The organism is Planococcus kocurii (assembly GCF_001465835.2).
Classification (GTDB): Bacteria; Bacillota; Bacilli; order Bacillales_A; family Planococcaceae; genus Planococcus; species Planococcus kocurii.
Genome location: NZ_CP013661.2, coordinates 57,672 through 173,014, shown reverse-complemented (window position 1 = coordinate 173,014; position 115,343 = coordinate 57,672). Strand labels below are relative to the sequence as shown.

115 protein-coding genes, 2 pseudogenes and 2 other annotated features (2 of these 119 cut by a window edge) are annotated in these 115,343 nt (G+C 38.2%); of the genes and pseudogenes, 90 read left to right on the top strand and 27 right to left on the bottom strand.

The genetic code is table 11. The annotated features are described in order from the left end of the window. Positions 1-887, top strand: the 3' portion of a protein-coding gene (locus AUO94_RS00890) for an aromatic acid exporter family protein (RefSeq protein ID WP_058385482.1). Its footprint begins 106 nt before the window's first position; 887 of the gene's 993 nt are visible here — the last part of the coding sequence; its start codon lies beyond the left edge, outside the window; its stop codon occupies positions 885-887. Between the two features lie 75 nt (positions 888-962). Here AUO94_RS00890 and prli42 read toward each other — a convergent pair whose 3' ends face one another. Beyond that, positions 963-1,058, bottom strand: coding sequence for a stressosome-associated protein Prli42 (gene prli42 / locus AUO94_RS17185; RefSeq protein ID WP_149456201.1), 96 nt, complete (start codon positions 1,056-1,058; stop codon positions 963-965). A 166-nt stretch (positions 1,059-1,224) separates the two neighbouring features. On the opposite strand from prli42, the gene mce reads away from it, so the two are divergent. From mce to rnz, 5 genes are all read left to right on the top strand, one after another. After that, complete coding sequence (mce, locus tag AUO94_RS00885) at positions 1,225-1,623, top strand: methylmalonyl-CoA epimerase (RefSeq protein ID WP_058385481.1); 399 nt, start codon at positions 1,225-1,227, stop codon at positions 1,621-1,623. A 14-nt stretch (positions 1,624-1,637) separates the two neighbouring features. Beyond that, on the top strand, positions 1,638-3,179 hold the full coding sequence (locus tag AUO94_RS00880) for an acyl-CoA carboxylase subunit beta (protein ID WP_058385480.1): 1,542 nt from the start codon (positions 1,638-1,640) through the stop codon (positions 3,177-3,179). 21 nt (positions 3,180-3,200) lie between these two features. Beyond that, positions 3,201-4,319, top strand: a complete 1,119-nt coding sequence (locus AUO94_RS00875) for a M20/M25/M40 family metallo-hydrolase (RefSeq protein ID WP_058385479.1) — start codon at positions 3,201-3,203, stop codon at positions 4,317-4,319. Between the two features lie 91 nt (positions 4,320-4,410). Continuing rightward, positions 4,411-5,652, top strand: a complete 1,242-nt coding sequence (locus AUO94_RS00870) for a DNA polymerase IV (protein ID WP_058385478.1) — start codon at positions 4,411-4,413, stop codon at positions 5,650-5,652. A 7-nt stretch (positions 5,653-5,659) separates the two neighbouring features. Next, a complete protein-coding gene (gene rnz, locus AUO94_RS00865; RefSeq protein ID WP_058385477.1) occupies positions 5,660-6,619 on the top strand; it encodes a ribonuclease Z in 960 nt (319 codons plus the stop codon). A gap of 387 nt (positions 6,620-7,006) precedes the next feature. On the opposite strand, the gene namA is transcribed toward rnz, so the two are convergent. Both namA and proC read right to left on the bottom strand, forming a co-directional pair. Next, positions 7,007-8,023: an NADPH dehydrogenase NamA gene (namA, locus tag AUO94_RS00860; protein ID WP_058385476.1), complete on the bottom strand. Its 1,017-nt coding sequence runs from the start codon at positions 8,021-8,023 to the stop codon at positions 7,007-7,009. Positions 8,024-8,070: 47 nt separating this feature from the next. Further along, positions 8,071-8,874 carry a pyrroline-5-carboxylate reductase gene (gene proC / locus AUO94_RS00855; protein WP_082707482.1) on the bottom strand — a complete coding sequence of 268 codons (804 nt, stop codon included), beginning with the start codon at positions 8,872-8,874 and terminating at the stop codon, positions 8,071-8,073. 373 nt (positions 8,875-9,247) lie between these two features. On the opposite strand from proC, the gene AUO94_RS00850 reads away from it, so the two are divergent. From AUO94_RS00850 to AUO94_RS00820, 7 genes are all read left to right on the top strand, one after another. Then, positions 9,248-10,195 carry an MBL fold metallo-hydrolase gene (locus AUO94_RS00850; RefSeq protein WP_058385475.1) on the top strand — a complete coding sequence of 316 codons (948 nt, stop codon included), beginning with the start codon at positions 9,248-9,250 and terminating at the stop codon, positions 10,193-10,195. Positions 10,196-10,287: 92 nt separating this feature from the next. Continuing rightward, positions 10,288-10,848 carry a DUF3221 domain-containing protein gene (locus AUO94_RS00845; RefSeq protein ID WP_058386911.1) on the top strand — a complete coding sequence of 187 codons (561 nt, stop codon included), beginning with the start codon at positions 10,288-10,290 and terminating at the stop codon, positions 10,846-10,848. Between the two features lie 137 nt (positions 10,849-10,985). Further along, positions 10,986-12,218, top strand: coding sequence for an argininosuccinate synthase (locus AUO94_RS00840; RefSeq protein ID WP_058385474.1), 1,233 nt, complete (start codon positions 10,986-10,988; stop codon positions 12,216-12,218). Continuing rightward, the gene (argH, locus tag AUO94_RS00835; protein ID WP_058385473.1) at positions 12,215-13,588 is read left to right on the top strand and encodes an argininosuccinate lyase; all 1,374 of its coding nucleotides are present in this window, start codon (positions 12,215-12,217) and stop codon (positions 13,586-13,588) included. The genes AUO94_RS00840 and argH overlap by 4 nt, the downstream gene beginning before the upstream one ends. A 552-nt stretch (positions 13,589-14,140) precedes the next feature. Then, the gene (locus tag AUO94_RS00830; protein WP_058385472.1) at positions 14,141-14,851 is read left to right on the top strand and encodes a cytochrome c biogenesis CcdA family protein; all 711 of its coding nucleotides are present in this window, start codon (positions 14,141-14,143) and stop codon (positions 14,849-14,851) included. A 24-nt stretch (positions 14,852-14,875) separates the two neighbouring features. Then, on the top strand, positions 14,876-15,199 hold the full coding sequence (locus tag AUO94_RS00825) for a thioredoxin family protein (RefSeq protein ID WP_058385471.1): 324 nt from the start codon (positions 14,876-14,878) through the stop codon (positions 15,197-15,199). Further along, positions 15,192-15,692, top strand: a complete 501-nt coding sequence (locus tag AUO94_RS00820; protein WP_058385470.1) for a CcdC family protein — start codon at positions 15,192-15,194, stop codon at positions 15,690-15,692. Before AUO94_RS00825 ends, AUO94_RS00820 begins: the two co-directional genes overlap by 8 nt. A gap of 14 nt (positions 15,693-15,706) precedes the next feature. Here the strand turns inward: AUO94_RS00820 and AUO94_RS00815 are convergent, their stop codons facing one another. Beyond that, positions 15,707-16,141 carry a DUF2621 domain-containing protein gene (locus tag AUO94_RS00815; RefSeq protein ID WP_058385469.1) on the bottom strand — a complete coding sequence of 145 codons (435 nt, stop codon included), beginning with the start codon at positions 16,139-16,141 and terminating at the stop codon, positions 15,707-15,709. 119 nt (positions 16,142-16,260) lie between these two features. On the opposite strand from AUO94_RS00815, the gene AUO94_RS00810 reads away from it, so the two are divergent. The 4 genes from AUO94_RS00810 to AUO94_RS00800 all read left to right on the top strand — a co-directional run bounded on the left by AUO94_RS00810 (position 16,261) and on the right by AUO94_RS00800 (position 17,565). Then, the gene (locus AUO94_RS00810; RefSeq protein ID WP_058385468.1) at positions 16,261-16,479 is read left to right on the top strand and encodes a DUF1659 domain-containing protein; all 219 of its coding nucleotides are present in this window, start codon (positions 16,261-16,263) and stop codon (positions 16,477-16,479) included. Positions 16,480-16,500: 21 nt separating this feature from the next. After that, entirely contained in the window at positions 16,501-16,716 is a 216-nt protein-coding gene (locus AUO94_RS00805) for a DUF2922 domain-containing protein (protein WP_058385467.1), read from the top strand. A gap of 62 nt (positions 16,717-16,778) precedes the next feature. Beyond that, positions 16,779-16,907 (top strand): YvrJ family protein, encoded by a 129-nt coding sequence (locus AUO94_RS16955; protein WP_078080368.1) that lies wholly within the window; start codon positions 16,779-16,781, stop codon positions 16,905-16,907. A gap of 94 nt (positions 16,908-17,001) precedes the next feature. Then, positions 17,002-17,565, top strand: a complete 564-nt coding sequence (locus AUO94_RS00800) for an SCO family protein (RefSeq protein WP_058385466.1) — start codon at positions 17,002-17,004, stop codon at positions 17,563-17,565. A gap of 283 nt (positions 17,566-17,848) precedes the next feature. On the opposite strand, the gene mscL is transcribed toward AUO94_RS00800, so the two are convergent. Then, positions 17,849-18,238 carry a large conductance mechanosensitive channel protein MscL gene (gene mscL, locus AUO94_RS00795; RefSeq protein WP_058385465.1) on the bottom strand — a complete coding sequence of 130 codons (390 nt, stop codon included), beginning with the start codon at positions 18,236-18,238 and terminating at the stop codon, positions 17,849-17,851. A gap of 156 nt (positions 18,239-18,394) precedes the next feature. On the opposite strand from mscL, the gene AUO94_RS00790 reads away from it, so the two are divergent. After that, positions 18,395-19,033, top strand: a complete 639-nt coding sequence (locus AUO94_RS00790) for a lytic transglycosylase domain-containing protein (RefSeq protein WP_058385464.1) — start codon at positions 18,395-18,397, stop codon at positions 19,031-19,033. A 43-nt stretch (positions 19,034-19,076) separates the two neighbouring features. Here the strand turns inward: AUO94_RS00790 and AUO94_RS00785 are convergent, their stop codons facing one another. From AUO94_RS00785 to AUO94_RS00775, 3 genes are all read right to left on the bottom strand, one after another. Continuing rightward, positions 19,077-19,331 carry a GlsB/YeaQ/YmgE family stress response membrane protein gene (locus AUO94_RS00785; RefSeq protein WP_058385463.1) on the bottom strand — a complete coding sequence of 85 codons (255 nt, stop codon included), beginning with the start codon at positions 19,329-19,331 and terminating at the stop codon, positions 19,077-19,079. Positions 19,332-19,421: 90 nt separating this feature from the next. After that, positions 19,422-19,964, bottom strand: a complete 543-nt coding sequence (locus AUO94_RS00780; protein ID WP_058385462.1) for a cysteine hydrolase family protein — start codon at positions 19,962-19,964, stop codon at positions 19,422-19,424. A gap of 313 nt (positions 19,965-20,277) precedes the next feature. Continuing rightward, positions 20,278-21,147 carry a tyrosine-type recombinase/integrase gene (locus tag AUO94_RS00775; protein ID WP_058385461.1) on the bottom strand — a complete coding sequence of 290 codons (870 nt, stop codon included), beginning with the start codon at positions 21,145-21,147 and terminating at the stop codon, positions 20,278-20,280. A 222-nt stretch (positions 21,148-21,369) separates the two neighbouring features. Between AUO94_RS00775 and AUO94_RS00770 the strand changes: the two genes are divergently transcribed. The 4 genes from AUO94_RS00770 to AUO94_RS00755 all read left to right on the top strand — a co-directional run bounded on the left by AUO94_RS00770 (position 21,370) and on the right by AUO94_RS00755 (position 25,596). After that, complete coding sequence (locus AUO94_RS00770) at positions 21,370-21,873, top strand: DinB family protein (protein ID WP_058385460.1); 504 nt, start codon at positions 21,370-21,372, stop codon at positions 21,871-21,873. Positions 21,874-22,001: 128 nt separating this feature from the next. Further along, the gene (gene acnA, locus AUO94_RS00765) at positions 22,002-24,716 is read left to right on the top strand and encodes an aconitate hydratase AcnA (protein WP_058385459.1); all 2,715 of its coding nucleotides are present in this window, start codon (positions 22,002-22,004) and stop codon (positions 24,714-24,716) included. Between the two features lie 147 nt (positions 24,717-24,863). Beyond that, the gene (locus tag AUO94_RS00760) at positions 24,864-25,304 is read left to right on the top strand and encodes an acyl-CoA thioesterase (protein ID WP_058385458.1); all 441 of its coding nucleotides are present in this window, start codon (positions 24,864-24,866) and stop codon (positions 25,302-25,304) included. Next, positions 25,288-25,596: a hypothetical protein gene (locus AUO94_RS00755; protein WP_058385457.1), complete on the top strand. Its 309-nt coding sequence runs from the start codon at positions 25,288-25,290 to the stop codon at positions 25,594-25,596. The genes AUO94_RS00760 and AUO94_RS00755 overlap by 17 nt, the downstream gene beginning before the upstream one ends. A 15-nt stretch (positions 25,597-25,611) precedes the next feature. On the opposite strand, the gene AUO94_RS00750 is transcribed toward AUO94_RS00755, so the two are convergent. Continuing rightward, on the bottom strand, positions 25,612-25,902 hold the full coding sequence (locus tag AUO94_RS00750; RefSeq protein WP_058385456.1) for a HesB/YadR/YfhF family protein: 291 nt from the start codon (positions 25,900-25,902) through the stop codon (positions 25,612-25,614). 20 nt (positions 25,903-25,922) lie between these two features. Continuing rightward, positions 25,923-26,516: a glycerol-3-phosphate 1-O-acyltransferase PlsY gene (plsY, locus tag AUO94_RS00745; protein ID WP_058385455.1), complete on the bottom strand. Its 594-nt coding sequence runs from the start codon at positions 26,514-26,516 to the stop codon at positions 25,923-25,925. A gap of 130 nt (positions 26,517-26,646) precedes the next feature. Between plsY and AUO94_RS00740 the strand changes: the two genes are divergently transcribed. The 9 genes from AUO94_RS00740 to AUO94_RS00700 all read left to right on the top strand — a co-directional run bounded on the left by AUO94_RS00740 (position 26,647) and on the right by AUO94_RS00700 (position 40,027). Further along, positions 26,647-27,060 carry a CoA-binding protein gene (locus tag AUO94_RS00740; RefSeq protein WP_058385454.1) on the top strand — a complete coding sequence of 138 codons (414 nt, stop codon included), beginning with the start codon at positions 26,647-26,649 and terminating at the stop codon, positions 27,058-27,060. Positions 27,061-27,179: 119 nt separating this feature from the next. Further along, the gene (gene parE, locus AUO94_RS00735) at positions 27,180-29,150 is read left to right on the top strand and encodes a DNA topoisomerase IV subunit B (RefSeq protein ID WP_058385453.1); all 1,971 of its coding nucleotides are present in this window, start codon (positions 27,180-27,182) and stop codon (positions 29,148-29,150) included. Then, a complete protein-coding gene (gene parC, locus AUO94_RS00730) occupies positions 29,147-31,573 on the top strand; it encodes a DNA topoisomerase IV subunit A (protein ID WP_058385452.1) in 2,427 nt (808 codons plus the stop codon). The genes parE and parC overlap by 4 nt, the downstream gene beginning before the upstream one ends. A 617-nt stretch (positions 31,574-32,190) precedes the next feature. Continuing rightward, on the top strand, positions 32,191-33,480 hold the full coding sequence (gene ilvA, locus AUO94_RS00725; protein ID WP_058385451.1) for a threonine ammonia-lyase IlvA: 1,290 nt from the start codon (positions 32,191-32,193) through the stop codon (positions 33,478-33,480). Positions 33,481-33,610: 130 nt separating this feature from the next. Next, the gene (locus AUO94_RS00720) at positions 33,611-34,171 is read left to right on the top strand and encodes a DNA-3-methyladenine glycosylase I (protein ID WP_058385450.1); all 561 of its coding nucleotides are present in this window, start codon (positions 33,611-33,613) and stop codon (positions 34,169-34,171) included. Between the two features lie 492 nt (positions 34,172-34,663). Next, positions 34,664-36,595: a fructose-bisphosphatase class III gene (locus AUO94_RS00715; RefSeq protein WP_058386910.1), complete on the top strand. Its 1,932-nt coding sequence runs from the start codon at positions 34,664-34,666 to the stop codon at positions 36,593-36,595. A gap of 228 nt (positions 36,596-36,823) precedes the next feature. Beyond that, positions 36,824-38,872 (top strand): GAF domain-containing sensor histidine kinase, encoded by a 2,049-nt coding sequence (locus AUO94_RS00710; protein WP_058385449.1) that lies wholly within the window; start codon positions 36,824-36,826, stop codon positions 38,870-38,872. A 134-nt stretch (positions 38,873-39,006) separates the two neighbouring features. Next, positions 39,007-39,525 carry an NUDIX hydrolase gene (locus AUO94_RS00705; RefSeq protein ID WP_058385448.1) on the top strand — a complete coding sequence of 173 codons (519 nt, stop codon included), beginning with the start codon at positions 39,007-39,009 and terminating at the stop codon, positions 39,523-39,525. A 61-nt stretch (positions 39,526-39,586) separates the two neighbouring features. Then, on the top strand, positions 39,587-40,027 hold the full coding sequence (locus AUO94_RS00700; RefSeq protein ID WP_058385447.1) for an NUDIX hydrolase: 441 nt from the start codon (positions 39,587-39,589) through the stop codon (positions 40,025-40,027). A gap of 72 nt (positions 40,028-40,099) precedes the next feature. Here AUO94_RS00700 and AUO94_RS00695 read toward each other — a convergent pair whose 3' ends face one another. Further along, positions 40,100-40,552, bottom strand: coding sequence for a DUF305 domain-containing protein (locus AUO94_RS00695; protein WP_082707481.1), 453 nt, complete (start codon positions 40,550-40,552; stop codon positions 40,100-40,102). 221 nt (positions 40,553-40,773) lie between these two features. Here AUO94_RS00695 and AUO94_RS00690 point away from each other — a divergent pair, with 221 nt between their 5' ends. Further along, positions 40,774-41,625, top strand: a complete 852-nt coding sequence (locus tag AUO94_RS00690; protein WP_058385446.1) for a phosphotransferase — start codon at positions 40,774-40,776, stop codon at positions 41,623-41,625. Positions 41,626-41,700: 75 nt separating this feature from the next. After that, on the top strand, positions 41,701-42,591 hold the full coding sequence (locus AUO94_RS00685; protein WP_058385445.1) for a DMT family transporter: 891 nt from the start codon (positions 41,701-41,703) through the stop codon (positions 42,589-42,591). Between the two features lie 155 nt (positions 42,592-42,746). Here the strand turns inward: AUO94_RS00685 and AUO94_RS00680 are convergent, their stop codons facing one another. Together AUO94_RS00680 and AUO94_RS00675 are read right to left on the bottom strand one after the other, a co-directional pair. After that, positions 42,747-43,664 (bottom strand): S-layer homology domain-containing protein, encoded by a 918-nt coding sequence (locus AUO94_RS00680; RefSeq protein WP_058385444.1) that lies wholly within the window; start codon positions 43,662-43,664, stop codon positions 42,747-42,749. A 288-nt stretch (positions 43,665-43,952) separates the two neighbouring features. Further along, complete coding sequence (locus tag AUO94_RS00675; protein WP_058385443.1) at positions 43,953-44,987, bottom strand: YeiH family protein; 1,035 nt, start codon at positions 44,985-44,987, stop codon at positions 43,953-43,955. A gap of 105 nt (positions 44,988-45,092) precedes the next feature. Here AUO94_RS00675 and AUO94_RS00670 point away from each other — a divergent pair, with 105 nt between their 5' ends. Beyond that, the gene (locus AUO94_RS00670) at positions 45,093-45,998 is read left to right on the top strand and encodes a LysR family transcriptional regulator (RefSeq protein WP_058385442.1); all 906 of its coding nucleotides are present in this window, start codon (positions 45,093-45,095) and stop codon (positions 45,996-45,998) included. Between the two features lie 83 nt (positions 45,999-46,081). Here the strand turns inward: AUO94_RS00670 and bsh are convergent, their stop codons facing one another. Next, positions 46,082-47,056, bottom strand: coding sequence for a choloylglycine hydrolase (gene bsh, locus AUO94_RS00665; RefSeq protein WP_058385441.1), 975 nt, complete (start codon positions 47,054-47,056; stop codon positions 46,082-46,084). A 566-nt stretch (positions 47,057-47,622) separates the two neighbouring features. Between bsh and AUO94_RS00660 the strand changes: the two genes are divergently transcribed. The 7 genes from AUO94_RS00660 (at position 47,623) to AUO94_RS17315 (ending at position 50,898) form a co-directional block, all read left to right on the top strand. Then, positions 47,623-48,048: a hypothetical protein gene (locus AUO94_RS00660; RefSeq protein ID WP_237150159.1), complete on the top strand. Its 426-nt coding sequence runs from the start codon at positions 47,623-47,625 to the stop codon at positions 48,046-48,048. Between the two features lie 110 nt (positions 48,049-48,158). After that, complete coding sequence (locus AUO94_RS17180; RefSeq protein WP_156423921.1) at positions 48,159-48,311, top strand: hypothetical protein; 153 nt, start codon at positions 48,159-48,161, stop codon at positions 48,309-48,311. Between the two features lie 139 nt (positions 48,312-48,450). Next, entirely contained in the window at positions 48,451-48,615 is a 165-nt protein-coding gene (locus AUO94_RS17175) for a hypothetical protein (RefSeq protein ID WP_156423920.1), read from the top strand. Then, positions 48,608-48,949 (top strand): hypothetical protein, encoded by a 342-nt coding sequence (locus tag AUO94_RS00655; protein WP_058385440.1) that lies wholly within the window; start codon positions 48,608-48,610, stop codon positions 48,947-48,949. The genes AUO94_RS17175 and AUO94_RS00655 overlap by 8 nt, the downstream gene beginning before the upstream one ends. 101 nt (positions 48,950-49,050) lie before the next feature. Beyond that, on the top strand, positions 49,051-49,617 hold the full coding sequence (gene lepB / locus AUO94_RS00650) for a signal peptidase I (protein ID WP_058385439.1): 567 nt from the start codon (positions 49,051-49,053) through the stop codon (positions 49,615-49,617). Positions 49,618-49,902: 285 nt separating this feature from the next. Beyond that, entirely contained in the window at positions 49,903-50,424 is a 522-nt protein-coding gene (locus tag AUO94_RS00645) for a GrpB family protein (RefSeq protein WP_058385438.1), read from the top strand. Positions 50,425-50,745: 321 nt separating this feature from the next. Then, entirely contained in the window at positions 50,746-50,898 is a 153-nt protein-coding gene (locus tag AUO94_RS17315) for a hypothetical protein (RefSeq protein WP_169793151.1), read from the top strand. A 253-nt stretch (positions 50,899-51,151) separates the two neighbouring features. On the opposite strand, the gene AUO94_RS00640 is transcribed toward AUO94_RS17315, so the two are convergent. After that, the gene (locus AUO94_RS00640; RefSeq protein WP_058385437.1) at positions 51,152-51,997 is read right to left on the bottom strand and encodes an MBL fold metallo-hydrolase; all 846 of its coding nucleotides are present in this window, start codon (positions 51,995-51,997) and stop codon (positions 51,152-51,154) included. Positions 51,998-52,392: 395 nt separating this feature from the next. Between AUO94_RS00640 and AUO94_RS00635 the strand changes: the two genes are divergently transcribed. Further along, positions 52,393-52,947: a recombinase family protein gene (locus AUO94_RS00635; RefSeq protein ID WP_058385436.1), complete on the top strand. Its 555-nt coding sequence runs from the start codon at positions 52,393-52,395 to the stop codon at positions 52,945-52,947. A gap of 248 nt (positions 52,948-53,195) precedes the next feature. Here AUO94_RS00635 and AUO94_RS00630 read toward each other — a convergent pair whose 3' ends face one another. Continuing rightward, positions 53,196-53,594, bottom strand: coding sequence for a PBECR3 domain-containing polyvalent protein (locus AUO94_RS00630; protein ID WP_062429923.1), 399 nt, complete (start codon positions 53,592-53,594; stop codon positions 53,196-53,198). Between the two features lie 444 nt (positions 53,595-54,038). Here AUO94_RS00630 and AUO94_RS00625 point away from each other — a divergent pair, with 444 nt between their 5' ends. The 6 genes from AUO94_RS00625 to AUO94_RS00600 all read left to right on the top strand — a co-directional run bounded on the left by AUO94_RS00625 (position 54,039) and on the right by AUO94_RS00600 (position 60,430). After that, positions 54,039-55,565, top strand: coding sequence for an SAVED domain-containing protein (locus AUO94_RS00625; protein WP_058385435.1), 1,527 nt, complete (start codon positions 54,039-54,041; stop codon positions 55,563-55,565). Between the two features lie 23 nt (positions 55,566-55,588). Then, on the top strand, positions 55,589-56,650 hold the full coding sequence (locus AUO94_RS00620; protein WP_058385434.1) for an SMODS domain-containing nucleotidyltransferase: 1,062 nt from the start codon (positions 55,589-55,591) through the stop codon (positions 56,648-56,650). 5 nt (positions 56,651-56,655) lie between these two features. Then, complete coding sequence (locus tag AUO94_RS00615; protein ID WP_156423918.1) at positions 56,656-58,476, top strand: HesA/MoeB/ThiF family protein; 1,821 nt, start codon at positions 56,656-56,658, stop codon at positions 58,474-58,476. Continuing rightward, positions 58,469-58,987, top strand: a complete 519-nt coding sequence (locus tag AUO94_RS00610; RefSeq protein ID WP_058385432.1) for a Mov34/MPN/PAD-1 family protein — start codon at positions 58,469-58,471, stop codon at positions 58,985-58,987. Before AUO94_RS00615 ends, AUO94_RS00610 begins: the two co-directional genes overlap by 8 nt. A gap of 750 nt (positions 58,988-59,737) precedes the next feature. Next, entirely contained in the window at positions 59,738-60,148 is a 411-nt protein-coding gene (locus tag AUO94_RS00605; RefSeq protein ID WP_058385431.1) for a DUF4181 domain-containing protein, read from the top strand. Between the two features lie 75 nt (positions 60,149-60,223). Further along, on the top strand, positions 60,224-60,430 hold the full coding sequence (locus AUO94_RS00600; RefSeq protein WP_058385430.1) for a hypothetical protein: 207 nt from the start codon (positions 60,224-60,226) through the stop codon (positions 60,428-60,430). Between the two features lie 123 nt (positions 60,431-60,553). Here the strand turns inward: AUO94_RS00600 and AUO94_RS00595 are convergent, their stop codons facing one another. Next, positions 60,554-60,748, bottom strand: coding sequence for a hypothetical protein (locus tag AUO94_RS00595; RefSeq protein ID WP_058385429.1), 195 nt, complete (start codon positions 60,746-60,748; stop codon positions 60,554-60,556). Positions 60,749-61,511: 763 nt separating this feature from the next. After that, entirely contained in the window at positions 61,512-61,958 is a 447-nt protein-coding gene (locus AUO94_RS00590; RefSeq protein ID WP_058385428.1) for a site-2 protease family protein, read from the bottom strand. A 229-nt stretch (positions 61,959-62,187) separates the two neighbouring features. Between AUO94_RS00590 and AUO94_RS00585 the strand changes: the two genes are divergently transcribed. The 8 genes from AUO94_RS00585 to AUO94_RS00555 all read left to right on the top strand — a co-directional run bounded on the left by AUO94_RS00585 (position 62,188) and on the right by AUO94_RS00555 (position 71,708). Then, the gene (locus AUO94_RS00585; protein ID WP_058385427.1) at positions 62,188-64,002 is read left to right on the top strand and encodes a M3 family oligoendopeptidase; all 1,815 of its coding nucleotides are present in this window, start codon (positions 62,188-62,190) and stop codon (positions 64,000-64,002) included. A 303-nt stretch (positions 64,003-64,305) separates the two neighbouring features. Next, complete coding sequence (locus tag AUO94_RS00580) at positions 64,306-64,551, top strand: hypothetical protein (RefSeq protein WP_058385426.1); 246 nt, start codon at positions 64,306-64,308, stop codon at positions 64,549-64,551. A gap of 21 nt (positions 64,552-64,572) precedes the next feature. Beyond that, complete coding sequence (locus AUO94_RS16950) at positions 64,573-64,773, top strand: GNAT family N-acetyltransferase (RefSeq protein ID WP_082707479.1); 201 nt, start codon at positions 64,573-64,575, stop codon at positions 64,771-64,773. A gap of 203 nt (positions 64,774-64,976) precedes the next feature. Beyond that, the gene (locus AUO94_RS00575; RefSeq protein ID WP_058385425.1) at positions 64,977-65,258 is read left to right on the top strand and encodes an AbrB/MazE/SpoVT family DNA-binding domain-containing protein; all 282 of its coding nucleotides are present in this window, start codon (positions 64,977-64,979) and stop codon (positions 65,256-65,258) included. 83 nt (positions 65,259-65,341) lie between these two features. Then, a complete protein-coding gene (locus AUO94_RS00570) occupies positions 65,342-65,710 on the top strand; it encodes a type II toxin-antitoxin system PemK/MazF family toxin (protein WP_058385424.1) in 369 nt (122 codons plus the stop codon). Positions 65,711-65,934: 224 nt separating this feature from the next. Then, complete coding sequence (locus tag AUO94_RS00565; RefSeq protein ID WP_058385423.1) at positions 65,935-66,864, top strand: aminoglycoside phosphotransferase family protein; 930 nt, start codon at positions 65,935-65,937, stop codon at positions 66,862-66,864. Positions 66,865-67,486: 622 nt separating this feature from the next. Continuing rightward, the gene (locus AUO94_RS00560; RefSeq protein ID WP_058385422.1) at positions 67,487-69,076 is read left to right on the top strand and encodes a sensor domain-containing diguanylate cyclase; all 1,590 of its coding nucleotides are present in this window, start codon (positions 67,487-67,489) and stop codon (positions 69,074-69,076) included. Between the two features lie 991 nt (positions 69,077-70,067). Next, complete coding sequence (locus AUO94_RS00555) at positions 70,068-71,708, top strand: thiamine pyrophosphate-binding protein (protein ID WP_058385421.1); 1,641 nt, start codon at positions 70,068-70,070, stop codon at positions 71,706-71,708. Positions 71,709-72,010: 302 nt separating this feature from the next. On the opposite strand, the gene AUO94_RS00550 is transcribed toward AUO94_RS00555, so the two are convergent. Beyond that, positions 72,011-72,607, bottom strand: coding sequence for a hypothetical protein (locus tag AUO94_RS00550; protein WP_058385420.1), 597 nt, complete (start codon positions 72,605-72,607; stop codon positions 72,011-72,013). 413 nt (positions 72,608-73,020) lie between these two features. Beyond that, positions 73,021-73,234: a binding site (T-box leader), on the top strand. A 54-nt stretch (positions 73,235-73,288) separates the two neighbouring features. Here AUO94_RS00550 and argS point away from each other — a divergent pair. Together argS and AUO94_RS00540 are read left to right on the top strand one after the other, a co-directional pair. Continuing rightward, a complete protein-coding gene (gene argS, locus AUO94_RS00545; RefSeq protein ID WP_058385419.1) occupies positions 73,289-74,980 on the top strand; it encodes an arginine--tRNA ligase in 1,692 nt (563 codons plus the stop codon). A gap of 286 nt (positions 74,981-75,266) precedes the next feature. Continuing rightward, positions 75,267-75,479, top strand: coding sequence for a hypothetical protein (locus AUO94_RS00540; protein WP_058385418.1), 213 nt, complete (start codon positions 75,267-75,269; stop codon positions 75,477-75,479). A gap of 219 nt (positions 75,480-75,698) precedes the next feature. Here AUO94_RS00540 and AUO94_RS00535 read toward each other — a convergent pair whose 3' ends face one another. Both AUO94_RS00535 and AUO94_RS00530 read right to left on the bottom strand, forming a co-directional pair. Next, entirely contained in the window at positions 75,699-76,154 is a 456-nt protein-coding gene (locus AUO94_RS00535; protein ID WP_058385417.1) for a GNAT family N-acetyltransferase, read from the bottom strand. 351 nt (positions 76,155-76,505) lie between these two features. After that, entirely contained in the window at positions 76,506-77,036 is a 531-nt protein-coding gene (locus AUO94_RS00530; protein ID WP_058385416.1) for a DinB family protein, read from the bottom strand. 164 nt (positions 77,037-77,200) lie between these two features. On the opposite strand from AUO94_RS00530, the gene AUO94_RS00525 reads away from it, so the two are divergent. Then, positions 77,201-77,776 (top strand): nucleotidyltransferase family protein, encoded by a 576-nt coding sequence (locus AUO94_RS00525; RefSeq protein ID WP_237150158.1) that lies wholly within the window; start codon positions 77,201-77,203, stop codon positions 77,774-77,776. Between the two features lie 47 nt (positions 77,777-77,823). Here the strand turns inward: AUO94_RS00525 and AUO94_RS00520 are convergent, their stop codons facing one another. Beyond that, positions 77,824-78,708: an alpha/beta fold hydrolase gene (locus AUO94_RS00520; protein ID WP_058385414.1), complete on the bottom strand. Its 885-nt coding sequence runs from the start codon at positions 78,706-78,708 to the stop codon at positions 77,824-77,826. A gap of 255 nt (positions 78,709-78,963) precedes the next feature. Here AUO94_RS00520 and AUO94_RS00515 point away from each other — a divergent pair, with 255 nt between their 5' ends. From AUO94_RS00515 to AUO94_RS00490, 5 genes are all read left to right on the top strand, one after another. Next, complete coding sequence (locus AUO94_RS00515; protein WP_058385413.1) at positions 78,964-79,497, top strand: nucleoside/nucleotide kinase family protein; 534 nt, start codon at positions 78,964-78,966, stop codon at positions 79,495-79,497. Between the two features lie 641 nt (positions 79,498-80,138). Next, positions 80,139-80,636: an NUDIX domain-containing protein gene (locus tag AUO94_RS00505; protein ID WP_058385411.1), complete on the top strand. Its 498-nt coding sequence runs from the start codon at positions 80,139-80,141 to the stop codon at positions 80,634-80,636. A gap of 116 nt (positions 80,637-80,752) precedes the next feature. Next, positions 80,753-81,397, top strand: a complete 645-nt coding sequence (locus tag AUO94_RS00500; RefSeq protein WP_058385410.1) for a zinc dependent phospholipase C family protein — start codon at positions 80,753-80,755, stop codon at positions 81,395-81,397. 105 nt (positions 81,398-81,502) lie between these two features. Next, complete coding sequence (locus AUO94_RS00495; RefSeq protein WP_058385409.1) at positions 81,503-82,054, top strand: P-loop NTPase family protein; 552 nt, start codon at positions 81,503-81,505, stop codon at positions 82,052-82,054. A gap of 28 nt (positions 82,055-82,082) precedes the next feature. Beyond that, positions 82,083-82,877 carry a phosphotransferase gene (locus AUO94_RS00490; protein WP_058385408.1) on the top strand — a complete coding sequence of 265 codons (795 nt, stop codon included), beginning with the start codon at positions 82,083-82,085 and terminating at the stop codon, positions 82,875-82,877. A gap of 346 nt (positions 82,878-83,223) precedes the next feature. Here the strand turns inward: AUO94_RS00490 and AUO94_RS00485 are convergent, their stop codons facing one another. Further along, entirely contained in the window at positions 83,224-84,474 is a 1,251-nt protein-coding gene (locus AUO94_RS00485; protein ID WP_058385407.1) for an MFS transporter, read from the bottom strand. Between the two features lie 21 nt (positions 84,475-84,495). Next, positions 84,496-85,086, bottom strand: a complete 591-nt coding sequence (locus AUO94_RS00480; RefSeq protein WP_058385406.1) for an ArsR/SmtB family transcription factor — start codon at positions 85,084-85,086, stop codon at positions 84,496-84,498. 263 nt (positions 85,087-85,349) lie between these two features. Between AUO94_RS00480 and AUO94_RS00475 the strand changes: the two genes are divergently transcribed. From AUO94_RS00475 to AUO94_RS00375, 22 genes and pseudogenes are all read left to right on the top strand, one after another. Then, complete coding sequence (locus AUO94_RS00475) at positions 85,350-86,297, top strand: MBL fold metallo-hydrolase (protein ID WP_058385405.1); 948 nt, start codon at positions 85,350-85,352, stop codon at positions 86,295-86,297. A gap of 196 nt (positions 86,298-86,493) precedes the next feature. Then, a complete protein-coding gene (locus tag AUO94_RS00470) occupies positions 86,494-87,297 on the top strand; it encodes a peptidase MA family metallohydrolase (RefSeq protein ID WP_156423917.1) in 804 nt (267 codons plus the stop codon). Between the two features lie 265 nt (positions 87,298-87,562). Further along, positions 87,563-87,820: a binding site (T-box leader), on the top strand. Positions 87,821-87,880: 60 nt separating this feature from the next. Continuing rightward, positions 87,881-89,104, top strand: coding sequence for an MFS transporter (locus AUO94_RS00465; RefSeq protein WP_058385403.1), 1,224 nt, complete (start codon positions 87,881-87,883; stop codon positions 89,102-89,104). A gap of 108 nt (positions 89,105-89,212) precedes the next feature. Then, positions 89,213-89,510, top strand: a pseudogene (locus AUO94_RS16945) (N-acetyltransferase). A 41-nt stretch (positions 89,511-89,551) separates the two neighbouring features. Beyond that, positions 89,552-89,914: pseudogene (locus tag AUO94_RS00460) on the top strand (cytidine deaminase); the annotation flags it as partial. Between the two features lie 91 nt (positions 89,915-90,005). Next, the gene (locus AUO94_RS00455; protein ID WP_058385402.1) at positions 90,006-90,347 is read left to right on the top strand and encodes an ASCH domain-containing protein; all 342 of its coding nucleotides are present in this window, start codon (positions 90,006-90,008) and stop codon (positions 90,345-90,347) included. Positions 90,348-90,613: 266 nt separating this feature from the next. Then, positions 90,614-91,663 (top strand): PstS family phosphate ABC transporter substrate-binding protein, encoded by a 1,050-nt coding sequence (locus tag AUO94_RS00450; RefSeq protein ID WP_082707477.1) that lies wholly within the window; start codon positions 90,614-90,616, stop codon positions 91,661-91,663. Positions 91,664-91,873: 210 nt separating this feature from the next. Then, positions 91,874-92,428 carry a sigma-70 family RNA polymerase sigma factor gene (locus AUO94_RS00445; protein ID WP_237150157.1) on the top strand — a complete coding sequence of 185 codons (555 nt, stop codon included), beginning with the start codon at positions 91,874-91,876 and terminating at the stop codon, positions 92,426-92,428. A 66-nt stretch (positions 92,429-92,494) separates the two neighbouring features. Then, a complete protein-coding gene (locus AUO94_RS00440; protein ID WP_218916865.1) occupies positions 92,495-93,226 on the top strand; it encodes a S26 family signal peptidase in 732 nt (243 codons plus the stop codon). A gap of 89 nt (positions 93,227-93,315) precedes the next feature. Beyond that, the gene (locus AUO94_RS00435; protein ID WP_237150156.1) at positions 93,316-93,651 is read left to right on the top strand and encodes a putative periplasmic lipoprotein; all 336 of its coding nucleotides are present in this window, start codon (positions 93,316-93,318) and stop codon (positions 93,649-93,651) included. Positions 93,652-93,689: 38 nt separating this feature from the next. Then, positions 93,690-93,902, top strand: a complete 213-nt coding sequence (locus AUO94_RS00430; protein WP_058385398.1) for a hypothetical protein — start codon at positions 93,690-93,692, stop codon at positions 93,900-93,902. 584 nt (positions 93,903-94,486) lie between these two features. After that, positions 94,487-95,053 carry a GNAT family N-acetyltransferase gene (locus tag AUO94_RS00425; protein ID WP_058385397.1) on the top strand — a complete coding sequence of 189 codons (567 nt, stop codon included), beginning with the start codon at positions 94,487-94,489 and terminating at the stop codon, positions 95,051-95,053. A gap of 199 nt (positions 95,054-95,252) precedes the next feature. Continuing rightward, positions 95,253-96,026: an SDR family NAD(P)-dependent oxidoreductase gene (locus tag AUO94_RS00420; protein WP_058385396.1), complete on the top strand. Its 774-nt coding sequence runs from the start codon at positions 95,253-95,255 to the stop codon at positions 96,024-96,026. A gap of 79 nt (positions 96,027-96,105) precedes the next feature. Next, complete coding sequence (locus tag AUO94_RS00415) at positions 96,106-96,849, top strand: WbqC family protein (protein WP_058385395.1); 744 nt, start codon at positions 96,106-96,108, stop codon at positions 96,847-96,849. Between the two features lie 37 nt (positions 96,850-96,886). After that, positions 96,887-97,861 (top strand): glycosyltransferase family 2 protein, encoded by a 975-nt coding sequence (locus tag AUO94_RS00410; RefSeq protein WP_058385394.1) that lies wholly within the window; start codon positions 96,887-96,889, stop codon positions 97,859-97,861. A 304-nt stretch (positions 97,862-98,165) separates the two neighbouring features. Continuing rightward, positions 98,166-99,530, top strand: a complete 1,365-nt coding sequence (locus tag AUO94_RS00405) for a murein hydrolase activator EnvC family protein (protein ID WP_058385393.1) — start codon at positions 98,166-98,168, stop codon at positions 99,528-99,530. Between the two features lie 469 nt (positions 99,531-99,999). Then, a complete protein-coding gene (locus AUO94_RS00400; RefSeq protein ID WP_078080391.1) occupies positions 100,000-101,547 on the top strand; it encodes an AbgT family transporter in 1,548 nt (515 codons plus the stop codon). A gap of 18 nt (positions 101,548-101,565) precedes the next feature. Then, a complete protein-coding gene (locus AUO94_RS00395) occupies positions 101,566-102,747 on the top strand; it encodes a metal-dependent hydrolase family protein (protein ID WP_058385392.1) in 1,182 nt (393 codons plus the stop codon). Further along, positions 102,737-103,954, top strand: a complete 1,218-nt coding sequence (locus tag AUO94_RS00390; protein ID WP_058385391.1) for a M20 metallopeptidase family protein — start codon at positions 102,737-102,739, stop codon at positions 103,952-103,954. The genes AUO94_RS00395 and AUO94_RS00390 overlap by 11 nt, the downstream gene beginning before the upstream one ends. A 133-nt stretch (positions 103,955-104,087) precedes the next feature. Beyond that, entirely contained in the window at positions 104,088-105,809 is a 1,722-nt protein-coding gene (locus AUO94_RS00385) for a GAF domain-containing protein (protein ID WP_058385390.1), read from the top strand. Positions 105,810-106,512: 703 nt separating this feature from the next. Next, entirely contained in the window at positions 106,513-107,208 is a 696-nt protein-coding gene (locus AUO94_RS00380) for a hypothetical protein (protein WP_058386904.1), read from the top strand. A gap of 84 nt (positions 107,209-107,292) precedes the next feature. After that, complete coding sequence (locus AUO94_RS00375; RefSeq protein WP_058385389.1) at positions 107,293-108,213, top strand: HD-GYP domain-containing protein; 921 nt, start codon at positions 107,293-107,295, stop codon at positions 108,211-108,213. A 72-nt stretch (positions 108,214-108,285) separates the two neighbouring features. Here AUO94_RS00375 and AUO94_RS00370 read toward each other — a convergent pair whose 3' ends face one another. Further along, entirely contained in the window at positions 108,286-108,945 is a 660-nt protein-coding gene (locus AUO94_RS00370) for a TetR/AcrR family transcriptional regulator (RefSeq protein ID WP_237150155.1), read from the bottom strand. Positions 108,946-109,086: 141 nt separating this feature from the next. Here AUO94_RS00370 and AUO94_RS00365 point away from each other — a divergent pair, with 141 nt between their 5' ends. From AUO94_RS00365 to AUO94_RS00355, 3 genes are all read left to right on the top strand, one after another. Continuing rightward, entirely contained in the window at positions 109,087-110,649 is a 1,563-nt protein-coding gene (locus AUO94_RS00365; RefSeq protein WP_058385388.1) for a BCCT family transporter, read from the top strand. Between the two features lie 26 nt (positions 110,650-110,675). After that, the gene (locus AUO94_RS00360) at positions 110,676-112,721 is read left to right on the top strand and encodes a CocE/NonD family hydrolase (protein ID WP_058385387.1); all 2,046 of its coding nucleotides are present in this window, start codon (positions 110,676-110,678) and stop codon (positions 112,719-112,721) included. A gap of 75 nt (positions 112,722-112,796) precedes the next feature. Then, complete coding sequence (locus AUO94_RS00355) at positions 112,797-113,285, top strand: DUF2179 domain-containing protein (RefSeq protein WP_058386902.1); 489 nt, start codon at positions 112,797-112,799, stop codon at positions 113,283-113,285. A 106-nt stretch (positions 113,286-113,391) separates the two neighbouring features. On the opposite strand, the gene AUO94_RS00350 is transcribed toward AUO94_RS00355, so the two are convergent. Continuing rightward, entirely contained in the window at positions 113,392-114,483 is a 1,092-nt protein-coding gene (locus tag AUO94_RS00350; RefSeq protein ID WP_058385386.1) for an FAD-dependent oxidoreductase, read from the bottom strand. Between the two features lie 16 nt (positions 114,484-114,499). Then, positions 114,500-115,081: a CDP-alcohol phosphatidyltransferase family protein gene (locus AUO94_RS00345; RefSeq protein WP_058385385.1), complete on the bottom strand. Its 582-nt coding sequence runs from the start codon at positions 115,079-115,081 to the stop codon at positions 114,500-114,502. 191 nt (positions 115,082-115,272) lie between these two features. Here AUO94_RS00345 and AUO94_RS00340 point away from each other — a divergent pair, with 191 nt between their 5' ends. Next, positions 115,273-115,343, top strand: the beginning of a protein-coding gene (locus AUO94_RS00340; RefSeq protein WP_058385384.1) for an FAD-dependent oxidoreductase. The gene runs 1,813 nt beyond the window's last position; 71 of the gene's 1,884 nt are visible here — the first part of the coding sequence; the start codon lies at positions 115,273-115,275; the stop codon falls past the right edge of the window.

Here is a 115,343-nt window from a genome sequence, read left to right as displayed (position 1 = left end):
ATGTATCTGCTGGAATTTTAACGATTCTTTGTATACAACCGACGAAGAGAAAGTCGATTCGTGCAGCGTTTTCTCGGTTTATCGCCAGTTTGATCGGTATCCTTTATGCGTTCATCTTTTTCGAAGGGATTTCTTACCATCCTGTTATGATTGGTGTTCTCATTGTCCTCTTTATTCCTTTGTTGGTAACCTTACGTTTTCAAGATGGTTTTGTATCAAGTGCCGTAATTTTGCTGCATATATACGATGCCAAAAATCTAGATATGGATTTGCTGACAAATGAATTGATTCTGATGCTTGTGGGTTTTGGTACAGCGTTGGTCGTCAATATGTACATGCCGAGCATAGAAAAAAAGCTGAAAAGCTATCGTTACGAAATTGAAAATCTATACGCCTCTATTTTTCGTGAAATTGTTATTTATTTGAGGGAAAGAGAATCTGTATGGAGCGGCAAAGAATTGATGGATGCCCGAAAGTTGCTGGAAAAAGCAAAAGCGTTGGCGTATCAAGACGTTGAAAATCACATTAGACGCCATGAAAACAAATACTATCATTACTTTGAAATGCGTGAACAGCAACTTGAAATTATTGAGCGTATTTTACCGAAAATTACAGCGTTGCCAGTAATCGTGGATCAAACAGATTTGGTCGCTGACTTTCTGCAAGATTTGTCAGAGCACGTTCACTCAGGCAATACAGCGTATCGCTATATATCTAAGTTAAATAAAGTCAAAGAAAACTTTGCTGCACTGCCACTACCTGACAGTCACGAAAAATTCCTCGCCATGGCGGAACTTTACCAAGTGATTCATGAAATGGAAACGTATTTGGAAATCAAGCAATCCTATAAAGGCTTTCAAACAAGAAAAACAGAAGCAGCCGGCTAACTCTATTCGTTTCCCAAAAATGAAAATCAAAAAGACAGCAAGAGCGATTTAGCTCTTGCTGTCTTTTAAAATCCATTAAAGAATAAAGCTCAAACCAAACATAAAGCTTGATAGTAGCATGATGCCAATCATCGCATAAACGATAAACTTGCGAAAAGCTGCGTTTCTCATTAGTGGTAAGCTCCTTTATCAATCAAATCCTTGAGGAAATCATATCATATATTGAGTAGAAGTTGAAGAGACACGCTACGGTTTTCCAAATATTCGCTAACAACTAGAGTTTTTAACAGCGAATCTGTACAATAAGAGAGAAGATAAAAAAGGAAGTGAAACTAGGATGAAAAAAGTAGATCATATCGGAATCGCAGTGCGGGATTTGAATGCTGTCCTTCCTTATTACACGGATACACTCGGATTGTCACTGATGAAAATCGAAGAAGTAGAGTCTCAGAAAGTACGCGTCGCATTTATCGATGCGGGAAATGTCAAACTAGAATTACTGGAACCGATGGATGAACAAAGTGCCATTTTCAAATTTTTAGAGAAAAAGGGTGAAGGCATTCACCATATTGCATTTGGTGTCGTCAATATTGAACAGCGAATGGAAGAACTGCGTGACAAAGGTGTCCAACTACTAAACGAACAGCCAAAGCCGGGTGCAGGTGGAGCAATGGTAGCCTTTTTGCATCCGAAATCATCAAATGGGGTATTGTACGAACTTTGCGAAAAAGAGTGATTGGGAGTGGGGAAATGGATATTTACGAAAGAATCAATGAATTGTACGACCGTAAACGCGAGATCGAACTTGGTGGTGGCGAAGAGCGCATCAAAAAGCAGCACGATAAAGGCAAGCTGACAGCGCGTGAACGAATTGATTTATTAGTCGACGAGGGAACATTTGTTGAACTGAGCCCGTTTGTTGAACATCGCACAACCGATTTCGGTATGGCAGAAGGTCCTGGTGAAGGGGTAGTCACGGGGTACGGTAAAGTAAATGGCAGAGCGATTTACTTGTTTTCGCAGGACTTTACTGTTTTTGGTGGAGCTTTAGGGGAAATGCATGCGAAAAAAATTGCCAATGTCATGGATTTAGCTGCACGAAACGGCGCACCTTTTATCGGGTTAAACGATTCCGGTGGTGCACGTATTCAAGAAGGTGTCTTGTCCCTAGATGGCTATGGCCAGATTTTTTATCGCAACTCGATTTATTCTGGAGTTATTCCGCAAATCTCTGTTATTATGGGACCTTCTGCAGGCGGCGCAGTTTATTCGCCAGCGATTACGGACTTTGTGTTTATGGTCGATAAAACGAGCCAAATGTTTATTACTGGACCGAAAGTCATTGAAACCGTTACTGGTGAGAAAATTTCCTCTGAAGACCTTGGAGGATCGAAAGTACATACAGCAATTAGCGGCAATGCGCACTTCCGTGGGGACTCAGAACAAAAAGTGCTGGAAATGGTACGTCAATTGATTAGCTATTTGCCGCAGAATAATACGGAAATGCCTCCGCGTCTGGATGGTGGAGAAGAAGATGATTACCGTCCAGATTTAGCTGACGTCGTCCCTTTTGAAGCGATTCGGCCATATGACGTGCGTAAGGTAGTTGAACAAGTTGTCGATAAAGACAGTTTTATGGAAGTGCAACCAGAATTTGCGCGTAACATTGTTATTGGCCTGGCACGCATCAAAGGGGAAACGGTTGGGTTAATCTGTAACCAACCGAAAGTCATGGCAGGTGGGCTTGATATCGATTCTTCTGATAAAGCAGCCCGTTTTATTCGCTTCTGTGATTCGTTTAATATTCCGCTGATTACATTTGAAGATGTTACAGGATTCTTCCCAGGTATTAAGCAAGAACACGGCGGTATTATCCGTCACGGAGCGAAAATTTTATATGCTTATTCAGAAGCAACTGTGCCTAAAATGACTGTGATCCTAAGAAAAGCGTACGGCGGTGCTTACGTTGCACTTAACTCTAAATCTATCGGTGCGGATTTGGTTTATTCATGGCCAAATGCAGAAATTGCGGTTATGGGTCCAAATGGCGCAGCGAATATCATTTTTGCACGCGAAATCGCGGCAAGCGACAACCCAGAAGAAACGCGTGCAGCAAAAATTGAGGAATACCGTGTTAAATTCGCGAATCCTTATGTTGCGGCTGCCCGTGGCATGGTCGATGATGTTATTGACCCACGCGAAACGCGCATCAAATTGATTCAAGCATTAGAAATGATGCGCAATAAAAAAGATACGCGTCCTGCAAAAAAACACGGCAATATGCCGCTGTAAGATATAGAAGGAGTGTTTTAGATGAATAGCGAAAGATTAATGGATGAATTTTTGGAATTGCTTCAAATTGATTCTGAAACAAAACACGAAGGCGTCATTTCTCTAATTTTAAAAACTAAGCTTGAAGCGATGGGTTTTCATGTTGTAATAGACAATACAGCTGAAGTTACAGGTCATGGTGCAGGTAATATTATTGCTACACTGCGGGGAACATTAAGTCATGTTGCGCCTATATATTTCACAGTTCACATGGACACCGTTACACCGGGAGTAGGGGTTAAACCTGAAATTCGTGACGGCTATGTTTATTCAGACGGCACGACGATTTTAGGTGCAGATGACAAAGCAGGTATTGCTGCTTTGTTTGAAATGATCCGGGTGCTTCAGGAACAGCAAATTGAGCATGGCGATATTCAATTGGTTATTACAGCTGGAGAAGAAAGTGGCTTGGTCGGTGCGAAAGAAATGGATCCTTCGCTATTAATTGCAAAATACGGCTATGCCGTAGACAGCGACGGTAAAGTTGGGGGCATTGTTACAGCTGCACCAAACCAAGCGAAATTGTGGACGACCATTTATGGGAAAACAGCACATGCTGGAATTGCACCAGAAAAAGGAATTTCAGCTATTAGTATTGCTGCAAAAGCGATTGCTAAAATGACCTTAGGCCGTATAGATGAAGAAACAACAGCAAATATCGGACATTTTGAAGGTGGCGGTGCTACTAATATTGTTTGTGATGAAGTCCATATTTTGTCAGAAGCACGTTCAATTAGCGAAGACAAACTAGCTGCACAGACTATCCACATGGAAACTGTTTTTGAACAAGTAGCAGAAAATCTAGGTGGACGTGCAAAAACAGAAGTTAAACTAATGTATCCAGGATTCTACTTTGATGACATGGATCCAGTTGTTGAAATTGCTCAAAAAGCAGCAGCTAAAATCGGTCGTCCGTCGCCAATCCTAACAAGTGGAGGCGGTAGTGATGCTAATATTTTCAACGGTTTTGGTGTCCCTACTGTTAACTTATGTGTAGGCTATGAAGAGATCCATACAAAAAATGAACGGATGCCAATCGAAGAACTTGAAAAATTGACGGAATTACTCGTTGAAATTGTTAAAGAATCAACTACTAACTAACTAATAGAAGCTTCACAGAAAAGAGAGAACAGGATGTATGTTCTCTCTTTTTTTGATACACTGAAAAGAAAAGGAAAGTGGAGAGCGCTTTATGGCTAGCCGAGTTATTTTTCATATTGATATGAATAGTTTTTATGCTTCCGTTGAACAATCACATAATCCGGAACTAAAAGGCAAAGCGATTGCTATAGCTGGAAATCCCAAGGAACGTAAAGGCATTATCGTTACGTGTTCCTACGAAGCGAGAGCCTATGGCATTTATACGACAATGCAAGTACATGAAGCCAAACGTAAGTTTCCTGGACTTTTAGTATTGCCACCGAATTTTGAACGTTACCGAGCAGCCTCTAAAGCAATGTTCGAGATTTTGCGTTCCTATACGGAGATGGTCGAACCCGTATCGATTGACGAGGGCTATGTGGACGTCACGGAATTGACACAACAACAGCATGCACTTGAAATTGCTAAAAACATTCAACAACGCTTGCTTGCCGAATTAGACTTGCCTTGCTCTATTGGCATTGCTCCTAATAAATTTTTAGCCAAAACGGCTTCCGATATGAAAAAACCGATGGGCATTACGATATTGCGAAAACGCGATATTCAAACTTTACTATGGCCAAATTCCGTCATTGATATGCATGGTATTGGTGACAGTACAGCAACGAGGCTAAAAAGTTTGAAAATCGAAACAATCGGTGAGTTGGCTCTAGCAAATGAAGGGTTGATTAAAGAAAAGATGGGTAAAAATGGAGTTCGCCTGCAGGCACGTGCCAATGGTATCGATGACCGTCAAGTTGATCCCGATTCGATTTATGATACAAAAAGTGTGGGTACGTCAACTACCCTACCGGTAGATGAAACAGATGAACAAAATTTAAAAGCCTTATTTCGTCAGCTCAGTCAAAAAGTGGCTAACCGTCTAGAAGCTAAAGAATTAGCGGGTCCCACCGTCAGCATTCAAACCCGTAGCTCTGATTGGAAAAACAGAACGCGCAGCGTTACGCTAAACAACACGGTTTGGAAAGCCGATGATATTCACCGCAATGCATGGCAATTGTTTACGAAGCATTGGAACGGTGAGCCTTTGCGGCTGATTGGCGTGACGGTATCGAATGTGGCTGCTAAAGTCGATATGACAGAACAATTGTCGATTTTCAATTTCCAAGAACATGTTAAAGAAGAACCTATCCTCGATTTGATGGCTAAACTGGAAAGTCGTTTTGGGAAAAGTGTCTTAACACGAGGAACAAAAATAAAAAAAGTAAACTATGATTCCCAAACAAGCTTTAGTAAAGATTTTCTTGACGATCATGATCATGACAGAAAGTAGGAGACATATGCAATTATTATTTCTTGGTACCGGTGCTGGAATGCCTTCTAAACAACGTAATACTTCTGCATTAGTACTAAAATTGCTGGAAGAAAGGGGAACTGTTTGGTTATTTGACTGCGGAGAAGCGACGCAGCACCAAATTCTCCATACAACCATTAAGCCGCGCAAAATCGAAAAAATTTTTATTACTCATATGCATGGAGATCATATTTTCGGCTTGCCTGGCCTTCTCGGGTCTCGTTCATTCCAAGGCGGAGATGAACCACTTGAAATTTATGGTCCCTCGGGAATTAAAGAATACATTGAAATGACGTTAAAATTGAGTCGTACGCATTTAACTTACTCGGTTGTTTATCATGAATTAGTAGAAGGTTTGTTATTTGAGGATGAGCTAATGACAGTAGAAACCCGGCTGCTAGATCATGTTATTCCGTCCTATGGTTTTAGAATTACCCAAAAACCATTACCGCCAAAGTTACTTATTAACAAAGCACTAGCTCTTGGTGTTCCAAAAGGTCCGTTACTAGCGAAGTTAAAAAATGGGGAAGATGTGGAAACCCTTACTGGTCAATTAGTCCGTAGTCAAGATGTAACTGAGCCAGAAGAGCGAGGATTTGTTGTTGCAATTCTGGGAGATACGCGGTTTTGTCACGCTGCTGTCGAGTTGAGTCAAGGGGCTGATGTTTTAGTGCATGAGGCAACCTTTGATGGCACTGCTAAAAAGATGGCTGGCGAATATGGCCATTCAACCGTATATGATGCTGCTAAAACAGCTCGTTTAGCTGGTGCTACTGCATTAATCATAAATCATATTAGTGCACGTTTTTTACCGGAAGACGACAAATTTTTGTTGAAACAAATGAGGGAAATACAGCCACATGGATTTATTGCTCACGATTTTTTAGAGTTGGAATGGCTACAGCACGCTAAAAAAATTAGGAAAAAAAAGCCAAGTCATTCCTAGGGGATGGCTTTTTTTGGTTAATAATAAAATTATTTTTGGGAATAATAGAACATACGTTCTTTTTGTGTTAAAATAAAGTTACAGTTGTATGAGGGCGGTTTGGCCATTCCCGTTGAAAGGGGGTGGTATCATGACCATCACAGAATCATTCGGTCTCGTTTTTGCGAGTATCGGATTAACGATCAGCGCATTAACACTTGTCGTTTCCATGATTTTGGTCATTAACAAAAAAAAATAACCGTCCCATGTGGCGTGGAATGACGGTTATTTTTAAGCCTATATTCCAGCCAACCGCTCTCGTGGCGGCATACAGCTGGCCGAATGCGAAAGCATTCGGTTTTTTACGTTATCTTAAGTATACTAAATCTTAAGTATTTTGCAACCGCCTTATACCCAACCACGTTCATACGGCACTGGAGCGGTGATTTCCGCTTTAAGTTCTTTAGCAGCAGTATATGCCCAATAAGGGTCGCGAAGCAGCTCGCGTGCCAGGAAGACCATATCTGCACGCTCATTTTGGAGTATCTCTTCTGCTTGCAACGGACTAGTGATCAAGCCAACTGCACCAGTCGCAATTGGTGTGAGCTTTTTGATGGTTTCTGCAAATGGTACTTGGTAGCCAGGGAATACCGATATGCGGGCTGGTACCACAGCACCAGAACTAACATCGATTAAATCGACGCCTTGCTGTTTCATCCATTGCGACATTTCTACATATTGCTCTGGTGTCATGCCCCCATCACTGTAATCGTGCGCAGAAATTCGAACGAATAGCGGGCCATTCCATACTTCATTGACAACATCTATGACTTGTTTCAAAAGACGATAACGGTTTTCAGCGTTACCGCCGTATAAGTCGCTTCGTTTATTGGTTAAAGGAGACAAGAATTGGTTGATTAAGTATCCATGTGCTGCATGAATTTCGATGACATCGAATCCGGCTTTTTTCGCGCGGATCGCTCCGTTTTTAAACGCTTCAATTGTTTCTTCAATGTCTCTTAAAGACATTTCTTTGGGTGTTTGATAGCTGTCATCAAAAGCAATAGCACTTGCAGAATAGATAATGCCGTCAACTGTTGCTTTTCTACCAGCGTGTGCCAATTGAATGCCAGTTTTGGCACCGTTTTGTTTCATCAACCGGACAACTTCTGCTTGTCCATCAATCTGGTGATCATTCCAAATGCCAAGATCTCTTGATGAAATGCGACCTTGTGGTTGAACTGCTGTTGCTTCTGTAATAATGAGACCGACGCCTCCGACTGCACGACTTGGATAATGAACGCGGTGCCAGTCTGTTATTTTGCCATCTTCTTGATCGCTTTGGTACATACACATCGGTGCCATAACGATACGATTTTTAAAAACAGTTTCTTTAATTGTAAATGATTCAAATAGCTTTGCCATGGAATGCCCTCCTCATATAGATACAACTACAAATTATACAGCAGCATTTATTTAAATTCTTTTCCAAGCGCTTGAGATCGTTGGGAAGCTTTCGTGACACATTGTCCGACAATGTCTTTAAAGTTATTTTCTGCCAGTGAGTTTAGACCCGCTGCAGTTGTGCCGTTTGGACTGGTTACTTTTATTCGCAACTCAGCAAAATCTTCTTGTTGCAGCATTTCAGCAGCACCTGCAAAAGTTTGGCGTACTAGTTTTTTTGCATCGGCATGGGACAATCCATTCTCAATAGCCGCTTCAGTCATTGCTTCAGCAAAATAATAAATATAAGCTGGTCCACTTCCTGCAACTCCAGTAACGGCATGCAATTGTTCTTCTTCAACGACTGTGACACCGCCAATCGACGACAGTAGATCTCGTAATTCATGTTGCTGTTCCAGAGAAACGTGTTTGCTCCATGCGACGCCGGTCGCCGATTTCCCGATTTTCGCAGAAGTATTCGGCATTGCACGTGCGACTGGAAAATCCCCGACATGTTTTTGAATCGTTGCAATTGAAACGCCTGCTGCGACAGACAAGATAACTGTGTTACCCGTCAATTTTTCTTTAATTCCACTGAGTGCTGCTTCTACATCTTTCGGTTTCATCGCAAGTAAGACGAAATTGGCATCTTTTAATTCTGTTTGTTCCTCGCAAACGATATTCACACCATATTCGTCACTTAGAAATTCAAGTCGGTCCTGATCTGATCGGTTCATCACCGAAATTTCTTCTGGTTTCATAATTCGCTTATTGATCCAGCCATGAATCATGGATTCGGCCATGGATCCGGCTCCAACACAGACAATTTTCATTTGTATCACTCTCTTTCCTCATAATAAAAAGCGCATTCGTCCCTGTTTATACAAGGACGAAAACGCTTTGTTTCCGCGGTACCACCTAAGTTTGCCATCAAGACACCACTCGATATCCATAACGCGGACAGACGGCCGTGTTTTCACGGCAGCTCAAAAGCAGGTTCTACAAAGGAGAGGGGGCGTGCATTTCAGCTAAAGCAACACTCTCTTGACACCTTCACTTTGTGTACTATTCTTTATCTTCGCTCACATATGTTAATAAATTATAGAGGATAGCTTGACTCTTTGTCAAATAGCGTAAAGAAGTGACGATTTCAAATTTTCCATGTATGATAGATGAATAGTCATTCATTTAGAGGAGATGGTTAATTTGACTTTACATAAGATTATTATTCCGACACCGTTTGCTGTAGGAGATGTTAATTCTTACTTGATACAAGGTGACATGCTAACTTTGATCGATGCCGGACCTAAAACTCCCGAAGCTTGGCTCGCTTTAAAAGCGGGACTTAAAGAATTTGGTGCAGAACCAAAAGATGTGGACCAAGTTGTACTAACGCATCATCACCCGGATCATTCCGGGTGGGTAGATGGCTTTGAGAACGCGAAATTATACGGACATCCTTATAACGATCCTTGGCTTCGCCGTGACCAAGATTTTTTTGATTACCATGACGCGTTTTACTTGGAAAGATTAAAGGAAGAAGGAGTTCCAGGCGATTTGCATTTTTGGGTTAAAAAAATGAAACGGCCCTTAAATTTAATGGGCAATCGTCCACTAGATATGTTCATTAATGAAGGAGATACGCTACCAGGACACACTGAGTGGCAAGTTCTTGAAACACTCGGACATGCACAGAGCCACTTATCATTTTGGAATGCACAGACGCGTGAAATGATTGGAGGCGATCATGTGATCGCGACCGTATCTTCCAATCCATTAATAGAACCACCACTAGATCCTGCACTCGGCCGCCCGAAATCGTTGCTTCAATATAATGCTTCGCTCAGACGCTTACTAAAAATGCCGATTGATGTGATTTACAGTGGTCATGGTGAAGAAGTACGCAATGTCAACGAATTGATTACTTCTCGTTTAACAAAGCAACATCAACGTGCCATGAAAACGCTTGGCATTATTGGGAAAGGTCAGTGCACGGTTTATGAACTGACAAAAGAACTGTTTGCTCATGCTTACGAAAAAGAATTGGGACTTACCTTATCGGAAACCATTGGCCAAATTGACTACTTGTTAGAAGACGGTTCCATCGTAGAGCAGTTGAGTAAAGATGGCATTTTCTATTACAGTAAAGTATAGCTCGACCGATAATTGCAACTATTCCGTATAACAGGTAAAATTAATTGAACAGTGTAGACATCACGAATTTACAGGAAAAGGAATGGGTAGCTTTGAAAAAATGGAGTTTATTTTTAGCTAGTATCCTGCTACTTGCAGCATGCTCAAATGAAGAAACTGAACCGGCTAAAACAAAAGAAAAAGACGAGCCGGAGATGGCAGTCGAACAAAAAAGTATGACAGAAGAAGGATTTATCACTCAAGTCGATGGAGAAAGCATCCTTGTCAATAATATCTATTTCAGCATTCCTGAAGATGTTAACGTTCAGTTAAGTGATGGCGCCAAAACGACTGAAGGTGTAATCCGTGATATTCGTACAGGGATGAAAGTTAGCATGGACTATCAAGGTCCGCTTGCAGAGTCTTTTCCTATGCAAGGAGAGGCGGAAACCATTACGATTCTAACGGACGAGGATTCTGTCAAACAATCAGAAGCACTTGAAGCATTTATCAATGGTGAGCAATTGCCAAAATTGATTATGATGGGGCAACCAATTGTTCGCGACAACGAAATCGGATTTTTGTTCAGCAATATGGAGGCAGGAAAAATGTCTGAAGTGCGTATCGATCTTGATACGCATGAATATACTATAAGTGGAGAACTAAATGAGTAATCAAAAAAAGTAGCTGCGGCTGCTTTTTTTTTTTTTTGAAAATTTCTGCTCGTATGTGTTGCACTTACTAAATATCCATGATATTATGTGTATATTCATATAATAAGTTGCATAAAAATACATTGGAGGTTTTCATATTGACTAAAAAAATTGTACTCGCATACTCAGGTGGATTAGATACATCGGTGGCCATCCCGTGGCTCAAAGAAGAAGGCTACGACGTTGTCGCTGTGTGCCTGGATATCGGGGAAGGAAAAGATTTGGATTTTATTAAACAAAAAGCGCTTCAAGTGGGAGCGGTTGAAAGTTATATGATTGATGCAAGAGACGAATTTGCAGATGAATATGCATTAATCTCGTTGCAAGCTCATACATTGTATGAAGGGAAATATCCATTGGTGTCTGCCTTGTCTCGTCCACTGATTTCAAAAAAATTAGTTGAAATTGCAGAAGCAACTGGATCAACTGCAGTAGCACATGGGTGTACGGGCAAAGGCAATGATCAAGTACGTTTTGAAGTTTCGATCAAGTCGTTAAACCCAAATCTTGAAGTTGTAGCACCAGTTAGACAATGGGGATGGTCACGTGATGAAGAAATCGCTTATGCAAAACTGCATAATATTCCAATCCCAGTGAATTTGGATAGCCCATTTTCAATCGATCAAAATCTATGGGGACGTGCCAACGAATGTGGCGTATTGGAAAACCCATGGACTACTCCACCAGAAGAAGCTTATGACATTACAAATTCTCTTGAAACAACACCAGATACAGCGGATATTGTTGAAATCGAATTTGTTAACGGAGTTCCAACTCAATTAAACGGTATTTCGTACTCATTTTCTAAATTGATCTTAGAACTAAATGAGATTGCTGGGAAACATGGTGTCGGTAGAATTGACCATATTGAAAACCGTTTAGTCGGGATCAAATCTCGTGAGGTATATGAAGCTCCTGCAGCGATGACATTAATCGCAGCGCATAAAGAGTTGGAAGATATTACGTTGGTGAAAGAAATGGCTCATTTCAAACCAGTAATCGAGAAAAAATTGACTGAATTAATTTATGAAGGTTTGTGGTTCTCTCCATTACGTGTTGCACTTGAAGCATTTTTAAAAGAAACGCAAGTATTTGTTAACGGAACAGTCCGTGTGAAATTGTTTAAAGGTCATGCAATTATTGAAGGACGTAAGTCAGCAAATTCACTTTACAATGAACAATTAGCGACGTATTCGACAGATGATACATTTAACCACGCGTCTGCAGTTGGCTTTATTGAGTTATGGGGTCTTCCGACAGTTGTGAACTCTATGGTCAACAAAAAAGAAGTGGCAGTTCCTGAAGACTTAAAAGAGAAGGTGAAAGCATGACCAAACTGTGGGGCGGCCGTTTTCAAAAATCGGCCGAACAGTGGGTCGATGAATTTGGTGCTTCCATTGCTTATGACCAAAAGTTGGTCATGGAAGATTTGGAAGGCAGCACGGCGCATGTAAAAATGCTGTCTGCTTGCGAAATTCTTTCTAAAGAAGATGCAGAGCTTATTTTGTCTGGTCTTGCGACACTTAAACAAAAAGCGCAAGACGGGGATTTGGAGTTTAGCGTATCAAATGAAGACATCCACTTAAACTTAGAAAAACAGCTGATCGATGAAATAGGTCCAATTGGCGGTAAATTGCATACAGCCAGAAGTCGGAATGACCAAGTAGCGACAGATATGCATTTGTATTTGAAAAATCGTGTTGGTGAAATTATTGATGCCGTTACGGCTTTCCAAGATGCAATCGTCACGCAAGCGGAAGCGCATGTAGAAACGATTGTCCCTGGCTATACACATCTTCAGCGTGCACAGCCAATCTCGTTTGGTCATCACTTGATGACGTATTTTTGGATGTTACAGCGCGATAAAGAGCGATTAACGGAATCGTTAAAACGCATCGATATTTCACCGCTTGGAGCGGGAGCGATGTCCGGTACAACGTTCCCAATTGACCGCGAAATGTCAGCAAAACTGCTAGGATTTTCAACTGTTTATCAAAATAGTTTAGACGCTGTCAGTGACCGTGACTTTATTTTGGAATTTCTTAGCAATTCGTCGATGTTGATGATGCACATGTCGCGTTTTGCGGAAGAAATTATTCTATGGTCGAGTGAGGAATTTCGTTTTATCGAGTTAGATGATACGTTCTCTACAGGATCAAGTATTATGCCACAGAAGAAAAATCCCGATATGGCAGAATTAATACGTGGAAAAACGGGACGTGTTTACGGCAATTTATTTGGCTTGCTGACGACATTGAAAGGCCTGCCACTGGCTTATAACAAAGACTTGCAAGAAGACAAAGAAGGTATGTTTGATACGGTCCATACCTTACTGGGTTCTTTGCCGATTTTTGAAGGCATGATCCGGACCATGACAGTGCGTACAGAATCTATGGAAAAAGCGGTACACACGGATTTTTCGAATGCTACCGAATTGGCGGACTATCTTGCTGCCAAAGGGATGCCGTTTAGAGAAGCGCATGACGTGACCGGGAAACTCGTTTTCACTTGCATCCAGCGTGGATATTTCTTAAAAGATTTGCCACTTGCTGACCTTCAACAAGCAAGTTCGCTAATCGATGAAGACATTTACCATACCTTAAAGCCGAGAACTGCAGTCGAGAGAAGAAACTCACTGGGAGGCACAGGTTTTGAACAAGTACATCATCAATTGGGACTTGCCAAGCAACTCATCGGGTAAACAGTCCATTCCCTATAGAGCCGCTAGCGATTGGTACTCGCTGTCGGTCCATAGAAGTCGATTTTCCTCTTCCCCTTGGAAAATCGGCTTCTATTTTTTGTGCAATACGCGTATTTTTGGAATTAGGCGGGTTTTTTAAAGAACGGAAAAAACAATATGCTCTAGGAATATTTTTATTGAAGATTGTCGCATTCCTCGGTGTGTTGCCTCCGCGCATTATTAGTTGGGTAGTAATGAAGAAACTCTAACACCCGAATATTTGGTGTGACCAAAATACTTTATAAAGTAGCTGTATTTTTACTTACTATGTAGTAAATTACATAAGTATAATAGCAAAAAATCAAAAACGCTAACAACAAAAAGTCAAAATTACTTGCGAATAGGACGAAAGCTTGCTTGCTTTTCTTAGAAGCAAGCAAGTAGCGAGTAATCCCGTGAAAAAAATAGAGCATTGTAACAGATTATTTGTCCACAAAGATTTCACAGGTGCTAGAGCAGTGTTTCATCTTTAAATTTGGTAAGATGAGAAGAACACAGGAAGGAGAATTACTAGTGGCATCTGATATTAATTTATTTTTGGCTTTTGGTGCTGGCTTTTTAAGTTTTATTTCGCCATGTACGTTGCCTTTGTATCCCGCATTTTTATCCTATATAACGGGTATGACGATGGATGAAATAAAGAACGATAAAAAAGTTATGCAACGACGAGGGATGTATCATACTCTATTTTTCTTACTAGGATTTTCAACAATATTCATTGCACTCGGTTTCAGTACATCATTTTTCTATGAATGGTTTGTCCTTTATGATGACTTGATCCGTCAAATAGGTGCTATCTTTATTGTTCTATTTGGGTTGATGATTGTTGGTGTCTTTTCACCGAAATTCCTTATGCAAGATCGCAAGTTTTCGTTTAAGAATCGTCCGTCTGGATTTTTAGGAACATTCGTTATCGGGTTAGCGTTTGCTGCCGGATGGACACCGTGTACGGGGCCTATCACTGCAGCTATTTATGCTCTTGCTGCCACTAATCCAGGATCTGGTGTTTGGTATATGTTGGCGTATGTGCTTGGCTTTGCTATTCCGTTTTTCGTCTTGTCGTTCTTTGTCGCCCGCATGGGTTGGTTACGTAAGCATAACCAAAAAATCATGAAAATTGGTGGCTATGTTATGATTGGTGTGGGCATACTATTGTTTTTCGATGGTATGACGTATCTAATTCGTATTCTAAGTCCAATTTTCGGTGATTTCCAAGGGTTTTAAATTGACGTTAGGCAGGTGGAAATGATGGAAACCATTACAAAGATAGAAGAATATCAATCTAAAATTAGTGAAGAACAGTCATTTTTACTTTTTGTTAAAACAGACAATTGCTCAGTTTGTGAAGGTTTACGTCCTCAAGTTGAAGATTTTGAAGATGATTATAAAACGCCTTTCTATTTGGTCAATGCTGCCGAAATGCCAGAATTGGCAGGACAGCTGATGCTTTTTACAGCACCTGTCGTTTTATTGTTCCGACAAGGAAAAGAAATAAACCGTTTTGCACGATTTGTGCCAATCGATGAGTTACGTCACCGATTAGATGAGTTGGAGGAGAGTTTAAATGTTTGATCAAATCCCTGCCGAAGTGTATTTGATCGTTTCAACGGTCGGTGCTTTTGCGATGGGTTTGCTGGCAATGTTTATCCGTACAAAATCGGCAAAAAAACCGGCGACGGTCAAGAAAATCATTTTGCCGCCATTTTTTATGTCAACCGGTGCATTGATGTTTGTCTTTCCGTTTTTTCGCGTTCCGCTCATGCAGATTCTCGAGGCGCTAGCAGTAGGCATTCTTTTTTCAACTGTCTTAATATGGACTTCCCGATTTGAAGTCCGTGATGGAGATATTTACTTGAAAAAGTCAAAAGCCTTTGTCTTTATCTTGTTCGGGCTATTGCTAGTACGAGTTATTGGGAAAGTCGTTTTGAGTTCGAGTATAGACATTGGCGAACTAGCAGGCATGTTCTGGATTTTGGCCTTTGGTATGCTTTGGCCATGGCGTATTTCAATGTTGTGGCAATACAAAAAAATCGCAGCAAAAAACAAAAGCGCTATTCCCACTTAAGGGAGTAGCGCTTTTTACTGTTCAAAATATTGTTCGTACGGACTTACATCAATTTTAAGTTCTGCTAGTTTTTTTCGCAGAAATTTATGATCTCGCTTTGGGGTTGCTAAGATATACCCACGGATAATATGCTCGAGTTTCATCTTTTTAGCTTTTTCTTCAAGTAAAACCTGACCGATTCTACCGGCAATTTTCTGTTTTGCTACCGGACGAAATAAATCAGGAACCGGCTGAACCAGCTCATTTAACATTGCCTTTTCTTCGTCGCCCCATAAATGAATCGTTTTATCAACGTAGTATTCTTCCCAGTTCAAATCTGAAAGACCGTCTTCTTTCGGCATAGACTTCAGAAACTTTCTGAACATGAAATATCCACCAATGGCAAAAAGTCCTACCAGTACGAATACCCAAAATAGGATAAACCACAAAAACCAGCCATTCAGTTCCATATTGTTTCACCTCATTTTTCCATTACTTCTATTATAGAAGGATTTAGAAAGAAATTCATCAAAAATGTATCTCTTTTTTCTATCTGTGTCTATATAGCGAATGAAAGGAGGTGAAGAACATGGCCTTTAGTGATTTTAAGAACGCTAGCATTCGTTTTACCTACGATAACGGGTTGGATGTTAACGGCAAAGTAAAGAGAAAGTTTAAATCGTACCACAATGTCAAAGAAGCAGCAGCTGCAGATGGAATCTTTGAAACAGCCGCTGTCTTGACGAATTTTGGAACGAAGACATTGATGGACGTTGAAAAACAATCCGCAATGACAATCTATCAGTAATTATTTTGAGGAGGAGTACAGATGGCAAAAACATTGGAATTGATTTTCACAACTGCTGCAGGAAAAGACGTGACATTGACCGTAGATGAGCCGCGTGCGAATGTGACAGATGCGGAATTGCTGACAGGTATGCAAGCAATCATCACACAAAACGTCTTTGAAGTCGAAGGTTCTTCTTTCACTTCGATAAAAGGTGCACGAGTCATCGAACGAAATGTATTAGAATACGAAGTATAATCACGAAGCTCTCCTAATTTGGGAGAGCTTTTTTTATCAGATGAATGAGGAGGTAAAAGCTTATGGCTGAGTGGATGCAATGGGTTCAAGAACTTGGTTTCCCTATTTTTGTATCTTTTTATTTGATGCACCGTGTGGAAGCAAAATTAGTCGCCATTCACGATGCACTCATCACATTAAAGCTGTCTTGATTTCACAAAATCGTGACAATGGCGGTTTAACATGTATTGTGCTGTTTCTATACTTTCGCTATGATGAAAGAGATGAAAGAGTGGAGGCAATTTTATGCGACTTATTTCTTTTTTAGCATTAGTAAGTTTGGTGCTGCTATTATCAGCATGTGGTAGTTCTACAATTGAAGATTTTTCTTATACAGATCAACGTGGAGATTCAGTGAGCTTAGAAGATTTAAAAGGAACGCCTTGGCTAGCGACTTTTGTTTTTACAAATTGTACGACGGTTTGTCCACCGATGACCTTCAATTTAAGCGATATTCAACAACAACTGGCTGCATCGGGTTTGGAAGATTATAAAATTGTAGCATTTAGCGTTGATCCGGTCGTGGATACACCTGAAACGCTGCAAAACTATTTGGCTCAGTATTCGGTTCCAGATGAATCGAAATGGCATTTGCTAACAGGCTATACCCAACTGGAAATCACTGATTTTGCAAAAAATAACTTTAGTTCATTTGTCCGAAATGACCCTGAGAGTGATCAGGTCATACACGGTACTAATTTTTATCTAGTGGACCAAAAAGGGGTTGTCGTCAATAATTACGACGGCTTTGAAGATGTACCCGTTGAAGATATTAAAAAAGACTTAGGTAAATTAATCGAAGAAAATTAAAGCTTTAAAACACACCAATTCTTGAAGAATTCTGGATACTCAGGACTTTAGAGAAGGTGTGTTTTTTGTTAAAAATAATAAAGTTAAATTAAAATTTTGTTATTTAGCTTGTTTTGTCGTTGGTTATACGGTGAGATTTAGTCGTGCTGAAAATAAGTGGACTTACTTAAAAAAATCCTTTTGAAGCATCGATTAACATAAAAGGGGTGCTCATTCACAAACGAATGGGCACCCCTTTTGTGTTCTGAATCTAGTGTTTGTGACTTTATAGATCAAGGCTTAATCAAAGTTCCTTTTTTTCTTTACCTAATAAATCTCTAATTTCTAAAAGGATTTCCTGGGTTTTGTCCAACACTTCCGGTTCTTCCTCAGCAGGTACATCTTTCTTGCGTTTCATTTTTGTAAAGAGACGGATCACCATAAAGATAGAGAAAGCAATAATGAAAAAGTCAATAATCGATTGGATAAATAAACCGTAATTTAAAACAACATCGTTAAATGTATAACTCCAATTTTCAACGCTTATTCCGCCTACTAATATGCCAACTACTGGCATAATGATGTCTTCAACTAAAGAAGAAACGACTTTCCCAAAAGCAGCTCCAATAACCACCGCTACAGCAAGGTCGAGAACATTTCCTTTCAAAGCAAATTTCTTGAAATCTTCCCACATAAGTTTCACCTCCTGTTCTTAATGAATAATTCTATCAGAAGTATTCTGAAAATTAAAGTTTGTTTCAGCTTTTATATAAGCAGTCTATTGACGAGAAAAGGCATTGCAACAGCAGATATGCTACACTAAAACAAAGGAATGATTAGGTGTGGAGAAATGAAAAAAAAGAAAATACCCAAAAAATACAAGCGTCAACTAGGTTGTCTGATTTTGTTTATCCCTGCAGCTGTCGTTATAGCGACGGTTGGGGTCCTCCTGTTTATGCTTTTTAATGCAACTTCAGTAGTTGACAAAATAAAAGAAGCACCAAGCCATTTGATCGAACTCAAAGTACCGGAAGAAAACATTCCGCTTTATCAAGAAGCGGCAGACGCCTATAATATCCCCTGGACATTACTCGCAGCTCATCACCGGATTGAAACTAGGTTTTCAACGATGGATCCGTTATTATCGCCAGTTGGTGCAGAAGGACATTTGCAATTCATGCCTTGTACATTTGTCGGGTGGAGCCATCCCAGTTGTTCAGGTCAAGGCCAAGGCGATATTAGTGAAGAAGATAAAACAAATCTCGACGTCATTGCTTATTATGGTGGATACGGAGTTGATGGCAATGGAGATGGCATTGCCGATCCATATAATTTAGCGGACTCTCTTTACAGTGCTGCGAATTATTTATCACAAAATGGTGCGGCTGAAGGCGATTTAGAGAATGCTATTTTTCAATACAATCACAGTGATAAATATGTAGCGGATGTACTTCATTATTATCGGTTATATGAAGAAGAATTTAATTAAAGAAAAAAAGAGTGGACAATTGTCCACTCTTTTTTAGTAAGCTTTATGATCTTTTTCTCATAGAACCCATAATCAGGCTTAGTACAAATACGAAGATCAAAGCACCAATTAATGCTGGGATAATCGCTACGCCCCAAATAGCTGGACCTAAATCTCCAAGAATCAATCCGCCTAACCAAGCACCGACGATACCTGCGATAATGTTACCAATGATACCGCCTGGTACATCTTTACCAAGAATCATTCCTGCGATCCAACCGATGATACCACCCATAATTAGATATAAAATAATACCCATTTTTTCCAGCTCCTTTTAAGGTAATGTATAATTGCTACACTTTAGATATAACCTTATTCAGGACATTTGAAACATAAAAACATAAAAAACTTATAAAAGATGTGCGCCTAAGGTTGTGCTGAAGTGGCGCAAAGCCCAGTCATGCCCCGCTTGATCAAAACTTGCAACCCCTTTTTCATGAATATAAATGGTGAAACCTTTGTTGTACGCATCGACTGCTGTATGTAATACGCAGATATCCGTACAGACGCCAACAATATGAATTTCTTCAATTTTTCGTTCGCGTAGAAGTAACTCTAAATGAGTACCAGCAAAAGCACTATACCTAGTTTTATCCATCCAAACGATCTTTTCACTATGTGTTTCATAAACATCTGCAAGACGTCCATATAATTTGCGACCGTAAGTTCCTCTTATGTTATGAGGAGGAAACAGTTTTGCTTCTGGGTGAAAGGCATCATTTTCTTCGTGCAAATCCACCGGCATGATGACTAACTCGCCATCTTCTAGAAATTCCTCAGTCAAGGAACAAATTTTCTCTTCAATAACTTGTCCGGGTTTTCCACATGTTAAGGCCCCATCATCTGCTACAAAATCTACTGTGTAATCTACTACCAACAATGCTTTTTTCATAGTAAGCACTCCTTTCGCAAGTAACTATAAGTATACCGCAAGCTTGCGAACAACACTCAAATAGTTAATTTTTGCAGCTCGCTTTGGAGAAAAAATTCTTGCTATTGTAATAACTTTTCAGTATAATCAGACTATTAAGAAGAGAGGGTGGTCCATATGCAATACGAAAATGTTGAGAAATTGAATAGACAAGCAATGATTTTTGTCGCAATTCATACATTGCTTATTTTAAATTTTGCTTTGGACTTTGGTTTTTTCACATGATTGGAACTAGTAAAACAGCCTATCCCTATTTACACGGGGATAGGCTGTTTTAATTTGTGCCACTTTCTCTTTTTTTCAGTCGAACGAGCGAGTCTTTGAGGATACGCGATGCTGAGTCAATCGAGACGCCAAGTATTTCTTGAATGTCTTCCAAGTTTTTATGTTTCACTGAATAGAGATAATGAACATAAGCAAAGCGGATATCGCCAGAGCGCATGGGCATGCCAACAAAAGAGGATAGCGCTTCTGTGTAATCAGATAGCGAGCCCATCTGAAATAAGGTGTATTCGTTTTTCACTTTAGATGACAATAAATACGGCGTACCACGAAATACAGCACGTTCGATTCCGTCAAGCATGACGGGAATCTCTTTGTCTAAAAATTCTAGGCGGCATTGATAGCCGTCTTTTTTCTCGACGATTAAAGTCAGTTGTCCATTGCCGTCATCAAAATTATCAACATCGATGGTAACCATATCTCGAAGTCGAAGGCCACGTAGATATAAAATATAGAGAATTTTGGCATTTAACGACAAACTGTCAGTTTGCAGCACAGCGTCTTTCTTTTTCAGCAAATCTTCATAATTTAAATAGATATCAGAAGGCGTCAAGTCAAGCTTTCGATTAAATTTAAATTTGGGCATAAAATCGTTTGGTATGCGTCCAATTTGCCACATATAATCAAACCATCTTCTAATGTAAATTAGTTTGCGGTTCAACGTACTGTCTTTAATACCGGATGCATGCTGGTCCTGGAGAAACTGTTGGATGTCAGAAGGACGGATGTCATGCGGTTCTACCGGTTTTTTATAGGTATGTCTCAGAAAGGCGAAGAGCGAGCGAATCAATTGGACTTCATGAACAACCGTATTCGGACTAATGCCGTTATCCAGTCGGAATTTTTCATAACCATAAGGCATTATGCGTCACCTCTTCTAAATGGATTTCCTTAAATTATACCATTAATTCAGAAAAATAGAACGTATTTTCCCTAGTTGATCGCAGTACCACGATCAACTAGGGAAAATGTATCGCGTTGTTGTAGGTAACAAGGAAATCGTTCCGAAACAATGTATATAATTCGAATAGATTAGGGTATGTTAAGAGAGATAGGCAATCAGACAAAAAAGGTGGAAAAAAACATGTTCAAAGAAGATAATGCGAAAATCAGAAATCAAATTCTTCAGGCAGTAGAAGGGATGACGGATGAAAAACTAAACCAGAAACCATCAGCGGAAGAATGGTCAGCTCTTCAGATTTTAGATCATCTTCAACTTATGGAAACGACGGTTGCAAAAGGTGTTTCCTTAGAACTTAAAAATGATGCCAGTGAAAAAGCTCTTAAAAAACCAATTGCATTAACAGCCAATCGGTCGTTTAAAGTGGAGGCGCCTAAAAATGTGATTCCTACAAACGATTTTGTCACACTAGAAGAAATGAAAAAGCGATTAAATGACTCGCATAATTTCTTGTACGAAGTATATGGTTTAGCAACGCCGGAACAACTTGCGCAAAAATCAATGGATCATCCGGTATTCGGAAAAGTTCCACTGAGCCAATGGTTTCCATTTGTTGGACTGCATGAAAAGCGTCACTTCAAGCAGTTAGAGAAGACCTTAAGAAAACTTGATGGCGAAAAAGAATAGTCATTCAAAAAACTTATCACATTCTATAATTTTAATGTAATTTACTTATGCTCCTGCATTCGGTATGATAGAAGAGGAGAGAAGCGCTACCACGGGCTTTTCAGAAGATTCAAAGGAGGAAAACACATATGGCAAAGAGCAGCTTGCACAACAGCCGCACTTCTTTTGAGCTTAACGGCAAAACGTATAATTATTATCGTTTAGCTGCATTAGAAGAAGCAGGGATCGCTAAAGTATCACGCCTTCCTTATTCGATTAAAGTTCTATTGGAATCTGTATTGCGTCAGCATGATGGATATGTTATCAAAGACGAGCACGTAGAAGAATTAGCAAAATGGGGCAAAGATGCGAACAAAGAGGCAGAAGTTCCATTCAAACCTTCACGCGTTATCTTGCAAGATTTCACAGGCGTACCAGTAGTCGTTGATTTGGCCGCACTTCGTTCAGCAATGGCTGAAATGGGTGGAGACCCAAACAAAATCAACCCTGAAATTCCAGTCGATCTTGTTATTGATCACTCGGTTCAAGTGGATAATTACGGGACAGAAGATGCACTGCGCATCAACATGGAGCTCGAGTTTGATCGCAACGCCGAGCGTTACCAGTTCCTTAGCTGGGCTCAAAAAGCATACGACAACTACCGTGCAGTTCCACCTGCAACAGGTATCGTTCACCAAGTTAACCTTGAGTACTTGGCAAATGTTGTCCATGCAGTTGAAAACACTGACGGTACATTTGAAACTTTCCCTGATACATTAGTTGGAACAGATTCACATACGACAATGATCAACGGAATCGGTGTTCTTGGATGGGGCGTTGGTGGTATTGAAGCTGAAGCGGGCATGCTCGGACAACCTTCTTACTTCCCAATTCCAGAAGTTATCGGCGTTAAAATGACTGGCGAACTTCCAAACGGTGCAACAGCTACCGATTTGGCATTAAAAGTGACACAAACATTACGTAAAAAAGGCGTAGTTGGTAAATTTGTTGAGTTCTTCGGCCCTGGTGTTACAACACTGCCACTTGCTGACCGTGCAACAATTGCCAACATGGCTCCAGAATACGGCGCTACTTGCGGATTCTTCCCAGTAGATGAAGAAGCACTAGATTACATGCGTTTAACTGCACGTGATGCAGATCAAATTGCTGTAACAAAAACCTATTTGCAAGCAAACGACATGTTCTTTACAGTCGATAACGAAGAACCAATCTACACAGACCTTGTGGAAATTGACCTTACTGAAATCGAACCAAACCTTGCAGGACCGAAACGTCCACAAGATTTGATTCCGTTATCTCAAATGAAAACTGAGTTCAACAAAGCTGTAACAGGCGAAGAAGGGCCACATGGTTTTGCACTTGATGAAGCAGAAATTGCGAAAACAGCAACGGTTAACTTTAAAGACGGCAGAACTGCTGAAATGAAGACCGGTGCACTGGCAATTGCAGCAATTACGTCTTGTACAAACACTTCTAACCCATACGTAATGCTAGGTGCTGGATTAGTAGCGAAAAAAGCAGTAGAAAAAGGATTAACTCCACCTGCTTATGTGAAAACTTCATTAGCTCCAGGATCTAAAGTCGTTACAGGTTACTTGAACGATTCTGGTTTACTAGATTACATGAACCAAATCGGCTTTAACTTAGTCGGATATGGCTGTACAACATGTATCGGTAACTCAGGTCCATTGCTTCCAGAAATCGAAGAAGCAATTCTTGATAACGATTTACTGGTATCGTCTGTATTGTCTGGTAACCGTAACTTTGAAGGACGTATTCACCCACTTGTCAAAGCAAACTACTTGGCATCTCCAATGCTAGTTGTAGCTTATGCACTTGCTGGAACAGTGGATATCGACTTTGCAGTAGATCCAATTGGTAAAGACAAAGAAGGTAAAGATGTCTTCTTCAAAGACATCTGGCCAACAACTGAAGAAATCAAAAAAACAGTTAAAGATACGGTTACTCCAGAATTGTTCCGTAAAGAATACGAGCATGTATTTAACGAAAACGAAGCATGGAATGCAATCGAAACAAATGACGATTCTTTGTATGAGTTTGATTCGACATCAACTTATATCCAAAACCCGCCATTCTTTGAAGGCTTATCTAAAGAGCCAGCACCAATTCAAGCATTATCTGGTCTACGTGTCGTTGCGAAATTCGCAGATTCTATCACGACTGACCATATTTCACCAGCTGGTGCGATTGGTAAAGATACGCCAGCAGGTCTATACCTTCGTGAAAACGGCGTTGAGCCTCGTAACTTTAACTCTTACGGATCTCGTCGTGGTAACCACGAAGTCATGATGCGCGGAACATTTGCGAACATCCGTATCCGTAACCAAGTAGCTCCAGGGACAACTGGTGGGTATACAACTTACTGGCCAACGGGCGAAACAATGGCGATTTATGACGCAGCGATGAAGTATCAGGAACAAGGCACAGGACTTGTAGTCTTGACTGGTAAAGATTACGGCATGGGTTCTTCTCGTGACTGGGCAGCTAAAGGAACCTTCCTTTTAGGCATCAAAACAGTTATCGCAGAAAGCTATGAGCGTATTCACCGTTCAAACCTCGTGATGATGGGTGTTTTACCGTTGCAATTCGTCAACGGTGAAAGCGCAGATTCTCTTGGATTAACTGGACACGAAACAATCAGCGTTAACTTAACTGATGACGTGAAACCACGCGACGTTCTTACGGTTACAGCTACTGCTGAAAACGGTAAAGTAACGGAGTTCCAAGTACTCGCACGCTTTGATTCTGAAGTGGAAGTAGATTATTTCCGTCACGGCGGTATCTTACAAATGGTACTACGTAACAAATTACTAGAAGTATAAGAACCAACTCAATAAGCTGTCGGGGAATTTCCCGACAGCTTATTTCTCTTTGTAATCGGTTATTTGCTGTAGCCAAGGAGTTAAAGAAATTGATTTGGTACAACCAAAAAGAAATTTCTTGTATACTGATAAAGAGGTGAAATAGACATGTTTATAAGTGAAAAAGAAATTGAAATCCGTTACGCAGAAACCGATCAAATGGGCGTCGTCTATCATGCCAATTATATTATTTGGCTAGAGATAGGACGTACCAAGTTGATTGAAGATATAGGCTTTACATATGCTGGTATGGAGAAAGATGGATACCTATCGCCCGTAATGGATATCTCCATTCAATACAAGGCAGCTCTACGATATGGCCAAAAAGCGTTTGTGCGAACATGGGTAGAGGAGCACGGCCGTTTGCGGACAAAATACGGCTATGAAATCATTCACGAAGACGGAACAATTGCCGCAACCGCAATGTCTGAGCATATTGTTGTTAAAAAAGAGTCATTCCGACCGATTTCCATTCAAAAAGTTAACCCCGAATGGCATAAAAAATACGAAGAAATCAAAAAGCAGGTGCCAGATGGCGTTCGGAATTAAACGATACGAACTCGAACGTTGGAAACAAGGAGTCGAGAGCGGTGAAATTTCATTTTTGACTCATTATTGGGTAGACGATCGTTTCCCAGGCTGCAGTACGGTCACAAAAGTGGGGTGCTGCGACTTAAATAAGTTGGAAACTTGGGGGAAACAGTACGGATTGCAACGTCAATGGATGGATTTACGGGGGGATTATCCGCATTTTGATTTGTTTGGCGAACGCCAACGTGAAATTTTGCAACGTGAGGGCCATTTAGACCAACTGAATAAACTGCAAAATAAAAAAGCATGAATAGCTCATGCTTTTTTATTTTGTGTATGAATAATCGAGTTCGTGTAAGTCATCGTTAACACTGACATCAAGATTGTGTCCGTCAAAATACCAAACATCGTTTTGTTCGACAAAGTAAATAACTTTATCTTGCTCTACTTTGGCTGCTATTTCATTTGGTTGATCTTTTGTGACTCCTAATGAAAAACCAGGCTGCAGCTTGCTTGAACCGCCATACCGGACAAAAAAGCGAACAGCTTCTCCGGATACGACTTCCATTTCTTTTTTAAACCAATCGAGAGCGTCGTTGCTAATGTTAATTTGCATATTACACGTCCTTCCACTGGTTACATCCAGCTGATTTTGGGTTCCGTGCCAGCTCGAATTCGGGTAATGTTGGCGCGGTGACGGAAAATAATGAATAGCGCTAAAACATAAATCACGGCCATAAACAAGTAATCTGCTGAAAAAATTGTGTAAATGGAAATGTAAACGATAAAAACGACCGCCAATATAATTGAAGATAATGATACCATTTTTGTGATTTTTAATGCAACTAAGAACACAGCTACCGCCATAATAAACAATGGCCATTGATAACCGATCAAAATGCCGCCAGAAGTGGCAACTGCTTTGCCTCCTTTAAACTTAGCAAACACGGGATAAATGTGACCAATAACAGCAATGACACCAAGTAATAAGGGATGAATATCAGTAGCGATATAAAAAGGAATTAGTGTAGCCGCTGTTCCTTTTAAGATATCTAGTATTGTTACAACAATTCCTGCTTTTTTTCCGAGTGTCCGAAAGGTATTTGTAGCTCCTAAATTGCCACTTCCTTTTGTGCGGATGTCTGTGTTATAGAATAATTTTCCGATCCATAAGGCAGAAGGAATCGAGCCAAGCAGGTAAGCTAATAGAATAGGCAGCAATATCGTCATGAGGAACTCCTTTACAACAAGCTTATTTTGTAGTTTTAGTTTACCATGACTGAAGTTCTTTAAACAATAGACGACACATTATTCAACAGACAGAACAAAATCGTGTATGATAGAATAAAAAGGACAGGTGATGATTTTGAACAATCCTAGCCGTGTAGAAATTAAAAAAATACTCGATCAGGCAAAAACCATTGCGGTTGTTGGCCTTAGCCCAAACCCTAGCAGAACTTCCTATATCGTCTCAGAATCTATGCAACGAGCAGGATATCGTATCATTCCGGTAAATCCACTAGCAGATGTTGTGCTGGGTGAGAAAAGTTATGCTTCGTTAAGTGACATTCCGGGCAAAGTAGATATCGTTAACGTGTTTAGGCGCAGTGAGTTTCTAGAAGATATCGCAAATGAATTTATGAAAATGGAGTGTCCTGTATTTTGGACACAACTAAATGTAGTAGATGAAAATGTCTTTAATCGACTCAGTGATGCAGGCTATACTGTCATTATGGATCGTTGTGTCAAAGTGGAACACGCCATTCTGAAATAAGGCATCACCGCTAAAGGGCGCTCGGCGCTCTTTTTCTATGAAGTTTGACAGATGACCTGGAAATAGAATACGATAAAGAGAGATTAAAAAGCGAACAAATGTTTGTTGGAGGGAATTAGATGGCTAAAATTCAAAATACGGCATACAACGAAGAAGCAATTCAAGTACTCGAAGGCTTAGATGCCGTTCGAAAACGTCCGGGTATGTATATCGGTTCTACAGATACGCGAGGACTTCACCATTTGGTCTATGAAATTGTGGACAACTCGGTAGATGAAGCGCTTGCAGGACACGGAGATAAAATTGCCGTTACGATTCACGAAGACAACAGCATCAGTGTGAGGGATTTTGGGCGTGGTATGCCTACCGGTATGCACCGGAGCGGGAAACCTACACCTGAAGTAATTCTGACAGTCTTGCATGCAGGCGGCAAGTTCGGACAAGGTGGCTATAAAACAAGTGGTGGTTTGCATGGTGTTGGCGCATCTGTCGTCAACGCCTTATCCAGTTTTTTAGAAGTGACCATTTACCGTGACGGCAAAAAATATCGCCAGCGCTTTGAAAAGGGTGGCAAGCCTGCCACAACTTTAGAGGAAATTGGTTCGACAAAAGAAACAGGCACAATGATTCATTTCTTGCCAGATGAGTCTATTTTCTCTGTCTCTAAATACAATTATGAAACGCTTTCTGAACGATTGCGTGAGTCTGCTTTCTTATTAAAAGGACTAAAAATCGAGTTAGTCGATCAACGAACACAAGCCAAAGACATTTTTCATTACGAAACAGGAATTGAGGCATTTGTCGCTTACCTCAACGAAGAAAAAGATGTGCTGCATCCAGTAGCTTACATCGAAGGTCAGCAGGACGAAATGGAAATCGAATTTTCGTTCCAGTTTAACGATGGCTATTCTGAAACCATCTTATCGTTCGTTAACAACGTCCGGACTCGTGATGGTGGTACGCATGAAACTGGTGCAAAAGCAGCTATGACACGTGTTTTTAATGATTACGCTAGAAAGATTAATTTATTAAAAGACAAAGATAAAAACTTAGAAGGCTCTGATATTCGCGAAGGATTAGCAGCGATTATTTCAGTGCGTATTCCAGAAGCAATGCTACAGTTTGAAGGTCAAACAAAAAGTAAACTAGGGACGAGTGAAGCCCGCAGCATTGTCGATTCAGTCGTTTCACAAAAGTTAATGTACTTTTTGGAAGAAAATGCAGAACTTAGTGCTTCGCTTGTGCGGAAAGCAATTCGTGCGTCTCAAGCTCGTTTGGCAGCTCGAAAAGCACGAGAAGACGCGCGAAACGGCAAAAAACGCAAAAAATCAGATGCATTACTATCTGGCAAATTAACACCTGCCCAATCTCGTAACGCTTCTAAAAATGAACTGTACCTTGTGGAGGGAGACTCTGCCGGTGGTTCTGCAAAACAAGGACGCGACAGAACTTTCCAAGCTATTCTGCCACTGCGCGGTAAGGTTGTGAATACCGAAAAAGCCAAATTGGAAGAAATTATGAAAAACGAAGAGATTTCGACGATTATCCATGCAATTGGTGGGGGTGTTTCTTCCGACTTTTCAATCGATGACATTGCCTACAATAAAGTCATTATCATGACCGATGCTGATACTGATGGCGCGCATATCCAAGTGCTACTTTTGACGTTTTTCTTCCGTTACATGAAGCCATTAATAGAGGCGGGCAAAGTGTTTATCGCCTTGCCGCCGTTATACAAAGTTTCTCGAGGTGTCGGTAAAAAAGAAGTAATCGACTATGCCTGGACGGAAGCCGATCTAGATGCATCGATTAAAAAAGTTGGTAAAGGCTACACCTTGCAGCGCTATAAAGGTTTGGGCGAGATGAACGCAGACCAATTATGGGAAACGACGATGAACCCCGAAACCCGTACACTTATTCGTGTAACGATTGAAGATAGTGCGCGTGCAGAGCGCGGCATTACTACGTTGATGGGGGATAAAGTTGAACCAAGAAGACGATGGATTGAAAACAACGTCGACTTTGGATTAGAAGATGACAGCAACATACTTGAAAATGATTTGATTCACGCTGAGGAGGAAGTTGTATGACACAAACCGAACGATTTCAAGATTTGCCATTAGAAGAAGTAATTGGCGATCGGTTTGGCCGGTATAGTAAATACATTATCCAGGACCGAGCACTTCCAGATGCTCGTGATGGATTAAAACCTGTTCAGCGCCGCATTTTATACGCAATGTATCATGAAGGCAATACCAACGATAAAGCGTTTCGTAAATCGGCCAAAACTGTCGGTAATGTTATAGGTAACTACCATCCACACGGAGACAGCTCTGTTTATGAAGCGATGGTGCGTTTAAGCCAGGACTGGAAAATCCGTCACATGCTCGTTGAAATGCATGGAAATAACGGGTCAATGGACGGTGACTCACCAGCTGCGATGCGTTATACGGAAGCTCGTTTGTCTGCTATTTCTTCTGAGTTGCTGCGCGACATTGATAAACGTACAGTGGATTTTATCCCAAATTTTGATGATTCGGACATGGAACCAACCGTTTTACCGGCACGTTTTCCGAACCTTTTAGTTAACGGATCGACAGGAATTTCTGCTGGATACGCGACCGATATTCCGCCGCATGCGTTGCATGAAGCTCTTGACGCTGTATTGATGCGCATAGACAATCCGCAAGCGACTGTTGCTGAACTAATGACTGTCATAAAAGGTCCAGATTTTCCAACAGGTGGTATTATTCAAGGGATCGACGGGATTAAAAAAGCTTATGAGACCGGAAAAGGTAAAATTATCGTTCGTTCAAAAGCTCAAATAGAACCGTTAAAAGGTGGCAAGGAACAAATTGTCATTACGGAAATTCCGTTTGAAGTGAATAAAGCGACAATGATTAAAAAAATTGACGATCATCGCTTTGATCGTAAACTCGAAGGTATTTCGGAAGTGCGCGACGAATCCGACAGAACGGGATTGCGCATTGTAATTGAATTGAAAAAAGATGTACAAGCACAAGGGATTTTGAGCTATCTTTATAAAAACACAGATTTACAAGTCAGCTACAACTTTAACATGGTAGCAATCTACAAGCGTCGTCCAACGATGATGACTTTGCAGACTATGTTAGATGCTTATATTGAACACCAGAAAGAGGTTATTACGAAACGTTCTGAATTTGATTTGCAAAAAGCTAGTGACCGCATGCACATTGTCGAAGGCTTGATGAAAGCTCTGTCGATTCTTGATAAAGTTATTAAAACCATCCGTTCTTCAACAGACAAGCGCGATGCCAAAAATAATTTAATTGCGTCTTATGATTTTTCAGAGGCACAAGCGGAAGCGATTGTTTCTTTGCAACTATACCGATTGACCAATACCGATATTACCGACCTGCAAAAAGAAGAAAGCGATTTAAAAAAACTGATTGCTGAACTAACAGGAATCTTAACTAGTTCAACTAAATTAAAAAATATTATCAAAAAAGAATTGGCCAGTATTCGAAAGCAATTTGCAGAGCCGCGTCGTTCGGTTATTGAAGATAAAATCGAAGAGATTACCATTACACGTGAAATCATGATTCCAAGTGAAGAAGTGGTGGTAACTGTTACTAGAGAAGGGTATGTAAAACGTACGAGTACACGTTCACACGCCGCTTCGAATGGCAAAGATTTTGCAATGAAAGAGTCGGATCGATTGCTATTTGAAGGCAATCTGAATACACAGCATACAATTCTAATTTTTACTACAGCAGGTAACTTTGTTTTCCAGCCAATTAACGAGTTGCCTGATATCAAATGGAAAGACTTAGGCCAACATTTATCAAGTATTATTCAACTAGAGGCGAATGAATCTATACTTGCTGTTTATCCATTTGAGAATTTTGAAACAGATGGCAGTATTTTAACTGTCTCAAAAATGGGTCAAGTCAAACGGTCAGCATTGAAAGATTATCAGATTCAACGGTATTCAAGAACGATTAAAACCATGAATCTTAAGTCTGGTGATTCTATGATTTATGCAGCATTAGTTACGAAAGAAACTGAATTATTCATTGGTACGAAACAAGCTTACGGTGTTCGTTTCCCATTAGACGAAGTGCCACTTACTGGACTTCGAACAGGGGGCGTTAAAGGCGTCAACTTGAAAGATGATGACGAAGCTGTATCTGCTGTTCTAATCGATCCAGAAGTTAAACAGGAACTTGTCCTCATTACTCATCGTGGTTCAGCGAAGAAAATGAAGCTGCAGGAGTTTGAAAGTGGCAGTCGTGCGAAGCGTGGCGTAGTTATGCTACGTGAACTAAAGTCGAACCCTCATCGTGTAGTTGCCGTTATTGGTGCAACAGGGAAAGAGGAAATCATTTTAGAAACCGACAAAGGCATTCGAATTCCGCTGGTCGCTAACGCATTGAAAAATGTAGATCGGTATTCAAATGGTTCATTCATAGCTGATGAAGCAACAGATGGCAAAGTAACTACAGCTTATCGAGTAGCAGCAAAAGAATAAATAGAAACCCCCTCTTGTAAATAGCAAGAGGGGGTTTCTATTTATCAGCTTAACTGCATGCTAAGTCCTACTAAACTAAATAACAGCTTATAAGTTCGGATTATTCAACTATTCTACTTTCTGTAAGAGCAACTTCAATCTTACTGTCACTGAAACTAAGATTTTGAATAGTGTGGTTTGAAATGAATATATTAATGAGCATTCATCATTCGACCCTTTTATTTATACTCACGCTAACGAATAATATTCATTTTTGCAAGCAATTGAATAATTAGAGGAATGATTTCTGGTATCGATTGATGAAATGATATTCATCTTGAATGTTGGTTGATGTATAATTCTTTTGGAAGATATTCAACTGTCTGATGATGCGTGCAGTCAGCAATTATTAAGGATGTTAAATAAATAGAATCCAATGTCAATAGACGTATAAACTAGTAGAAGCTATGGATTCTCCTCTCTTGTTTGTGCGTCTAGCTGTAAACTTTACTGTAGAAGGAAGCAGGAGCAAAATATTAATCCGTTAACTTTTTGTTTAATTGTCGCAATTTTCTCTCCAATTTGACGCTTCGATGTGGTAGAGTAGTGAGATAAATTAAAAAAAGAGGGTGACAACTATGACTAAGAGCAACATCAAAGAGCTTGAGAGAGAAGTAACGTTAACTAAAGTATCGGTAGAAGAAATTATGGTAGCCAACCAGGCGCTCAAAGATGTTGTCATCAAGACACCTTTGCAAAAAAACGAATTGCTGTCTGCACGGTATGAATGCAATGTGTATTTAAAACGAGAAGATCTTCAAATTGTTCGTTCATTTAAGTTGCGCGGTGCTTACAATTTTATCCGTAGTCTAAATGCTTCTGAACGTGCTAAAGGCGTTGTTTGTGCCAGTGCGGGCAACCATGCACAAGGTGTTGCGTATTCGTGCTTTGCCCTTGGCATCGAAGGGAAAATCTTTATGCCTTTAACAACACCACGCCAAAAAATTTCTCAAGTAAAACGTTTTGGCGGTGACCAAGTATCGGTTGAATTGGTAGGAGATACGTTTGATGACTCGTTTACAGCAGCAATGGCATATTGTAACGCTGAAGAAAAAATATTTGTCCATCCCTTTAATGACAACCGAATCATAGCCGGACAAGGAACCGTTGCGGTGGAAATTTTAAATGATATGCAAGAATCAATCGATTACATGTTTTGTGCAATTGGCGGAGGGGGATTAGCTTCAGGGGTTGGTTCTTATTTAAAAGGCATTAGCCCAAAAACAAAACTAATCGGTGTCGAACCCGAAGGTGCTCCGGGTATGAAAACATCTATAACTCACGGTAAAGTCACGCGTCTTGATACAATTGACACGTTTGTTGACGGTGCAGCAGTTAAACAAGTAGGCGATCTATCTATGGCTATCTGTTCAGAAGTTTTAGATGATATTGTATTGATTCCAGAAGGCAAAGTTTGTACAACGATTTTACAGCTATATAACGAAAATGCAATCGTCGCGGAACCCGCAGGCGCTTTGTCCGTGGCCGCTCTTGACTTTTATAAAGAAGAGATCAAAGGAAAAAACATTGTCTGCGTCATTAGTGGAGGCAATAACGACATCGAGCGGATGCAAGAAATTAAAGAAAAGTCCTTGATTTATGAAGGCTTGAAACATTATTTCATCGTCACTTTCCCGCAACGGGCAGGTGCGCTACGTAAATTTATGGGTGAGGTACTGGGCGATACCGACGACATAACGCATTTCGAATACACAAAACGAACGAATCGTGAACAAGGTCCGGTTTTAGTGGGCATTGAATTGAAATGCCAAGAGGACTATGAGCCACTCGTTAAACGTATGGCAGAAAACGGCTTTCCTTATAAAGACATTAACAATGATTCCTTATTGTTTAACTTGTTAATTTAAGTACACTACATAAAAGGACGCCTGCCCCAGTAGATGGGCAAGTGTCCTTTTATGTGTTTTGGATAGAGGAATGTCCCAACTAGTAACTGTGCGAGAATACTAAATTTCACGAAAAGAATGGAGGAAGAGAATGGGGAATCGGTGTTTGTGGGCGCAACGTAACGCACTCATGCAGAACTATCATGATAAAGAATGGTGCAGAGTGAGCTCAGATGATCGGTACATTTTTGAGATGCTAGTACTTGAAGGCGCACAGGCAGGATTGTCGTGGAATATCGTTTTATCAAAGAGAGGTGCTTATCGAGAAGCGTTTCACCAATTTGACGTCGCGTATTGTGCGGAGCTAACGGACGGAGAGTTGTCTTTTATAAAGGAAAACTTTGCGGTGATCAAGCATGGGTCCAAACTTCAATCGGTACGAACTAATGCACTAGCTATTTTAGATCTCTCTAGAGAATGGGGTAGTTTTGCAGCATTTCTTTGGAGTTTTACAGATGGTAAGTCAATTGACAACAAGTGGGATACCGATGCGCAGATTCCTGCGCAGTCGGCTTTGTCTGTAAAGCTCAGTAAAGAATTAAAAAAACGGGGCTTTAAATTTGTAGGACCGGTAACGACTTATTCTTTTATGCAAGCAATCGGCATGGTCAATGATCATATTAAAAGTTGCGACTACCGAATGCGGAGTTAATGAAACACAACAAAAAAAACAGAGAAGTCGCACCATGCTTCTCTGTTTTTTTGTCATTTCACAAGGAATTTCCAGATAAATGAAGAATAGAGGTAGATAAGGGTGTTAGCATGACTGTAACAGAATACGCGAAGTTGTTAATCTCTTTCAGAAAGCTATTACAACTAGTATAAAATAGTGAAATCAGACGAATTTAAAACAAAAAATTGATTAGGACAAAAGAATTCCTATTGATTTTTGTCAAAAATTCCAAAGGTTTTTTTATCACCTAGAGATTGCGGTGTTTCTGGGGTAAACTGAGGTATAAGACACAACTCTTTTTGAACAAGATTTAGTGAGCTGTATTGTAAACCTTAAAGTCAAATTAAATACACACAGTCTAGCTGCGTTGCAAAGTAGTTAGTTATTCTTAATTACTATAGGGCATTTTAATGGTTCTCATCATCACAATAGCTAAACAATAAAAAATAGACAAGGAGAGGATGCATGGTGTTGAACTTAAAATATTTGGATTTGTTAGCGCAAAAATACGATTGTGAAGAAAAAGTGGCTACCGAAATCATTAACCTCGAATCAATCTTAGATTTGCCAAAAGGAACAGAGCATTTCGTTAGCGATTTGCACGGAGAGTTTCAGGCATTTCAACATGTATTGCGCAATGGTTCCGGAAACGTAAAAGTAAAAATAAAGGATTTATTTAAAAATGAACTGAGTGAAGAAGAACTAAACGAATTTGCGACTTTGGTTTTCTACCCTGAAGAAAAATTACAGTTGATTAAAAGCCATTTTAGCAGTAAAGCAGAATTGCAGGAATGGTACATAGAAGTTATCGAGCGGCTATTAAAACTGATTTCTTATGCTTCTTCCAAATACACACGCTCAAAACTGCGTAAAGCTTTGCCAAAACAATTTGTCTATATTATAGAAGAACTGCTGTATAAGACTGACGAGTTTAAGAACAAAAAGGATTATTACGCCAAAATGGTGACACAAATCATTTCCTTAGGCCAGGCAGACAAGCTAATTATTGGCTTGGCTTATACGACACAACGTTTAGTGGTCGACCATCTTCATGTAGTGGGTGATATTTACGACCGAGGTTCGGATCCGCATAAGATTGTGGATACACTTATTGATTACCATTCCGTTGACATTCAGTGGGGAAATCATGACGTGCTTTGGATTGGCGCATTTGCCGGATCAAAAGTGTGCTTAGCGAATATTTTACGAATATGCGCACGTTATAATAACCTAGATATTATTGAAGACGTGTATGGCATCAACTTGAGGCCGTTGTTGAATTTGGCAGAGAAATACTATGAAGACAATGTAGCTTTTCGCCCAAAAAGAATTTCAGATGAAAAAATGACAGAGCAAGAACAGTTGCAAATCACTAAAATCCATCAGGCCATTTCAATTATCCAATTCAAGCTCGAAAGCCCAATTATCAAAAGAAGAGCTTGTTTCGATATGACAGATCGCTTAGTGCTTGAAAAAGTTGATTATGAAAAAAATACGGCAACGATTCATGGAAACACGTATTCATTAGATGGGACGTGTTTTACGACCATTAATCCGGAACAGCCAGACGAATTGCTTGAAGAAGAAAGACAAGTTATGGACAAGTTACTTTTTTCAGTTCAACATTCAGAAAAACTAGCTAGACACATGAAATTTTTGATGAAAAAAGGGAGTCTTTATTTAAAGTATAATGGTAATTTATTGATTCATGGTTGTATTCCATTAGATGAAGACGGCAATATGGAGAAAATGGAGATCGAAGGGAAATCCTATGCTGGGCGAGAACTGCTAGATGTCTTTGAACGTTACCTCCGTTACTCTTTTGCTCATCCGGAAGAAACTGATGACTTTGCGACAGATATGGTTTGGTATTTGTGGACTGGGGAGTATTCGTCACTCTTTGGGAAACGAGAAATGACTACATTTGAACGCTATTTTATCAAAGACAAAGAAACGCACAAAGAGCGCAAAAATCCTTATTATTATTTACGGGAAGACGAGGAAATTTGTCGCAAAATATTGACGGAGTTTGACATGAACCCGGATTACGGACGTATTATTAATGGCCATACGCCTGTTAAAGAGCGAGATGGAGAAAACCCAATCAAAGCGAACGGCAAAATGCTGGTTATCGATGGAGGGTTTTCGAAAGCTTACCAATCGACTACAGGGATAGCCGGATATACGTTGCTTTACAACTCCTATGGCATGCAATTGGTCGCGCATCAATTGTTCAATTCAAAAGAAGAAGTTTTGCAAAACGGCACAGATGTACTATCGGCTAAGCGCTTAGTTGATGAAGAGTTAGAGCGTAAAAAAGTTAGAGAAACCAATATTGGGAATGGTTTGATGCAAGAAATTTTTAATTTAAACAGTTTGAGGGAATACCGCTACATGAAGTAACGACCGAGCAAAATAAAAAAGGAAGGGATTTAGCTAAAACGCTGTCTCTTCCTTTTTTAAGTGTTTGACTAGAGAAATCAATTTTGTAGCAAAAACATCAAAAATTATTAGCCAGCGCAATATTTTTTATGATAAGCTACAGAAATAATAGACAAATGAAATAGAGAAGTTTATCCAATGCAACTGGTATTCTTTACTTCATCAAGATTAAGAGTGGAGCGAATAGCCATGTTAAAAGAACAAAACAGATATTCCAGACTAGCAGAACTAACGAGAATTGTTAATACAAAGCTTGAATTGGGTGACATGTTGCAACATGTTTCGGTAGCCATATCAGAAGAAATTGTGCAATGTGACTCGATTGGTATATATTTACCTGATAGCGATGGAGTATTTAGCGCGGTAGCTGGGAAACCGCAATTCATCAACGGACAGTCTCTCACTTCACAGAAAATCAACTTCAGCACAGATCGATTTTCGCATGATATCGCAACTAAAAAGCAAGCTATTTACATTCCAGATACATCAGTAGATCCACGTCCAGATCCCGCCGCGATCGCCGCGTTTAACATTCATTCGCTGCTCGGTCTTCCCATTATTTATGAGCAAAATTTATTCGGACTGGTTTTTTTGTTTGATCGTGGAAAACCGATGAATTTAACAGAATTGCAAATACAAAGTGTGGAAGCCTACGTCAATATGGCAGCTGTTGCAGTTCAAAATGCCAATAATTTAAAACAAAAAGAGCAGCTGCTTGCTGAGAAACAATTGTTACTAGATGCTAACCGTGATCTTTCTAGATGTTCAACTGTGAAAGAAAGTTTGGACACTTGTTTTTATTATTTAGAAAAGGCTGTGAAGTGCAAAAATGTTGCAGTTTACTTAAGAAATCCTAATGATATGGAGACTATTTGTTTCAAAGAAATGAGCAAAAAATCCGAATGGACAGAATCCGAATGGGAAAATATACTAGACGAAATTCAGCCTCATGACGGCAAAGCAACAATTATTAAAGAAATATTCGCTCAAAAGAATACCAAATTTATTCCAAGTGAAGACAACTGTCAATTGCTTCTCATTCCGCTTATTTCTAAAGGAGATGTTTTTGGTGTAGTCATGATTGCTTGTTTAATGGAAAATCTTCAATCAGACGAGAGATCGCAGGTCTATCTGGCACAGTCTATTATTGATACGACAGCACTTACTTATTCAAATTTAACTTATATGGATCAGTTAGAACTTCGTGTCCAAAGACGAACTAAAGAATTGGCAAATGCCAACGACAAAGTCACAAGTGTAATTGAAAGTATTATGGATGGTTTTTTCGCGCTAAACAAAGACTGGGAATTTATATACATCAATCAATACCAAGAACTGCCGATAGGAAAAACGGCTGAAAATGTACTAGGCGAGAAATTATGGTCTATTTTTCCGGATGATTTCAATAAGATTTTGTACAAAGAGTTTTCTCAAGCCATGGTTAATAGAAAGCCCGTACATTTTGAAATTTCATCTACAGAAGACGGCTATTGCTACGATTTAGTTGCCTACCCTTTTGATGACGGCATTTGTTGTTTATGTAAAAACACCACAGAGAAAAAGAATTATGAGAACGAACTAAAGCGTTTATCCAATTTGGAATTGATTGGGCAGATGGCCGCAGGAATAAGCCATGAAATTCGAAATCCAATGACGACTGTTCGAGGATTTTTGCAATTACTTACCGACAACAATGAATTACAGAAATTCAATCCTTATTTTGATTTAATGATTGATGAATTGGACCGTGCCAACGCAATCATTTCGGAGTTTTTATCGATGGGAAATACCCGATCGTCAGATTTGGAGATGCAAAATTTAAATGACATCATCTACGACATCTCTCCGTTATTAAAGATTGATACGTTTAATCAAAACAAATTTATCGAATTTGAGACATTGGAAATCCCCGAATTATTATTAAACCGAGATGAAATTCGTCAATTATTAATTAATTTGTGTCGAAATGGTTTAGAGGCGATGAAGCCAGAAAAGCTGCTGTCTATTCGGACGTATATAGAAGACGGAAAAAAGGTCGTGCTTGAAATAGAAGATCAAGGTACTGGCATGGATAAGGAAGTCATGCAAAAAATCGGCACACCCTTTTATACAACAAAAGATAACGGAACAGGTTTAGGATTGGGTATTTCGTACGCAATCGCGGCACGTCATAAGGCAAAAATTGAAGTAGAATCTAGCGAGCAAGGAACCATTTTCTACGTTAAATTCCAATTTTGAAACTTAGTACTCTTGCTATAGCTTATCGCAATAAAAGGAATAGAGCAGGCGATTTGTGTGGTATGTTCCTTTTGTTGGAAGTTGTAATCTGCGATGGAAAGACAGAATAAACAGAAGGTAGAGAAACCAGTCTTATGGAAATTTGGGATTTAGTTGATGGAACAAGAAAACCACTTGGCAAGAAACATGTCCGCGGTGAACTCGTGGAGCAAGAGGAATATCATATTGTCGTTGAAATTTTAACACTCAATAAAGACGGAAAACTATTAGTTACTCAAAGAGATAAGGCAAAAACGTATCCATTGCTATGGGAATTTACAGGTGGATCTATTACGACTGGAGAAACCAGTCGAATCGGAGCAGTTCGTGAACTGGAAGAAGAAACAGGCATATTCGCTGACCCAAGCAAATTGCATCATATTAGCAGCATGAAGAAACATCCTTATTATTTAGATAGCTATGTATGGAAAAGTCCAAATCAGCTCAACCTGACAGACTTAAAATTACAAGCAGGTGAGGTGTGTGGTGCTAAATTTGCAACGTTAGCAGAGTGGGAAGAAATGAACAGTCAACAATTAGTTATTCCGACCGTATGGGAGCGATATAAACGTCATCGTTGGTCAATAGAAAAAATAGCTGGAGATGAATTGTAACGAGTTACTTTGGCTAAGTAAACTTATTCAGGTTCTATCTAAATTTAAGGAGTGAAGTTACATGGTTCTAAGTAATGAAGATGAGAAACCAGCTTTCTTACCCCCGAGTCATATCTTGTCTGCGGCAGCAATTGTTCTAAATGACGAAGGTGAAATATTACTGATAAAAGGACCACGTAGAGGATGGGAAATGCCAGGCGGACAAGTAGAAGAAAGAGAATCGCTTGAAATGGCAGCGATTCGAGAAGTAAAAGAAGAAACCGGTATTGATATTGAAATCCAGAAATTTTGCGGTGTGTTTCAAAATGTGGAAAATTCAATTTGCAATATGCTTTTTTTAGCAAAACCTGTCGGTGGTCAAGCAAAAACATCTGCTGAAAGTCTACTAGTAGGTTTTTATCCAATTGCCGAAGCTTTGGCAATGGTTACTTGGGGAAACTTTAGAGAAAGAATCGAGTATTGTTTAGATGATCGTACACAGCCATTTGTTATTGCCTTTTAATAAGGAACTAGCAATAGAAAAAAGCCAAGAGCATCCAATCTGCTCTTGGCTTTTCTGGTTAATTGACTTTGATCATTCTTCGTCTTCAAGATCTTTAATTAGCTTTTTCATTTCGGCAATTTCTTTACGTTGTGCTTCGATAATTGAGTCTGCCAGTTCACGAACACGAGGATCTGAAATGTTGGCGCGTTCACTCGTTAAGATGGCGATCGAATGATGGGGAATCATCGCTTCCATCCATTTAACATCTTCTACAAGTATTTGGCTACGGACGAGCCATAGCGAAAGCGCGAATATAACTGCACTTCCTCCGAGAATCACGGTATTGGTTTTTTTGTTTTTGTACATTGGCCACATGAACAGCAGCATGACAATCGCCATCACCGAGCCCATAATCAAGGCCATATAAACGCGAGTCTCACTGTAAAAAATATGGTCAAGTTGAAAAATATTCAAGAACATTAACCAATACATCAAAAAAGTTGAAGTCAAAATCATTATACCGAATTTCGCATAAGCATTCACAAAAAATTCTCCTCCTTCTCTCGTTAGTCTGCTAACAAGCTGAACTTAGTATGTGTATACCTTCATTTACTCAGAATAAACTCCATAAAAAATGCACAATTGGCTAATTATCTAACCGAGTAAGCAAGTTACTGATTCGGATTAATTTAACTAGTATAAATTTTCAATGTGAATAATGGTATGCTTATTCTACTGATCTGATTTAAACGGAGGAGCAATAAATGGATATAACAACAATTCTTCCCCAACTGAATGGAGACAAACTGGATTGGACGTGCACAGCTTTGAGTGGTGGAACAAGGAGTGAGGTTTATCTGCTTACTAAAGAAAATGACAAAGCTCATGTCCTCAAAATAAATAAAGCCGAAACAACTCAAGCAGAAATAGATTTTTTGTCTACTTATCAGTCCATTCCCTTACTACCAGATCTCACGCTTGTCGATCCCGGTTTTCAGTTCATGGTCTATACACATATTCCTTGTGCGATTGCTACATCCTTTAACAGTAGTAAAAATAAACTGATGCAACATCTGGTTTCGGGTTTACTCAATCACTATCAGCCTACTTCCACACACGAACAGTGGGGCTGGCAAGGGGCAACTGTGAGCACGTGGGAACAATTTTTAACAGCAGAAGTAGAAGCAGCAAAAGAAATGTTTGCGCCTTGTTTTAAAAGAGCGGGCCTATATATAGAAGCTCCGGTACCAACAAAGCGAGAACAAGCGAACTTGCAGCCAATTCCGTATTTGCTTCACGGTGATTGTGGATTTCATAACTTTTTAGTCAGTGAAGAACAATTAACAGGTATTATCGATCCAACCCCGATTTTCGGCTGGCCACATTATGATTTAATTTACGCTTTCTTTTCTTCACCGTATGATTTAACAAAAGAGATATTTGATGCAGCAGCTGCCAAGTTAACTGTTAACACATCTAATACGAAGCAGCTCTATGAAGAAGTACTAATAGGGTTGTATCAACGGTTAGCTATTTGTTTAAAGCATCATCCAGCTGATTGGCTAGCTTATTTGGAAGTTTGGGATTACTGGACTGCAATCGTCGATAACCATTAGCAAACACTGAAGTTAACTAGTCTTTAACAAAAATAAACAAGAAACAACGCACCCTTAAAAAAGGAGAGTGGCACATTGAAAGACAAATTACTGTTCTCTTTTTTAGTCATTCTGACCACGGGTTTAATGGGTTCTTCCTTTGTAGTAGCTAAAATTGGCTTACTCTACATATCCCCCTTGTTATTAGCAGGCATCCGGTTTACGATTGCAGGTAGTATCATGATGTTGTTTGTCAGATTGTTTAAAAGAAATCACCCTCAAACTGTAACTACGTGGGGAAAAATCATCATTATCGGTGCCATTCAAACTGCTGGTGTCATGGGTGCTATTTTTCTAAGCTTGCGAACCATCACTTCCGGCGAATCGGCTATTTTAACTTTTATGAATCCTTTGCTTGTGGTATTAATCGGTACACTCGCACTGGGTATGCGTTACCGAGTCATTCAATGGTTAGGCGTGCTGGTTGGCTTTTTGGGTGTTTTTGTGACAATGGGAAGTCATTTAGATCTTCAAATCGGTACCTTATTTGGATTTTCAAGCGCTGTTTTTTGGTCAGTCGGCACACTGTTAATTAAGAAATGGGGAGGCTCCATTGATATGTGGGTCTTGACCGCTTACCAGATGTTATTCGGGGGTATTATTTTACTGGTTGGCTCCTTTTTCTTGGAAGTCTCTTACCTTGTCATCAACCCGACATCTATTTCCATTTTATTGTGGCTATCTATTCCAGCTTCAATTGTTCAATTTACTATTTGGTTTTATTTATTGCAAAAAGGAGATTCTGGAAAAGTGAGTGCTTTTCTCTTTTTAGCTCCTTTTTTTGGCATTGTATCCGGATGGTTCGTGTTAGGAGAAGATGTTGGATTGCCGCTTTTTGTTGGGGGGAGTTTGATTTTTGCAGGGATTTTTCTTGTGAACTGGCCAGAAAAGCGAAGAGCCGTGAAAGTGCCCGTTACAAAAATCTAGAATAATGATCGTATAAGAAAGCCCAATATATTGTAAGAGGCAAAATTTAACGATGCCATCACGCGAAAGTCTCCAACTGACTAATTGAATACATATGAAAAACCCCTTGAAGGAGTTCACTTACGAGTGATTCCATTCAAGGGGTTTTATAAAGCTTATTTCAATTTGAAGTTAAATGGTGACTCGAAACTAATATCAAAATCACTCACAACAAAGTGACCCGCTTTTCCAGTTAAGTTTTGCTTCGTATGTCCAATGGTCAACACTAAACGATCCGCAGATAATTTGAACGAAGTTGGTTCTACAGGTACTTCAGTTCCATCTTCGAGAATCACCATAAACTCCAAGAAGTCAGCTATTTCAGTAGCTGTGTAATCAGCCAATGCTGGTTCTGTTAACGTGACCGTAGTAGAAGTCACTGTAGTCACTTTAACATCAGCAACCTCTGGATAATATAACCAATCTGTAGTTGTTTCGATTGTTTTATAAAGCAAGTTTGCAAATTCTCCACGAGTAATTTGTGTATGTGTTCCATAAGTTGATGGTGTTTTACCGGCAGTAATTTGTGCGCCATACAATGACTCGATGTAAGGCTTAAATACGCCGCCTACATCAGAAAATGGTGTTTGCTGTTGGTATTCTTCTAATTCAAATGCTAAAGATAGAAACTTTGCCATCGCGCCTCGGCTTAACGGGGCTCCAGGTTGAAATTCAGTTGGAGTTACTCCAGATACAATTCCTACTTCTGCAAGAGCATTTACAGAGGCACGTACACGAGTATTCAGATCTTTAAATCCTGCATCTTTTGGATTTTCAATAGTTGAAAACAACGTATTTGCGAGGATAACAGCAGCGTCTCCGCGCGTCAAAGGATCATTGGTACCAAATTTCGTTGGGCTTTTTCCGTTAATAAGTTCTACCGCATATAAGAAATCTACTGCTTTTGCGTAGCGGTCTCCGACATCAGTAAAAGAATGTGAAGAAGTAGTTGATGCAGCTGATGCGGGTGAAGCAAGAGCGACGACAGCAAGTACGACAGTTGTAGTTGTGTATAAGAATTTTTTAATGTTCAATGATATATCCCCAATCTCAATATAATAAATGCAGGTTAATAATTAATGATAAAATCAGATGCCCTTTCCGTTCAAATTATCAAACTGAAATTATTATAGCTTTATTACCTCTCTTTTGTATAGTAATTTTTTCAAAAAAACACGAATTATTAGTAAAAAATTGTTGTCTAAATTAAAAACTATTCAAGTCAATGTAAAAGGTCAAAGTGAAATACTCAATTTAGAAAGAACTAGTTCAAAAAAATCCCCCAAAGTTATTCCATAGAATAACTTTGGGGGATAGAAATATCAAACGATAAAATACGTAAGAATCGACAGCAAAATTGACGTAATAGTCATGGCGGCGAGCGGCAGTAATGCACGTTCTCGCAAATCTCGCAAACTGACGTTCAAGCCGAGCCCGACCATTGCAGCCGTCAATAACCAGGTTGTCAATGTCGATACAAAGTCACGCAATGCATCGGGGAAAGGAATAACGGGACCAAAGACATAACTTCCTAAAATACTCAACAAGATAAAGCCAAGCAAGAACCATGGAAATTCAATCTTTGCAGTTGTTTCTTCACCTTTGTTTTTGCGTTTCATCATAAAAATAAAGATAAAGCAAAGAGGGACAAGTAAAAAGACGCGCCCTAGTTTTCCAAGTAAAGCCATAGCTAATCCGTCTTCTCCAGCTGGCGCACCTGCTAATGCAACATGGGCGATTTCATGAAGGCTTATGCCGACCCACATGCCGTATTCAATGTCGTCAAGCGGTAAAAAAGGACGAATAACTGTATAAGAAATCGCGAATACTGTCCCCATCAACGCGATAATTCCAACCCCAATAGCTGTATCTTCGTCTTTTGCTTTAATAATTGGTGCAATCGCTGCAATCGCAGCTGCTCCGCACACGCCGGTACCAACACCAAGCAATAACGAAATGGTTTTATCGGCTTTAAAGCGTTTCGCTAGCCATACCGTCATTAAAATAGCGAAAGTAATAACACCAAGATCACGCACTAAAAGCCAAAGTCCATCACTTAAAACTGTATCAATGTTTAATTTTAGTCCGTATAAGATAATGGCAACACGCAATAAACGTTTGGACGAAAATGTGATACCTGAACGAATGGCATTCGGATAACCAAAAATCTGACGGTAGAAAACCGCAATGATAATCGCGCAGGCTAACTGACCAATTTGATCAAATCCAGGTACTTGTGCTAACAGATATCCGAGAAAAGCAATTAAAAATGTGAATGCCATGCCGCCTAACCAAGCAGTTTTAGGGGATGACGAATTCAAGTTGAAACGATTTAGTTTTTGATAATAAGCAGACATGATAAAACCTCCTGTAGTAAGTATAGAAAAGCACTATACATTAGTAAAATAAATAATTAGAATAGTGATAATAAGTAAAGCTGTATGTAAGAGTGGAGGATAGAGATGGATCTACGATTGGAAGTGTTTCTCAAGGTAGTTGAAAAGAAAAATTTTTCCAAAGCAGCCGAAGCGTTGCATATGACACAACCTGCCGTTAGTCAGTATATTCGGTCATTAGAAGAATTGACAGGAGTCAAATTGTTAGAACGAACCAATAAATACGTCAGGTTAAACAAAGCAGGCGAAATTGTTTATCATCATGCTATTGAAATCAAAGAACTTTATACAAAAATGAATCACCTTCTTGAAGACTTGACTCATAAAGCCAGCGGGTCGATTGCGATCGGGGCTAGTTATACATTTGGAGAATACTTATTACCACGCATTATTGCAGAAGCAAAAGAACAATACCCAGACATTAAACCAACTGTGACGATTGGCAACACAACAACGATTGCAGCACTTGTACTCAGTCATCAGTTAGATGTGGGGATAGTAGAAGGTCATTTTAAAGAGGTGCCAGAATTGAAAACCGAACCATTTGCAGAAGATCGAATGGTAGTCGTTGCTTGTGCAGATCATGTGCTAACGCGCCAACAGAAGTCAATTACCATGCCAGACTTAATAAAAGAAACATGGATTTTAAGAGAACTTGGCTCGGGTACGAGAGAAGCAGCTGAAAATGTCTTCAAGCAATTTTCAATGTCTCCACAATCCATTATGCATTTCAGTAGTACACAGCCAATCAAAGCAATGATTGAAGCTGGTATGGGCATCAGTTTACTATCCGAGTGGGCGATTCAAAAAGAGCTGCGTTATGGCGATTTAAAAATCTTAAACATTAAAGAAATGCCGTATACCAGAGACTTTTCAATTGTCACGAGGTCACCTTTTCAAACAAAAGCACTTTCTGCCTTTCTTGATTTGTTGAGAAGACACAGAGGATTGAACGATTTCAAAATTCGTTAGAGAGTCGTGATTTAATAGCAAAGATAGCTGTAAGTAAAAAAACGATTCTGCAGCTAATCGCAGAATCATTTTTGTTACTTAAATTAATTGATAATATTGATTTGCTCTTTATTGACGAGTGGATACGCAGTCAATTGAGCACCATCCAAATCTTCGTTGTTCATTTGTACGGCCGTAATTTGGCTATTTTCATAAGTCGTGTAATAATATATTCCTTTATCCACATTGCAACAAGAAGAATAAATCGTGTATTCAAATTTTCCTTCGCCTGCTTCGCACAACCCTTTTGCATAGGCGACCGATTTTAAGAGATGAAAAAATTGGCTGACGCTTTCTGCTTCTGAATCACCCGCTACCGAATTTGATTTCGCAAAAGCCGCGCGGACAAAGCGAGAAGGTGACGACAAGTCTCCCGGAAGCCCAAGTCCTCCCATGCCAAGGCTGTGTATACCCAGCTCTAGTTGTGAGGAAAACGTATTTGCAGGTGTAGTTGTAGAGAGATGGCGGTAGTTTGTTAAATTCAGCAAGTGATAATCAAAAGGCGGGTTGTTTGTCAGCACGCCCACTGGGTTGTCGTAAATCTGTAATCCTTCCGCTACCGATTCCACAACAATGGACTGGGTTTGATCTGCAATGATCCAATGGAGCGGCGACAGCGGTAAGTCCTCACTAAAATTAATGTTCACAAGGTTCAAGTTTGCTAATAGCTTTTTTGCATCTGTAATCGATGCGCATTGCCCAAGAATCCACGGGATAAATTCAAATGGAGACACATTGTCTTTGCCTTCTACTGCTGAAAAGAAATACGCATTGTCCGGAAAGTTTAACCCCGCCATGCTCAACCCTTTTTCATTCGTAGCCTCAAAATACAAAGGATAGTTGTCCACTACAACCGCCATCCCAATCAAAGCGTAATGATGTGGTGCAGCCTTCACTTTTCTAAATTCAAATGGGAAATGTCTAGGTGTGATCGTGACCGATTCACCATACGATAAATTCAAATCCAAGTTACGCCCAAAATAATGATCTTTCGTTGAATACGTTAGGGATGTGCACATAGCCATGACCTCCTCTTCGTTAAAGTTCAATTTTACACGGTTCGTTTTAGTTAGTCCAAAATAAGAGTGATTCATACAATTATAGAAAAAACGTGTTTTCATCCATTCTATCTTAAACAAATCAGACCGCAAAAGTAGCTGTAAACATGCGAACGTTCATAACGGATTTCGATATGTTTACGAACGGTTTAATTTCCAAAATTAGCTAGCTATCTTCTTGTGGTATATGTATATTTGAAGTAACAATTAATGGATTCCCAGTTTTTCAAATGAAAAGTTCGTTAGCGACCTACGCTTAGGACCAACCCTTGTTATTGCAAAAGATTTTCAAGTCGTCCAAGTTGATATTGAACATCGTCTTTTATAAAAAAGGGAAGTCATCAGTTTTCTAGTAGTTTATCCTACTGTTTCATTTTAAATATAAAATTTGGGTACAATAAACCATCCTATTATATAGCTGAGTCTTCTGATTGAAGAACATATAATAGCGCAAGCCATTAAATGCAACAGATGTGCAGAAAAGTTACATTCAAACCTATGAAAAACAATCGAGGAGCGTAAATAAAATGGCGAAAAAAAAGAAGGAAATGAAAAAAGAGAAAGAGATATTTTACGATTTTGATCCATATTTTTCAAAAAAAGCAAAAATGGAAATCAAAATCGATGAAGTTGGCGTTTCATTTGTCGGGAATTCGGAAGGATACCTTTCACTGTCTAGGTTCTTTAGTTATTTAGCAGAGGTCCATGCGTCGATTCGAGAAGAATCTCCTCAACCAGAAGGAACAAATACGGTACAAGGATATGGAGCTTACCATTTCAAAGACTATGTGAGGGAAGAAAAAATTCAACAAGGGGACTACACCTTTAATCCTGGGCCCATTAGCAACTTAAAGCCCGAGAATCATGAACAGGATGTTTTGTTTTGGTTATCGGATGTAACGGGTCCAGCTTTTTGGCAAGAAGATGGAGATTCGAAAAAGAAAGAAAAATAATACGCGTTGAAAGCGATTGAAAGCGATTGAGAACGATGGAAACGAAATGTAGCTGAAGATGAAGTAAGTTACATTCAAAATCCGAAGAATGAATCGAGGAGGTGACCTTTATGAATTACAATGCTTTTTTGTTTGCTGGAGTCGCAGGTATATTGACTTTAATTCTTATCGTTTCGAATATGCCTCTGAGCGCCCTTATAATTACTAATATGTTGTTAGCTTTAATTGCTGGTCAATTAACTGGTAAAAACTACAGGGAATAATAAGATTAATGTTCTTTAAAATTCTCCATTGCTAAAGAGCTATACTTTATGCTCACTAGACTGAGAGCTTAGCAATTAGTCACCTTCTGTAACCAATAGATTGTACTTTACGTCTAAAGTTGAGCTAAGGAGGATGAAGATGAAATCCAAATTATTATTTTTAAGCATGCTAATGATTGTTGTATTAGCTGGTTGCTATCAAGAAAAGGAAGCTACAGAAAACGAAAAAAACATGAGTAATTCTGTGGGAAATGTAAAATATACTGAAAAAAAAACCTCCTCAATTAAAAATAGAAGTGAATGAAGAGGAGTTTTCTGCTGCTTTAGGTGGTTATGCCTGGAGTTACTTTGATCAAGAAGAAAATTCTATGGTTGAGATAGAGGCAGAAACTATCGGTATTTCTGAATTGGTTGGTGATCGAAACGGGCCAATCGTAAATACAAGTACATCCATTGAACTTCAGTTTGAGGAAGAACCAATCTCTTACCAGGTTAACATTTGGGATTCTACAGATAATCTAAAAGGTTCTTTCAAAGATGTAGTGCTGGATGGACAAAGTGGGAAAACAATCTATGAAGTTGTCGCCACGTGGGAACGAGGAACAGGATATTATGTTTTCCCTTTAACTATTAACTAGGCTCTCTCACCATCAATTCACGTTATTGTTTATTTTTTGAATGTAATTTATTAGTAACTAAGTTACATTCAGATTTAGTATAGTAAGGGGGAAAGTAAACCGTGGATCAGACAAAAAAAGAGAAAAATGAACTTTGGGAGTGGGGAAAAGCGCTCTTTGTTGCTTTAGCAGTCGCTGGACTCATTCGTTTTTTCTTATTCGCCCCAGTTGTTGTCGATGGAGAATCAATGATGCCGACACTTGAAAATGAGGATCGAATGTTGGTGAACAAAATTGGTTATTTCATCGGAGAACCTGAACGATCCGATATTGTGGTGTTTCATGCGACAAAAGACAAAGATTATATTAAACGAGTAATTGGCGTTCCGGGAGATTATGTAGCCTACGAGAATGATCAGCTGTACATAAATGTGAAAGCTCAAGGTGAACCGTATTTATCTTCTCTTAAGGAGCAATATAACTTGGGAAGTGGGACGCTAACAGAAGATTTTACACTTGAAGGACTTACAGAACTGGACAAGATTCCTGAAGGTTATGTCTTCGTTTTAGGCGATAATCGTCGAAGTAGCACCGATAGTCGAATTATTGGTCTCGTGCCGATAACGAATATAACCGGTAGCACTAATTACGTCTTTTGGCCATTGAATGAAATGGGCTTTGTGGAATAATAGACTCTAAAAACGAATATGCCTATTCTTCGTTTTGTTTACACTAAATAAATTCAAACTTTCTTAGCCGTTTGGAATTTAAATGGCTTTTTTTTGCCATGAAATTCTTATACATGAACGAAGAAGGATAAAGACCAAACTTTTAGTGCTTTCCATCTTTCTCTCAATGGGTGCACTTTTAAGTAACATTTTGTTTTTGAAGATACAAATCACCATTTCCTGATGACATTTGAGAGAATTCATGTTTATGAAAAATTTGTGAGTTAGCGAAAGTAGGGTGAAGTTTTGAGAGAAGTTGTAGTTTTGCCATACGATGAACAATGGGTGTCCTTATTTGTCAAAGAGGCAACTAAGTTAAAGGGAATGTTAGGCGAAGAGGTTGTTTCGATTCATCATTTTGGCAGTACATCCATTCCAGAATTACAAGCTAAGCCGGTCATAGACATATTAGCTATAGTCAAAGAAATCACTTTAGTAGATACCTATACTAATCAATTACGCGGCTTAGGGTATGAAGGAAAAGGCGAAAATGGAATTCCAGGACGCAGGTATTTTCAAAAAGGAGGAGATGAACGGACGCATCATCTCCATATTTATCAAATCGGAAGTCTTGAAATTAAAAGACATTTAGCATTTCGCGATTATCTTCGCACTCATTCGGTTGCTAGGAAAGAATATGGAGAATTAAAAAGCCGTTTGAGTCAGAAGTTTCCGTACGACATCGAATCCTATATCCAGGGAAAAGAGCAACTGGCTTTAAAAATTCAAAAAGAAGCTTTAGAATGGCTCTCAAAAAAGCCGCAATAAGCCCAAAAGGGGAAGAAGAATGGAAGACTTTATTCAAGAGTTAGCAAAAAGAATAAAAGAGACGGATAAAAATTATTATCTGAATATCCGGTCATGGTGCTGCAGAGAAAAAGACGTTTGCCAATAGGCTTATAAACCTGTTGGATAAAAGCAAAATCAAATATGTAAACACAGACACATACATGATAGGTTCAAAGATCCGTAATCATTCAAGAATCGATTATACCTATCAAAACGAAAATCGTCGGTATAAGATGACAGCTTGTCATCCCTCTGCGCACCAGTTAACATCCTTAGAAAGAGATGTTCAGATGATTCGTAATGGGATGGATTTCTACACAATTGTTTGGCTTTGTACGGTTTGACGAAAGTGAATTTTGTTTAGAACTGGCAAAAAGCTCTATCCAAATGAAAACGGATTTAAAAGTACAGAAGCTTGCCACTGAAAATATTCTGGCATTACTAGTAAGATAGGCTCGAAATTGTCATGTGAACGCATCGAGTTTAGGGGTTATTCATAATGAGAGTTTATTGCTGTTTTATTTCACCGTGGCATTTTGCGAAAAACTCTTCTGTGTAGATGAGTTAAAAAAATGGTGCTGTTGGAGGAAAAGAAAGATATACTGCATAGATGCCATATGATGCAGATGCGTTATTCTTCTTAACGGACCAGCCTTTACTGGAGCGGCACTTCAAGTTCCCGTTAAAACCTTGTTCGCTAATATTTTTACGAATTTATGATTTGGTCATTCACAAATGCTTGAATAAAAAACAGTTCATTATCATTGGGTTCTCTTTTAATTTCTGCTACAAAGTTTTCTTTAGCATCTTCTAATGATTTTGATTTTACAGCTTGATTTGCTGCTGTTAACTCTTGCCAATAGAGATTCATTTCATCCGAATCATAAATAGACTCGTGACCAAGAAGAGACATTTTTGCATCAAATTTCTGAATGTCTTCAATCATTGGCAACAACAAAGCTTGTTTGAAATGAAACAAAGAATTTGTGGTTGTCCCGTATGCACAATCACCTAAAAAAATAACTTTCTCATCAGGAACATACACGATTGTTGAATCGTCTGCATGCGTACTTTTGACTTGTTCAAGCAGACAGACCTTATTTCCTAAATCGATCGTTATCGTCTTCTCAAAAATAATATTTGGAGAGTTCAACTTGAAATCATTCCTATTTGGGATGTCATCTTTTATAATCTCTGCACACTTCACATTCATTAGATCCTGGCTTACATACTTTTGGAGCGAGCGGTCATCATACGAAAAGCTTTGCCATTCTTTCATCAATTCGTTTGTTTGGCTATTAACTATTACCGATGCATCAAACTCATTCATACCTAGGAAATGATCCCAATGCGCATGTGTAATGACGACATATTTAACTGGTGGTACATTTAGGTTCTGAATTTCCAATAAAAACTCTTTGGCGTGTTGCGTAGAGTTACCAGCGTCTATGATTAAGCTATGTTTTTCACCACACACCAATCCTAAAGCTGGACGTTCTCGATCATCTTGATTTGATAAATAATAAATGGACTCACTTAATTTATTTAACATTGTATATCTCTCCTCTATGCTAGATTTAGATCTTAATTCGATGAAAGAGAAAATCCATATATGTATTTTAAAAACTAATAAAACATTTTAAGATTCTCTCCGATTATTTTCTCACCATTGGATTGTACCTCCTATGTAATATGTGGAAAAGTATACCATATTACTAATGCTTCAAGTTTTATTTATTGATTATTCTTAATTCTTTTGATTGTTATCTGTAATCTATCTTCCAAAACTCGGTCCTTTTCTGAACACAGCACTCTTCGGTTTGAAAAGGATCTTTTTTCATGCGTTTCGTGTTATAAAACCCTGTACAGTATTCTATGTACATTAACCACACTGTTTTTATCTTATGGTACAATGAATTCATTGAAAAAGAAGAGAAGAGGGATCGAGTGCTCATTGGATATGCGCGTGTGTCTACAGGATTACAAAATTTGGATTTACAGCTGGATGCGTTAGCAGCTTATGGCTGCGATAAAACATTTCACGACAAAATGAGTGGAACGAAAAAGCAACGTCCCGGTTTAGAAGAAGCCATCTCGTATGCTCGCGAAGGGGACACGATTGTAGTTTGGCGATTGGATCGCTTGGGAAGAAACATGCAGGACTTGATTCAACTGGTGAATGCCCTAAATGAACGGGGTGTCGCATTCCATAGTTTGCAGGAAAACTTGACGATGGATAAACGCAATGCAACAGGCCAACTGATGTTTCACTTGTTCGCGGCATTTGCCGAATTTGAACGGAATTTGATTGAGGAACGTTCGGCTGCAGGACGGACAGCTGCCCGAGCAAGAGGGCGTTTGGGGGGACGTCCGGAGAAATTTGGACCGAAAGATATTGAAATGATGCGTTCGCTGATTCAAGGTGGGACACCGATTAAAGATGTGGCTGAAAGATGGGGCGTTTCTCGTACCACCATTTATCGTTATCTGGAAAAACAGTAAACTTATAAGGATGCGGGTTATAAGAAAATAAGACATGCAAAGAAAAAAGCCTCTAACCGAAGTTAGAGGCTTACTTATTTAGGGGGTTATTACCCGGGCGGCGTATCCGGGATCTCTGATAACTCATAGTGAGCGCGTGGGGAACCTTTCCCACCTTAATGACCCGTATTACCTAATCAAGATTCTTCATAGCTAATCATTTCTTATCTTTATCATAACACGAAACGTGTTTTATTCAAGCTATCGGCTTATGTATATAATTGAATACGCCCGCTTGCCAGCCTCTTCTTGATTTTATGTTCTGCATTATCGAGCACATAAAAAGTTGACACAAACAAATATCCACTCGGGTCCAATTTAACCGCCAGAAGAAGCTGCTGGCTAACAAATTTGTAGAGTTCGACGCTATTCGGAACTGTTGGATTTTTGCCGATATAATCGGGGTTTAAAAGAATAGAAGGAAGTTCGTTCTTGTACTGATTCCATACAAGTGGATGATTGCGATTAATATGTTTGATGGCACCCGGATAGATGAAGACTTCTTCTTCAAGGAAAGCAATTCCTGTTAGCCTATTAATCTTGTCTCGATCTATTTTTCCAACCAATAACCGGCCGGTTGAATTTTCGTTAAACTTGTTAATGTTCATGACCGAACCCCCACAGCAAAATAACGAAATCGTAATAAGACCCACCGTGGTCCGCATTGTGAAGAGGCGTGGTGGGTTCTGTTAAACGGATTATAACATATTTTCATAATCTTACTCCTATGTCGATAGTATAATAGCTACGCATAACTGTCCTAATACTTATTTTTTTATTAAATTTAATACGTTATTATATTCGCCGATAATATATAAGTTGTAGTCTAACTCAATCATTAATAATTTATTAAAATGTAATTTTAATATGTCGTTATCTTCAAGTAAAACTAATAGATAACTTAACTTGAGTATAAGTTTTAGAACAACGAATAATTTTTGAAGATGTGATTTGCAATTTAAATAAAACTACATTTTCAATGTATGGAATAATAATGGATATTATGAGAAAATTAAAGAATAGTTTGACAATAATGAGGTGAAATATTATTTATGGCGAATCCGATAAAAGCTAGGAGTTTAGGGGACGAGTATCAAATACTTTTCTTTTGGTTAAAAGCGTGTGATATGTTAAGTGATCACTCTAATGTAGATACTATCTCTTATGAAGATCAGGAAATAAAATCTCTTGATGATATAGTTATTCGCTATAAGAAACCTATAAGGGATATAAGTGGGAAGCTAATTCACAAAGAGTATTACCAAGTAAAATATCATGTGGATTATCGAAATAGTATAACCCTCGATAACTTAATGAATCCGGACTTCATCAATGCTTCTAAATATTCTTTTCTAGAAAAGGTTAAAGTAGCGTTGCCAGTTTTGAATAAAGACAATGAATTAGGGGTTGCAGTCTTAGTTACGCCATGGGCTATACACCCGGACGACGAATTAGCGAAATTAAAAATTGTTGACACTAAAGGAGGATATTTCAAAGAAGAAATTTTATTTGATGGAAAAAGCAGATCGTATATAGCTCAAGTAAGAGAAAAATTGAAAAATCATTTAGAAATTAAAGAAGACGAAGAATTGAAAAGTGTTTTAAAAGCTATTCGAATTTGGAATAATTTTCATCAATATGAACCGTTCCTTAGGATTTTAAATGGACAACTATCGGCGGTTGGATTAAAACCTATCGATCTCTCACAACGTATTAACCCATATGTCAATTTGCTTCAACGATTGTTTCAAGAAGATCAAACGAAATTTAATAAAGAAAAGTTAATAGAAATATGTAAATCTGAAGATTTGTGGACAGGTCGCAACATTATGTTAACGGAAGAAGTTCCTGTTGGAATAAGGAGCTTCATTCGAAGAGCTGAAAATCTAGAGAACGATACAACTACAATGACTTGTTTATTACATTATTTTGACGGTCGATATCTAAAAGATGAATTTAGCTGGAATGTAAATATTAAAGCGGCTGTAGAAGATTTTATAGGATGTAGTTTAGCAGAAGGTAACTCTTATTGCATTTATTTAGATACTCATTCAACTATTGCTTTTACAACCGGTTTTCTTCTTGATCCAAAATCTGGAGTGAAAGCAGTTCCTATTCAAAAAGGGCTGGATGGAAGAGCGATTTGGCGATCAAACTCTAAGGTGCTAAAAGAGCAATATCCATTATGGCAAGTTAGCCATGATATTATTGATGAAAATGGCAGTGATATTGTTATAGTAATAGAAATGACACATCCAGCTGTTCAAGATGTAAGAGAATATATTGAAACCAAAGAGTTGTCTGCTAAATCTATTATTAGATTTTATTTTGAAGAATCTCCGAGTTTCAATTCAATACGCGATGGAAACCATGCTATGTATCTTGCTAACGAGATATCAAAAACTTTAAATGGACTTCAAAAAGAGGATAGGAAAAGAAGATACCACTTTTTTGGAGCTGGCCCAAATGGTTTTTGGTTCTTCTTAGGACAACTTTCAAGAAACTTTGGTCAGTTAACTCTCTATGAATACGACTTTGAAATAGCAAAAGATTATTTTCCAACTATTGAGTTACCTTAAATACATGAAGGGGAGTGCATAAAATGGAAGTAAAATCTTATTTTAATGATTTTTTATTAGGTATAAGATTAACAGATAATCAAATAAACGATTTAAAAAAAGGCCACAGTATTTTACGAAAGAGATTATTGGAAGATGGAGAATTGTCTTCGATTCTTGTTAACACATTCTTACAAGGAAGTTATAGAAGGGCGACCGCTGTTCGATCTAAAAATGGAAATAAGTCAGACGTAGATGTGATTGTTGTGACAACGTTAGATACAGAGCAGTACTCTCCTCAAGAAGCATTAGATAAATTTGTCCCTTTCTTAGAAAAACATTACAAAGGGAAATATAAAATGCAAGGGCGATCTATTGGTATTGAACTTAGCTATGTCGAGCTTGACTTAGTAATTACATCTGCACCTTCAGAGACACAAAAAGAGTTACTTACAACAAATAGCATATCGACTTCTTACTCGATAGAAGACTTGGAGAATTGGGCTCTTACTAAATCTTGGAGCATAGACTATCAAAAAGAATGGAAAACGGAACCCTTATTAATTCCGGATAGAGAAGCGGGAAAATGGGAAAAAACCGATCCATTAGCACAAATTAAGTGGACCTGGAATAAAAATGCGGATTGTAATAGGAATTACGTAAATGTAGTGAAAGCTCTGAAGTGGTGGAAAAAGTTAAACCCCAACCCTAAGTATCCTAAAGGATATCCTTTAGAACATTTTGTAGGTTTAAGTTGTCCGGATGGCATAGGATCGATTGCTGAAGGAGTTACACTGACTTTAGAAAATATTGTTAAAGAATATCCTGAAAAGCCTTTTTTGAAAGATCATGGAGTCCCCGAACATGACGTCTTTAAACGTATTAGTGATGAAGAATATAAAGAATTTTATGATTTAGTGATTGAAGCTGCGTTGATTGCAAGAAAAGCTTTAGATAGTACCGATAAGGTGGAGAGCATTGAATTATGGAGAGAATTATTTGGCTCAAAGTTTCCAGAACCACCTTCTAATACGAAAAAATCACAAGATAGTTTTACTCCAAGAACCGAACCGACCTCTTCTGTTTCAGGCGGTAGATTTGGGTGAGGTCTATGAAAATTCCTAATGAGGTTCTACTTACGGGACGTAGAGCTACGGAATTCGTAGAAGGAATTGAGATAATCGATGATTTAAGGTGGATAGAACCCATAAAAAAATGGGTTCTTCATTGTTCGTTATACTCGGACGAAATTGAATCTGCTGTAATAAATAGTTATACCGAATGGTATATATTAATTGACGATGATTATCCAAGAGGAAATATTGGTTTTTACCCGTCAAAACAAAATAGCTTAACTCAAACATTTCCACATCAGATGTACAATTACGAAGGCAATAATGATTACCCATGGAGAAGCGGTTTATTATGTCTAGATTCAAATGTAACAACATTAGGTAGGCTTGTTCCTAATGAAGAGCCACACCAAGAAGAAGTTCGTTTATCTTGGCATATTATAAGAGCCATAGAATGGTTAATAGCTGCTTCAAAAAGTAAACTCACTTCTCAAGACGAACTCTTTGAGTTGATTGATTTTCCTGAATTTTCTTCATTAAAAATTGGTTTTTCTGAAGACTCGAGATCATTTGCGTTTTGGAATTCAATTGGAGTTAAATATGGAATTGCCACTTTCTCAGCTCTACATAGTGGAATTTTTTTAGTAAGAGAGTTTAAGAAACTAAACGGATTATGTTTAAGAAATACTGAATGGGGATATCAATCTTCTCAAGCTAAAAACGATAATAGAATTATAGGTTCTTGGATATTATTAAAAGAAATCCCCCACCTTAAGCCATGGCAAGCTCCACTGACTTGGAGTGAACTTACAGAAATATGTGATAGTCAAAAAATAGAACTTGGAAGTATTCTGCGCCAGATTAAAAAAAGGCAAAAATGCAAAGGGAAATTAGTTCACATACTACTGATTGGGTTCCCTATCAAAGAAAAATTGAATGAAGAATACACTGAAATATTTTGGAAAGGAATAGAAATTCCTCTTTTAATTGATAACAGTCTCAACCCTAAAACAGCTAAGTTAGATATTAACAGTAGCAACAAAAATGAAAAAAAAGTTACTATTAATAGCCGAAGTAAAGTAAGGTGGATGCATTCATTCAATTGGTCAAAAAATGCTGTCATGAGCCGCGGCATGTTACCTAAAACAATTAGCGATTCAAGAATATTGCTAATAGGTGCTGGGGCACTTGGCTCTTCTGTTGGAGAGTTATTAGTCAGAGCAGGTGTAGAGAAGCTAGGGATTGTTGATCACGACAATTTAGAAATGGGAAACCTTACTAGGCATACCTTGTTACTAACTGAAATAGGAAATAATAAAGCAGAGGCGCTGGCTAAGCGACTAAATAAAACCTCACTTCACTCTAAGGTAAAATCATATCCTGGGACGTTAAAATATAATCTAGAAAATAACTTTGAACAGTTAATAAAATATAATGTGATACTAGACTGTACGGGAGAAGATGAGGTTTTAATACAGTTGCAACAACATCAGTGGTCTGATACAAAGCGATTTATTTCTATTTCGCTAGGATTTGCGGGTAGAAGGCTATTTCTTTTTAGTAATAACGGCTCTTATTTTCATTATAGTCTGTTTAGAAAATGTGTTAATTCCTGGTTAGCCGAAGAAAGTACTCAATTCAACGAAACACCACTACCGAGGGAAGGGTTGGGTTGTTGGCACCCACTGTTTCCTGCTAGAGCTGATGATGTGTGGATTTTAGCTGCCACTGCTATTAAAAAGTTTGAATCAATATATGGTGAAAGAGAATCTTCAACATTTAGTGTATATGAACAAGAAAATAGCGACGGAAACTTCAAAGGAATTAATCTAATTCATAATGAGGTATTCAATGAATGATTTAAATTTTACTAGTGAAAATCAAAATTTTAAAGTAGTTATTCCTAATATAGTACTAGATGAAATTCAGATACTCTGCAAGTCATCCTATCCAAATGAAACAGGCGGTATATTGATTGGTTTCTACAATGAGCAATATACTTCCGCAATTATTTCTAAGTTTATGTCAGCTCCACCAGATTCAAAAAGCGGACCTACATGGTTCGTAAGAGGAATTAACGGTGTGAAAAAGAAGTTAGATCAATTGTGGTATAAAAAAAATGAATACTATATTGGGGAATGGCATTACCATCCCGATAGTAGTTCAACTCTAAGTAATCAAGATATTAAGCAAATGAGTGAAATCTCGTGTAATGAGAATTATAAATGTCCCGAACCTGTATTACTGATAGTGGGCGGTAGATATAAATCTTGGGAATATAGTACTTACGTGTTTCCGAAAAATAAGAAATTCATCCAACTCGATGTAGTAGATGAATTCGGTGGTTCTAAAGAGCTGGACAGCCGTTGAAGCCGTTACTTACGATTGTCTTTTTATTTAGAAAACCAGTTTTTACTACTTTGATATTTCAAGTTAAAAAAGGTATTGCGATTTGAGTCTTACTGTATATGTTCGTAAAAGTATTAAGAAAAAAAGAACGTTCGTAAAGTGCTTTGACACATTTACGAACGCTCTTTTTTGGATTTTAAAGCTATTTTGCAAGCGTTCGGAAAAGTGTACTTTTACGAACGGTTTTATTTGTACTACGTTGATTTTAGTTTCAGGTATTTATACTTAAGAAATATTGTTATAATTCAATTAACAAATTATTCATTTTTATCAATTTATATCTAGTTAAAATAATGATATGTAAGGAGGAGAACTGATGGAGACGATATTTTTATTCTCTTTAATGATGATAATCTTAGCTATAGCAGTACTTAATACTTCCAAAGTTGAAAAGCTAGAAAAAAGAATAAAGCAACTTGAGGGGAAACAATAACTTGAAAGGTTTTCAAACTCCTAAACGTGTAGTTACTAATTTTTCGTTTTACCACTGACTTTTAAGTAGAGTATCGAGTTGAGCATGAGTCATAATCAAAAAATCAATGAGCTACAAACTGATCTGAAGGATTTTGTGAAACTCCCTAAAAAATTTAATTAGATTTTTTGTTGAAAAGACTGGAATGTGAATGTAACTTAAGTGCAGTTAAGTTACATTCACATTAGGCGAAAAAGTATGCTAGAAATTTTTGTTGAACTACAGGAGGTGATAGTGAGATGGTCTGGTTAAAATTTATTGGATTTTTTTTATTCGTAGTTCTTATAGTTGCTCTTGTTAATCTCGCATTAAGAAAAATATTTAAGATCAAGAATGAAGGAAAAGGACTCTTTTCATTCAATTATGTAAACAAGTTGCATCTGAAAATTGATTTATCTATCAATGCAACAGCAGCTGTGGCATACATAATTTGCTTTTATCTTTTAGTTTCTAAAGGATACTCAGTAAACGTTTTTTTAGTTTCGGTAATTCTATTTACGATATTGAGCCACTCGGTACAAGCCGTTTTTGAATGGAAATACTCACAGAATCCGAAAAAAATCATCTTAACTATCAGTGAAATGTCTTTAATCGTAATAGCTTTAATCTTAACGATTCAATTTGATTTATTTAACTCCCTAATATCTTAAGTGTGAATGTAACTTAATGTGAATTAAGTTACATTCAACATAGTAAAAGAACTATTTTGAAGAGGGGTGAAACAGATGGAACGTTTCAATATGAACTTTCAAAATAAAAGAGTGAGGGTTTGGTTTGCTTTTGTATTACCTTTGATTTTGCTGGCCGTGCTACTATATATTTCTCTTCCAAAAGAGTTTGAGTTCATTCCAACCCTTATAATTATTGTTGGATTTGTCATCTATCAAGCTTGGGTTGTGCTCGATAAGAGAAAACAAAGATCTAATAAATAGTTTTATTTTAAAATTGAATGCAGCATAATAGCAATTAAGTTACATTCAGTTCCGTATAACTCCTTCTTTTTGGCTTTAGTGACTGCTGGTAAGTAATATAATAAAAACCTCTTGATTTTAAGATCAAGAGGTTTTTATATCAGACGATTTTTTTAAAGATTTGTTCATAAAGAAAATATAGAAAACAGTAACAAATGCGGTCTGCATAAAATTGTCAAACCAATCAAATGAGCCTGATTTGCTATAATCGAAACCAACTAAAATAGCAAATCCTCCTATGAACAACAAAAAGTAGTAAAAAGGACGATTAATTTTCATAATAAAACTCCTTCAGAGAGTAGCTATAAATTTAAATTCAGAATAACACAACTAATACACATTACCAAATAAAGGATAATCCGAATGTGACTTAAGTCTAATTAAGTTACATTCAAAATAAGTAAAGAACCCTTCAAAATCGAAGCATTCTTTTCTAAAACGATATGAAGTTTTGAAAAAGTGAAATAGTCAAAATTACAGTTGATAATGTACCTAGAGCTGTAAACGTTATGATATTAAGTTTGTTTTGCTTTTCTGAAGGTTTACTAAGTTCATAGGTCACTGCAATCCAAATAATTATCGATACTAGAGGAATAATACCCATAGTCATATTCAACATCTCCTTTTTGGAATATTTTAACTTAAGTAATATGTTAACACAAAATACCATTTTTGGAGTTACTACATCGGATAAATTTTAAAGCTTTTCTATTCAGAACCCTGATTCTACAGACTTCACCTGAAAATTATTCTGAACTAATTTCATTAGAAAAAATGATACATTCAGAATACTGTTCTGTAAGATTTTCAAACTTGAATCTCAAGAGATGTAGGTTTACATATCGCAGCTTATCGGAAGCTATGTGTATTTTTAAGGAGGAAAGAGTCTGTAACTAGCACATCTTTTCTCCTTTTTGCTTGTGAATTCATTCTTTTACGAACGGTTATTTAAAATATGTTAAAAGGCTTAACTATTTTCACTAGCTCACTTGATACTTTTATGTACCTGCTATTAGAAAAAGAATGAAAGCTGTAGTTCTGATCACCTTTTGTATAGCTCTACTAATTTTTTACCATCAGTGTCACCAAAGATAGTAGTGAGTGGAACTAAATTGATGAAAACATTTAAGTAAGATACGAATATGAAGCTATCTAAATAATGACGGAAAACTCCAAGCTCATATCCAGTGGTCACATCCAGAACCAGCGCGCTAATTAAGTTAAATAGCACACCACCTAAAAAGAAGAAGGACTTTTGAGTGGTGCTCATCCAGTTGATCGTATTTGGGACGACTCTTCCACCGGCAAAATAAGCATTTCTGATATTGAAGTTGTTCTTTTTCCATAGAATTTTACCATTCCCAATACTGAACTCATTGATCTTCCCACCAAATAGCTTAAGAAAAAAGGCATGTCCGGTCTCATGAATAAATGCAACAAAAGGAAAAATAAACAAACCAATGATAATGAAGTTAACTAAGAAATTCATATTTTATCTCCTTTTTCTCTAGATAAGCATTGAACCAATCCAACGATTGCTAGTTTGACCTTTCGTACTCATATGTAAATTGATAACATGGTACAAATACGTATAACTAGAGAGTTGGTTTCACTAATTGCTTAGTTAGCTTACTGTAATTTCATTAAAGACAGCACAAACAGTTTATCGGAAGTAGCAGCTATTTTACCGGTAAAGTAAAAAGAAGAGGAGACTGACATTGAATCAAACAGTTAAACAAAATTGGAATTTAGATTCTTTATACGAAGGCGGAAGCCAATCAGTAGAGCTAGGAAAACTCATAGATCGGTTGACGGAGAATCTTCATATCTTAAGTAAGAATTTCGAAGCTCAAGAAGCAGCAATAGAAAAAAAGGAACTTCAAAAAATTCTCGATATTGTGTACCAGTTTCAATCTATGCTGAGTGAATGGGAGGAATTGGATGAGTTCTTGATTTGTGTGTATGCCGAGAACGTGAAAGACAGTGCAACGTTCGTTCTTATGGACCAAAGTGCTAAGATCAAAGTAAAGTTGGATTCCGTAAAAATTAGCTTAGACCACGTTCTTGCTGCGATTCCTGAAGATGAATGGACTGAATTTATCAACTTGGAAGCAGTGGAACCCATTTCGTTTTATTTAGAAAAACAGAGACAGGCAGTTCATGACCAGCTCCCTGCTGAAATGGAAAGGCTCATCAGCGTTTTATCCGTTAACGGAATAAAGGGATGGGAAGAGCAACATCAACTGATGCTATCGCAATTGAGAGTTTCCATAAAAATAGATGGGAAGATAACAGAGGTATCGATTGGCCAAGCCTTAAACCATGCGATTTATTCAAAGGATCAGGATTTACGCCAACATGCGATTCAAGGAATAAAAGTGGCTTGTGAAGGTGAAGCTGCCTCTTTTGCTTCCGTATGGAATCGAATTGCCGGTTCTCGGTTAGACATATATGAACAGCGTGGCTGGACCAATCAATTAAAAGAAGCAGTTGAACAAAATGATTTAGACGAAAAGACCATTCATACTGTACTAGCTTCAATTGATCAGAATAAGAAAATTTATCAAGCCTATATTCAGCGCAAACTGCAATTAAGTCAGACTAAAAAAACGAGTTGGTTTGATTTGGTTGCTCCCGTATTCGCCCCTGTCGAGAAAGTGTCTTATGCTGAAGCGAGGAGCTTAATCCTTAAGCAATTTTATCGGTTCAATGAAAAGTTAGGTCATTTTGCGGAAATGGCGTTTGAAGCAGGCTGGATCGAAACGGAAAATCGACCCAACAAGGCAGAAGGAGGGTTTTGTGCATCCATGCCGTTGGCAAAAGAAAGCCGAATATTTTTCGCTTATCGAGAAACTTATCAGGATGTCGTAACCTTAGCTCACGAATTAGGTCATGCTTACCATAACTTTATCCTTCATGAGGAACCGGCTCTTGCCCAACGGAAAGGAACAAGCGTTGATGAAACAGCTTCTACTTTCATGGAAAACCTGGTATTAGATGCCGTTATTAATCAGACCACCAATGAACTGGAAAAACTGGCTCTTCTCGAAATAAAAATCAAAAATGGTTTGATGTACGTTGGAACCGTACCCAATATGTTCCGGTTTGAACAGGCCTTTTATGAAAAAAGAAAAAATGGTCCGTTGAATGTCGAGGAAATAAAATTACTGCTGAGCGAAGCAGAAAATTCCTTCTATGAAGGAGAAATTGAAGAATTGGCACTTTATAAGTGGATGTATACGGTTCATTTTTATGACGCTGAAAAACCATTCTATAACATTCCTTATACTATCGGTTATTTGTTCAGCAATGGCATTTATGAATTGGCAAAATTAGAACCTAGTGGATTTAACGAACGATATGACGAACTATTGCGCAACTCTGGAAGAATGACAGTGAAACAATTGGCACAAACCTTTTTAGGGAGAGATTTATCAATGAGCGAATTTTGGAATGCCTCCCAGCAGTCGTTAATTGGAGCCATTGAAGAATACTTGAGACTGACTGAAAAGTATTGTAACGAAAGTAACTAATATCTTTGTAGCATCAAATAGGTTTTCATTACCATAAAATGTCTTTAAAGTTAATATGAGAAATGGTGAAAGTAGCTTAATTGACATATGACCAATTACCGGAAGAAGAGGCTCAAACCTGAGTCTCTTTTTGTTTTGAAAAGTGAACTTTTAGGAACGCTTTATTTCTATAAGCTGTTTTTCTTTGAGAATGAGCTAGAGGAATGACAAAACAAACGATAGGGAAATAATGGTATAATTAGTTGGGATGAAATAAAATATAGAACATTCTAGAATTTTTATAAAATGTGAGGAGTGACTATTATGAAAACAAAACTACAACAAATGACAGAGGAAGAATTTGATCGTTACTTGGCATATTTTATACCTGACTACGCTAAAGACTTATCTGAAAACTATATGATTCCATTAGAAAAGGCGATGGAAGAATCAAAAGATTTAATGGAACAACTCCTTCCAAACAAACAAGGCACAGAAGGCCAGTTAGTTTACACTATTTATTCAACCGAAGAAGATAAAACAATTGGTGTGATTTGGTACACTATCTAATCCGAAAGTAATAAAGCTTATATCTACCATATTTTAATCAAGGAAGAGTTTAGAAAGAAAGGATTCGCTACCTTGGTATTGAAAGAATTAGAAGCAAACATGAAAAGTGCTGGGATTACCTCTATGGGATTAAATGTTTTTGGCAAAAATCCTAATGCTTATAAACTTTATAAAAAACTGGGCTATCAAACGCAATCAACAGCAATGGGGAAAAGAATCTAAAATAAAAAGTGAAGAAGTTTATATATTCCGGATTATCGGAAGTAAAATAAACAGCTAGATGGATCAAAAGAGTTTATTCCGAATGGTGACTACTTTTTAATCGAGTTCCATTATAAAAGAATCTTAAAAGAGCTATTGCTTGCCGAATGTAGATACACTGTATATACTTGGTGTATAAATAGCACTCTGAGGAGTTGATTCACATGCCGCAAATCAAGCAGAAAGTTAGTCACCGAGAGGCTAAACTTCAGAATTGGGGTAACAGTAAAGCAGTTAGGCTTACAAGAGATATCCTTGAGGAAGCCGGATTTAATGCAACTGATGATGCTGTATTTGATGTAGAGATTGAACCAAATCGAATTTCATTAGTTCGAAAAAGCCAGTTAACTCCGTTTCAAAAGTTATTTGTTGGTTATAATGGTGAAAAACCTGAGCCTGAAGCACTTTGGGATGAAGTAGAACCAGTCGGAAAAGAAGAGTGGTAAGCAATTAATAGGCTCAAAAATCGTTTGCCTGTACTTAATCCTCAATGGAAAAGTACAGGCACTATTTAATTGGAGGAGTAGTGATGACAAGATTTTTTAAAGTTGGGGATATTATAAAGGTCGATATGTCGCCGGCAAAAGGGCACGAACAGCAAGGTTATCGTCCAGCCATCGTTGTTTCAGAAGAAAATGTACATAAAGAGACCGACTTAATTTGGGTTTTGCCAATCACCAATACGAATAAAGGTTACCCGACTCATGTACCGGTAAATGGAAGAACCAAGAATAACAAGAACAGCGTAGTAAACAATCAGACAACCGGATATGTATTGTGTGAAAAGATAAAGGCAATTGATCCATTGGCTAGAGCTGCAAGATTAACAGACGAGGCCGATCAAGAGTTGATTGAAGAATGCAAGGCTATCATCGATGCCATTACTTTTATAGGGTAAAGAAAGTAAGACCAATCATTATGATTGGTCTTTTTGAGTACTGAAATTCATTTTGTTCGTAAAAGTGTACTTTTACGAACCCCTTGTAACTTGCATAATAACTTTTGAACTGTCGTTTCTAAATTTTCTGCTTATTGGTAATATAATCATATACATATTCGAATAAGATAAATGCTGGAAACAGTCCACGTGAAAAAGACTAAACTGAAAGCAGGCAGAATTTAATGAAAGCTAAAACAATTGCAAAGAATTTTGGTTTTGAATTAGAAGAAGAGCCAATCAGTATCTATCCGTTCTCGCCAGTTTACCGGCTAAAAAGACCTGAAGGCGACTTTATCGTCAAAAAAACGCAACATCCAATTCAGAAAGCGAATCGTCTCATGAAGTATACAAAAACAATAAACAAACAAGGCATTGAGGTGATTATTCCAGCAAAGATTTCTGTAGAAAACCCGAGGACTTTCGACGAAGAAACCTACGTTGTTTATCCGTTTATTCATGGAGAGTCTTATGTAGGGAAGGATTGGGAAATCCAAGAAGCAGGAAGGTTGCTTGGAAGAATTCACGCGCTATCTCCTGTTAATAATGAATTTGAACTGGATATCTACAATGTATTTGATTTCACGGAAGAGGAAGTCACAGAGAGCTTCCAGCACATTGTGCAAAATGCAGCTCCACACGGCATCACGATAAATCCAAAATTAGAAGTCCGGCTTCTGCAAGCGGTTCGTCAACAGGCAGAGCTGAAGCAAGCAGACCTTATTTCCGTTGCAACACCGCATGATTTTAAAGCGAATAACCTTGTCTATACGCCAAAGCCTTATTTGATTGATCCGGATAATGCTGGATGGATTCCGCGAATTTTTGATTTGGCGCTGGTCCTGTTGTTATTTCACAATGAACTGGTCTCTGCGCCAGATCGACCTTTTACAAAACAGCAGTGGCACCTGTTTTTACTAGGGTACGGGGAATTTGTGATCCTATCTCAAGTGGAGAAAGCGAACTGGCTAAAAGCACTGAAACATGTTTTCCTTGATGAAGTCATGTGGCTAATGGCAGATGTGGAAGAAGATTGGCAGAATTCAGTACAACGCACGTTGTTTGAAAATCTTATCCAGTTGTTCTTAGATTTTGAAGAGTACAGTTTAACTTGAGTAATATGGAGTTAATTGAAGAAATAACTAGGTTTTGAATGTACCATAAGTCTAATTAAGATATATTCAAGACCCTTACTCTAAAGAAGTCAGAAGTACTTCGAAAGAAAATGGATTTATTAGGGGGAGTAATCCCTTCAAAAGATGCATTTTAAGAATTTAAAACTGTATTTTTGAATGGATGATATTTAACATATCGTAGCTTATTGAAAGCTGTGTAAATAAGAGAGGAGAGAAGAGGTATTTCAAAGCACCTCTTTTTTCTCTTTTCTTAAAAAGTAATCATATACTAAAATCCCTTTTTATAGATGAGAAAAGAATATTTAAGATATTGAGGTAAATAATGGTATAATTACCTTGAAGTATAAGGGAATATTCACCATGTGTAAATCAAGACTAGTACATGAAAATAATAGAAATGTATGTTAAAAAATGCGCATAAAATTTCTCGTGGACTACAAAAAAGAAAAGAAAGACCTTTTGGTGTTGGATGAAATTATCATGACCAATTCACGGAAAAGTGGACTTCTTTAGGACGTATTTTTTAACAGCTATTTTTCGCTCTCAATGAAACTACGTCTTTTTAAATAATTATTTTATAGGTTATTAAGGAGTATATTAAATGAGAAAAACTTTCACTACTCGAAAAGTAAGTTTAGCAACGTTGTTATCTTTACTTGTCTCCGTTTCTGTGATATCAACTCTTTTGATTCTTACGATTTCGACTTATCATTCGAATAAAGAGTCCTTAACATCAACTTACTTGGCGCTTAATTTTTCCAAGGCTAAAAAGATGAGCCATTCTGTCGACTCATTATTTATTTCGATGAGAACCCATTTAAAATCTACCGCAGAGTTTTTGGAAGACCATGAGGAGATGACTGATCCAGAAATCCAGGAGCAACTAGAGCTTTTAAGAGTCAGCAGTGGCTATTTCAACTCTTTATCGTGGGTTGATGAAACGGGAGTTATCCGAGTTAACAGTCCAGGGGGCATTGGATTGCAAGGAACAAAAATAACCTCTGGTGTTACTAAAGATGTCTTAGATGCACGAGTGCCCATGCTGACTAAACCTTATGTGGGTCCCTCGAATCAGCTACTAGTTTTGATGAGTCAACCCATCTATTCGAATAATGGAACTTATAGAGGGATGATCGGAGGAACCATTTATCTTCAAAAAGAAAATGCCTTGAATCAGATTCTTGATAATGAGGCGAGTGATACTAGTGGTTCCCACTACTATGTTGTTGGCCCCAACGGAATATTGTTGTTTCATCCACAAAGCCAGCGGATTGGTGAAAATTTTTATGAACATTCACTGGTACGTAAAATAGCAGAGGGAAAAAGTGGAACAGAGATTGCGGAAAATGCCATAGGAGTTTCCATGCTATCAGCTTATAGTTATGTTCCAGAAGCAGGATGGGGAATTGTGCAGCAAACTCCGTATTCATTTGTTGAGAATTTACTGCTAACTGAGCTCCGGCAATTGCTAATGAAGGTGTTGGTGCCGTTTTTGTTTTTGCTTCTGTTGTCAATCTTGATCGCGCGAAAGTTAGCAGCTCCTTTTAATCGACTGGGCACTCTCGTAAATCGATTAGCTGAAGGAAAACCGATTTTCCAATCGGAAAAGGAAGTTCTGACAGAAGCTCATTGGAACCGGGAAGCGGACCTGTTAACCAAAAGTGTGGGTTTGGCTTTTGAAACAATCGAAAAAAATAATCTGCAACTCACTCAATCTGCACAGACCGACTCGTTGACAGGACTACTGAACCGGAGAAATCTGGACGAAGTTTTAAGCATCTGGTCAGCGGAAAGCCGGTTGTTCTCTCTACTGGTGCTGGATATCGATCACTTCAAGTCCGTTAATGACACGTATGGACATCAAGTGGGAGACAAGGTTTTAAAAATGATGGCCGAAACACTTTGTACAGTTGTAAGAAAAAATGATGTTTGTTTTCGATATGGAGGAGAAGAGTTTGTTATACTTCTTCCCCATACCGATTCTCAAAGTGCTTATAATGTGGCAGAAAAGATTAGGGGAAAAGTTGAAAAGACCAACTACATACCTAATAAAACCATTACAGTATCTATTGGAATTTCAGAATATCCAGCACAAACAAATTCGGTAACCGAAATTTTCGGGTTCGCGGATTCGGCATTGTTTACATCAAAGGTCGCAGGAAGAAACCGAATTACGATTTACTCAAGTTAAGCGAAATTCACTTATCCTTGTTAACCTTTTATAATCCGATTTGTAAAAAAAGTGTTCATCCTATTTTGTTACTGAATGGCAATCAAGGCTAAAGTATTAATCATACAGTTTTTGAAGAAATAACTGAGGATTTAATTCGATGGTTGGAAGAACATTTTGAGCAATAAGAAAGAAACTCAAATAAGAGCTTCTCAGATTGCAGACAAATGAATTTTTATGTTAGTTAAAGAATAAATAGTCGATTCATCTTGGGGATACAGGATTCTGCGTTCCATGCGGACGCTTTCCGCGGACAAGTCTTTGCGACGAAGCTAGCGCAGCGATACAGGAGCATCTCTTTGCTCTTCGCCGCATTGCACTCCGAATCCTTAAGAGAGTATTGATTAAAAGCAGATTCGTTGGTTACTCTCGCTAATCTGAGTCACATGCTGACAACCGGTTAAATTATACATTATTATTCATTTTTATAGACTTTGTCTACAGTCTGAGAAGCTCAAATAAGAGCTTTTTCTTTTTGTATGAATGAATCTGTACTACTATTATTTACTGAGATTTTCTTTTTAATACTGTATATTCCTCTAATGGAATTTATGGTAAACTTTACATAAATGAATTTTCTAAATTAAAAGTAATTAAAGTGGCGAGGAGGTTTTATGCTGGAACACACATCTTAAAAAAGACGTAAGAGCAGAAAAAGGTATCGCCAGTTACGGGCATTACAACGAAGAATATCCTTTTAGTAATAGGAATGCAGAACAAGAAGATTCATCAGAATTTTTTGGTTTAAAAAAGATACGAATTTTTTAGATACCAATAACAATTGAATGATGAGTTGTTATCGTTTCGATTAGCTTCCAGAAGGCATTGAGACGAACGAATAACAAAATGTAATAGTTAAAAACTGTGGCACATTCAGAGTGCTACTTCAGCAGGCTGATAAAATTAAAAGTATTTACAGTATCTATCAATGTTTATGGAGAGTAGGTTTGGTATGAAAGCGGTTCGTAATGTTTTGGAATTTTTAGAGGGAAATGGTGTTAAGTACGTATTTGGAATACCAGCAGGTTCGGTCAATGCTTTTTATGATCAGCTTTTAGATTTTCCAGAAATCACTCCAATTGTCACAAAACACGAAGGGGCTGCCTCTTATATGGCAGCATCTTATGCAAAATATTCTCAGCAGCTGAGTGTGTGCATCGGCAGTAGTGGCCCCGGAGGCACTAATTTATTGACAGGAGCTGCGAATGCAATGCGGGAGCATTTGCCCATTCTGTTTCTTACTGGGGCAGTGCCGGTCAGCACAATGGGACTAAATGCTTCACAAGAACTCGATGCTCAGGCACTCTTTCAACCTATAACCAAGTATAGTGTTACGGTTTTGGATTCAGCGAATTTATTGGATGAGATTGTAAAAGCGACACAAATTGCCCTTTCTGGTATACCCGGACCGGTTCATGTTGCGATGCCAATAGATGTGCAAATGGGGAATGTCGAAAAACTTCCTATACCAAAGATAGAAATAGAGCGACATCCACCTATAGATGCGACATTAGTCAAACAAGTAGCTGATCATTTGCTGCAGAAGAAAAAAGGCTTTATCTTTGCGGGACAAGGCGTACGTAATTCGGTAGCGCAAGTACTAGAACTTGCAGAGTTGCTCAATTGGCCAATTGTTGCAACACCTGTGGCAAAAGGGCTTTTCCGGGAAGACCACCCTTTATTTTCTGGAGTGTTTGGTTTCGCCGGAAAAAATGATACGTCTTTGTTTGTGAATGAGGGAGATGCAGAAACACTACTTGTTCTGGGATCAAGTTTAGGTGAAACAGCGACAAGTAATTATAACCCAAATCTGGCAAAAGACCGATTCGTCATTCAAATTGATTTTGATTCTACCGTTTTTAACCGAAAGTATCCGGTTGATGTTCCAATACATGGAGATATGTCAGAGGGTTTAACTAAACTAATTGAAGAACTCAAAGCAAGAGGACTAGAGCGACCGACAACTGTGAAGGCAATTGGACGAGAGTCATCCGCTGATACAGAAGAGGAATTTAATACAAAGAATGTCTTACGGAAGTTACAGGAATTCTTACCAACTTCTACTCGATATACGATAGATATCGGAGAATTTATGGCTTATGTAATCCATGACATGGAAGTGTTGGAGGAAGACACGTTCGATATCAACGTACATTTTGGTGCAATGGGAAGCGGATTAAGCGCAGCAATTGGCTCGAAACTTGCTGAACCCAATCGACCGGTAGTTGCCATCACAGGAGATGGTTGCTTCTTTATGCACGGGATGGAAATTTTAACTGCGAAAGAATATAAATTGCCTATTTTGTTCGTCGTAATGAATAATGCGCGTTTAGGGATGGTATATCAGGGACATACGTTGCAATACAAGCGTTCACATCCATCCTTTGAACAAGAACCCGTCAATATTACAGCAATGGCTGAAGCATTAAATATCCCGAATTTCCGTGTAGATAGCTTTGAAGATTTATCTCAAAATGTGTTAAATGCATTAACTTATTTAAACGGTCCAGCAATTTTAGAGGTTGCATTGGTTGATAACAACATCCCGCCAATGGGAGATCGAGTTAAATTTCTTTCTTCTTTTGGGAAGTAGGAAAGAAATTGCTATTGATAAACTGATTTCTAAAAGGTTACTGTTTAAAAAGAGAGGCCATTTAAGTTTCAGTAAACGTAATATCATTAAGAAAATAGCGTAGGCGATATTGAAGAAATGAAGTTTATCAAAAGGCTATGCCTTATTTGAAAATCTATAGAAATAGAATAAACGCCACAGCTCACTTTGTCATAGAGCTGTGGCGTTTATGGATTAAAGCGTATACGAAGTGATTTTTACTAGGATGTACACTTGTCTAGTAAGAGCTAAAGCATTTTCTCAAGAGAAAGACGCTTATATCTTTATTTTTTAAATTCAGCTTTAAGAAGGTAGACAAGATCATATTGTGCTAGTTCATCTATGTGATTTTCAACATCGTTAAAAAAATCAGTAGATAGACTACTTATAACTTGATCATTTGAATAACTAATATTAGCTAATACCAACTCATCGTCAATCGACTTTTTTTCACCTTCAAGTTGTCCCCAAACACTTGCCATATCAACCAAATCTTCTGGATTAATTTCTATATTACTTACGGAACCTGTATGACCGTTACTACTAATTCCAATATTAAACGTCTGTTTTTCACCATCGTTCTCTAGTTTGGAGGTTGCAAAAATAATAGTACCGTTACCCTCTGCCTCTGCAGATAGAGAACCAACTATCTCCTCAATCAATGTACCTGATTGGTATTTTTCAACCCATACAGATACCTCTTTGTATTCACTATTAATACTGAAATCGAAAACAAATGATTTATCTGAAGTAGTTGTCAATATCGCACGTTCTTTCTCTGTTAATTCAACAGCAGAAATAGAGTTTGATTTTTCAACATCATTTGCACAGGCGCTCAAAAAAACGAACGACAGTGCGAGAAGTGTAGTTACTCTTTTCATTTAATGCCTCCTTTTATCTATCTATTCTATTATCTGTTTATAGTCTAGTTGCGTTGAAGAAACTAACTGAATATTTTTATTATATCGCAAGAAATAGATTTTGACTGATGATTTGCTGGAAATTCATCTTTTTACAAGTTTTGTATTGGTTAATCATTAGTTTTAACGAGTCTATATAAAGAAACAGTATGATAAAAGCTAATCTATGAGAAGAGAAAGCTATTATTCTTCTCATCTCAAAGCCAGAGTAGTCGAAACTAGTCAAGGACAATCTGGAAATTTGCAGAAGGCAAAAGCAACTAAAAAAGCTTCCTTTTTACTGAGTTAGCTATTTGAAAGTAATAATAAATAGGGTCTGTTCTTTAAGGAGTTTGACTTAAGGAAATTAGTAGGGTATGCTAATTGAAAAATATGTAAATTCTATGATGAAGAGAGTAGTTGTAATTAGATCCACTAGCGAGTCAGGGATGGTGAAAGCCTGATAGGTTCTATTACGATGAAGCGCACTTCTAAGAAACTGCCTGAATAGTTTAGTAGGGTATTGTCGGGATATCCCGTTATCATGTTGAGCCGGTCCATAATAGTTGGACAATAAGAGTGGTACCGCGGGGAAAGTCCGTCTCTGTATAACATATACAGAGACGGGCTTTTTTATTTTTATCTAAAAAAGGGGGAGATTGTATGGATTTATTGAGAACTTACGCTGATGAAATTGCTTCAAGTTTGAGCGGAATACTGGAGTTTAATGAGGTTGTGAAATTGATTGAACAACCAAAATATAGCACACAAGGAGATATAGCTTTCCCCTGTTTCACATTGGCAAAGCTACTTAAAAAGTCTCCAGTAGAAATAGCAAAAGACTTGGCACAAAAAGTTTCCCATCCTTTTTTTGAAAAGGTAGTGGCGGAAGGTCCGTATGTAAACTGTTTTTATAACAAAACTGTTGTCAGTTTAAAAACGATAAAAACAGTTTTACATAAGCGCACTGAATACGGATCTTCTGATATGGGACAGTCAAAGGTTGTGACTTTAGATTTCTCTTCTCCAAATATTGCGAAACCCTTTTCTATGGGTCATCTTAGATCAACTGTTATTGGTAACTCTTTAGCAAACATATCCGAAAAATGTGGCTTTCAAACAGTTCGAATCAATCACTTAGGTGACTGGGGAACTCAATTCGGTAAATTGATTGCTGCTTATAAAGCTTGGGGGAAAGAAGCAGATGTAAAAAATGAACCCATTAGTGAATTGTTGAAGCTGTATGTTAAGTTCCATGAGAAAGCTGAGGCAGATCCCGCCTTGGAAAATAGCGCGAGACTGTGGTTCAAAAAGCTTGAAGACGGAGATGAGGAAGCGAGAAAATTATGGGAATGGTTCCGAAACGAGTCTCTTCAAGAATTCGCTAAAATTTATAAATTATTAGATATTGATTTTGATTCCTATAATGGTGAAGCATTTTATAACGATAAAATGAATGAAATAGTGAAGTTGCTTGAGGAAAAACAATTGTTGGTGAAGTCAAATGGAGCTGACATTGTTGATTTGAGCAACTATAACTTGTCGCCATTATTAATTAGAAAATCAGATGGTGCTACACTATATGGCACCCGTGATTTAGCAGCAGCTGTTTTCAGAAAAAGAAATTATCAATTTGATAAATCCTTTTATGTAGTAGGACAAGAACAGACACTGCATTTTAAACAATTGTTTTTTGTGCTGGAAAAACTGGGATACGAATGGGCAAATGACATGATCCATGTTCCTTTTGGTTTCATCTTGAAGCATGGGAAAAAGATGTCCACTAGAAAAGGCACAGTAGTATTGCTGGAACAAGTCATCAAAGAAGCAATTGGACTGGCAGAGAAAAATATAGCTGAAAAAAGTCCGACTTTGGCTTTCAAGGACGAGGTTGCAAAAATGGTCGGAGTTGGAGCTATCATTTTTCATGATTTAAAAAACGAACGTCAAAATAATATAGAATTCTCGCTTTCAGAAATGCTGAAATTTGAAGGTGCTACGGGTCCATACGTTCAATATGCGCATGCAAGAGCTCGTTCGATTTTAACCAAGTCTGGCATTGATAGTTATCATCTCAATCCAGTGGGGTTAAATGATGACTACAGTTGGCCGATCGTAAAGTTATTACTTGCATTCCCAGAAATTATTGCAAAAAGCTTTGATCATGCTGAACCTTCACAAATTGCTAAATACCTAATTTTACTGGCACAAGAATTTAACACCTATTATAGCCACGTGAAAATACTAAACGAAGATCTTGAGCAAGAAGGGAGATTAGCATTGGTTCAAGCAGTAACAATTGTCTTAAAGGAAGGGTTACGATTACTGGGAGTCAAAGCACCTGAAAAAATGTAAGGAAGAAATTTAGCGAAGGGCACGAACTAACTCTTATTTTGATAATAAACGCTAGAAACGTTTTATCTAGGATTGAATATCAGGAAGGGAGGAGGTTAAAGTGCTTTTCTCTTGCTTTATGTCTAGGATCAAATCATATGTACCCGCTTCACTGTTTAGAAGTAGCTATCTGGAGTTCGTATGAGTATATTTAATATAAAGATATGAAATACTCCGGTATACTGAAAGGCTAAACGAAGAAATAGCGGATAGCACGGCCATTTTTTTACTTGAGGGAGTATGTAGAATGATGTTGAAGTACTATACGAAACGTTATGAAGTAATCAAGCAGGGAGCGTATCCGACAAATCGGAAAAAACGAATGTTGGCTACTCTTGTGAGTGACATGGAGGCAGCTTATGCGATTCCAATGCAGAGAGATTTAACGTGGGAGAAGGAAAATGAAGAGGTTTTCTCACTTTACCGTCAGGTTTCTGCAGATAAAGAACTATTTTCTTAATTCTAGTGGATTGCTTTCAAAAAGAAAACGCCCAACCAGGGAACTGGTTGGGCGTTTATGCTTTCGTGTGCAGGGTGTATAAATGTCTCGAATAGCGAGTGCTTTTTACGATAACTATAGATCACAAAAAGTTTATCGAGGAACGTTCGATTAATCGTTCGGACATTTGCGCAATACGGTCTCATCTTGTATGCATCCAAAAAACGTTTTTTTGATTCGTTAATCGACTAATTGTTTTACAACAGCCATTTCTTTGCCGAACCGATCTCCATGGTCCTCGAATCCCAAACTTGCATATAAATTATGGGCATTCAAGTTGTCTGGATGATAGCCGACGACAATTTTTGTGGCATGCAGTGATTTGGCCATCTCAGCAATCATTAATTTAGTTGCAGCTTTCCCAATTCCTTGACCTTGGAAGGCTTTGTCCACCATTATTCGGTATACCCAATAACCGTCAAGTTCCTCCGGAATAGAGTTATACATCAAAAAGCCGACTGTTTTCTCACCTGTATAGATGGCGTAAGGTTTTAAGCTAGTTTCAAACTTCGATTGAGCAATTGATACAGCATTTGGTTCCATGTATTGTACTTGTTCTTCTGCTACCTCTAATTCACAGCAGTCATACCAATTTTCTGCAGTCAATTCGACGATTTTCACATTTTCTATACTCATAATTTTCCCCTTTCGATTTTCGGGGAATGCGAAATAATGTTAATTAGGCGCTATCCCCTTGTACTCATTAATGGAAACGGTAATTTTGTTTGTCATAATAAACGCCTCCTTGTATAGCACTGGCTCGTTTAGTGAAATTTCTGATCCTGTTGACTATAGCATTTCTTAGTGAATTTTCCTAGATGATTGAGGAATAATATACCAAAAAATGTGTCATAAAAACCAAGAAGATAGAAGATTCGCTAGAAAAATGATGCATTCAATTGCTTATTTGTCCAAATTTATATACAACTTTTTTTAAACAGTAAATCTAGCTGATTTGGAAATTTTTATTGTTTGTGGGAATCAAGTCTAATAATTAAAATCTTTACTTTTTAACAATCTTTTAATTGTTCGAATTTGTCCGCGATGGTTAATCTCATCCTCCATGACATGGAACCAAAGATAGTAATTATTATAGAGAGTGCCACTAGGCCATATTTTTTCTTCTGCTAACCAACTGTCCTGCTTAGATTTTAGTAATGCTAAAGTGTCTTGTCGAACTTGATGTAATTCGTTCAAATAATAAACAAGAGGATTTTTTTGGATCTCCACTCTAGCTGTATCTCCAAGTTCTAAAGAAGTTCTCCATTTTATGTATTCACTTTCTGTCAGATCTCTATTTTCGCTTGAAATAGTTTGATGAACAAATTCAATAGATGCAATGTGGGTCAAAAGAGAACCGATGGAATTCCCTCTTTTATCGGATAAATAATCCAAATCTCTTTGACTTAAATCAAAAATCTCATTTAGCGTAACTTCTCTCGTATGTTCCAACATGGAAACAAGTTCCCCAATTTTTTCAGAAAAATTTTCTGTGGGTATTATTCGATAATCTATCATCTGGTTGCCTCCATTCTTTATTAAGATTACTCGTAATATAGATTTTTTTAAGACTTATAATTCCGAAAGTTTTGATATAATTATAGCTACACTGTAAAGACGACCACCTGATGATCTTTTTTCTCTGGCTAATAGTAAATACTTGTGGAAGGGGAGAGAAGTCCGTGATTAAAAGTGAGAACGATATTATTGAATTGATACGAAAAGACGCATGGATGATGAAACTACTTAAAACGGTGAAGGGATTAAATCTTCCTGATAGCTGGATTTGTGCGGGTTTTATTCGCTCGAAAGTCTGGGATACCTTGCATGGATATGGTGAAAGAACTACTCTACGGGATATTGATGTAATTTATTATGATGCTGAAAATTTAGATGAAAAAATAGAAAAACAACTAGAAAGCACCTTAGTAAGTTTACTTCCTAATGTGCCATGGTCCGTAAAGAATCAGGCACGGATGCATAGTAGAAATAGAGTAGCACCTTATAGTTCAGCTATTGACGCAATAGCAAAGTTCCCAGAAACTGCGACCGCGCTAGGAATTAAATTAGACAAAAACGATAACCTAGTATTAATAGCCCCTCATGGAATCATAGATGTAATTAGCTTAACGGTTAGACCGACTCCTTTTTTCACGGCAAATAAAGAGCGTATTGCAGTCTATCAAAAGCGCATTCAACAGAAAAATTGGAAGCTTACTTGGAATCGGTTAATCATTACCTTACATATAAATGAGTAAAAGCTTCTTCGATAAATGTAAAGTAACCTAGCATCAGTTGTCAGAGACTAAATGACCGTAAAAGGTGGAAATATGGCGCAACCTTCCCCCATGATCCACTTGCTGATAATTATAGCGATTTGTTGTGGTTCGTCCCATTGGATCATATGTGACGAACCACCTATAGCTATTACTGAAACATTTTCAACATTGCTTCGCAGCTGACCAATCCCTGTCACTCTTGCCGCGTTCAAGCTCTTAGGAAGTTCTGCATAAAGCAAGAGTGTTGGCATCTTGATAAATGGATAGACTTCTGTAAAAGGCTCTTTAAAAAATGCTTTGATAATAGCGAGAACGGTAAAAGTCGATGCTGCCAATTCAAAGTTTCCATCCTGTCTCTTTTTAAAAAGGGACGCAGCGTATTTCTCTTTGCGTGAATCCCACCGGTTTGTATACGTCAGGTACTCCTGGGAAATTTCTTCTTCATTTGCAAATACCGACTGTTCCATGTAATTTCTCCACCCTTTATAGACATATTCAAATGTCATTTCGGGCTGGTTTTGCGGGAAAGTAAAACCGCCATCAAGCATGATCAGACCCTCAATTTTTTCTGGATAAAAGCGTGTAAAATGCAGCGCCATATCTGCGCCCCAAGAATGCCCCATAAGATAAAAAGATCCGGAAATAATTTTTTCAATCACTTGATGAAGCCATGTTGCTAAATTCGAAAAAAGATAATCATCTTCATTTAAAAAAGAAGAAGTCTCTCCATGTCCAGGACTATCCACTACAATTAAGTGGAAATTTTCTTCAAGAAGAAAGGCAAGTTCATCGAAACTATACAACCCATTTCCTGCAAGTCCATGAAGGCAAACAATGCTCGGATTTTTAGCATCCCCGTATTCATAGTAATTCGCTATTCCATCTTGTGTAGTTATTTTATAGTTCTGCATTTTTCTCTCTCCTTTACTTGAAACTCAAGCATCCTGATTGGGTTGTGATGAAAAAGTAGTCGTTGCGGTAATACTATGTACAATTTATAAGTCCATATCGGTAAATCAAAAATCTGTACGCTTCTACTAATAAATAATAAAGTATTTTCATTATACTATTATTTCAGGCGGTAACTGGATTAAAATAGAAAAATTGGATATAGTAAATGAATCGTATTCTAGTTATCAGAAATAACTGTAAAAAGAGGTGGTTGTATGGATGAAGCAAAAAAACCTATTGTTATTGCCATTGCCAGTATTTCTGGTGGCGGAAAAACAACAATTACTAAAAAGTTGAATGAAAGATTACCAAATTCTAAAGCACTTTACTTCGATGAGTATGATTTAGAGGGCCCTGAAAATGTAATAGGTTGGCTAAATCGTGGAAATGATTATAATGAATGGAATCTTTCTCCTTTTGTAAAGGACTTGGAAAAATTGTTGACGGAACCTTTCGATTATATTGTATTGGATTTTCCGTTTTCCTATCGGCATGCTGACATGCATTCTTTCATCAGTTTTTCCGTCTTTATCGATACACCCTTGGATATCGCATTTGCACGTCGAACGATTAGGGACTTCCAACATAGCTCTACAGAAGAGATTATGGAAGCGATGAAACACTATACCTCACAAGGGAGAAGGGGCTATCTGGAGATGCTGTCTACAATAAAGCCAAGCGCTGACTTCGTCGTAGATGGATCTCAATCGGCAGCTAGAATTGTAAGTTTAATACTCGAACAGATATAACTGTTTTCAATTTCTGCTGGTAGAGAAAATGGAGAGAAGGAAAATATTTTTCGTTAAATTTTTAAACAATATTCCGGTAGAGTGACTAACTTTTTATGGTTGAACTAATTGGAGCTAAAATCGACTTAGTTAAAAACACGAAAGAAAACTTGAACAAACTGTATTTTTGGAGATTTGAAGAAAAAAGTAGGAGGCAAAAAATGGAATTGTACGTACTACAGTATGTAATACAGAAGAAATATTGGAAATACTGTTTGACTGAAGAAAAAATCATCAGGAGTTCCAGCTTCTCTAGTAATTAGAACTGAAGAAAAAGTTATGGGCTATGTGGGGCATATTGGATAGACAAGAATACGAACTGACTCGAGACGGGAGTTGTCATTTACGATAAAGAATACTGGAATGGAGGATATGGTTCTGAAGCTTATGAACTTTGGATCAATCTCCTTTTTAACTCTACCGAAATGGAGAGTAGTCAGAATTGCTTGCTAATTAATCACCAGTTCTTCTTATTGTAGTTACATTAAGGATGAAAGTGAAAGGTTACCGACACAAGAATATAAGAACGAACAAAGAAATGCTATTTTAAGTCAATACAAGTTGAACATTTTAACTTCATACTAGAAAGGAGGATTGGATATATGACCACGTCTTATGTCAGGTGGGGAGAAGCCACAGTTAAATTAATATGGGAAGCGAATGATTCCCTTCCTAATTATCAGTTAATAACTAGTGTGCATGGCTTTTGTTTTTATGAAGGTCAGTTGCTCTTAGTCGAATTGAATCATCGTGGATGGGATTTCCCTGGAGGACATATTGAAGAAAATGAAACTCCACAGGATTGTTTTCAAAGAGAAGCGATGGAAGAGGGATATGTTTCAGGGGATTATCAATTGCTAGGACACCTCATTGTGGATCATTCTGAAAATTTGATTTGGGATGAAAATGGGAAATATCCTAAGGTCGGGTACCAAGTATTTTATCGAATGAATATCGAGACATTGCATCCCTTTAAAGCGGAGTATGAATCCTCACAAAGAATATTCGTTCCAATCAATGAAGTTGGTTTATACTACCCGAAGTGGAATGAAATTTATCAAGAAATTCTTCTGGAAGCGGCTAATTTCAGAACGAAATAACCTAATGAAGCAAAGGTGGCGTTAGCCCTTTTCTCGAGGATTTTTTAAGAATGCATAGTCTGTAACGAATTTTCTTAATGATATACAGAATTTAATGTTAAGTAAGGAGTGTAGGGATGGGATCAAGAATCATGCACTTAATCATTGCAGATAAAGTATCAAAAAAATTACCAATTGAAAATAAGCAAGTTTTTCTTTTGGGTGCAATTTCACCGGATGCAGCTTTTACTAGAAAACGAAAAACGGATTCGCATTTTTTTGAGGGAAGCTTGGAGGATGGGACAAGATTTGTGAACTACAAGCGCTTCATCGAAAAATACCCGACTGAAATTCTAAATGAATATGCGCTTGGCTACTTGACGCATCTAATTTCCGATGATGTATGGATGAAGCAGGTTTATTTCAAAAATAATTTCAAAAATCGTGTAGATGCTGATCCAAGGCTGTTGGAAAGATGGCATAACGACTTTAGAAAATTAAACGGGAAACTAATTGAATGGTTTAACTGCAGGTATCTGAAGGGTGAATTAGTCGAAGACATTCTTTTCAAAAGCGCTATAGATGAAATCAAATTGGAGGATTTAAAAAAGTTTAAAGAAGAAACTCTTGAAGACTTCATATATAGTCAGGAAGATTTACTAAAAGAACTGGAAGTGTATTCATTCCAACAGATTTCAGGATATATTGATTTTTCAATTAAAGAAGTTATAGATGTTTGGTTGTCTTTGAATAAGGAGTCAACGAGCTCAAATTTATTGTAATACATGAAGATTGATCCTATTTATTTAATTTACATATTTTCAGATTATCGAAAGAGCAGATGTTAAAATGTATTTTTTCCAAGTTCTTATGTGGGAGGAGAAATGATGAATAGTAAAATTCATATCATGGGGGCTGCAGGATCAGGAACAACGACACTTGGCAACTCGTTAGCAAACGTCCTGCCATATACCCACTTGGATACGGATGATTATTTTTGGAAAACCAAATTCACTGAACAAAGATCTACACTTGAAAGACAGGAAATGCTTAAGGAGGATTTGTCGCGAGATGATCAATGTATCCTGACAGGCGCTGTAGCTGGCTGGGGAAACTGCTTTGTGCCTTATTTCAACCTAGTTATTTTCTTATGGATTCCATCAGAAGTCAGGCTAGCAAGGTTGCAAGAGCGGGAAATAGAACGGTACGGAAATGCGGTTTCGCCTAGTGGCAGTAGATACGAGGAATCGCAAGTTTTTCTGAAGTGGGCATCCCTTTATGACCATGCAGGCATGGAAGTCAGAAGCAAAGCCTTGCATGAACAATGGATGGCCGAATTATCTTGTCCACTTTTAAGAATCGAGGGTGACTATTCAATCGAAGAACGTGTTGCGAAGGTTATGAACTACTTGAATAGGAATAATTCAAGTCAAATTTAAGGGAAGTAAAATTGAGGAGGAGTTGAGCGTGCCCAATTATCAAGGTGAAGAAAAACTAGTTGGAGGAAACGTTTCGGATGTCTATCGTAATGGAGACACAGTTCACCGAAAGTTAAAGCCAGAAAGTTTTAAAATTCATGAGCTTTTAAAGCATTTAGCGATTACAGGTTTCCGTCAGTCACCCCAATTTTTAGGGATAGATAACAAGGGGAAAGAGATTTTAACGTTTATTGAAGGAGAGGCTGGTAATTATCCAGTAAAAAAGTATATGTGGTCAGATGAAGTGCTGCAAAAGATAGCGAAAATGCTACGTCTTTATCATGATTCAGTAAGCAATTTTTCATTTGATGACAGCTGGCAATCGTTGGATAATACTCCCCCGAATTATGAAGTGATGTGCCACAATGATTTTGCCATATACAATATTATTTTCAATCATGAAAAACCGGTTGGTATCATTGATTTTGATAATGCTGGTCCTGGCCCGAGACTTTGGGACATGGCATATACCGTTTATACATGTGTCCCTTTAAGTAGGTATAATTTAGCCGAAGCAGATAAGGGAGAAGGTTATTATGATTCTTCAACAGATGCTGATCGCATAAAACGGCGAATAAAGTTTTTTTTTGAATCTTATGGGGAGGATATAGAAGAAACGTTTTTGGAAATGGTATTGCTGCGATTAGAAGGATTATGTGAAACAATAGCAAGAAAAGCGAATGAAGGTGATCTAGCCTTTCAAAAGATGATACTAGAAGGCCACGTCGAGCATTATCAAAAGGAAGTTAAGTTCATTCGTGAATACGGTCATGAGTGGATATAATGTAGAATTTCTGAGTTTCACACAGTATGAAAAAAAAGTTGAGCAAGAAAATAAGCTTGGAACAGACTACTTGTTTAAAATCCGCCTCGATTTACAGGGTTTATTAATAAGTAGAAACACAATCTAATTTTGAGGTGTATAGATGGCCAGGTTATTCTTTTATAGGGATTAAGTCTTAAGGGGAAAAGATCTTATACGTTACACATCATCGCTTCTTTTTTAATGAAATTGTACAGTTTCCTTTAAGGATAAATCTGAAATGCAAATAGAAGTGCAACAGGTCTTTTTCCAAGTTCTTATTCAATTATTGGTCTGAGAAACATTGAACGAGAAAGTATGCTCACTTCTATTCTACATTCTTAATAATGTTAGAGCGCAAGAGATAGATAGAGGAAATCGATAGAATTAGCAAACCGCATACCATCATGATACTGGAAATGGTGAACTGCATCACAAGTGCTAATGACACAAATGCATAAGACAAAGGCACAAGTCCGTTTGAAGAGGCATTAACAAGACTCATAACACGCCCGATTTTAGTTGGATCTGTCTGGGCTTGAATCGTTGAAATAAGCGAAACATTAATAAAAGAAGACAGAATGCCCATGAGCGAAAGCAAAAGAATTCCTTGCCACAGAAAACTGATATGACCCAGTAAAGTTAAGAAAATACCTAAAACACCAATCATCACCAGCATGGTTAACCCTTGCTTTTTTCGCAAATTCAGCACACCTACCATGACGGCACCAGCCAACATTCCACCTTGGTAAGAACTTTGAAGAAAGCTTAAATCCAGTACCTTTCCTTTGAGCACACTATCCACCAGTAACGGAATCCCCATCAGTAGCGGACCGAAAAAAAAGAAATTGATAAAGATTAAAATCACCAATATATTTTTTAGAAATGGCATGCTCCATACATACGAAAATCCTTCCTTCAGTTCGGATTTTGTAGAAGCTCTGTTAGTGGTTAACGTTCTTTTTTCCTCCTTAATGAGTGAAGAGAAAAGAAATGTCAGCAGCAAAAAAACGGCAATGACTCCGAATAACAGACTGAACGAACCAAACGAAAGAATCCAACCGCCCAGCATCGGACCGGAAAAAAGAGCAATTTGATTGGAACTTTGAATGAAAGAATTCGACCGGGGAAGCGTCTCTTTCGCCACGACCGATGGCAGGAGCGACGTATTTGCCGGTGAAAAGAACGCATCGACAATTCCAAAACACAAAGCAAAAAGAATAAGTGGCCACAGTTCCAGCAAGCTGAGCTGCAGCAGTAAAATCATGCCCAGCACCAACAGGCAACGCACGAAACTGGAGATTAGCATGATGCGCGACCGACGGAACCGGTCGGCCCAGACACCGCCAAGCGTCATGAACAAGATCCGTGGCACCATGGTCGCCATCATGACGATGCCCAGCAGACTCTCTTTTTCCAGAACGGTGATGATGTACCATTGTTCGGTAAACAAGTACGTTGATAATGCTAGGAAAGACGCGGTACTGGAAAGCCACAGGAAAACAAACGAACGATTGCTGAACAAACTTGGAACTGGTTTTTCCTTTGCAGTTACTTGTGCTGCTTGGTCGATTGCCATGGGAGTTCTCCTTTCCGCCGCCTACTTGTCTTTTTTAAAGAGCAACTCGTCGATCTGGAAAGCCGTGGACATCAGGTAATAATGCTGTTTGTCGGGATGATCGTCCTCTTCTTTCAATGTCTTCAAGAGTTCGCGGTATTTTTGGGTGAATTCCACAAATTTTTTCTGACTCACCGTAAATTCGGTTTGAAGCGATAGATTATTCCATTCTTCTACGTGAGAAGAATGCAGTTCGAAGGATTCGTCCGGAGCCGTCAACACGCGGGTTTTCGCCCGGTCAATGACTTCCAGATACGACTGGCGTGTAGCTTCTTTGGATTCCACATACGTGAGCAGATGATCCGCCGGAATAAACCCTCTGGCGACTGCCTGATAGAATTTCAGGACATTTCCTCCGCGCTCTTCTTTTCGGACCAGCTGAATGATGCCATACTTCTCCAATTCTCGGAGGTGATAGAGAACTTTAGCGCGCGAAAGGTTGAGTTCCTGGGCCAGCATCTGTCCCGTGTGAGGCTGTTCCACTAAATGAATGAGCATTTTAGTGCGCAGCGGATCACTAATGACTTTTAACTGTTCGTACGTTTCCAGAATAAAAATTGATTGTTGTTCCATTTCGAAAACTCCTTTCTTAACCGGTTAACTTTTATTAACCTGATTATACACATAAAAATTAAGAGAGTGCAAATTTTCCGAAAAAAATTTTAGTTATTACTTGAAAAGATTGAGCTATCGTATAAATACAAATACTAGATTAAAAATTAAATTGGAATTTTTAATCTAGTAGATGTAGTTTAGAGGAAAGAGAAATAGAAAGTGCAACGCTAGAATAGAAACCTGAATGTTTACACCAAAATTTACAGGGGGGGATTAAAACGATGAAAAAATTAATGGATACTGAATTTTTCACTTTAATGAAAATGACTAATGGTGTTTTTGCAGCCATCGCAAAACCAGGTAAAGGCGCATTCAGTAACGCTGGCTTTGTTGATTTAGGTACTGAGCTTCTTGTATTTGATGCATTTAATACACCTTCTGCTGCCAGAGAGTTAAGACAGCAAGCTGAGAAATTGACTGGAAAGAAAGTGAAATACCTCGTAAACAGCCATTATCATGGCGATCACATTTTTGGCAATCAGATTTTTGAAGAGGAAGTGATTATTTCTACTGAGGTAACTAAAGAATGGATTAAAGAAAAAAACGCCATAGGGGATATGGAAACTGAACTTACAGAAACCACGCAATATCTACATAACCTAAAATTACAAATATCCATTGAGGAAAACGAAATCATCCAACAGAGCTTAACAAATCAATATTTAGAAATGACTAAGTTGCTTGACGAGCTTCCTACGCTAAAGCTCGTTCTGCCTTCTTTTACTTTTGAAAGAAAAGTGATTATTTCAGGAACAGAACGAAATGCTGAATTATACTGCCTAGGTGGAGGGCATTCACCGAGTGACACGTTTCTGTACGTTCCGCAAGAGCAAGCGGCTTTCATGGGCGATATTGTAACCGAAGAGCTCCATCTACCAATTTTTCAACCAGATAACTTTTTAACTATTTTAAAAGAAATCCAAAAGATAGACATACAGGTACTAATGCCTGGACATGGACAAATTGGTACCACTGAAAAGGTTGACACAATGATTCAGTACATATCCATGCTGATTGATGCTGTAAAAGATGCACAAAATGCCGATATTCTTTTAGCTGATTTTGTTGCGAACTTTGTTGTTCCGAGCGAATATGAAAAGTGGAAGGGAACGCAAGGAATCCAGCGTAACTTAGCATCCGTTTACAATTTTTATGCGGCGACAAAATAAGACAACACGTTCTTACGAGGAAATACATATGCTCTTCAAAATAATCAGCATCCTCGCTGTAGAAAACCTGTAGAGCGATGAAGTTGTTCCTATAAAGGAGGTGGATTGTATGAAAAAGCCGATTAGATTTTTCTTTCTTATTTCAGCTAGTTTTGTTTTCATCGCATTTCTCGTCTTGCTAGGTGGAAGCTTGTTTTTGCATAAGTTCTTAGAAGAAACACTTGATCCAAACATTACATATGTTCAATCAGTGAAAGCCCTTCTGACACAAAATGCGAACGGAGAAAGTGAAAGGCGGATAAAAGAAATTTCTGTGCATGAAAATCATCAACACATTTCTATTTACTATGAAGAAAATTTCGCCGCTCTTTTGCCTCTTACGAAAGAAACATTAGACTTAGCTATTGCCAAAAACGAAAAACTTTTCGGTGAAGTCCGATTAGCACCGGTGGATCTACTCGTCTTTGAAGATCTCAAGGAATTAAGAGGATTTTCAGAACTTGAAAATATAGATGGATTTTATTCTGATTTCGATAAAGTACTAGCTTTTCATAATTCTAATAAGGAACTTATATTGGCAAAAGATAAAATTGCCTTGTATGCTTTTCAGAAGATGCTGTTGCATGAATATACTCACTATGTATTTTCTCAAAAAGTACAAAATCCAGCTACTTATCCCATATGGTTTATAGAAGGGATAGCTGAATACGTAGGAACTGACCCGAATGAAGTGAGCTTTCCATATTTCGAGAAAATTTCTTTTGAACAACTAACAAGTTCTGAACAATGGCAGGAAGCTCGGACACTCGTTATGAGTGACCCCTATTTGCAGAGCTACTATACTTTTGAGTTTCTGACAACGAACTATGAAGAACAAGTAATTAGGGAAATCATCGATTTAGTAGAAGAAACGCAGGATTTTGAAGAAAGTTTCACTGAAGTTACAGGGTTAACCCTTCATGAACTAGAAAAGGTATTTTTAAACTCTTATAAAAACTAAATTGTTATCTTCCGTTACTTTCAGAGTAGGGGATAAGGCTTAACAAACACTTTGTCTCCTGTTATTCCAAAATGCTTTTCAGAATGGTTTGTGATAGAGAATAGAAAAAATCAGTCTCTCATTTGGATTTTAGAGCAGTTGTCTTTATATTGATGCAGAGATGCAATTCTTTTAGACATCTCGATTCATCAGTATCAGAAATTATCATAAAATTGGTATTTACTAGTTAAATGAAGTTGTGGTAATATTATGGAAATTATAAATGAGAAAAGCATGGAAGAGAACAGTAGATAGCTAAACACTTTTTCTAGAGAGCTCCCATTGGTGAAAAGGAGTAGAAGTGCGTTATTGAAACAAGCCTCTGAGCATCATGAAGGAACCTGCATTTAAGGGGATGTTGTGACGGGAGCTCCCGTTATTGAGCTAGGTAATCGCCATTTTTTGGCCGTACCGAATGAGGTTAATCCGGTGACGTATTAACAAATAGGGGTGGCACCACGATTTTAGCAATCTCGTCCCCAAGACAATTGTCTTGGGGACGAGATTTTTTGTTTAGCTAAAATTCAGTGGAGGAGCGGTTACGATGAAAAATTGGAAGTACTCTTTTTTATTGTTAGGTGGTATCGGTATTTCAAATATAGGCAGCTGGGTTTATCTGATTGCCTTGAACTTAATTATCCTGAATGAAACCGGTTCTCCTCTAGCGATCGCTTGGCTATACATTTTAGGACCGATCGCGACTATTTGCTCGAACTCATGGGCAGGTAGCCTGATCGACCGAATTAATACGAGGAAATTTATGATTGGGTTAGATATTTCACGTGCTTTATGTATTGCATTAATCCCTATGCTTCCTTCACTGTTCTATGTTTATGTCATCGTATTTATCATTAATATGGGAAGTGCCATGTTTGAACCCACGTCAATGGTGTATATGACCAAACTCATACCAGAGAAGGATCGTCAACGATTTAATGCGTTAAGAAGCTTTATTAATTCTTGCGGAACATTAACTGGACCTGCAATAGCTGGTCTATTGTTTTGGATGGGGACACCTGACACGGCTATTTATATAAACGCAGTGGCTTTAATATTGTCAGCTTTCATCATTTTATTATTACCTAATGTTGATACACAAACAGTCTTATTGGAAACGGAAAAGCTTTCTTGGAAACTAATAAAAGCTGATTTTGATGTAGTCTACAAGTTTAGCCAAACCTACCCATTTGTGTTGAAAGTGTATCTTTTTTTTGTGGGAATGACGATATTTATGACTGCCCTCGATTCATTAGAAGCGGCTTTTGCAAAAGGAGTTATTGGTTTATCAGACACTAACTATGGATTCCTATTAAGTATATTTGGAACGGGGATTATTTTGGGTTCACTAATAAACACCATTTTTTCCAAACAATTAACAGTCAACTTGTTAATAGGCGCTGGCTCTGTGTTTACTGCAGTCGGTTATATCACTCTCTACAGTGCACAAGGGTTTGTTAGTGCTGCACTTGGAACGTTCATTATTGGATTTGCTATCACTTTTGCAAACACGGGTTATTTAACCTTTTATCAAAATACTGTACCGGTATCTATGATGGGGAGGTTTAGCAGTTTATTCGGTATAGTTGAAGCATTTTTTATTATTATTCTAACTATCTTAATTGGATTAGCCGCTGAACTAACTTCAATCAGGCCTGTAGGATTAATTGGGTCGTTTATGTTCTTATTGCTAGGCGTTAGGGTCTTTAAGGTCGTAACAGCTAGAAAGCGAAATATCTATTTTAGGGAGAATTTGACTTTAAATGATTAATTTTTTATCGATTTACTATTTTAATGGATGCATCCTTGGGCTAATACAGGATCGAAGTTATGGCAAGAATTTTAGAACGTCAAATAATTCGAAGGAGATTAAGAACTGATGAAAGATTTCTTTCAAGTGATGACACAAGAACAAGCAGAAGAAATTGCGAATCATTGGCGTTATGAAGGTCAGTATTCTTTTTATAACATGGATGCTGACCAAGAAGATTTAGCAGCATTTTTAAATCCTCAAAAAGATTACCTTATCAGTTGCTACTTTTAATGAAAGAGCGATAACTGTTTATAAAAAGCTGGGATTTAAAGAGGTCGAGTATTTTGTACAAGCGACAAATGGTAGTGAGTTTGAGTTTTTAAAGATGATTTATCAATGTGATGAACCGTATAAAGGAAGATAAAATGACAGTAGAAAAAAGATGATACGAAGTAGCAAAAAAGCTTATCCAAGAAAAAATTTCCTGCTGGCTGGGGAGGCGCTGCAGCGCTGTATACCCAAGACGGAACTAGTTTGACGAGCATTGCTCTTGAAGTAACTAATGCATCTACAGAATTATGTATTGAAACAGGAGCTATATCAGAAGCACATAAACTCAACAATGCTGTAACGCATTCGATTTGCGTTGTTCGTGAAGATGAAAAAGCACAATACATGATTCTCACTCCTTGTGGTGTTTGTCAAGAACGTCTTTTTTAGTGGGAAGAAGAAGTAAAAGCCGCCATCACAACTTCTGAGAACAGATTGATTTATAAAACATTGAAAGAGTTACAACCCTACCACTGGTTTAATGCCTTTAAAGATTAAGTTAGAAAAGCCGCGGTTATGTGAAAGCTTTTAAGAAAACGATACCAAATAGATTTTATTCGAATAGAAATTAGAAGAGGGGAGTGGAATCATGGAACACACGATGGGATTATATGATGAATACGTTGAATCAATTATTGAAAGAAAGAAAAAAGTAGAAGTAAGATTGAACGATGAAAAGAGAAGAAAAATTAAAATTGGGGATACCATCAAATTTATCAAAATCCCCAGTCAGAATGAAGTGATACGAGTGGTTGTACTGGAACTTAAATCATATCCCACGTTTCAAGCTATGTATGAAGATGTTCCATTCAGTGATTTTGATTGCGAAGAATGGACAATGGAAGAAATGATAAAAGGGACTTTTGATATCTATTCGGTAGAACAAGAGCAAGCTTGGGGTGCTTTAGCTATTGGAATAAAACTAATTTAAGAGTAGAAAATGGTCACTTCAAAAACAGCAAGTAGGCTTTTGGTATCATTTACAGACTCATATTATCCCTTGCACAGTCACATTTAATGTGTTTTATCTTGACGACTAGAAATTGGTTAAATCTTTGACTATCTATTCAAACAAATCAAGTATGATCGGAGGACATAAGATGAATGGTTTTGGAAAGTTTATTACCGCTTTATTGATCTTCGCTGGAATTCTTTCTGTATTTTTTGGCGGCATGCTTCATATCTTGAATACAGGAGATGTCCATTTATTTGGCTTCTTTGGCGCAATTATCATATCGTTGGTTATCTTATTTGTTTTTATTACAGAAAAAAGAAATGGAAAAAAAAACGATTCTGTGGATTTCTTTGTGTTTAATGGTAGGGGCCGCCTTTGCTGTTCCTCATTACTATAAAGAAAGTTTTGAGAAAGTGAATGATTCAGAAGTAGATCTCTATGCATACGAGCCATTTAAAGAAAGTGAAAAACTAGCTAGATTGGATCAACAAGCCTCTTTCAAAATAGCGGGAGAAGTACCGATAATAGACGGAGCAACGGCTCTCTACCCTTTATTTTCAGCATTTGCAGAAGCCACTTATCCAGAAGATCTTTATAATCCATATAAAGGTCCTGTCGCTACGACTACGACTACGACTCCTTCTGCTTATAGTCGGCTTATCAAAGGAAATGCCGATTTGATTTTTGCTGCAGAACCTTCCAGTGGCCAAAAAAAAGCCGCAGAAGAAGCAGGGGTAGAGCTAGAACTGACGCCGATTGGACGTGAAGCTTTTGTGTTTTTCGTCAATTCTCGAAACTCGGTTACTGATTTAGCGAGCAAAGATATCCAAGGAATCTATTCAGGAGATATTGAAAATTGGAAAGAACTTGGTGGGAAGAACGATGAAATCCGCCCTTTTCAACGCCCCGAAGATAGCGGTAGCCAAACGATGTTTATTAAATTCATGGAAGACCAAAAAATTAAAGAGCCTGAAACTGAAGATTTGGCTGGAGGAATGGGCGGTATAATAGAGGAAGTAGCAAGCTACCGGAACTACAAAAATGCCATTGGTTATACGTTTCGATTCTATTCTACTCAAATGGTTCGCAATGACAAAATCAAATTGATAGCAGTTGATGGCATTGAACCAAACATTGAAAATATCCGTTCGGGAAAATATCCTTTAGCTGCTGAATTTTATGCTGTTACCGCTGGAACAAAAAATCCGAATGTACAGCCGTTAATTGAGTGGATCCTTTCTGAAGAAGGACAAAAATTGGTAGAAGACACAGGGTTTGTTGCAGTTCAGTAGAAATTTAAAGAACCTTAAGAGGAGATAACCAAAAAAATACAAAATCAATAACCAAATAAACTAAAAAGAGCTAGTAAGGATTTTTTTTTAGGGCTAATAAAATTGGAATGATAAAAGACAAGAAGAAGTAAAAGCATTTACATTGAAATAGTGAAACTATTCTCAGAAATCTTACGTCTATGGGGTATCCAGGAGAGGATGGTGTAATGAGTGGTTGAAAATGATGGAGAGTACAACTTAAACGAAGAACAAATTGAGCAAATAATGGATGAACATGGCGAATATTTGCTTCGTTTCATTTATGTATACGTCAAAGATTGGTCTACTGCAGAAGATATTTTGCAAGAAGTAATTGTAGCTTACTATCTAAAATCTCACCAGTTTGAATCTCGTTCTTCCTTAAAGACATATCTTTCCAAAATGGCTATCAATCGCTGTCATGACCATTTACGAAGCTGGAAAAACAGACGAATTGTCTTCTCAGATGCAATGACCCAGTGGATTTCTAGTTCGAAATCCACTGAAAAAACGTATGAACACCAAGTCGTGAGATCTGACCTAATCAAAAATGTAATGGAACTGCCGATTACATATAGAGAAGCCATTATTCTTTATTATTACCAGCAGCTCACTATGAAAGAAATCAGTGAACTGCTGGCATGTCCAGAAAACACTATTAAAACTAGACTGCGAAGAGCCAAGCGCTTGTTGAAGAATAAAACCGATTCAAGTGAATGGGAGGGATTCCAGGATGAACAAATTTAAGCATGAAATGGATGATTTTTTGGCGTTAATCCTAGATTCAACAAATCCTTAAAACACAAGATGCTCTTGAATATAAAAGAAGGTAAATCGAATAAATTTTCTAGTAAAAGATATGGTTTTTTTAAGTATACGGCCATCTTCGCATTTCTTTTATCACTGGTCACATTTTTTCTAGTACAAGCTGTAAACGAAACAGCACAAGAAACACAGAAACCGTCGACTGGAAAAGTGGAGGAATTAGTAGTGACAGATACGGATACTGTAGCTGAAATTCCGATCTTTACAGCGTACGAGGAGCCTTTAGAAATATTTGACTTCAAGTACGATACCATGGATAGAGGAAATCACGAGTATGCAGCACAGCCCTTATTGATTGATCCATTTGCGTATAGTGAGAAAAAGATTGCCCGAGGAGACGTAGTCACTTACGAATATAAATTTTCCGAAGGTTTACAGAAGACCATTTCGCGTGTTATCGGATTGCCAGGTGAAAGCGTTGAAATTGTAGATGGCCACATTTTTGTTGATGAACAGAAATTGGAAACTTTTTATAGCAGCGCCCATCGATTGGGAATAGATTCTTATGAAGAGTACAGCCAGCAGGTTGAAAAAAACACATCTTCTACTAGCGATACTTCAGGAATGAAAGAGATATTCCAAACGAATATGAAAAAAATTCAGTTGGCAGAAAATGAAGTTTTTCTAGTTGGAGATGATTGGTTGCGAGGAAGTCAGCATACATTGAAGTTAGAGAAAATTCAAGGCGAAGTAATCGGTTATTACAAATCAGTTTACTAAACTAATTAAAGTCAACTGTGCTGGAATGTTCGGTTATTACTGTTGATTGGATTGTGTAAATTACATCATAACTAGTGAGGAGACTTTTTATGAAGAAATGGAGCGTTCTCATTCTTTTAGTTGCAACATTAACAGCATGTTCTTCCTCAATTACTGAGAAAAAACTACCAATCGAAATGATAGCTCATAATAGTCTATCTGATGAGGAGCAACTACTTATTCCAACAAGTCCCAAAGACTCATTAGTTACTAAAGAAGCGGTATCTGCAAAAATCAAAGCTCAGATCCATTCTACTTATAAACAACAACAAGTTTATTCAGTAGTATTCAATGGTACCGACACAGCTACAGCTGGCAACCTTATCGTCTATGTTGATTTAGATCAGAAAACTGTAGTTGGCAAAGCGTTTCAAGAACTTGATTAACTGCATTTCTATATGATTAAAGAAAGAAGTGAGTTCAGGTGCAATATGTCTTAAGTACAGTAATTACGATTCTACTTGCTATTATTGGATTTTTTGCGAGTGTCACACTTTTAATTTTCACAGTAGGTGACAGCGATATAGTTATTCTCTATTCATTGGCAATTGTTATAGGCGTTCTACTGGTTGTTGTGATTAATCAATTGATAAGGTTAAATAAACGTCTTGAACGATCGCAAAACAAATTCCTTTGATGCGTGCATGAGTTAATGTAAGAAAAGCGCATCTACTTCTGGATGATGGATAACGTTTCAGCGCGCTGAGCCCACTGGAAAGCGAAGTGGCCAACCCAGTTGGAGGTTATACTTCACTATTCAGTTTAATAAGACTTTGTCTACAGTCTGAGATCCCATGTGAAAGCATGGGATCTTTTTTTGATGTAAATCCCTCCCAAATAGATTTAATGGATAAAAATTCAAACTATATTTTCTTAAGTATACATACTTTGATTGGTCAAAAAATTAAATTAAAATAAAAATAAAAAAATATGTCTAAATTTTCAGTAAACATGGTATTATTGAACTGGGTATAATATTTTACTACTAGTTTTTCGGAACAGAAGTAATGGTTAATTTTTCGCATAAATGAAAAGTTATATAAAATCGTGAAAATACACCAATTGAATTCATTTTGTCATTAACTTGTGAATTAATGACAAAACGGACGCGTTACATCTTATTAAAAGTGTTTCTCGGAAGATGACGATTACTAACCTGGATACTCAAGCAAGTATAGAAGGACTAAGAGAGAAAAAACTATAAAGAAAGAAGATGAGAAGATGAATGTTAAAGGGAAGAAAGTGACTTTACGAGCATTGGAAAGAGCAGACATGGAAGAGTTGCGTAGTTATTATAATGATCCAGAAGTAGCCCACCTTCTCGGAGGATGGACAATTCCAATTTCTTCTGAACAACAAAATCGATGGTTCGACCGCTTAGAATTTGATAATCGAAATCTACGTTTGGCGATTGAGACAGAAGAAGATGGCTTTATCGGCATTTCAAATATTTTAAATATTGATTATAGAAATCGTTCAGCCCATCACGGAATTTTAATAGGGAAAAAGAACATGCGTGGACACGGTTATGGGCGTGATACGGTTATGACTACCATGAAATATGCATTTGAAGAACTGCAACTACATCGTTTAGAAGGAGATATCCTTGAACATAATGTTCCTTCTTCCAATTTGTTTCTAAAAAAATGTGGCTGGGTTGAAGAAGGTAGAAAACGGGATTATGCATACCGCAACAACCGCTATTATGACCAAGTAATCGTCAGTATTTTAAAGAAAGAATATGATCACTTATGTTTGGAACATGGTTATTGGAAGACAGACAGTTAACTTTTTTGAGAATTGTATTGTTGATAAACAAACCTCGGCTTATGAGATGAAGTCATAAAACTCGATCAAGCTGTTGTGTGATGACAGTTAATCGGGTTTTTGAGGATTTTTTAAGTAAGCGGATATAAAATCATCAATCCAACGAAAGTTAATTATTTTAAAGGCTTAAATCACAGCTTTTATTTTGGAGGGTGAAGAAATGACTGATAGATTGAAAGGGAAAATTGCAGTAATTACAGGTGCAGCTGGAGACTTAGGTGCAGCTGCTGCAGAAATTTTTCTGAAAGAAGGCGCTAAAGTTGTGCTAATCGATCGGGACCAACAAAAACTTACAGAGTCCAGAGAATACCTTTCGCAATTTGGTGAACTATTTAGCATCATAGCTGATGTGACTTCAGAAAAAGAAGTTGCAGACTATGTTGATGAAGTCGTGAAGCGATGGGGAAGAATTGATGTTTTTTTGAATAACGCAGGCATTTTAGGAAGAGTTGCACCTTTAGTAGAACAATCTGTTAAAGATTTTGATTTGATTATGAATATCAATGTGAAAGGTGTTTTCCTCGGATTGAAAAAAGTACTACCTATCATGATTGAGCAAAAAAGTGGCAGTATCATTAATACTTCTTCTGTTTCCGGTTTAATGGGAAGTGGTGGGAATTCGCTTTACGCGGCTTCAAAGCATGCAGTAGTCGGATTGACTAAAACAGCAGCTTTAGAAGCAGGTCACCAATCAGTCAGAGTAAATTCAATTCACCCAGCACCTCTAGACTCCACAATGATGAGGAAAAACGAAGAAGGCATTAACAGCGACAATCCATCAGAAGTCCGGGAAAGAATTTCATCCCGTATCCCTTTAGGAAGATATGGGTCCACGTCAGAAGTGGCAAAACTTCTTCTGTTCCTGGCAAGTGATGATTCGGAGTTTATAACAGGTAGCCAATACCGTATTGATGGGGGCATGGGAGCGCGTTAATCAACATGACAAGATGCAAAATTCTAGAAAAACAAAACGAGGCGGCTTTTTTCGGCGTTAAAATAAAGGGGATGAGGTTATGAAACTAGGCATTATGCAACCGTACTTTTTCCCGTACATCGGATACTGGCAATTGATTAAAACTGTTGACACCTATGTGATTTATGATGATGTGAATTATAAGAAAAAAGGGTGGATCAATCGAAACATTATTTTAGTGAATGGAGAAGAAATGGCTATCTCGTTAAAAATAACTAAAGTAAGCCAAAATAAACGAATTAATGAAATTGAAATTGAAAATGACGTTATTTATAACAAAAAATTGCTGAAAACGATCAAAGAAACCTATAGTAAGGCTCCTTATTTTCATGAAGTTTTCAACTTGATAGAAAATGTTATCAACCAAAAAGAGACGAATTTGGCTAAATACCTTACAAATTCGATTCAAGAGATTTGTAAATACTTAAATATTCAGACAACTATTTTACTTTCTTCTGACTTGAAAAAAAATGAGGTGCTTAAAGGTCAAGATAAAATATTAGAGATTTGCGAACTGCTTTCAGCAAAAGAATATGTTAACGCTTATGGAGGTCTATCCCTTTATTCTTCAATGGACTTTGAATCGAAGGGCGTTAAATTAAAGCTCATCAAAACAAACGATATTGCTTATCCACAAAAAGAGTTAGCGAACTTTGTTCCTAATTTATCCATTATTGATGTGATGATGTTCAATAGTCCTGTGAAAATTAGCGCTATGTTGGATGATTTCACAGTGATTAAAGATTTCGCCCCTCAAATTCATTCCGTGAGCATCAGCGATTAGTTTGAGAAAGGCAAGGAAAGTTAGGAGGTCAGCCGCAATGAGAAAAGATATTCTAGTAAGTGTCGATTGCCTGGCTTATAACCATGAAAATTATATAGCACAAACGATTGAGGGATTTTTAATGCAAAAAACGAATTTCGACTTTGAAATTCTCATTCACGATGATGCTTCAGTAGACAACACGGCTAAAATCATTAAGAAATATGAACAAGATTTTCCGAATCTGATAAAACCTATTTACCAAAAAGAAAATCAGTTTTCTCAAGGTGCAACGATGCTTCAAATAAATCAACGCCGAGCAAATGGCAAGTATATCGCTATTTGCGAAGGTGATGACTACTGGACTGATCCTTACAAATTACAAAAACAAGTTGATTATTTAGAAGCAAATACTGAGTGTGTGTTGAGTGTTCATTCTGCTTTTAAAATTTCCGATACCTGCAAACGAGTAGTGGGGAAAGTGAGGCCAAGTCGTAGAGATCGAATATTTTCGATTAACGAAATTATTGAAGGTGGTGGCGAACTTTTTCCAACGAATGCGATGGTTTACCGGCGTGAAGTGGCCGATTATGTACCCGCTTTTTATTTTGATGCGGGTTTTGGCGACTATCCTCTAACCATTCACCTAGCACACCATGGTCAAGTGCATTATACAGACCAAACCATGGCTGTTTACCGAGTAGACGTAAAAGGCGCCTGGTCTGAAAGTGCGATGTCCACTGTGATGAAGGAAGTTCGTCGAAATGAAGAAGTAGCAAGTTTGTTAGATGCAATAAACGGCGATACAGATTTTCAATACAACGAAACGATTGTCCAGACAAAAAAGAAAAACATGTTCTATTTGTTGCTGAGACAACAGGAATTCAAGAAAGCCTTCGGTAGAGAGTATGCAGCATTTTATTTGCGTAAAGAATTTATAACAAGAATATATAAAAAAGTTTCAAAAACCATGCACTATTCAAAGAACACTGCGTTTCATTGGTCAAGAAAATCAAAAAAATTGCCTTTTTAGCCTGTACAAAAAAAGCATTTTCACGCGGATAAATCAGTAGTAAAGGCATATCTCATAAAAAAGCAACTAGTGATGTTTCACTAGTTGCTTTTTGGATTGTTTATACACGCTAACCACTGTTGAATTCCACATCTTTATAAGATTTAAGCGCATGAGAAGAAAAGAGTAGCTTTAAGATTCAGCAAAGATAAGAATGGCAACTATTTTTTTGATTTTAATAGATTCTCCATAAGTTTCCTGTATTATATAATAAAAGGCTTAAATTGCTTAGCTTAAAATGAGTAATTGGAAGGGGAACAAAAACTTGAGTCTGAAATCAAAGTGGATCGTAACCGGTCTAGTATCTGCACTGGCGATTACGCTGTGCTTGCCGACAACTGATGCAAGTCCGTTGAGTGAACTTGAAAAAAAACAGCAAGATACTGAGCAAAAAAAGAGTGAATTAAATTCGGGTATTCAAAAAAAATCCAATGAAATTAACGAAAACCAAACAAAGTTAACTGGAATTATGATGGAAATCACAGAATTAGACAATAAAATCACAGAAGTTGAATTTAAAATAGCTGATGTACAAGAAAAAATAGACCAAACCCAAAATGAAATTGATGTGCTGAAAAAATCAATTGCAGAATTGGAAAAGAAAATTGCAGAACGAGATAAACTGTTACAAGAACGTGCTCGTGCAATCCAGTTAAGCGGCGGCTCGGTAGATTATATAGATGTTTTGCTAGGAGCTAATAGTTTTATTGATTTTATCGATCGCATCTCTGCTGTAAATACGTTACTAGAAGCAGACCGAGAAATCATGCTTCAGCAAACAGGAGATAAAACGCTTTTGTCTAAACAACAAACGATTGTGGAAACGAAGATGACTCAACAAGGAGAGCTTCAAAAAGAACTTCAAGCATTGAATCATTCACTTGCTGATCAAAAGAATAAACAAAATGGACTTGCAAAAGAGGTAACAGCAGAACAGAAACGGTTGGCAGCAGCAAAGTTGAAACTTGAAGATCAATTCGAAGAAGAAATAGAAATTAGTGCCGAATTAGAGCAACAAATCGCTGATGAACAAGCTCGACTCGCCGAGTTGGCAAGAAAAGCTGAAGAAGAGCGTAAGCGGAAGTTAGCAGCTGAGCAAAAACGACAGCGAAAAGCTGAAGAAGCTCGTATAGCTGCAGAGCGTAAAGCAGCAAAAGACTCTGGAAACAAGATTTCGGGCGCATCCAGTCCTGTAGCAATACTGCCGGTAACCCCAGTTGTGGGGTCTCCTTTTATTAGCCCAGCAGACGGTCGTCATACATCAGGATTTGGCGGACGCGATATTGGAGATGGAGCTGAAACACATTTAGGATACGATATTGCCAATGAAACTGACACGCCTATAGTAGCCGCAGCAACAGGATATGTCTCTTACTCCGGAGTAATGGGTGGCTATGGAAAAGTTGTGATTCTTACACACTCAATCGAAGGACAAACCTATGCAACCGTTTATGGTCATATGAGTTCAATCAATGTTTCAACTGGTCAAGCCGTGTCACAAGGAGAAAAAGTTGGAGGAATGGGCAGCACCGGTCGTTCTACAGGAACCCATGTACACTTTGAGGTTCATGTGGGAACTTGGAACGGTTCACGTTCTAATGCTGTAGATCCATCTCTCTATATAAGATAAGCTTTCTAAAACGGATAAATAGTTGAAGGGGCTGTCCCAGAAGGTCATGAACAATGACTTTCTGGGACAGCCCTTTTTGCATGCGACAGAACAAGCAGAGGTCGATTGCAACGGCCGCTTTCCATGGCAGACGCAAAATGGATGCAGCAAGTGGGTTCATGACGATCAGGGACAATCGGTCGTTTCAGAGAAATTACCTTCGGCACCTTGAAAACTGCACACGGAGTTCGGGATTCTCCGTCTGTTTTATGTTAGAAACTTACAGGGAAGTCCATTTTATGCATAAACTATTTTACAGTTGTGATTTTCGATTACGTTTAGTTCCGTTTACCGATTCAGCTCTTATAAAACCAATCATTATTTGTGACTATCCACAAATAATAATTCAATAGTTCGTATGTAAATCTATATAGTAATCGCGAGGAAATCAATAGTATTTTAACTATTCTAACTACTGGAGGGTGAGAAGATGAACAAAACTGCAGAATCAACCGCTAAGCTTCAAAAAAGTGAAAAACCAAGCTTTTTTCAAAAAATGCTAACGAAAGTAGAAGTGTACGGCAATAAGATGCCGGATCCCGTCACTCTTTTCGCTAGTTTTACACTCATTATCTTAGTAGCATCTGCTATTTTTTCGTCACTAGGAATTACATCTACGCATCCAGGTACCGGTGAAGAAATTCAAGTTGTCAATATGTTGAATGGTGATGGTATTCGTACAATTTTTGAAACACTAGTACCAAACTTTACCGGTTTTCCGCCACTCGGTTTGGTCTTAGTGGTCATGTTAGGCGTAGGTCTTGCAGAATCGACAGGACTTGTTACGACGTTCATGAAAACAACGATTTTGAACGCTCCGGCTAAAGTGATTTTGCCAACGATTCTTTTAATTGCCGTTTTGGGAAATACAGCTGCTGATGCCGCTCAAGTTGTGCTACCTCCAATTGCTGCTATGATTTTTGCAGCACTTGGCCGCAATCCAATCGCTGGTCTGGTCGCGGGTTATGCAACCGTTACCGGCGCTTTTAGTGCTAATTTAATCGTTAGCATGCTCGATCCACTATTATCTGGATTTACACAAGCAGGAGCAAATTTAATTGATCCTAGTTACGTTGCGAACCCGGCAATCAATTGGTATTTTATGATTGCCTCGACCTTTGTCATCATTCCTGTATCTATGTTTGTAACGACCAAAATTACAGAGCCACGACTTGGGGTATATACGGGAAAAGTCGATAAGTTAGAAAAAACAACTACTGCAGAAAAACGTGGTTTGTTGTGGGCTGGTATTGCGCTTGCACTGTATGCAGTTGTGATCTTGCTTTTAGTACTTCCAGAAAACGGTATTTTGCGTAATCAAGAAACCGGCGGCATTATTGTTTCGCCATTTATGACGGGGATTGTACCCATTATGCTTTTCGGATTTTTACTCCCTGCCCTAGCCTATGGTTTCGGATCGAAAGTACTGAAAAATGATAAAGACGTTGCTGAGCACCTAACAAAGGCCATGTCTGGAATGGGTGGTTATATTGTTCTGGCTTTCGTAGCTGCTCAAATGATTGCGTTTTTTGGTATGAGCAATTTGGGACCCATCATTGCGATTGAAGGTGCAGGTTTCTTGAAGGGCATTGGCTTTGAAGGTCTACCATTGATTCTTGGATTTATTATGATCGCAGCACTGATTAATTTACTAATTGCCAGTGCTTCTGCTAAGTGGGCATTACTTGCACCGATATTTGTTCCCATGTTCATGATGCTGGGCTACGATCCTGCAGTCACTCAAGTGGCCTATCGCATTGCCGATTCGATCACGAATCCAATCACGCCCATGCTCGCATACTTTGCAATTTTATTGACGTTTGCAAAAAAATACGATAAGAATATTGGGATTGGTACATTACTTGCAGCCTTGTTGCCATATTCGATAGCCTTTGCGATTTTCTGGCTAATCTTATTCACTGTGTGGTTCTTACTCGGTTTGCCGCTCGGTCCTGGAGGAAATATTTATTTACCATAAACTAAAGGAGGAATTTCAATGTCTTTGAAGATAAAAAATGTCACGATTTACACAGGTAGAGGTGACAAGCTCATCCAATCAGCTATCATTGTTGAAGCAAATAAAATTATAGCAGTTGGAGAAGAAGCAGTTGATAAAGAAGCTGAAACCGTAATCGATGGTCAAGGGAAAACCATTGTACCTGGATTCTTTGATATGCATATTCATCTTGGCATGGACGGAATAGCTGACCCATTTTCTCAAATTGCCACTGATAGTCAGGCGACTTCTGCGTATCGTCATCAAGCTAACGGAAAAAAACAGTTACAATCAGGCGTGACCAGCGTCCGCAATTTAGGATCTAAATGGCACATTGATTTGGCCTACCGGGATGCAGTAAATAACGGAATTGTTACAGGGCCTACTGTTTATGGCTCTGGTCAACCTATTGTCATGACAGGTGGCCACGGATATCCACTCGCTTCTGAGGCTGATGGGGAAGACGAAGTCCGTAAAATGGCGCGCCAAACTTTGAAACAGGGTGCCGATGTATTAAAGTTAATGGCAACTGGAGGTGTCATGACACCTGGAGTCGATCCAGGTTCTCCACAACTATCGGAAAGCGAAATGAGGACAGCGGTTGAAGAAGCGCTACATGCTGGTAAGACAACGGCTTCGCATGCTCAAGGGACTGTTGGTATTCAAAATGCTGTGCGTGCGGGAATTACGACGATTGAGCATGGTATTTTTCTTGATGATGAAACGATTGAACTAATGATTAAACACGATACCGTATTAGTTCCTACTCTTGCAGCACCTTATTATATTGTGCAAAATGCAGATTCAGGCGCGATTCCACCGCACGCTGTCAAAAAAGCTATGTACTGTTACGAAGTTCACAAAGAAAGTTTTCGAAAAGCTGTAGCTGCGGGCGTGAAAATTGCTGCGGGCACAGACGCTGGTACACCGTTTAACTTGCACGGTGACTTTGCTAAAGAACTTGAGTTGATGCATGAAGGTGGGATGTCTATTCGTGACATTATTACTGCTGCAACTTTTTCTGCTGCTTCCGTTCTCACTGTTCAAAACGAAACGGGATCATTGGAGAAAGACAAAATAGCCGATTTTATTATCCTGTCTGAAGACCCAGAAGATAAGCTTTCTGCTTTTCGTTCAGTCGAAACCGTATATCAAGGAGGAGAAGTTGTCCATGTCTACTAATATTCAGAAAACGTCTATACAACATGAAAAAATCCAAAAGTTAGCAGGTCGATTAGAAAATCTATATTCTGAAATGGTTAGTATCCGTCGTCATCTTCATCAATATCCTGAACTTTCTCATCAAGAAGTCGAAACACCTAAATACATTGCTGAGTACTACCGAACTTTAGGATTAGAAGTCAGAACCGGTGTTGGCGGGCGAGGTGTAGTCGCTAAATTCAATGTTGCTCATGCGCAAAAAACCATTGCTTTCCGTGCGGATTTTGATGCTTTGCCGATTCAAGATCAAAAAGATGTCGCTTACAAGTCGACAATTCCTGGTGTTATGCATGCTTGTGGTCACGATGGACATACAGCGGCACTAATGGTTTTTGCTAAAAGCTTAGTTGAAAATCCTGAGCAAGTGAACAACAATGTCGTCTTTATCCATCAATTCGGTGAAGAAGAATACCCAGGAGGTGCACAAGCGATGATCGCAGATGGTTGCCTTGAAGGCGTTGACGCAGTATATGGTTGCCACCTTCAAAGTACGATGCCTTCAGGAACCATGTACTACAAAGAAGGATTTATCCAAGCTGCAGTTGATACCTTTATCATTACCGTTAACGGCAAAGGTGGACACGGTGCTATACCGCAAGAAACAATCGATCCCATTGTCACAGCGTCACACATTGTTACAGCACTTCAGTCGGTCGTCAGCCGTAATACAAATCCTTTAAAGCAACTCGTTATTTCTGTCGGCTCTATTAACAGCGGCCAAGCCAATAATGTCATTCCTACTACAGCGGTCATGACCGGGACGATCCGTTCTTATGAACCGGAAGTACGCGCGCTCGCTGCTGAAAGATTAACAACAATCGCAAATCAAGTGGCAAAAGCATTTGGGGCTGAAGCCGATACCGCAATTGAAAAAGGTTATGATGCTTTGTGGAATCATTCTGAGGAAACCCAATTAGCCAAACGTGCAATGGAGGGAATTCTTGGGGCTGAAGCGGTGATCGAAACCCCATCAGTCATGCCCGGTGAAGACTTTTGCTACTATACACAACATAGACCGGGTTCTTTTATTTTCGCGGGCGCTCAATTAGCAGAAGACGACAGAGTGTATCCACATCATCACGCTCGGTTTGATTTTGACGAAACGGCAATGCTCCATACAGCCAAATCATTTGCTGCGATTTTATTTGAATATGAGCTTGTAAAATAAACTTTGTAACGGTCCCATAAGCCTCTAGTCTAAAACAGACAGAGAAAAAGAAACTCTTTTTCTCTGTCTGTTTTTTCTTGTAATCGTGATAAGCTAGAATTCACTACATAACTAGAGAAAGTAGAGGATTGCTATGAACCAGATACCTGAAAAAAACTTTTCTCCTTCCCAAATGGAAGCGCTTATTAAAGTGGCGGAAGCAGTTAATTCTACATTAAATATGAATGAATTGTTTCAGTTAACTCTAAAAGAAGCGATCAAAGCAATTCCGGATGCTGATGGAGGCGTGCTCTTTTTGTACGATGAAAGCATACAGAAACTTGTCTGTTTATCATATGTCAATTTCACAAGTGATGTAGAAGGTATTTGCTTAGATTCACATGAATCGTTTACTGGAAAATGTTTTTCTACGCGAGAACCCGTTTTAATCACTTCTGCTTCTCAACTTGCAGGCGGAACGAAATCAATGAGTGATCAAAATAAAGCATTACTTGCAGCTTCAATTGCTCAACATACAGGCCCTTATGCTTACCGGGCTATGTGTGTTCCGTTAATTACAGAAAATGATGCGTGCATCGGTGTCATTACGCTGAATGGGTTTGCAGAACATGGAACTTTTACAGAAAAAGATTTACGTTTACTTCAGGCAATTGCAGGTCAAGCAGCCATTGCACTTGCCAAAGCTCGTCTGCACGAAGATGTAAAAAAGAAAAATGAACAATTCGAGCAAATTATCCAGTATCAGCAAAAACTTCTCATAAAAATGAGTGATGGTGTCGGTTTGATGCAAATGCTCGAACAATTAGCTGATCAAATTCAGAAACCTTTATCAATATTGACAATTTATGGTGAAGATTTGCAAATGGGAGACCAGGAAAAACACACTCATAAAAATGAATTCCTCATACAAAGTGGACGTTTCTTGTTGGGCAAATTGCTAGTAGCTACCAAACAGAATGAACAACTTTCCGATTCAGACGTGTACTTTATTCAGCAAAGTATTCTGTATCTCACTCTCGAAATTAACCGGAACGCTGCACTCCGTGAAGTGGAACACCGCTTTAAATCTGAATTAATGGAAGACCTTTTAAAAGGAATGTTAAGTGATACGTTTATCAAAAGAGCTAAAGATTTAGGGTTAGATACGCGTTTCCGATTTTTGCCAGTCGCTGCAGAAGCCGTAATGGAAGAGGATAGCAACACACTTGCAGCACTTATGGCTAGAAGAGAAATCGCTCATTTGTTTCAGATGGAAGTAAACCAACGTTTTCCAGGAAGTTTAATCGTCTCAAAAGAGCAGTCTTTTATTTTTTTGTTGTCAATCAAGGACAAAGCCACAAAACATGACTTATTGGAAAAAGTTAAGCGCATGGCAAAAGATTTGCAAGTGGCTATTTCGCATCAACAGCTAGATGCTACTGTCAAGTTGGCTGTTGGACCGTGCGTTTCGCAAATCGATCGTTTGCCGGATTCCATAGAAGACTCTTTGAAAGTATTAACGTTTATGCGCTCTTCTCGAGTTAAAGATAAAGTAATGGACTACCAATCACTTGGTTTCGAGCGACTTCTCGTATCTAATAAAGACAAGGATATTGAAGCATTTATTATTTCGACATTGGGACCGGTCATCGACTATGATCGGAAAAAAAGTGCAGAGCTTTTAAAAACGCTAATAGCCTATACACAATTTATTCAATTTCCAGGTCAAGCAGCAAAAGAATTGCATATTCATTTGAATACGCTGCACTATCGATTAAAAAGGATTTCAGAACTATTAAATACAGATTTACAAAACCCCGATGAGTTATTAAATATCCAGCTTGCCTGTAAGCTTTTGAGAAATTCTAAGACTTAGTAAAACAATGTTGTTTTGTAATATGAACTTTTAGCCATTTAGTATAAACTACTGACGAAAGAGACACTGTCTTGTCAAATAAAATGGCAGGTAATGATACTAGAGGAAGTTAAAGGGAATGAGGTAAAAACAATTCCAGCTAGTCATTTTCGAATGGTAGATACCCTTTCTATTGATTTTAAAAATGAGTTGATTGTGCTCGTTTAAAGAACAAGAACAACAGTAGAAACTTTATGTTCATACGTATTGAATATTAGGGGCCTGTACAACAATTAGCACCTTGATTTTGATACGACAATAACGGGTAAAACTACAGCAGCAATACATGGTATAAATTAAAACAACTGTCCATCTAATCAAATTTAATCGAAATAAAAGCTAATTAACTGGAAAAATTCCACTAGTAACTGCATAAACCCTTGCAATTATTAAAGGGACAAAATGATTAAGCTTCAACTTATTTTTCATACATACATATTTAAAATTTTATTTCAATTAATGACAGAAAAATTAAATAATTCATAGATTTAGGTATTTAAACCCTGTACAATAGGACTAGATAATAAATTAGTTTCATTTAAAATCATGGCCATTCCGAATAAAAAAGAAAGGTTATTGTAAAAAGTAAATAGTTAGAATGTGCATCAAATGTTAAATGGTCTTTTTATTATCTAAATTGAAAAAGTGGAGAGTGATTATTTTGATGAAGAAGTTTGTATCAATGTCATTAATGCTCGTGTTATTAACAGGTGTAGCAAGTCCAGCTTTTGCAACGAGTGATAAGGATTATGAAGAAGCAATTCGCATGATTGAAAAAACCAACCTTGAGATTGATAAAAAAATCGAAAAAGCTGTAACAGAAGCAGATGAACTTCAAGCCGAGTATCTACTAGACATACGAGAAATTGAAGAAGGTGGCAAAATTTTTGATATACAAAAAGAAAAAAACAAAATACTATCAGAAATGGAAGAATCAAAAAATGATGTGAATAAGCAACAAAAATACGAAGAAAAGTTGCTGAAATTAGAAGCGAAACTTGGTGAAGAACAAGCGAAAATCGAAAAAGAAATGAAAGAAATTAGCGCTGAAATTGAAGAACTTACAAAAATAATGATTTTAACAGAAGAAAAAGATTCAAGTAAATTAAATAAACAGGTCAATAAGCTAAATGAAAAACTGAATAAAAAATCTATAAAGCATGCCGAAATAACTGCCGAGTATACCGAAGATTTAAATGAAGTTATTACAAAAATTTATGATGTAACACTTAAAATGTCTGCCGAAACAATTGCAAAAGCAGCCAGTAAAGGGGTAGAGGCGGAATGTAGCTGGAAACTTGTACGTTTTGCTGATCAATGGGTTTGGATTGATCCAATTCGTGTAGTTGGCAGGAGATAATTTTTACAATTCAGCATTTTTATGTAGTACAATAAAGACGAGTTCATTGTGAACTCGTCTTTATTCGCATTAAGGTGGGATGATATGGACGGTTTTAAAGTCGGTAAAAAAGGAGAATTCCTCGAAACGGTTAGTTTTGACGATAACTCAGTCTTCAGCCTTATTACTAAAGGAGATGGTGTTGAAATATTGCATCAATCCATCGAAGAGGAAATGTTATTTTATGTTTATCCGAGTGAAAATGCGAAAGCAATTGAGTTTTATTTTATTATTTCGGGAGAAGTCCTGTATGAAGCTGATCACCGACAAGAGAAACTAGGTCCTGAAGATTACTTTACGACACGGGGCCTTAAAGAACCCATTTATTTTACTGCATTATCTAAAGTAACATTATTATGTGTTTTCACAGAACAGACATTCTTTCATATTAGTAATGACATCTCGAAATTAATGGATATTATGAACCAAGTTGAGGAAAAAGATAGGTACACAAATAAACATAGTGACCGAGTAGCTGCCTACTCGGTTAAAATTGCTCAAAAGTTAAAATTAAACAAAGTTCAACTTGAAAATTTAATCGTGGCGGCATTCTTACATGACATTGGAAAAATCTACGTACCTTCAGAGGTGCTAAATAAACCTGGCCGACTAACCGATGAAGAATTTGAGATCATGAAAAAACATCCTCTTGATGGGGCAGAAATGGTAAAAAATTCGTATTATCATGAACTTGTACCGATTATTGAACAGCATCATGAGAGACTCAATGGCAGTGGCTATCCTTATGGGTTAAGTGGAGATACAATTCTTTTGGAAGCAAGAATTATTGCAGTAAGTGATACTTTTGATGCTATGACAGAAGATCGGGTATATAGAAAAGCACTTAGCGATGATACAGCGATGGGCGAACTAAAAAAAATGGCTGGAACACATTATGATCTAGATGTAGTCGATGCTTTTGAACGAGTCTTATTAGAAGAAGGTAAAATCGGTCGAATAATTTAACATAAAAAAGCAAAAGACAACTGGAATGATTCCAGTTGTCTTTTGCTTTTTTATGAAACGAGTTATCTCCGATTATTCACTGGTGAGTTTACTGGAAACAATCTCTCGTACATACTGCATTGTCCGTTCATGAGCTTCTAGTGCAGAGTAACGATTGCGGTTATTTAAAACATTTGTAAACATTCCTTGCCATATTAAGTTAGTTAGTTCGTTTAGTTCTTCTGCTTGCTTTTCATTCAATAAACCTGCTTTGATCATATGGCTTATCGCATGACGACCGCGTTCATCAATACTGCGCTCCATTAGTGCTGGTTTTAATTCTTCCGATACGTCTAATAAATCTGCTGGGTAGAGTTCGTAATAATGTATTAATAAACTTTCAGGATGTTCCCCTAGATCCATTAAAAATGCAGCATGGAAAACTTCAGGGTTTTTAAACGAGTAGTCACTAAATACTTCCCATGCAACTAAGTATTTCTCTATTGGATCCGTTGTTTTCTTCATCTCTGCAGTGACCAATTCAATATAAGGTTTCATGAATTTCAATGAGGCAAAGAACAATAAATGCGACAATTCCCCGAAGTAGTTATAAATCGTAGCGCTATTATAACCTGCTTTTTCTGCTACCTTTCGAATTGTTATATGTTGGTAGCCTTCTGTTCGAATTAACTCCTCAGTAGCATCTATAAAATAGGTCCACATCCGTCTTTTTTTTAGTTCTTTATTGTCCAACTAGGTCCACTTCCTCGAAAATTATTTATTTTTAAAAAATATTGATTATTCCTTCAAAATTATGATAACATAAAAAAATAAAAATAATCATGATTATAAAATAAACTTGATTATTTCTAATTGTACAAAGGGGGAATAATAATGGGGAAAGTAAAAATTGATCCGCTGGTTTTCTGGTCTTCGCTGGTGGTAATCGTTGTTGCAACACTGTCACTAGTAATTTTTAGAAAGTCAGCAGAACCTGTGATGAACAAGATGATGACAGGAATAACTTACAACTTAGATTGGGTATTTCAATTTCTAACGTTTGGCGTGTTCATTTTACTCGTGTGGTTAGTTTTTAGTAAGTACGGTAAAGTGCGTCTGGGAGACGAAGCACCTGAATTCTCAACATTTAGTTGGGGAGCCATGCTGTTTTGTGCGGGGATGGGCACAAGCATTATGTTCTGGTCGATGATGGAACCGATGTATTACTACATGGGTCCGCCTTTTGGGATAGAGCCTAATAGCACTCAATCTGCAGAATGGGCAGTAGCTTACGGTATGTTTCATTGGGGGATTTCTGCATGGTCACTTTACGCTTTACCGACCGTCACGATTGCCTATTCTTTTTTTGTAAAGAAAAATCGTTCATTAAAAATCAGCACAGCCTGTAAAGGGGTTTTAGGGAAATATGCTGATGGACCGATTGGGAAACTTATCGACATATTGGTTATTTGGAGTTTGGTCGGAGGACTTGGAACTTCGCTTGGTCTTGGTGTACCCATGGTCTCCGCAGTTATCGGAGAAATTTTTGGTGTTCAACAATCGCTGCAACTAAGCATTATTATTATTGTTATTTGGACAATTATTTATAGTGCAAGCGCTTATATGGGATTGTATAAAGGCATTCGTAAACTTAGTGATTGGAACGTGTATTTGGCGCTGGGCTTGGCATTATTTGTTCTTATTACGGGACCAACTTTATTTATTTTATCAAACTTTAGCAATAGTTTTGGGCTGATGCTCCAGAACTTCGCATTGATGAGCTTTTCGACCGATCCAATTGCAAAAGGCGGATTCCCGCAAGCGTGGACCGTGTTCTATTGGGCATGGTTCGCTGCGACTGCACCTTTTATCGGCTTGTTTGTAGCAAGAATTTCTAGAGGTCGTACAATTCGTGAATTGATCGTGCATATTTTATTATGGGGTTCACTCGGCAGCTGGATTTATTTCGGTATATTTGGTGGTTATACGCTGAATTTACAACTAACAGGTGCATTAAATGTGGTGGATGTGCTAAATAACAGTGGAGGCCCTAGTACTATAGTAGAAATTTTAAAAACAATGCCACTCGACTTTTTAGTGTTGCCATTTTTTGCAGTGCTTGCGTTTATCTTCTTAGCAACCTCACTCGATTCAGCAACGTATATTCTCTCTGCAATTGCGACAAAAGAGTTAATAGGGGATCAAGAGCCGGCACGTTGGCATCGTATGCTTTGGGGAGCCATTCTTGCTGTATTGGCGATTTCGTTATTAATGATTGGCGGACTTAAAGTTATTCAAACTTCTTCCGTCATTGTATCGGTACCCGTCATTCTCTTGTATGTCTTACTGACGCTTTCTCTCTTAAGGTGGCTCAAGCAAGATTATCCTGATACTTCGCTTGTATACAAAACAGCAATGGATGAAGAACTAGTACAGGAAAGTAAAGCAAAAGAATAAAAAAATTTTGAAGAGGTGAATAATTAATGGTTTTTAACGTTCGCGAAAGCACGCGTAGCATTAAACGAGAATTTCCATATGAAGTGGAAGTGACGGACCACATTTGGATACCGATGTCCGATGGTACACGATTATCTGCAAAGTTATGGATTCCTAAAAGTGCGACAACCCATCCAGTACCAGTCATTTTGGAATATCTTCCCTACCGAAAAAACGAGTTCACCGCATTACGTGACTCGATTCGTCATCCTTATTTTGCTGGCCATGGTTATGCTAGCGTGCGTGTAGATATTCGCGGTTGCGGAGACTCTGAAGGATTTATCTATGACGAATATGCTAAACAAGAACAAGATGATGCGCTTGAAGTTCTTGACTGGCTATCAAAACAACAGTGGTCTACCGGTTCGGTCGGTATGATTGGGAAATCATGGGGCGGCTTTAATGGGTTACAAGTCGCAGCTTTGCAACATCCCGCATTGAAAACCATTATTACCTTATGTTCAACAGACGATCGTTACGCTGATGATGTTCATTATAAAGGTGGTGCGGTACTGGCTTCAGATATGCTGTGGTGGGCTTCTACAATGCTCGTATATAATGCGCGTCCTGCAGATCCAGAAAATTTTGGATCTGCATGGCGAGAAAACTGGTTAGAGCGGTTAGAAAAAACACCGCCATTTGTTGAAGAATGGATGCGTCATCAGCGCCGAGACGATTATTGGAAACACGGTTCAATTTGTGAAAACTATGAGGATATTAAAATTCCTGTTTACGCAGTTGGTGGCTGGGCAGATGGCTATACAAATGCGGTATTCCGCTTAATGGAAAAGCTAAAAGGACCGAAAAAAGGCTTGATTGGTCCTTGGGCACATGAATATCCAGAAGTCGCAGTACCTGGTCCTCAAATTGGATTTTTACAGGAGTGTCTTCGTTGGTGGGACCAATGGCTGAAAGAAGAGGAAACGGGCATTATGGATGAACCTGCACTGCGTATGTGGCTTCAAGACGCAGTACCACCAAAAACCGATTATCACATTCGTCCTGGTGAATGGGTTCTTGAAAAAAGTTGGCCAACACAAAATACACAAGAAAAAATTTACTATTTGGGCAATCACCAGCTAGTTACAAACTCGAATTACGGGATTGAAAAGTTAAAAACGCACCAACAACATGGGTTATATGCGGGCGTTTATTGTCCATTTGGACAAGAAGGTGATATGGCTTCAGACCAGGCAATTGAAAACGGCTTATCTAATACTTTTACGAGCAAACCGCTCGTTAAAGAACTGAGCATTTTAGGTTTTCCAAAAGTAAAACTGAAAGTAACAAGTGACAGGAAGCGTGCGAATCTTGCTGTACGTTTAAGTGACTTATCTCCCGAAGGAACTTCTAAGTTAATATCGTGGGGGCAGTTAAATTTGACGCACCGAAACAGTCACGAATTCCCTGAAGATGTACCTGTCGAAGAAGAATTTACAGTATTGGTTGAGATGGATGCTATTGGCTATAAAGTACCAGTAGGTCACTGTTTACAATTATCTGTATCTCCAACTTATTGGCCGCATGCATGGCCAACAGCTGATGAAGGTGAGATTTTCATTATTAAAGATGAAGATACGCAATTGATTTTGCCTGACTACACCAATACTACAAAAGAGCAGGACATCATTCCATTCGAGCATCCTGAAACAGCCGCTGTTATGGAGCGCGAAATCATGCGCGAAGCTGGACGAACACGAGAAATCAATCACAATACGGTTACAAATGAGTGGATTCTAAATGATTTTTCAGACGAAGGATGTCGTCGTTTACCAAATAACGGTCTTGAGTATGGGAGTACGAACAAGAATGTTTACCGCATCACAGAAGGAAATCCATTGTCTGCATCTGTTCAGTGTGACTGGACTTTAACGGTAGGAAGAAAAGACTGGCAGACACGTCTTGAGTCTAGTTCGACTATGACGTCGGATGCGCAGAAATTTTATGTCACGAGCCAGTTAAAAGCGCTCGAAGGAGACAACGTGCTTTATGATACATGCAAGACTTTTGAAGTCGATCGTGATTTTAATTAATCGACTATCCTAACAATAGGCGGGGATGTAGTGAGTTCGATTTTGTTGCTTATTGTCGTTATAAATGTTGCTTACATGACGCTTTTCACGTTGCGAATGATTTTAGTTATTAAAGGATATCGAAAAATCGCTGCATTTTTGTCTATGATTGAAGTGTTTATCTATTTAATGGGATTAACCATTGTTCTTGATAATTTAGATAACCCATTTAATCTGGCAGCCTATTGCTTAGGATGGGGAGCTGGAGTATATCTTGGAGGTATAATTGAAAACCGCTTAGCGCTTGGTTATATTGTTTTTGATATTATCGTCGATGCTCTCGAAATTGATTTGCCAATGCATCTACGTGGCAAAGGTTACGGAGTGACTTCCTGGACTGCTGAAGGAAAAGATGGAGAACGTCTGTGTTTAAAAGTTCTTGCTAAACGAAAAAATGAAGCTAAGCTTCGTAAGTTTGTTACACAGTTATCGCCAAAAGCCTTTATCATTTCCTATGAGCCTAGTCGCTATAACGGCGGATTTCTTATGGGGAGCTTTGAAGCAATGATGAAAATTAGTAAGTAAATACAAGCTATTTTAACAAAAGACTTCTTGTTCATTCAAGAAGTCTTTTGTCATCTATTCAAGTATAAGCAATCTGCAAATATTGGGCTGTCACGTAATAACTTTTTTATTCATAAAGATCCTTAAAGCGCCTCATAAACTTTCGGTCGATGCGCTGCTTGAGCTTCCAAGGGATTTTGCCATGTAGCAGTTGCTTACCATAAGAAAGAAATGCTTCGCCTTCGCCTGTCGATAAGATTGCGATGAATTTTTTTTGTGGATGGAATGGCAACAGCTGGTCTTTGGATAAGTGGTTAGTTAAGTTCTTCCAAAGAATCGGACCTTGCCGAACAGCGTATACCCCATTTTTCGCAAGCGTCGGATAGCGGGCGATTGTGATGCAATCCCCGGCACCAAAAATATCGGGGTACAGAACGCTTTGCAACGCCTCATTGACTAATAGAAATCCACTGGTATCTGTGGGTAATCCGGAAGTGCGGAACAAAGCTGCACTTTTGGGTCCTGTCAGCCAAAGAACAGCTGATTGGGGATGCTGTTGATTTGTGCTGGTGGTAACTCGGGTGTCATCAATCGCTTTAATTGACACGCCTGAGAAAAAAGACAGCGCTTTTTGTGTAGCGATCGCTTCGATTTTTTTCGAAGCCCGTTTGCCTTGTCCAATCAACAAAGCAGTTGAACTAAACAAGGCGATGTTTGCCGGTAAATGTTCTTGCTTTCTCCACGCAAGAACAGAAAAGGCCAATTCAACACCAGAAGCCCCTCCTCCAACAATCACGGGGTGTGCAGCATTGCGCACGTGTTTAAGTTGTTCTGGGAACCGGTAGTTGGGTTTAATCGATAAGGCGTGTTCTGATATAGACTCTGGGACATCTGTTTGGGATCCAATATCAAACGATACTGCGTCATACGAATAGATCGCATCGTCTGCACCAGTTAAGGTTTTCGCTTTTGGATCAATAGAGATAATGGCATCTTCTACAAACAAAGCACCAATTTTTTTACACAGCTTTTTCAAATCAATTCGAATATCATTTAGGCTGTAAACACCTTCTGTGTAACCTGAGAACATGCCAGAATAATACTGATAAGGAGAAGCAGAAATCAACAAGACGCGCCAACTTTTCGAATGATCATTATTTAGCTGTTCTAGACAATGCAAATGTGCATGGCCGCCTCCTACTAAGATCAGAGTTTTCATATCATTTCACTTCTCCCTATTTCAAAATCCGCCTAGCTTCAGCCATGCGTTGACCTATCGTAACAAGCTGCACCGCGAAAAAAATCAGGGCAATCGTAGTTAAGTATGTTGAAAAAACAATCATTAGGGTAAAGAGTATAAAGCCTTCTGTTCTTTCAGCTAGTCCTGCCTGGTAATAGAATGATTTCATTCCTTCTTTATCTACCAATGCACCAACTGTCAGAAAAACAGTCATGGCGACAATAATAGAGGCACTCAGCAACAACAATGCCCACATTGAATCGGGAAAGCGGAAGGCAAGTCCTAAAATGACACTGATTTCTACGAGGCGATCAAAACTTATGTCGAGCAATGTCCCCCAGGCAGACGGCTTGGTTTTTCTGGCCATCGTGCCATCGACTACATCCAAATAACCAGAAAACCACAAAACAACAACTGCCCAAAATGGCTGGTCTAAATAAATAAAAAGGCCTGAAGACATGCCGACAATAAAGGCGATTTTTGTTACACCATCAGCAGTGAAATTCAATTTAAGTAATAAATCTGCCGTCTTTTCAACAGTCGGCTGAACGTGTTTCCGTGCGTGCGTATCCAGCATCAAATGCACCTTCTTATTTTCAAGATAGTTTCAGTATATAATACAGAGCCGTTTCTAACCCGTAATTCCACTCGGATTTGAAATGAGCTGGATTTAAGACTAAGTATAAAGGACCGAGGGAAATTAAGAGTAAGTTTTCAGTATTTATTGTTAAGATAGAATTAATTCAGAAAAGAAAGGAAATGATATTGATGGTTAAAAATTATGATATCGCAATAATTGGAGCTGGCGCAGCGGGACTAACGGCCGCATTTACAGCAGC

What these genes read in the sequence shown, in the direction of transcription:
- prli42 (WP_149456201.1), bottom strand. Translation starts at nt 1,058, where the DNA reads ATGAGAAACGCAGCTTTTCGCAAGTTTATCGTTTATGCGATGATTGGC.
- mce (WP_058385481.1), top strand. Translation starts at nt 1,225, where the DNA reads ATGAAAAAAGTAGATCATATCGGAATCGCAGTGCGGGATTTGAATGCT.
- AUO94_RS00880 (WP_058385480.1), top strand. Translation starts at nt 1,638, where the DNA reads ATGGATATTTACGAAAGAATCAATGAATTGTACGACCGTAAACGCGAG.
- AUO94_RS00875 (WP_058385479.1), top strand. Translation starts at nt 3,201, where the DNA reads ATGAATAGCGAAAGATTAATGGATGAATTTTTGGAATTGCTTCAAATT.
- AUO94_RS00870 (WP_058385478.1), top strand. Translation starts at nt 4,411, where the DNA reads ATGGCTAGCCGAGTTATTTTTCATATTGATATGAATAGTTTTTATGCT.
- rnz (WP_058385477.1), top strand. Translation starts at nt 5,660, where the DNA reads ATGCAATTATTATTTCTTGGTACCGGTGCTGGAATGCCTTCTAAACAA.
- namA (WP_058385476.1), bottom strand. Translation starts at nt 8,023, where the DNA reads ATGGCAAAGCTATTTGAATCATTTACAATTAAAGAAACTGTTTTTAAA.
- proC (WP_082707482.1), bottom strand. Translation starts at nt 8,874, where the DNA reads ATGAAAATTGTCTGTGTTGGAGCCGGATCCATGGCCGAATCCATGATT.
- argH (WP_058385473.1), top strand. Translation starts at nt 12,215, where the DNA reads ATGACCAAACTGTGGGGCGGCCGTTTTCAAAAATCGGCCGAACAGTGG.
- AUO94_RS00825 (WP_058385471.1), top strand. Translation starts at nt 14,876, where the DNA reads ATGGAAACCATTACAAAGATAGAAGAATATCAATCTAAAATTAGTGAA.
- AUO94_RS00820 (WP_058385470.1), top strand. Translation starts at nt 15,192, where the DNA reads ATGTTTGATCAAATCCCTGCCGAAGTGTATTTGATCGTTTCAACGGTC.
- AUO94_RS00815 (WP_058385469.1), bottom strand. Translation starts at nt 16,141, where the DNA reads ATGGAACTGAATGGCTGGTTTTTGTGGTTTATCCTATTTTGGGTATTC.
- AUO94_RS00810 (WP_058385468.1), top strand. Translation starts at nt 16,261, where the DNA reads ATGGCCTTTAGTGATTTTAAGAACGCTAGCATTCGTTTTACCTACGAT.
- AUO94_RS00805 (WP_058385467.1), top strand. Translation starts at nt 16,501, where the DNA reads ATGGCAAAAACATTGGAATTGATTTTCACAACTGCTGCAGGAAAAGAC.
- AUO94_RS16955 (WP_078080368.1), top strand. Translation starts at nt 16,779, where the DNA reads ATGGCTGAGTGGATGCAATGGGTTCAAGAACTTGGTTTCCCTATTTTT.
- AUO94_RS00800 (WP_058385466.1), top strand. Translation starts at nt 17,002, where the DNA reads ATGCGACTTATTTCTTTTTTAGCATTAGTAAGTTTGGTGCTGCTATTA.
- mscL (WP_058385465.1), bottom strand. Translation starts at nt 18,238, where the DNA reads ATGTGGGAAGATTTCAAGAAATTTGCTTTGAAAGGAAATGTTCTCGAC.
- AUO94_RS00790 (WP_058385464.1), top strand. Translation starts at nt 18,395, where the DNA reads ATGAAAAAAAAGAAAATACCCAAAAAATACAAGCGTCAACTAGGTTGT.
- AUO94_RS00785 (WP_058385463.1), bottom strand. Translation starts at nt 19,331, where the DNA reads ATGGGTATTATTTTATATCTAATTATGGGTGGTATCATCGGTTGGATC.
- AUO94_RS00780 (WP_058385462.1), bottom strand. Translation starts at nt 19,964, where the DNA reads ATGAAAAAAGCATTGTTGGTAGTAGATTACACAGTAGATTTTGTAGCA.
- AUO94_RS00775 (WP_058385461.1), bottom strand. Translation starts at nt 21,147, where the DNA reads ATGCCTTATGGTTATGAAAAATTCCGACTGGATAACGGCATTAGTCCG.
- AUO94_RS00770 (WP_058385460.1), top strand. Translation starts at nt 21,370, where the DNA reads ATGTTCAAAGAAGATAATGCGAAAATCAGAAATCAAATTCTTCAGGCA.
- acnA (WP_058385459.1), top strand. Translation starts at nt 22,002, where the DNA reads ATGGCAAAGAGCAGCTTGCACAACAGCCGCACTTCTTTTGAGCTTAAC.
- AUO94_RS00760 (WP_058385458.1), top strand. Translation starts at nt 24,864, where the DNA reads ATGTTTATAAGTGAAAAAGAAATTGAAATCCGTTACGCAGAAACCGAT.
- AUO94_RS00755 (WP_058385457.1), top strand. Translation starts at nt 25,288, where the DNA reads ATGGCGTTCGGAATTAAACGATACGAACTCGAACGTTGGAAACAAGGA.
- AUO94_RS00750 (WP_058385456.1), bottom strand. Translation starts at nt 25,902, where the DNA reads ATGCAAATTAACATTAGCAACGACGCTCTCGATTGGTTTAAAAAAGAA.
- plsY (WP_058385455.1), bottom strand. Translation starts at nt 26,516, where the DNA reads ATGACGATATTGCTGCCTATTCTATTAGCTTACCTGCTTGGCTCGATT.
- AUO94_RS00740 (WP_058385454.1), top strand. Translation starts at nt 26,647, where the DNA reads ATGATTTTGAACAATCCTAGCCGTGTAGAAATTAAAAAAATACTCGAT.
- parE (WP_058385453.1), top strand. Translation starts at nt 27,180, where the DNA reads ATGGCTAAAATTCAAAATACGGCATACAACGAAGAAGCAATTCAAGTA.
- parC (WP_058385452.1), top strand. Translation starts at nt 29,147, where the DNA reads ATGACACAAACCGAACGATTTCAAGATTTGCCATTAGAAGAAGTAATT.
- ilvA (WP_058385451.1), top strand. Translation starts at nt 32,191, where the DNA reads ATGACTAAGAGCAACATCAAAGAGCTTGAGAGAGAAGTAACGTTAACT.
- AUO94_RS00720 (WP_058385450.1), top strand. Translation starts at nt 33,611, where the DNA reads ATGGGGAATCGGTGTTTGTGGGCGCAACGTAACGCACTCATGCAGAAC.
- AUO94_RS00710 (WP_058385449.1), top strand. Translation starts at nt 36,824, where the DNA reads ATGTTAAAAGAACAAAACAGATATTCCAGACTAGCAGAACTAACGAGA.
- AUO94_RS00705 (WP_058385448.1), top strand. Translation starts at nt 39,007, where the DNA reads ATGGAAATTTGGGATTTAGTTGATGGAACAAGAAAACCACTTGGCAAG.
- AUO94_RS00700 (WP_058385447.1), top strand. Translation starts at nt 39,587, where the DNA reads ATGGTTCTAAGTAATGAAGATGAGAAACCAGCTTTCTTACCCCCGAGT.
- AUO94_RS00690 (WP_058385446.1), top strand. Translation starts at nt 40,774, where the DNA reads ATGGATATAACAACAATTCTTCCCCAACTGAATGGAGACAAACTGGAT.
- AUO94_RS00675 (WP_058385443.1), bottom strand. Translation starts at nt 44,987, where the DNA reads ATGTCTGCTTATTATCAAAAACTAAATCGTTTCAACTTGAATTCGTCA.
- AUO94_RS00670 (WP_058385442.1), top strand. Translation starts at nt 45,093, where the DNA reads ATGGATCTACGATTGGAAGTGTTTCTCAAGGTAGTTGAAAAGAAAAAT.
- bsh (WP_058385441.1), bottom strand. Translation starts at nt 47,056, where the DNA reads ATGTGCACATCCCTAACGTATTCAACGAAAGATCATTATTTTGGGCGT.
- AUO94_RS00660 (WP_237150159.1), top strand. Translation starts at nt 47,623, where the DNA reads ATGGCGAAAAAAAAGAAGGAAATGAAAAAAGAGAAAGAGATATTTTAC.
- AUO94_RS17180 (WP_156423921.1), top strand. Translation starts at nt 48,159, where the DNA reads ATGAATTACAATGCTTTTTTGTTTGCTGGAGTCGCAGGTATATTGACT.
- AUO94_RS17175 (WP_156423920.1), top strand. Translation starts at nt 48,451, where the DNA reads ATGAAATCCAAATTATTATTTTTAAGCATGCTAATGATTGTTGTATTA.
- AUO94_RS17315 (WP_169793151.1), top strand. Translation starts at nt 50,746, where the DNA reads ATGGGATGGATTTCTACACAATTGTTTGGCTTTGTACGGTTTGACGAA.
- AUO94_RS00640 (WP_058385437.1), bottom strand. Translation starts at nt 51,997, where the DNA reads ATGTTAAATAAATTAAGTGAGTCCATTTATTATTTATCAAATCAAGAT.
- AUO94_RS00630 (WP_062429923.1), bottom strand. Translation starts at nt 53,594, where the DNA reads ATGAACATTAACAAGTTTAACGAAAATTCAACCGGCCGGTTATTGGTT.
- AUO94_RS00625 (WP_058385435.1), top strand. Translation starts at nt 54,039, where the DNA reads ATGGCGAATCCGATAAAAGCTAGGAGTTTAGGGGACGAGTATCAAATA.
- AUO94_RS00620 (WP_058385434.1), top strand. Translation starts at nt 55,589, where the DNA reads ATGGAAGTAAAATCTTATTTTAATGATTTTTTATTAGGTATAAGATTA.
- AUO94_RS00615 (WP_156423918.1), top strand. Translation starts at nt 56,656, where the DNA reads ATGAAAATTCCTAATGAGGTTCTACTTACGGGACGTAGAGCTACGGAA.
- AUO94_RS00610 (WP_058385432.1), top strand. Translation starts at nt 58,469, where the DNA reads ATGAATGATTTAAATTTTACTAGTGAAAATCAAAATTTTAAAGTAGTT.
- AUO94_RS00605 (WP_058385431.1), top strand. Translation starts at nt 59,738, where the DNA reads ATGGTCTGGTTAAAATTTATTGGATTTTTTTTATTCGTAGTTCTTATA.
- AUO94_RS00600 (WP_058385430.1), top strand. Translation starts at nt 60,224, where the DNA reads ATGGAACGTTTCAATATGAACTTTCAAAATAAAAGAGTGAGGGTTTGG.
- AUO94_RS00595 (WP_058385429.1), bottom strand. Translation starts at nt 60,748, where the DNA reads ATGAAAATTAATCGTCCTTTTTACTACTTTTTGTTGTTCATAGGAGGA.
- AUO94_RS00590 (WP_058385428.1), bottom strand. Translation starts at nt 61,958, where the DNA reads ATGAATTTCTTAGTTAACTTCATTATCATTGGTTTGTTTATTTTTCCT.
- AUO94_RS00580 (WP_058385426.1), top strand. Translation starts at nt 64,306, where the DNA reads ATGAAAACAAAACTACAACAAATGACAGAGGAAGAATTTGATCGTTAC.
- AUO94_RS00575 (WP_058385425.1), top strand. Translation starts at nt 64,977, where the DNA reads ATGCCGCAAATCAAGCAGAAAGTTAGTCACCGAGAGGCTAAACTTCAG.
- AUO94_RS00570 (WP_058385424.1), top strand. Translation starts at nt 65,342, where the DNA reads ATGACAAGATTTTTTAAAGTTGGGGATATTATAAAGGTCGATATGTCG.
- AUO94_RS00565 (WP_058385423.1), top strand. Translation starts at nt 65,935, where the DNA reads ATGAAAGCTAAAACAATTGCAAAGAATTTTGGTTTTGAATTAGAAGAA.
- AUO94_RS00560 (WP_058385422.1), top strand. Translation starts at nt 67,487, where the DNA reads ATGAGAAAAACTTTCACTACTCGAAAAGTAAGTTTAGCAACGTTGTTA.
- AUO94_RS00555 (WP_058385421.1), top strand. Translation starts at nt 70,068, where the DNA reads ATGAAAGCGGTTCGTAATGTTTTGGAATTTTTAGAGGGAAATGGTGTT.
- AUO94_RS00550 (WP_058385420.1), bottom strand. Translation starts at nt 72,607, where the DNA reads ATGAAAAGAGTAACTACACTTCTCGCACTGTCGTTCGTTTTTTTGAGC.
- argS (WP_058385419.1), top strand. Translation starts at nt 73,289, where the DNA reads ATGGATTTATTGAGAACTTACGCTGATGAAATTGCTTCAAGTTTGAGC.
- AUO94_RS00540 (WP_058385418.1), top strand. Translation starts at nt 75,267, where the DNA reads ATGATGTTGAAGTACTATACGAAACGTTATGAAGTAATCAAGCAGGGA.
- AUO94_RS00535 (WP_058385417.1), bottom strand. Translation starts at nt 76,154, where the DNA reads ATGAGTATAGAAAATGTGAAAATCGTCGAATTGACTGCAGAAAATTGG.
- AUO94_RS00530 (WP_058385416.1), bottom strand. Translation starts at nt 77,036, where the DNA reads ATGATAGATTATCGAATAATACCCACAGAAAATTTTTCTGAAAAAATT.
- AUO94_RS00520 (WP_058385414.1), bottom strand. Translation starts at nt 78,708, where the DNA reads ATGCAGAACTATAAAATAACTACACAAGATGGAATAGCGAATTACTAT.
- AUO94_RS00515 (WP_058385413.1), top strand. Translation starts at nt 78,964, where the DNA reads ATGGATGAAGCAAAAAAACCTATTGTTATTGCCATTGCCAGTATTTCT.
- AUO94_RS00505 (WP_058385411.1), top strand. Translation starts at nt 80,139, where the DNA reads ATGACCACGTCTTATGTCAGGTGGGGAGAAGCCACAGTTAAATTAATA.
- AUO94_RS00500 (WP_058385410.1), top strand. Translation starts at nt 80,753, where the DNA reads ATGGGATCAAGAATCATGCACTTAATCATTGCAGATAAAGTATCAAAA.
- AUO94_RS00495 (WP_058385409.1), top strand. Translation starts at nt 81,503, where the DNA reads ATGAATAGTAAAATTCATATCATGGGGGCTGCAGGATCAGGAACAACG.
- AUO94_RS00485 (WP_058385407.1), bottom strand. Translation starts at nt 84,474, where the DNA reads ATGGCAATCGACCAAGCAGCACAAGTAACTGCAAAGGAAAAACCAGTT.
- AUO94_RS00480 (WP_058385406.1), bottom strand. Translation starts at nt 85,086, where the DNA reads ATGGAACAACAATCAATTTTTATTCTGGAAACGTACGAACAGTTAAAA.
- AUO94_RS00475 (WP_058385405.1), top strand. Translation starts at nt 85,350, where the DNA reads ATGAAAAAATTAATGGATACTGAATTTTTCACTTTAATGAAAATGACT.
- AUO94_RS00465 (WP_058385403.1), top strand. Translation starts at nt 87,881, where the DNA reads ATGAAAAATTGGAAGTACTCTTTTTTATTGTTAGGTGGTATCGGTATT.
- AUO94_RS00455 (WP_058385402.1), top strand. Translation starts at nt 90,006, where the DNA reads ATGGAACACACGATGGGATTATATGATGAATACGTTGAATCAATTATT.
- AUO94_RS00450 (WP_082707477.1), top strand. Translation starts at nt 90,614, where the DNA reads ATGTCCATTTATTTGGCTTCTTTGGCGCAATTATCATATCGTTGGTTA.
- AUO94_RS00435 (WP_237150156.1), top strand. Translation starts at nt 93,316, where the DNA reads ATGAAGAAATGGAGCGTTCTCATTCTTTTAGTTGCAACATTAACAGCA.
- AUO94_RS00425 (WP_058385397.1), top strand. Translation starts at nt 94,487, where the DNA reads ATGAATGTTAAAGGGAAGAAAGTGACTTTACGAGCATTGGAAAGAGCA.
- AUO94_RS00420 (WP_058385396.1), top strand. Translation starts at nt 95,253, where the DNA reads ATGACTGATAGATTGAAAGGGAAAATTGCAGTAATTACAGGTGCAGCT.
- AUO94_RS00415 (WP_058385395.1), top strand. Translation starts at nt 96,106, where the DNA reads ATGAAACTAGGCATTATGCAACCGTACTTTTTCCCGTACATCGGATAC.
- AUO94_RS00410 (WP_058385394.1), top strand. Translation starts at nt 96,887, where the DNA reads ATGAGAAAAGATATTCTAGTAAGTGTCGATTGCCTGGCTTATAACCAT.
- AUO94_RS00400 (WP_078080391.1), top strand. Translation starts at nt 100,000, where the DNA reads ATGAACAAAACTGCAGAATCAACCGCTAAGCTTCAAAAAAGTGAAAAA.
- AUO94_RS00395 (WP_058385392.1), top strand. Translation starts at nt 101,566, where the DNA reads ATGTCTTTGAAGATAAAAAATGTCACGATTTACACAGGTAGAGGTGAC.
- AUO94_RS00390 (WP_058385391.1), top strand. Translation starts at nt 102,737, where the DNA reads ATGTCTACTAATATTCAGAAAACGTCTATACAACATGAAAAAATCCAA.
- AUO94_RS00385 (WP_058385390.1), top strand. Translation starts at nt 104,088, where the DNA reads ATGAACCAGATACCTGAAAAAAACTTTTCTCCTTCCCAAATGGAAGCG.
- AUO94_RS00380 (WP_058386904.1), top strand. Translation starts at nt 106,513, where the DNA reads ATGAAGAAGTTTGTATCAATGTCATTAATGCTCGTGTTATTAACAGGT.
- AUO94_RS00375 (WP_058385389.1), top strand. Translation starts at nt 107,293, where the DNA reads ATGGACGGTTTTAAAGTCGGTAAAAAAGGAGAATTCCTCGAAACGGTT.
- AUO94_RS00365 (WP_058385388.1), top strand. Translation starts at nt 109,087, where the DNA reads ATGGGGAAAGTAAAAATTGATCCGCTGGTTTTCTGGTCTTCGCTGGTG.
- AUO94_RS00360 (WP_058385387.1), top strand. Translation starts at nt 110,676, where the DNA reads ATGGTTTTTAACGTTCGCGAAAGCACGCGTAGCATTAAACGAGAATTT.
- AUO94_RS00355 (WP_058386902.1), top strand. Translation starts at nt 112,797, where the DNA reads ATGACGCTTTTCACGTTGCGAATGATTTTAGTTATTAAAGGATATCGA.
- AUO94_RS00350 (WP_058385386.1), bottom strand. Translation starts at nt 114,483, where the DNA reads ATGAAAACTCTGATCTTAGTAGGAGGCGGCCATGCACATTTGCATTGT.
- AUO94_RS00345 (WP_058385385.1), bottom strand. Translation starts at nt 115,081, where the DNA reads ATGCTGGATACGCACGCACGGAAACACGTTCAGCCGACTGTTGAAAAG.